This is a genomic window from Bacillus sp. FSL W8-0116, assembly GCF_038003825.1.
GTDB lineage: Bacteria > Bacillota > Bacilli > Bacillales > DSM-4216 > Bacillus_O > Bacillus_O smithii.
The window spans coordinates 1-115,343 of the sequence record NZ_JBBOPY010000001.1 but is presented as its reverse complement, the minus strand read 5'-3'; the positions used below and the strand labels follow the sequence as shown (position 1 = coordinate 115,343).

93 protein-coding genes, 6 pseudogenes and 3 riboswitches (1 of these 102 running past the window's edge) are annotated in these 115,343 nt (G+C 39.2%); of the genes and pseudogenes, 23 read left to right on the top strand and 76 right to left on the bottom strand.

Features of this window, described 5'->3' with window-relative positions; genetic code table 11:
• On the top strand, positions 1-263 hold the end of the coding sequence (gene lexA / locus N1I86_RS00485; RefSeq protein WP_003352960.1) for a transcriptional repressor LexA. It extends 358 nt beyond the left edge of the window; 263 of the gene's 621 nt are visible here — the last part of the coding sequence; the start codon falls outside the window, past its left edge; the stop codon is at positions 261-263.
• Between the two features lie 212 nt (positions 264-475).
• On the opposite strand, the gene N1I86_RS00480 is transcribed toward lexA, so the two are convergent.
• From N1I86_RS00480 to N1I86_RS00470, 3 genes are all read right to left on the bottom strand, one after another.
• Positions 476-1,612, bottom strand: a complete 1,137-nt coding sequence (locus N1I86_RS00480; protein ID WP_341094393.1) for an NADH-dependent flavin oxidoreductase — start codon at positions 1,610-1,612, stop codon at positions 476-478.
• Positions 1,613-1,932: 320 nt separating this feature from the next.
• Positions 1,933-2,322, bottom strand: a complete 390-nt coding sequence (locus N1I86_RS00475) for an IDEAL domain-containing protein (RefSeq protein WP_341094391.1) — start codon at positions 2,320-2,322, stop codon at positions 1,933-1,935.
• A gap of 633 nt (positions 2,323-2,955) precedes the next feature.
• Positions 2,956-4,119: an RNA-guided endonuclease InsQ/TnpB family protein gene (locus N1I86_RS00470; protein ID WP_341094389.1), complete on the bottom strand. Its 1,164-nt coding sequence runs from the start codon at positions 4,117-4,119 to the stop codon at positions 2,956-2,958.
• A gap of 370 nt (positions 4,120-4,489) precedes the next feature.
• Here N1I86_RS00470 and N1I86_RS00465 point away from each other — a divergent pair, with 370 nt between their 5' ends.
• Positions 4,490-4,678: a small acid-soluble spore protein H gene (locus N1I86_RS00465; protein WP_270584668.1), complete on the top strand. Its 189-nt coding sequence runs from the start codon at positions 4,490-4,492 to the stop codon at positions 4,676-4,678.
• Between the two features lie 103 nt (positions 4,679-4,781).
• Here N1I86_RS00465 and thiC read toward each other — a convergent pair whose 3' ends face one another.
• The 3 genes from thiC to N1I86_RS00450 form a co-directional block, all read right to left on the bottom strand.
• The gene (gene thiC, locus N1I86_RS00460; protein WP_341094387.1) at positions 4,782-6,560 is read right to left on the bottom strand and encodes a phosphomethylpyrimidine synthase ThiC; all 1,779 of its coding nucleotides are present in this window, start codon (positions 6,558-6,560) and stop codon (positions 4,782-4,784) included.
• 130 nt (positions 6,561-6,690) lie between these two features.
• Positions 6,691-6,805: riboswitch (TPP riboswitch) on the bottom strand.
• Positions 6,806-7,413: 608 nt separating this feature from the next.
• Positions 7,414-8,448: an LLM class flavin-dependent oxidoreductase gene (locus N1I86_RS00455; protein ID WP_327798288.1), complete on the bottom strand. Its 1,035-nt coding sequence runs from the start codon at positions 8,446-8,448 to the stop codon at positions 7,414-7,416.
• An 83-nt stretch (positions 8,449-8,531) separates the two neighbouring features.
• Positions 8,532-8,843 carry an ArsR/SmtB family transcription factor gene (locus N1I86_RS00450; protein ID WP_270584671.1) on the bottom strand — a complete coding sequence of 104 codons (312 nt, stop codon included), beginning with the start codon at positions 8,841-8,843 and terminating at the stop codon, positions 8,532-8,534.
• 382 nt (positions 8,844-9,225) lie between these two features.
• Between N1I86_RS00450 and N1I86_RS00445 the strand changes: the two are divergent.
• Positions 9,226-10,587: pseudogene (locus tag N1I86_RS00445) on the top strand (IS4 family transposase).
• An 89-nt stretch (positions 10,588-10,676) separates the two neighbouring features.
• On the opposite strand, the gene N1I86_RS00440 reads toward N1I86_RS00445, so the two are convergent.
• Positions 10,677-11,078 (bottom strand): nucleotide pyrophosphohydrolase, encoded by a 402-nt coding sequence (locus tag N1I86_RS00440; protein WP_328188182.1) that lies wholly within the window; start codon positions 11,076-11,078, stop codon positions 10,677-10,679.
• A gap of 253 nt (positions 11,079-11,331) precedes the next feature.
• Here N1I86_RS00440 and N1I86_RS00435 point away from each other — a divergent pair, with 253 nt between their 5' ends.
• Positions 11,332-12,501, top strand: a complete 1,170-nt coding sequence (locus N1I86_RS00435; RefSeq protein WP_341094381.1) for an IS256 family transposase — start codon at positions 11,332-11,334, stop codon at positions 12,499-12,501.
• 272 nt (positions 12,502-12,773) lie between these two features.
• Here the strand turns inward: N1I86_RS00435 and N1I86_RS00430 are convergent, their stop codons facing one another.
• From N1I86_RS00430 to N1I86_RS00410, 5 genes are all read right to left on the bottom strand, one after another.
• Entirely contained in the window at positions 12,774-12,923 is a 150-nt protein-coding gene (locus tag N1I86_RS00430; RefSeq protein ID WP_328112699.1) for a hypothetical protein, read from the bottom strand.
• Positions 12,924-13,233: 310 nt separating this feature from the next.
• Positions 13,234-16,419, bottom strand: a complete 3,186-nt coding sequence (locus tag N1I86_RS00425; RefSeq protein ID WP_341094378.1) for a helicase-related protein — start codon at positions 16,417-16,419, stop codon at positions 13,234-13,236.
• A 47-nt stretch (positions 16,420-16,466) separates the two neighbouring features.
• Positions 16,467-17,180: a hypothetical protein gene (locus N1I86_RS00420; protein ID WP_328188666.1), complete on the bottom strand. Its 714-nt coding sequence runs from the start codon at positions 17,178-17,180 to the stop codon at positions 16,467-16,469.
• 15 nt (positions 17,181-17,195) lie between these two features.
• A complete protein-coding gene (pglZ, locus tag N1I86_RS00415; RefSeq protein ID WP_341094373.1) occupies positions 17,196-19,109 on the bottom strand; it encodes a BREX-3 system phosphatase PglZ in 1,914 nt (637 codons plus the stop codon).
• Between the two features lie 14 nt (positions 19,110-19,123).
• The gene (locus N1I86_RS00410; RefSeq protein ID WP_341094370.1) at positions 19,124-19,576 is read right to left on the bottom strand and encodes a hypothetical protein; all 453 of its coding nucleotides are present in this window, start codon (positions 19,574-19,576) and stop codon (positions 19,124-19,126) included.
• 43 nt (positions 19,577-19,619) lie between these two features.
• On the opposite strand from N1I86_RS00410, the gene N1I86_RS00405 reads away from it, so the two are divergent.
• A protein-coding gene (locus N1I86_RS00405) for an IS630-like element ISBs2 family transposase (RefSeq protein ID WP_076611651.1) occupies positions 19,620-20,665 on the top strand; the annotation gives its coding sequence in 2 pieces (ribosomal slippage) (positions 19,620-20,123 and positions 20,126-20,665; 1,044 coding nt in all).
• 4 nt (positions 20,666-20,669) lie between these two features.
• On the opposite strand, the gene N1I86_RS00400 is transcribed toward N1I86_RS00405, so the two are convergent.
• The 3 genes from N1I86_RS00400 to N1I86_RS00390 all read right to left on the bottom strand — a co-directional run bounded on the left by N1I86_RS00400 (position 20,670) and on the right by N1I86_RS00390 (position 23,704).
• Entirely contained in the window at positions 20,670-23,072 is a 2,403-nt protein-coding gene (locus N1I86_RS00400; protein ID WP_341094368.1) for a DNA methyltransferase, read from the bottom strand.
• A gap of 37 nt (positions 23,073-23,109) precedes the next feature.
• The gene (locus tag N1I86_RS00395) at positions 23,110-23,334 is read right to left on the bottom strand and encodes a hypothetical protein (protein ID WP_341094366.1); all 225 of its coding nucleotides are present in this window, start codon (positions 23,332-23,334) and stop codon (positions 23,110-23,112) included.
• A 121-nt stretch (positions 23,335-23,455) separates the two neighbouring features.
• Entirely contained in the window at positions 23,456-23,704 is a 249-nt protein-coding gene (locus N1I86_RS00390; RefSeq protein ID WP_341097197.1) for a DUF6079 family protein, read from the bottom strand.
• Positions 23,705-23,805: 101 nt separating this feature from the next.
• Here N1I86_RS00390 and N1I86_RS00385 point away from each other — a divergent pair, with 101 nt between their 5' ends.
• Entirely contained in the window at positions 23,806-24,987 is a 1,182-nt protein-coding gene (locus tag N1I86_RS00385; protein ID WP_003353085.1) for an IS701 family transposase, read from the top strand.
• Positions 24,988-25,040: 53 nt separating this feature from the next.
• On the opposite strand, the gene N1I86_RS00380 is transcribed toward N1I86_RS00385, so the two are convergent.
• The 10 genes from N1I86_RS00380 to N1I86_RS00340 all read right to left on the bottom strand — a co-directional run bounded on the left by N1I86_RS00380 (position 25,041) and on the right by N1I86_RS00340 (position 37,590).
• Complete coding sequence (locus N1I86_RS00380) at positions 25,041-27,371, bottom strand: DUF6079 family protein (protein WP_341094362.1); 2,331 nt, start codon at positions 27,369-27,371, stop codon at positions 25,041-25,043.
• 32 nt (positions 27,372-27,403) lie between these two features.
• Positions 27,404-28,449 (bottom strand): IS630-like element ISBs2 family transposase gene (locus tag N1I86_RS00375; protein WP_076611651.1). Its coding sequence is split into 2 segments (ribosomal slippage): positions 27,404-27,943 and positions 27,946-28,449, totalling 1,044 coding nucleotides; the frame shifts between segments, so codons are not numbered across the junction.
• A 72-nt stretch (positions 28,450-28,521) separates the two neighbouring features.
• Entirely contained in the window at positions 28,522-29,673 is a 1,152-nt protein-coding gene (locus N1I86_RS00370) for a DUF6079 family protein (protein WP_341094360.1), read from the bottom strand.
• A gap of 14 nt (positions 29,674-29,687) precedes the next feature.
• Positions 29,688-30,125, bottom strand: coding sequence for a BREX-3 system P-loop-containing protein BrxF (gene brxF, locus N1I86_RS00365; protein ID WP_328168261.1), 438 nt, complete (start codon positions 30,123-30,125; stop codon positions 29,688-29,690).
• 104 nt (positions 30,126-30,229) lie between these two features.
• Positions 30,230-31,939 carry a DUF1998 domain-containing protein gene (locus N1I86_RS00360; RefSeq protein WP_341094353.1) on the bottom strand — a complete coding sequence of 570 codons (1,710 nt, stop codon included), beginning with the start codon at positions 31,937-31,939 and terminating at the stop codon, positions 30,230-30,232.
• On the bottom strand, positions 31,932-35,267 hold the full coding sequence (gene drmA, locus N1I86_RS00355; RefSeq protein WP_341094351.1) for a DISARM system helicase DrmA: 3,336 nt from the start codon (positions 35,265-35,267) through the stop codon (positions 31,932-31,934). Before drmA ends, N1I86_RS00360 begins: the two co-directional genes overlap by 8 nt.
• A complete protein-coding gene (locus N1I86_RS16640; protein WP_445662269.1) occupies positions 35,264-35,608 on the bottom strand; it encodes a DEAD/DEAH box helicase in 345 nt (114 codons plus the stop codon). The genes drmA and N1I86_RS16640 overlap by 4 nt, the downstream gene beginning before the upstream one ends.
• 12 nt (positions 35,609-35,620) lie before the next feature.
• Positions 35,621-35,836, bottom strand: coding sequence for a hypothetical protein (locus N1I86_RS00350; RefSeq protein ID WP_341094348.1), 216 nt, complete (start codon positions 35,834-35,836; stop codon positions 35,621-35,623).
• 442 nt (positions 35,837-36,278) lie between these two features.
• Entirely contained in the window at positions 36,279-37,085 is an 807-nt protein-coding gene (locus tag N1I86_RS00345; RefSeq protein WP_341094345.1) for a transposase, read from the bottom strand.
• Positions 37,009-37,590, bottom strand: a complete 582-nt coding sequence (locus N1I86_RS00340; protein ID WP_341094342.1) for a transposase — start codon at positions 37,588-37,590, stop codon at positions 37,009-37,011. Before N1I86_RS00340 ends, N1I86_RS00345 begins: the two co-directional genes overlap by 77 nt.
• A gap of 74 nt (positions 37,591-37,664) precedes the next feature.
• On the opposite strand from N1I86_RS00340, the gene N1I86_RS00335 reads away from it, so the two are divergent.
• Positions 37,665-38,831, top strand: a complete 1,167-nt coding sequence (locus tag N1I86_RS00335) for an IS256 family transposase (protein ID WP_341094340.1) — start codon at positions 37,665-37,667, stop codon at positions 38,829-38,831.
• 401 nt (positions 38,832-39,232) lie between these two features.
• Here the strand turns inward: N1I86_RS00335 and N1I86_RS00330 are convergent, their stop codons facing one another.
• Positions 39,233-40,210, bottom strand: coding sequence for a DEAD/DEAH box helicase (locus N1I86_RS00330; RefSeq protein WP_341094338.1), 978 nt, complete (start codon positions 40,208-40,210; stop codon positions 39,233-39,235).
• 395 nt (positions 40,211-40,605) lie between these two features.
• On the opposite strand from N1I86_RS00330, the pseudogene N1I86_RS00325 reads away from it, so the two are divergent.
• Both N1I86_RS00325 and N1I86_RS00320 read left to right on the top strand, forming a co-directional pair.
• Positions 40,606-41,961 (top strand): annotated as a pseudogene (locus tag N1I86_RS00325) (IS4 family transposase).
• Between the two features lie 340 nt (positions 41,962-42,301).
• Positions 42,302-42,613 (top strand): CotD family spore coat protein, encoded by a 312-nt coding sequence (locus N1I86_RS00320; RefSeq protein WP_003352974.1) that lies wholly within the window; start codon positions 42,302-42,304, stop codon positions 42,611-42,613.
• A gap of 127 nt (positions 42,614-42,740) precedes the next feature.
• Here N1I86_RS00320 and N1I86_RS00315 read toward each other — a convergent pair.
• The 4 genes and pseudogenes from N1I86_RS00315 to N1I86_RS00300 form a co-directional block, all read right to left on the bottom strand.
• A pseudogene (locus tag N1I86_RS00315) lies at positions 42,741-43,846 on the bottom strand (Ada metal-binding domain-containing protein).
• Positions 43,847-43,894: 48 nt separating this feature from the next.
• A pseudogene (locus N1I86_RS00310) lies at positions 43,895-45,441 on the bottom strand (IS5 family transposase).
• A gap of 177 nt (positions 45,442-45,618) precedes the next feature.
• Positions 45,619-45,807, bottom strand: coding sequence for a hypothetical protein (locus tag N1I86_RS00305; protein WP_040340804.1), 189 nt, complete (start codon positions 45,805-45,807; stop codon positions 45,619-45,621).
• Between the two features lie 152 nt (positions 45,808-45,959).
• A complete protein-coding gene (locus tag N1I86_RS00300) occupies positions 45,960-46,463 on the bottom strand; it encodes a DUF5946 family protein (protein ID WP_341094336.1) in 504 nt (167 codons plus the stop codon).
• A gap of 139 nt (positions 46,464-46,602) precedes the next feature.
• Here N1I86_RS00300 and N1I86_RS00295 point away from each other — a divergent pair, with 139 nt between their 5' ends.
• From N1I86_RS00295 to crcB (N1I86_RS00275), 5 genes are all read left to right on the top strand, one after another.
• Positions 46,603-47,469: a ComEC/Rec2 family competence protein gene (locus tag N1I86_RS00295; protein ID WP_341094334.1), complete on the top strand. Its 867-nt coding sequence runs from the start codon at positions 46,603-46,605 to the stop codon at positions 47,467-47,469.
• 153 nt (positions 47,470-47,622) lie between these two features.
• On the top strand, positions 47,623-47,838 hold the full coding sequence (locus N1I86_RS00290) for a DUF3006 domain-containing protein (RefSeq protein WP_003352370.1): 216 nt from the start codon (positions 47,623-47,625) through the stop codon (positions 47,836-47,838).
• 735 nt (positions 47,839-48,573) lie between these two features.
• Positions 48,574-48,795, top strand: coding sequence for a hypothetical protein (locus N1I86_RS00285; protein ID WP_270584369.1), 222 nt, complete (start codon positions 48,574-48,576; stop codon positions 48,793-48,795).
• 164 nt (positions 48,796-48,959) lie between these two features.
• Positions 48,960-49,022, top strand: a riboswitch (Fluoride riboswitch).
• A gap of 62 nt (positions 49,023-49,084) precedes the next feature.
• Positions 49,085-49,477, top strand: coding sequence for a fluoride efflux transporter CrcB (gene crcB, locus N1I86_RS00280; RefSeq protein WP_341094330.1), 393 nt, complete (start codon positions 49,085-49,087; stop codon positions 49,475-49,477).
• The gene (gene crcB / locus N1I86_RS00275; RefSeq protein WP_327804851.1) at positions 49,477-49,842 is read left to right on the top strand and encodes a fluoride efflux transporter CrcB; all 366 of its coding nucleotides are present in this window, start codon (positions 49,477-49,479) and stop codon (positions 49,840-49,842) included. The genes crcB (N1I86_RS00280) and crcB (N1I86_RS00275) overlap by 1 nt, the downstream gene beginning before the upstream one ends.
• 1,052 nt (positions 49,843-50,894) lie before the next feature.
• Here the strand turns inward: crcB (N1I86_RS00275) and N1I86_RS16635 are convergent.
• From N1I86_RS16635 to N1I86_RS00260, 4 genes and pseudogenes are all read right to left on the bottom strand, one after another.
• A pseudogene (locus N1I86_RS16635) lies at positions 50,895-51,125 on the bottom strand (GNAT family N-acetyltransferase); the annotation flags it as partial.
• Positions 51,126-51,457: 332 nt separating this feature from the next.
• Complete coding sequence (locus tag N1I86_RS00270; RefSeq protein ID WP_003352380.1) at positions 51,458-51,673, bottom strand: hypothetical protein; 216 nt, start codon at positions 51,671-51,673, stop codon at positions 51,458-51,460.
• On the bottom strand, positions 51,670-51,873 hold the full coding sequence (locus N1I86_RS00265; RefSeq protein ID WP_048623394.1) for a helix-turn-helix transcriptional regulator: 204 nt from the start codon (positions 51,871-51,873) through the stop codon (positions 51,670-51,672). The genes N1I86_RS00270 and N1I86_RS00265 overlap by 4 nt, the downstream gene beginning before the upstream one ends.
• 489 nt (positions 51,874-52,362) lie before the next feature.
• Positions 52,363-52,614: a hypothetical protein gene (locus N1I86_RS00260; RefSeq protein ID WP_270584371.1), complete on the bottom strand. Its 252-nt coding sequence runs from the start codon at positions 52,612-52,614 to the stop codon at positions 52,363-52,365.
• Positions 52,615-52,786: 172 nt separating this feature from the next.
• Here N1I86_RS00260 and N1I86_RS00255 point away from each other — a divergent pair, with 172 nt between their 5' ends.
• Entirely contained in the window at positions 52,787-53,665 is an 879-nt protein-coding gene (locus tag N1I86_RS00255; protein ID WP_004439648.1) for an IS982-like element ISGsp1 family transposase, read from the top strand.
• 269 nt (positions 53,666-53,934) lie between these two features.
• Here the strand turns inward: N1I86_RS00255 and N1I86_RS00250 are convergent, their stop codons facing one another.
• Together N1I86_RS00250 and N1I86_RS00245 are read right to left on the bottom strand one after the other, a co-directional pair.
• Positions 53,935-54,696 (bottom strand): MerR family transcriptional regulator, encoded by a 762-nt coding sequence (locus tag N1I86_RS00250; RefSeq protein ID WP_341094327.1) that lies wholly within the window; start codon positions 54,694-54,696, stop codon positions 53,935-53,937.
• 459 nt (positions 54,697-55,155) lie between these two features.
• Positions 55,156-55,446, bottom strand: coding sequence for a hypothetical protein (locus tag N1I86_RS00245; protein WP_341094325.1), 291 nt, complete (start codon positions 55,444-55,446; stop codon positions 55,156-55,158).
• Positions 55,447-55,699: 253 nt separating this feature from the next.
• Between N1I86_RS00245 and N1I86_RS00240 the strand changes: the two genes are divergently transcribed.
• From N1I86_RS00240 to N1I86_RS00230, 3 genes are all read left to right on the top strand, one after another.
• A complete protein-coding gene (locus tag N1I86_RS00240; protein ID WP_270584428.1) occupies positions 55,700-55,879 on the top strand; it encodes a hypothetical protein in 180 nt (59 codons plus the stop codon).
• Positions 55,880-56,278: 399 nt separating this feature from the next.
• A complete protein-coding gene (locus N1I86_RS00235; protein WP_327825093.1) occupies positions 56,279-57,235 on the top strand; it encodes a Mu transposase domain-containing protein in 957 nt (318 codons plus the stop codon).
• Positions 57,232-57,696, top strand: coding sequence for an ATP-binding protein (locus N1I86_RS00230; protein ID WP_341094324.1), 465 nt, complete (start codon positions 57,232-57,234; stop codon positions 57,694-57,696). The genes N1I86_RS00235 and N1I86_RS00230 overlap by 4 nt, the downstream gene beginning before the upstream one ends.
• 375 nt (positions 57,697-58,071) lie before the next feature.
• Here the strand turns inward: N1I86_RS00230 and N1I86_RS00225 are convergent, their stop codons facing one another.
• The 6 genes from N1I86_RS00225 to hflX form a co-directional block, all read right to left on the bottom strand.
• Positions 58,072-58,155 (bottom strand): YjcZ family sporulation protein, encoded by an 84-nt coding sequence (locus tag N1I86_RS00225; protein ID WP_040340806.1) that lies wholly within the window; start codon positions 58,153-58,155, stop codon positions 58,072-58,074.
• 51 nt (positions 58,156-58,206) lie between these two features.
• On the bottom strand, positions 58,207-58,344 hold the full coding sequence (locus tag N1I86_RS00220) for a YjcZ family sporulation protein (RefSeq protein ID WP_003352385.1): 138 nt from the start codon (positions 58,342-58,344) through the stop codon (positions 58,207-58,209).
• Positions 58,345-59,413: 1,069 nt separating this feature from the next.
• Complete coding sequence (glnA, locus tag N1I86_RS00215) at positions 59,414-60,748, bottom strand: type I glutamate--ammonia ligase (RefSeq protein WP_003352388.1); 1,335 nt, start codon at positions 60,746-60,748, stop codon at positions 59,414-59,416.
• 77 nt (positions 60,749-60,825) lie between these two features.
• Positions 60,826-61,230, bottom strand: coding sequence for a MerR family transcriptional regulator (locus tag N1I86_RS00210; RefSeq protein ID WP_003352389.1), 405 nt, complete (start codon positions 61,228-61,230; stop codon positions 60,826-60,828).
• Positions 61,231-61,434: 204 nt separating this feature from the next.
• The gene (locus N1I86_RS00205) at positions 61,435-62,703 is read right to left on the bottom strand and encodes a methionine gamma-lyase family protein (RefSeq protein WP_003352390.1); all 1,269 of its coding nucleotides are present in this window, start codon (positions 62,701-62,703) and stop codon (positions 61,435-61,437) included.
• Between the two features lie 12 nt (positions 62,704-62,715).
• Positions 62,716-63,969 (bottom strand): GTPase HflX, encoded by a 1,254-nt coding sequence (hflX, locus tag N1I86_RS00200; protein ID WP_341094320.1) that lies wholly within the window; start codon positions 63,967-63,969, stop codon positions 62,716-62,718.
• A gap of 602 nt (positions 63,970-64,571) precedes the next feature.
• On the opposite strand from hflX, the gene spoVK reads away from it, so the two are divergent.
• Entirely contained in the window at positions 64,572-65,468 is an 897-nt protein-coding gene (spoVK, locus tag N1I86_RS00195; protein ID WP_390895359.1) for a stage V sporulation protein K, read from the top strand.
• A 314-nt stretch (positions 65,469-65,782) separates the two neighbouring features.
• Here spoVK and hfq read toward each other — a convergent pair whose 3' ends face one another.
• The 3 genes from hfq to N1I86_RS00180 form a co-directional block, all read right to left on the bottom strand.
• Positions 65,783-66,019: an RNA chaperone Hfq gene (gene hfq, locus N1I86_RS00190; RefSeq protein ID WP_003352393.1), complete on the bottom strand. Its 237-nt coding sequence runs from the start codon at positions 66,017-66,019 to the stop codon at positions 65,783-65,785.
• A 37-nt stretch (positions 66,020-66,056) separates the two neighbouring features.
• Entirely contained in the window at positions 66,057-67,001 is a 945-nt protein-coding gene (gene miaA / locus N1I86_RS00185; protein ID WP_003352395.1) for a tRNA (adenosine(37)-N6)-dimethylallyltransferase MiaA, read from the bottom strand.
• Positions 67,002-67,340: 339 nt separating this feature from the next.
• On the bottom strand, positions 67,341-68,462 hold the full coding sequence (locus N1I86_RS00180; RefSeq protein WP_341094318.1) for an RNA-guided endonuclease TnpB family protein: 1,122 nt from the start codon (positions 68,460-68,462) through the stop codon (positions 67,341-67,343).
• An 88-nt stretch (positions 68,463-68,550) separates the two neighbouring features.
• Here N1I86_RS00180 and N1I86_RS00175 point away from each other — a divergent pair, with 88 nt between their 5' ends.
• A complete protein-coding gene (locus tag N1I86_RS00175; RefSeq protein WP_341094316.1) occupies positions 68,551-68,691 on the top strand; it encodes a hypothetical protein in 141 nt (46 codons plus the stop codon).
• Between the two features lie 49 nt (positions 68,692-68,740).
• On the opposite strand, the gene N1I86_RS00170 is transcribed toward N1I86_RS00175, so the two are convergent.
• Positions 68,741-69,121 (bottom strand): diacylglycerol/lipid kinase family protein, encoded by a 381-nt coding sequence (locus tag N1I86_RS00170; protein WP_341097193.1) that lies wholly within the window; start codon positions 69,119-69,121, stop codon positions 68,741-68,743.
• 460 nt (positions 69,122-69,581) lie between these two features.
• Here N1I86_RS00170 and N1I86_RS00165 point away from each other — a divergent pair, with 460 nt between their 5' ends.
• Positions 69,582-69,917 (top strand): L,D-transpeptidase, encoded by a 336-nt coding sequence (locus N1I86_RS00165; protein WP_003352397.1) that lies wholly within the window; start codon positions 69,582-69,584, stop codon positions 69,915-69,917.
• Between the two features lie 379 nt (positions 69,918-70,296).
• Here N1I86_RS00165 and mutL read toward each other — a convergent pair whose 3' ends face one another.
• From mutL to N1I86_RS00030, 27 genes and pseudogenes are all read right to left on the bottom strand, one after another.
• Entirely contained in the window at positions 70,297-72,192 is a 1,896-nt protein-coding gene (gene mutL, locus N1I86_RS00160; RefSeq protein WP_341094314.1) for a DNA mismatch repair endonuclease MutL, read from the bottom strand.
• Positions 72,193-72,255: 63 nt separating this feature from the next.
• On the bottom strand, positions 72,256-74,874 hold the full coding sequence (gene mutS, locus N1I86_RS00155; RefSeq protein ID WP_341094309.1) for a DNA mismatch repair protein MutS: 2,619 nt from the start codon (positions 74,872-74,874) through the stop codon (positions 72,256-72,258).
• Positions 74,875-75,011: 137 nt separating this feature from the next.
• Positions 75,012-75,548 (bottom strand): outer spore coat protein CotE, encoded by a 537-nt coding sequence (locus N1I86_RS00150; protein ID WP_003352400.1) that lies wholly within the window; start codon positions 75,546-75,548, stop codon positions 75,012-75,014.
• A gap of 1,030 nt (positions 75,549-76,578) precedes the next feature.
• Positions 76,579-77,010 (bottom strand): RicAFT regulatory complex protein RicA family protein, encoded by a 432-nt coding sequence (locus N1I86_RS00145; RefSeq protein WP_048623407.1) that lies wholly within the window; start codon positions 77,008-77,010, stop codon positions 76,579-76,581.
• Position 77,011: 1 nt separating this feature from the next.
• Entirely contained in the window at positions 77,012-78,556 is a 1,545-nt protein-coding gene (gene miaB / locus N1I86_RS00140) for a tRNA (N6-isopentenyl adenosine(37)-C2)-methylthiotransferase MiaB (protein ID WP_003352402.1), read from the bottom strand.
• A gap of 198 nt (positions 78,557-78,754) precedes the next feature.
• Positions 78,755-79,621, bottom strand: coding sequence for a 2-oxoacid:ferredoxin oxidoreductase subunit beta (locus N1I86_RS00135; protein WP_003352403.1), 867 nt, complete (start codon positions 79,619-79,621; stop codon positions 78,755-78,757).
• 23 nt (positions 79,622-79,644) lie between these two features.
• Positions 79,645-81,402 carry a 2-oxoacid:acceptor oxidoreductase subunit alpha gene (locus N1I86_RS00130; protein ID WP_341094306.1) on the bottom strand — a complete coding sequence of 586 codons (1,758 nt, stop codon included), beginning with the start codon at positions 81,400-81,402 and terminating at the stop codon, positions 79,645-79,647.
• A 157-nt stretch (positions 81,403-81,559) separates the two neighbouring features.
• Positions 81,560-82,480, bottom strand: a complete 921-nt coding sequence (locus N1I86_RS00125; protein ID WP_003352406.1) for a dipeptidase — start codon at positions 82,478-82,480, stop codon at positions 81,560-81,562.
• A 241-nt stretch (positions 82,481-82,721) separates the two neighbouring features.
• On the bottom strand, positions 82,722-82,982 hold the full coding sequence (gene spoVS / locus N1I86_RS00120; RefSeq protein WP_003352407.1) for a stage V sporulation protein SpoVS: 261 nt from the start codon (positions 82,980-82,982) through the stop codon (positions 82,722-82,724).
• A gap of 182 nt (positions 82,983-83,164) precedes the next feature.
• Positions 83,165-83,965, bottom strand: a complete 801-nt coding sequence (locus tag N1I86_RS00115; protein ID WP_003352408.1) for a TIGR00282 family metallophosphoesterase — start codon at positions 83,963-83,965, stop codon at positions 83,165-83,167.
• Between the two features lie 177 nt (positions 83,966-84,142).
• Complete coding sequence (gene rny, locus N1I86_RS00110; protein WP_003352409.1) at positions 84,143-85,702, bottom strand: ribonuclease Y; 1,560 nt, start codon at positions 85,700-85,702, stop codon at positions 84,143-84,145.
• Positions 85,703-86,630: 928 nt separating this feature from the next.
• Entirely contained in the window at positions 86,631-87,686 is a 1,056-nt protein-coding gene (gene recA, locus N1I86_RS00105) for a recombinase RecA (RefSeq protein WP_003352410.1), read from the bottom strand.
• Between the two features lie 422 nt (positions 87,687-88,108).
• Positions 88,109-89,416 carry an O-acetylhomoserine aminocarboxypropyltransferase/cysteine synthase family protein gene (locus N1I86_RS00100; RefSeq protein WP_048623414.1) on the bottom strand — a complete coding sequence of 436 codons (1,308 nt, stop codon included), beginning with the start codon at positions 89,414-89,416 and terminating at the stop codon, positions 88,109-88,111.
• 130 nt (positions 89,417-89,546) lie between these two features.
• Positions 89,547-89,662, bottom strand: a riboswitch (SAM riboswitch).
• A gap of 84 nt (positions 89,663-89,746) precedes the next feature.
• Positions 89,747-90,982: pseudogene (locus tag N1I86_RS00095) on the bottom strand (competence/damage-inducible protein A).
• 128 nt (positions 90,983-91,110) lie between these two features.
• Positions 91,111-91,689 carry a CDP-diacylglycerol--glycerol-3-phosphate 3-phosphatidyltransferase gene (pgsA, locus tag N1I86_RS00090; protein WP_003352414.1) on the bottom strand — a complete coding sequence of 193 codons (579 nt, stop codon included), beginning with the start codon at positions 91,687-91,689 and terminating at the stop codon, positions 91,111-91,113.
• A 54-nt stretch (positions 91,690-91,743) separates the two neighbouring features.
• Complete coding sequence (locus N1I86_RS00085; protein ID WP_341094301.1) at positions 91,744-92,643, bottom strand: helix-turn-helix domain-containing protein; 900 nt, start codon at positions 92,641-92,643, stop codon at positions 91,744-91,746.
• An 18-nt stretch (positions 92,644-92,661) separates the two neighbouring features.
• Positions 92,662-93,453 carry a DUF3388 domain-containing protein gene (locus N1I86_RS00080; protein ID WP_003352417.1) on the bottom strand — a complete coding sequence of 264 codons (792 nt, stop codon included), beginning with the start codon at positions 93,451-93,453 and terminating at the stop codon, positions 92,662-92,664.
• A gap of 102 nt (positions 93,454-93,555) precedes the next feature.
• Positions 93,556-93,813, bottom strand: a complete 258-nt coding sequence (locus tag N1I86_RS00075) for a DUF3243 domain-containing protein (protein ID WP_003352418.1) — start codon at positions 93,811-93,813, stop codon at positions 93,556-93,558.
• Between the two features lie 113 nt (positions 93,814-93,926).
• Positions 93,927-94,652: an elongation factor P 5-aminopentanone reductase gene (gene ymfI, locus N1I86_RS00070; RefSeq protein ID WP_003352419.1), complete on the bottom strand. Its 726-nt coding sequence runs from the start codon at positions 94,650-94,652 to the stop codon at positions 93,927-93,929.
• A 251-nt stretch (positions 94,653-94,903) separates the two neighbouring features.
• Positions 94,904-96,190: an EF-P 5-aminopentanol modification-associated protein YfmH gene (yfmH, locus tag N1I86_RS00065; protein ID WP_003352420.1), complete on the bottom strand. Its 1,287-nt coding sequence runs from the start codon at positions 96,188-96,190 to the stop codon at positions 94,904-94,906.
• The gene (yfmF, locus tag N1I86_RS00060; RefSeq protein ID WP_003352421.1) at positions 96,190-97,470 is read right to left on the bottom strand and encodes an EF-P 5-aminopentanol modification-associated protein YfmF; all 1,281 of its coding nucleotides are present in this window, start codon (positions 97,468-97,470) and stop codon (positions 96,190-96,192) included. Before yfmF ends, yfmH begins: the two co-directional genes overlap by 1 nt.
• A gap of 565 nt (positions 97,471-98,035) precedes the next feature.
• Entirely contained in the window at positions 98,036-100,345 is a 2,310-nt protein-coding gene (locus N1I86_RS00055; RefSeq protein WP_341094293.1) for an FtsK/SpoIIIE family DNA translocase, read from the bottom strand.
• A 532-nt stretch (positions 100,346-100,877) separates the two neighbouring features.
• Positions 100,878-102,251 carry an IS1380-like element ISGsp2 family transposase gene (locus tag N1I86_RS00050; protein WP_339195758.1) on the bottom strand — a complete coding sequence of 458 codons (1,374 nt, stop codon included), beginning with the start codon at positions 102,249-102,251 and terminating at the stop codon, positions 100,878-100,880.
• A 118-nt stretch (positions 102,252-102,369) separates the two neighbouring features.
• The gene (locus tag N1I86_RS00045; protein WP_003355652.1) at positions 102,370-103,737 is read right to left on the bottom strand and encodes an ISLre2 family transposase; all 1,368 of its coding nucleotides are present in this window, start codon (positions 103,735-103,737) and stop codon (positions 102,370-102,372) included.
• Positions 103,738-103,924: 187 nt separating this feature from the next.
• Complete coding sequence (locus N1I86_RS00040) at positions 103,925-105,631, bottom strand: ABC-ATPase domain-containing protein (RefSeq protein WP_003352447.1); 1,707 nt, start codon at positions 105,629-105,631, stop codon at positions 103,925-103,927.
• A gap of 235 nt (positions 105,632-105,866) precedes the next feature.
• Positions 105,867-107,777 (bottom strand): vWA domain-containing protein, encoded by a 1,911-nt coding sequence (locus N1I86_RS00035; RefSeq protein WP_341094291.1) that lies wholly within the window; start codon positions 107,775-107,777, stop codon positions 105,867-105,869.
• Between the two features lie 8 nt (positions 107,778-107,785).
• Positions 107,786-108,658 carry a MoxR family ATPase gene (locus N1I86_RS00030; RefSeq protein WP_341094289.1) on the bottom strand — a complete coding sequence of 291 codons (873 nt, stop codon included), beginning with the start codon at positions 108,656-108,658 and terminating at the stop codon, positions 107,786-107,788.
• A gap of 585 nt (positions 108,659-109,243) precedes the next feature.
• On the opposite strand from N1I86_RS00030, the gene N1I86_RS00025 reads away from it, so the two are divergent.
• The gene (locus N1I86_RS00025) at positions 109,244-110,383 is read left to right on the top strand and encodes an IS110 family transposase (protein ID WP_341097190.1); all 1,140 of its coding nucleotides are present in this window, start codon (positions 109,244-109,246) and stop codon (positions 110,381-110,383) included.
• A gap of 420 nt (positions 110,384-110,803) precedes the next feature.
• On the opposite strand, the gene N1I86_RS00020 is transcribed toward N1I86_RS00025, so the two are convergent.
• Complete coding sequence (locus N1I86_RS00020) at positions 110,804-111,241, bottom strand: RNA-guided endonuclease InsQ/TnpB family protein (RefSeq protein ID WP_341097188.1); 438 nt, start codon at positions 111,239-111,241, stop codon at positions 110,804-110,806.
• Here N1I86_RS00020 and N1I86_RS00015 point away from each other — a divergent pair.
• A protein-coding gene (locus N1I86_RS00015) for an IS630-like element ISBs2 family transposase (RefSeq protein ID WP_076611651.1) occupies positions 111,240-112,285 on the top strand; the annotation gives its coding sequence in 2 pieces (ribosomal slippage) (positions 111,240-111,743 and positions 111,746-112,285; 1,044 coding nt in all). The two genes, N1I86_RS00020 and N1I86_RS00015, sit on opposite strands and share 2 nt — an antisense overlap.
• Positions 112,286-112,693: 408 nt before the next feature.
• Here N1I86_RS00015 and N1I86_RS00010 read toward each other — a convergent pair.
• Complete coding sequence (locus N1I86_RS00010) at positions 112,694-113,845, bottom strand: IS256 family transposase (protein ID WP_341094282.1); 1,152 nt, start codon at positions 113,843-113,845, stop codon at positions 112,694-112,696.
• A 528-nt stretch (positions 113,846-114,373) separates the two neighbouring features.
• Complete coding sequence (locus tag N1I86_RS00005) at positions 114,374-115,252, bottom strand: IS982-like element ISGsp1 family transposase (protein WP_004439648.1); 879 nt, start codon at positions 115,250-115,252, stop codon at positions 114,374-114,376.
• Positions 115,253-115,343 lie beyond the last annotated feature (91 nt).

The following is a 115,343-nucleotide window of genomic DNA, read 5'->3' as shown; positions in this document are numbered from 1 at the left end:
TTATGCTGGAAGTAATGGGTGACAGCATGATTGAAGCTGGAATCCTTGATGGAGACTACGTCATCGTCCGCCAACAGCAATCCGCACTAAATGGGGAAATTGTTGTCGCTATGACAGACGAAAATGAAGCCACTGTCAAAAGATTTTTTAAAGAAAAAGATTACATAAGGCTTCAGCCTGAAAACTCATCAATGGAACCAATCATTTTGCGTGATGTGAAAATTCTTGGAAAAGTGATTGGAATTTACAGAGAAATTCATTAATGGATGTATACCATAAACGGAAAAAGCTTGTCTTACTTTCTTATATATGTACAGTTGCAATACGTTATGACGCATTACGGAAAAAAGCGCTCATCGCCTGAAGATGAACGCTTTTTTCTTTCTACATTTAATAAATAAAGCTGGTCCCCAATTTTTGGGGCCAGCTTCTTCTTTATTTCCGAACTCCGTTATTCTTGGTTCATCGTAAACGTTTATTCAATGCCTGGAAACCATCCTGGTGTCGAGATGATTGCTTGCCAAAGTGGATCAGGAATCACCAAGCGTTTCTGATCATTTTTGTTTAACTTTGTGGCAATCTCGCTTTCTCTGCCTTGTTTTACTTTCTCTACCCAATCTGGTTCTATAATCAGGCTTCTACCCAAAGCAATCAGCGGTATGCCTGTTTGCAGAGCCTTTAACGCATCATCAGCTGTGTAGATTGAACCTACACCGATGACGGGCACCCGATCTCCTGCTTGTTCTTTGATCAGTTCTATTCTCGGCCGCTTGTCCTCAACCCCGCGTCTCGGTGTCGACCAGAAATCTGTAAGCGAAACGTGAAGATAATCCAAATGTTTATCAGCCAACGCATCCACTAATTTCAAGGTGTCTGCCATCGTGATTCCAGGTGTTTCAGGTTCTTCTGGCGAAAAGCGATATCCAACTATGAAAGGATCTTTTGCATACGTTTGGACGATTCTTTTTACTTCATCCACAACTGCAAGCGGAAACGCAAGGCGTTTTTCTAAGCTTCCTCCCCAGCGGTCCTCGCGACGATTGGAATGCGGTGAGAAAAATTGTTGAATAAGGTAGCCATTGGCTCCGTGTATTTCCACACCATCAAATCCAGACTCAATTGCCCGTCGAGTCGTTTCTCCAAAATCTCGGATAATTGATTCGATTTCAGCATCCGACAACTCTCTAGGTACGGGCTGTCCAGCAGGCGCCGCACCTCGTTCTGCCGGGACAGCGCTCGCACTTACAACGTCCCCATTCGGAACGAGCTCCGGAGGACATAAGCGACCGCCATGGAAAATTTGCAAAACGGCTTTTGCTCCAGTTTCTTTAATTGCCGTCGCCAATCTTCGCAAGCTTGGAATCATGTCGTTGCTATTTCCGGCGAATTGGCCAGGAAATCCTTTCCCATTCGCTGTCACGTATGTACAAGCCGTTATAACCATACCCACACCTTTTGAACGGCGAACATAATATTCCACTTCCTGATCCGAAACAGTTCCATCCGGATTCGAAGAGAAATTGGTCATGGGCGCCATTACAATTCGATTATCCAACTTTATTCCGTTCGAAAAAGTAAAGGGTTCGAATAATGGTGTATATTTAGAATTCATCTATACTGTTCCTCCAATCATCTACTAAACTAAGATTGTAAAATGATTGAAAGGAAACAACTCAACTACCGCTAGCTGTTTCCTTTATCATAAATTCCAATCATTATGATTTTTTTATCATGAGCAATTGAACTAAATTGGTTGAAATTCAGCACCTGCTTGGATAGCTTCACACAAGACGATCTCAATTCAAGGTCGATAAAATCTGATTATTGGCATTTCTACATGATCATTCAATTGTAGTCTTTCATATCACCATATTATTTCTTATATGAGCGTCCTTCATTCAGTCGTTCCATACCCGAATTGTTCTTCTATTGTCAGCCTCTTGAATCAGTTCTCTTCAGTCCGTTTCTATCCTTTGGACAAACGGAATTTATCATATCCGATTTTTGATTGTCGCTTTTTAATGTTGACAGTTTCGCAGACAATTCCATGAACCATTCTTCATCTTTTGTCAAAAGAGCCAAATCGATTAAATAGAGAATTTCCTCTTCGCTCATCGTATCGGAGAGAGCTAATTTTTCAACGTTTTTTTCCAACATTCCGATCGTTTTTCCGACCAATTTTTCATTGTCGGACTTTACAACGGTTACTTTGACCACCCCCCTCAAAGGATCCGTCATATCTATATAACCTTGTAGCAATTCTCCATTACGGGTCTTCCCTTTTACCCAATCTCCTATTTCCAATCTGAAATTGCTGGCCATTCAGATCCCCTCCTCTTTTTTGTTCAAGAAATGCCTTTTATTTTCATCGTTCTAGGCGAAAAATCTGTAACAATAAAATTTACAGTATGATGAAAAAAGAAAAAATTAAATCAATATCACGGATATTGTTTAATTTTTGTCAAGTTTAGAATCATTCGCTATCTTGTCTGAACAAGTCTGTTTTCTTCTTAGGGGCTCATTCATAGTATACCATAACCAATGCTTATTTCTTTAAAACAACTCCATTTTCATAAGCAACTTCTCTGTAAAATCATTTTCACAAAAACCATCACTTGCTTGTAGGTGTTCAACCAACAGTCCTATTACCGTCAAAGTAACGACAGAGATTGTCGCCTGAAACCTACTAAATCGATCCTCATTAAGAAGATTACTGCAATTCTAATGGATACAGTGATGGATGTCAAACAATTGAACTTCGTAAAACTTTTAGAATCTGATGATCTAATGAACCTCCCGCCACTTATAGAAATGGGGGTTTCTTCTCTGCCAAACATAGAAACTTCCACGAAACACCTTTCGGCGTTTCTCTTCTTCGAAAGATGGGAATCTTCCACGTTCTAAAAGAAGCTACACCTTGCGGTGGGTGGGGTCGCACCATCTACTACTCCCCGTTTATGCGGGTCGTAGATACGTTGGAATCTTCTCCTGTCCCCAAGGTTCAAAGGAACCGTGTAACGCTTGGCTCAAGATATTCTTTGCTCCATGAATATCCCGATGAGAAGTGTATCCACAATGGCAATGATACATTCGGGTGCGCACTTTCTTTTTTCGTTGGCAAACAGGACATGTTTGACTGCTGTACGCTTCATTCACAAACGTTACCTTGATACCTTTGCTTTGGCATTTGTATTCCAGATATTGCTTTACTTTGCCAAAGCTCCAGTTGGAGAGTTTCTGATTGACGTTTTTCCGTCTTTTCTTTTTCGTGTGTCTCTGTACCCCTTCGGGATTGCCGACATACACATCCGAAACGCTTTGTTGGATGCACCAATCTACAAACGCTTTGGTGGTTTTGTGAAAGGCATCTCGCAACTGTCGTTCACTTTTCGAAAGGATATACCGCTTCGCCCGTTGGTATTTCTTCCACCTCCGAGAGCCTTTTTTGCATTGGCTCTGAAGTTTTTGCAATTCTCGAAGTTTCTTGTTGCGAAGACGGTGGATACTGCGAAGTTTCCGATCTGACAGAAGAACACTTTCCCCATTGTCGCAAAACGAAGCGATGGTATGAATTTCGCCCATATCGACTCCTGCGGAGTGTTGAGGCGTATAAGGAAGAGTTTCTTGCACATCGTCATACGATACCGAAAGGTATAAACCATGGTCATAACACAATTCGATTTCTTTAATGGTTCCTTTCGGCAAGTTTTTGGCATAGACCACCAGCGGTGGAATGCGTTTACCGCCATGTGTACCTAACGACAAAGTTATTTTCCCATTATCAGAAATGGTGAAGGCTTTGTCTACCCACTTCGTATTGAAGTATTTCTTTTGTTTATAGGGATACTTAGCGGTTTTGATACCTTTCTGGATAGTGCTGTCTCTGGCAAAAAGATATTTGTGAGCCACAGCTTGGATACTTTGACTATGCAGATGGTATTTCCCTTTTAAGCGTTTTTGCAACTGAGATTTGCCAATCCATTTTTGATGAGTAAGGTAGTAATTTCGGGCTTCGGTGAGACAATCATTCCAAATTTGAGCGGAAATGCGATTACATTCCATCAGTTGTTGGATGGTGCCGTTCGAAGCGGAAAAATACACCCTCTGTCCTCGATACATGGTGAGATTCACCTTTTTTTATGTTTTTGTTATTATAGTAGGATAGAAGAGAAAATAAAATAGCGATTCATCCCCCACCTAAAGAGGAAGGGGACTTCTCGCTATTCTTGTTAAAAATGGTATCCTTTGAGCCGAGAACTGACGAATCCATCCATTTGGCGTTTTTCATCCATTTTCTGTGCAAAAAAGAATCAGAACTTCCACATTATATGTTAGCTTTTTGCGGTTTAAAAAGAACAGTTATGGATCTAATCAAAAAAGAAAAATGTTCCTATTGAATCTTATTCTTTATGGAAGGTTCTTGATTGTATATGGACCCATCATTGTTTCAATAATAAGATTATCCATGAATGAAAAGGAGATTTAATATATGAATATTCAGAGGGCTAAAGAAATTGCTGCATCCCCCGTTATGGCAAATGTGACATACGAAGGAACGCCTGTCTATATCCAACAGGTAGATGAACAAAACGAAAAGGCCAGAATCTATCCCCTCGATCAACCGGAACATGAACAAACAGTGCCTTTATCCGAATTAACAGAACATGAAAACCATTAGGTTGATAAAGCTATTTAAAACGCTTAGTTTCTATTTAAATTCCTGTTTTTAAAATTATCCCCCTCCTATAATGGAGGGGGATATAAGATGAACAGTAAAGGAATTACCGGTAAATTTCGCCGCCGGTTTTTCTAAATTCATCTGCTTTTTCTTTCAACCCTTTATCAATCACAGTTTTCAACTCAAGGTTTTGTCCTTGCGCCATTTCACGTATGTCATGAGAAATTCTCATGCTGCAGAATTTCGGACCGCACATAGAACAAAAATGGGCTGTTTTCGCGCCTTCCGCTGGCAAAGTTTCATCATGGTATTCCATGGCTCTTTCCGGATCGAGAGAAAGATGAAATTGATCCCGCCAACGAAATTCAAACCGCGCTTTCGAAAGAGCATCGTCCCGTTCTTGAGCCCCTGGATGTCCTTTTGCTAAATCCGCTGCATGCGCGGCGATCTTGTAAGCGATGACGCCTTCTCTTACATCGTCTTTATTTGGCAAACCTAAATGCTCCTTTGGTGTTACGTAACAGAGCATGGCTGTTCCGTACCAACCAATCATGGCTGCGCCGATCGCTGATGTAATATGATCATAGCCCGGTGCTATATCCGTCGTTAAAGGTCCTAATGTATAGAATGGCGCTTCATGGCAAATTTCCATTTGTTTATCCACATTTTCTTTGATTTTGTGCATAGGGATATGCCCCGGTCCTTCAATCATCACTTGAACATCATGCTTCCAAGCGATTTTTGTAAGTTCTCCTAATGTTTCCAGTTCCGCAAACTGTGCTTCATCATTAGCATCGGCAATGGATCCCGGACGAAGCCCGTCTCCCAACGAAAACGAAACATCATACGATTTCATGATCTCACAAATTTCTTCAAAATGAGTATATAAGAAGTTTTCTTCATGATGAGCAAGGCACCATTGAGCCATGATGGAGCCGCCTCGAGACACAATACCTGTTACACGCTTTGTTGTTAACGGTATGTAGCGCAGCAGAACGCCGGCATGAATTGTAAAATAATCCACTCCTTGTTCCGCCTGTTCAATTAACGTATCGCGGAACACCTCCCAGCTTAAATCTTCCGCGACCCCATTTACTTTTTCCAAAGCTTGATAAATCGGCACCGTCCCGACAGGAACCGGACAGTTTCGAATAATCCATTCACGAGTGGAGTGAATATTTTTCCCGGTGGAAAGATCCATCAATGTATCCGCTCCCCAACGAGTAGCCCAAGTCATTTTTTCCACTTCTTCATCAATGGAAGACGTAACAGCTGAATTCCCAATATTCGCATTAATTTTCACATGAAAATTTCTTCCGATGATCATGGGTTCGCTTTCTGGATGATTAATGTTAGCCGGTATAATGGCACGCCCCTTGGCCACTTCTTCTCGTACAAACTCAGGGCTGACATTTTCTCTTATAGCGATAAACTCCATTTCCGGAGTAATGATCCCATTGCGGGCATAATGCAATTGAGTCACATTTTTTCCTTTTTTGGCACGTAAAGGTTTTCGTTTTAATCCCGGAAAAACAAATTGTTCGGCTCTCGGGTCCTTTTTTTGATAACCGTTATCTTCCGGTTTCACTTGACGGCCTTCATATTCTTCCACATCATTACGTTCCAAAACCCATTTCCGACGTAATGGCGGCAATCCTTTGCGAATATCAATCGACACATTTGGATCTGTATAGGGCCCGCTGGTGTCGTAAACACGCACTGGGCGATTTTCTTCTTTGCCAAACGATCCGCTCGTTGGGCTTAATGCAATTTCGCGCATAGGCACTCGAATATCGGGCCTAGACCCTTCCACATAGACTTTTTTGCTTCCCGGAAAGCCGGACATAATAGAAATCGCATCGTTGCTTGAATGGTTGACCATTAGACAATTCGCTCCTTTTTAATAGTTTAAAAAGGACAAAATCTAGAGTCCACCCACAGCATGAAAAACCCGGGCCTTTATGACAGACCCGGGAAATGTTAGTATGAAGCAACCGCAAAAATAGGTTTTCATCTTAAAATACTAACTTCCCCACGCTGGTATGAACCAGATCAGGTCCTGAGGGTTAAGAAACTTCATTGTGTTTCTTTCTCAGCCCAACTCATTGGACACCCCTAGTTTGAATTCCATATTCACTTTCAAAAAGAATATATACGAAACTACAAAATTTGCAAAGAATAATTTGAAATTTTTTTCGTTTCATTCGAGATTGAAAATACAACAAGATTTAGACTTTTATCCTACTCCATTTCGCGTTAAAAAATAGGCCTTTTAGACTGGATCATTCTTAAATGGATCCCATTTTGGTAAGAAAATGTAAAGATTTGATTATATATAGTAATATTTTCCTTTGATTGTTATAATTTTCATGACAAAAAAATGTCAGTACCATATAAGTAAAATTGCGAAATTCTCTCAAAACCACACTCAAAATATTTTGAGCGTCCAAGAAGATGCCGATCATTTATCAGACATGTCTGTTCAATTAACAAGTTTGGTTTTTAAATTTAAAGTGAACTAAAATTTCCTAACAAAAAAAGGTATGGAAAGAGCCCTTCTTTATGTTTGAAGGGCTCTTAATGTCTTATCCCTCATTTCAACCATCATATTTTCAAAACAGTCTCTTCAAATTAAAAAAGTAATACAACTAAATGGTTCCATCTTTATTGTAAGCAGGTTTCAAAGCTACGAGAGTATAATGGAACTTACTAGAAACTGAAAAGTTGGTTATGGTTTAATCTTCTGTTTTTTCGTTCCATATTTCAGATAAAATCTCATAGGAACGCAGTCGTGCTGAATGATCATATATGTGAGATACCACCATTAATTCATCCACTTGTGTTTTATCTAAAAATTCTTGGAGTTCTTCTTTTACCGTCTTTTTCGATCCAACAAAAGTATAATACACTTGATGGCGGACGGCTTCTTTTTCAAATTCATTCCACATTCCATCCATACTTTCAACAGGCGGTTGCAAAGGCTTGGAAGTCCCGCGTGTCACACCTAAGAAGAATTGATATAAAGAGGTGGCTAGACGTTTCGCTTCTTCATCCGTGTCTGCAGCGATCACGTTCACACATGCTAACGCATACGGTTCTTTTAGATTTTCAGATGGTTGAAATCGATCTCGATATATCTTGAGAGCGTCGAAAATATGCGTTGGAGCGAAATGACTCGCGAAAGCAAAAGGCAAACCGAGCAAAGCCGCAAGCTGAGCGCTGTAAGTACTTGAACCAAGCAACCAAATAGGAACATTTAAGCCTTCGCCAGGAATCGCCCGAACATAAGATTTGCGATTACTTTTAGACGAAAAATAATGGAGTAATTCCTGTACATTTTTTGGAAACTCCGAATCAGATCCTTTTAAATGACGTCTTAACGCCATCGCCGTCATTTGATCTGTTCCGGGTGCGCGTCCTAATCCTAAATCAATTCGTCCGGGATACAAAGACTCTAATGTGCCAAATTGCTCAGCAACGACAAGAGGAGCGTGATTTGGCAACATGACTCCGCCAGATCCTACTCTAATTGTAGATGTACCCCCCGCAATGTACCCGATTAAGACAGAAGTAGCGGAACTTGCAATCCCTTCCATATTATGATGTTCTGCCAGCCAATAACGCTTAAATCCCCATTGTTCCACATGTTGAGCAAGATCTAAACTATTCCGAAAAGAATCAGCTGGTGTTTTCCCCGATAGTACCGGAGCTAAGTCCAAAACAGAAATTTCAATGTCATGCAATCTTTTTTTGTTCGTTTTCATATCCATACCAGTTTTCCTCTCATAAAAATTCTATATATCTATATATTTAGATATACTAATTATAATGATATAGGCAAAATTTTTTTTGCCTATAAGTCCTTATCCAATTGTTCAATAAATTCCCGAATCATTTTTTCATTGCGTCGGTAATACGTCCATTTTCCAATCCGCTTTGACTCCAAAAGCCCTGCTTTCTGCATCATCAACAAATAATTTGAAACGACAGATTGAGCCAAGCCAGCCTTTTCTTGTATATCTCCTACACAAACTCCCCCTTTAAAATCGTCATGATTCGGTACATGCAAATGAGGGCCAAAATGTTGTTCAGGATGTTTTAACCATTTTAAAATATTATATCTTGTTTCATTGGAAAGAGCTTTTAACATCATCATGGTATCCATAGTTTTATTATAACCATATTTTTCGAGATATCAAATCACCTGCTTATCATCTTTTTTAACGGAAAACTTTCGAACACACACCCCTTACAAAAATCAACGGAAATGGAACGCTATGTATATTGGACTAATACAAAAGGAAAGCGAATGAAAATATCATTCGTACTCCATTTTGGATTTCTTTTGACTGAAAAATAAAATGGCATCCTTTTTTAAGTATTTACTCAGCTTTCGCAGTCCAAAATCTTGTTTAAATGCTTGATGTAAATGGTTTTGGGAAGTACAAAATTATCATTTGACATTTTTTAAAACATAAAGAAAGACACCTATTCTTTTGGTAAAATATTGGTGACGAAACCAAATCCAAAAGAAAGGTGTCACCACTATGATAACGAATAAAGACTACTTTGCGCAATTACCAAAAGAAATTAAACAAGGATTTTCCGAATTAAATATTGGATATCATTTAAGAAAAGCGAATATTACGAAACTTTCCGGGTATTCTTGTCTTACTGTTTTCAAACTGATTTTTCTTTTAGTCTTCCAATATAAGAACTGGTTTCGTGCTTTTATGAGTAAACGATCTCAGGATCTGCCCGGAAAGGATACAGTCTATCGCTTTTTAAATACACCAACCTATCATTGGAGAAAGTTTCTGCTTTCATGAAGCAGTGAAATGATCCGTCTGCTTCAACCATTAACTTCAAAAGATCGTGTCACAGCTTTTGTGATTGATGATTCTGTCTTTTCAAGAAACCGTAGTAAGTCGGTTGAACTGTTGGCTAAGGTTTTTGATCACTCTACCCATCAGTACTTGAAAGGGTTTCAAATGCTTACCCTTGGCTGGACCGATCGTTTTACTTTTATTCCCGTTGATTTTGCTCTTCTAAGTTCACCGAAAAAGGAAAATCGCCTGCAAGAAAACAATACCAATATTGATAAACGAACATCTGGCTATAAGCGTCGCCAGGAAGCTCTGAAATCAAAACCGGACGTGGCTTCAGCTTTACTTGATCATGCGCTTGAAAAAGGGATTATAGCTGACTATGTTCTCATGGATTCCTGGTTTACACAAGCGCCTTTAATTGAGAAGATTACGAACAAAGGGTTATTTGTCATTGGCTTGGTGAAGCAATTAAAGCAGCGATACGTTTACAATGGTGAACGTTTCACACTGAATCAACTTTACAAATTGGCAAAACCTCACATGGGTAAAAAAGACATTCGCGGATCCGTTTATGCTACTTTAGACAATGGAATTCCAGTAAAAATTCTATTTGTACGAAACCGTAATAAACGGAGCGAATGGCTTGCCATTCTCAGCACAGATACAACATTAGAAAATGAAGAGATCATTCGTATTTACGGCATGCGTTGGGACATTGAAGTCTTCTTCAAATGCAATAAATCCCTTTTAAATTTAGAGAAAGAATTCCAGGGACGTTCCTACGACATGTTAATTAGCCATACAACCATTGTTTTTACACGATATATTCTCATTGCTTGGCAAATGCGAAAAGAGGAGGATCCTAAGACGATTGGCAACCTTTTTTACATCCTTTGCGAAGATGTAAAAGACATAGATTTTATTACTGCCCTTCAATCACTTATTGACCTTTTCCAAACTTTGGCGGAAGCCGAGGTTTCTTTGAACATGGACATCTTTAAAAATCAAATGAATAAATGGTTGGCCACTATACCTAATTATATCAAGCAATGCTTAAATATTTCTGTGTGCGAAAGTTGAGTAATTAAGAAAAATACCTATAAATAAATTTTATCATATATCAAATATGTATCAATATTAAGTCTCTGATAAACGTGAGCGATATTATTTTAAAACTCAGTATATTTCTTCCTCGATCCAAATGCTTTATCTACTGGATACTTTTGTTTGTTTTTTTGAATTTTTTCTTTAATGGCTTGTTCTAAGTTGATTCCTAATTCATGTGATAGTAACATTGTGTAAATTGCGACATCAGCGATTTCATCTTTTATATTTACGAGATTTTCTTTCACCGCATCATCACTCGTTTTCCACTGAAAGTTTTCTAATAACTCACTCGCTTCCAACGAAAGAGATATTGCTAAATCCTTAGGATTGTGAAATTGCTTCCAATTTCGTTCATCACGGAATTGTATTATTTCATTAATCAACGTATCAAAGGTTGATTCTTCAAAACGATTTCCATTATCTTCTTGTCTTTCAACTAGGTTAAACCTATCTACATGTTTCATGGTATACACTTCCTTTTTCTCTTTATTTTAAATCACTTTAATCCGAAGTCTGGTCAAAATATAATATTTACAATTACTAAATAAAAATTTGTATATGCTCCTTATTCTTTTATAATTTAACAAATTCATCCTTATATCCAATATAAGATGATGTATAAAAGTTTGTGTAAAGCATTTTGCTAGAACAAAAGAAAAAAGGTAGGGTATTCTCTGATTGGACGAAAAACATTCCAGAGAAAGGAGAACCCTACCTATGTCTAAAAGAAGTATACCGAATGTCGACTGGGCAAATCAACTGGAAAGTGTCATTCGTCAGTTTGTAAAGGAAAAATTAGAACTGATCATGCGGGAAGAAATCAAGAATTTCCTCGAAATAGAGCAGGCCGGAACATCGAATATGAGAAACGGCTACTATCAACGAAATCTAGATACGCAATATGGCCGGATTGAAGGTCTTTTGGTCCCTAGAGACCGAAACGGAGAATTTCAAACCCAATTGTTCGCTCCTTACCAACGCCATACGGGCTGGCTCGAGGAAGCCATCATCAAGATGTATCAAAGTGGTATGAGTACGCGTGAAATTGGCAAGTTTATTGAACGAATTTTAGGCAAGGCCTATTCTCCTTCAACGATCAGTCGTATGACCGATATCGTGAAAGAAGACATTGAGAAATGGCACAAACGTCCCCTGCACAAACGTTATTCTGTCTTATATTTAGACGGCTTGTATGTAAAACTTCGTCGCGATACCGTGGAGAAAGAAGTGGTTTATGTGGTGTTAGGGGTGAACGAAGAAGGATATCGCGAAATTCTTGATTTCTTTGTGGGAGGACAAGAAAGCGCCTATGTATGGCAGGAAATTCTTCAACACCTCTACCAAAGAGGCGTACAGGAAGTGCTTCTGGGCGTATTTGATGGCCTTCCGGGGCTAGAGGAAGCCTTTAAGGCTGTTTATCCGAAAGCCGATGTGCAGCGCTGTGTCGTTCACAAAGTCCGCAACACCCTAAATCGTGTTCGGAAAAAAGACCAATTCGAAGTGGCCGAGGATCTCAAGCTGATTTATCGTGCGCCGAATAAGGAGATGGCGTTACAAATGTTTCAACAGTTTGAGTCGAAATGGTCCAGCAAATATCCAAGAGAAGTTCAATCTTGGGCCAATGAGTTGGATGTCCTCCTTACATTTATGGATTATCCAAGCAGTATTCGAAGTGTGATTTACACGACCAATGCCATTGAACGAACGATCAAAGAGATTCGTAAACGTCTAAGACCGATGAACAGTTTGAGTAGTTTAGAAGCCGCTGAAAAAATCGTGTATTTGACGATTCAAGATTTTAACGAGAAATGGGCAGGAAGAAAGTTACGAGGATTTGCCGAAGCGCATGAAGCTCTTCAACGAATGTTTGAAGAACGTTATTGTTAACCAAATATTGTAAATAAACAAAATAAGGGGATTCTCCCTTTCCACACAAGAGACTGAATATTCAGTCTCTTGTGTGGAGAAAATCAGTCCCCTATCAATTCAAATCCATTTCAGAGAAACCCTACCCCATTTACATTACACAAAATTCTTGACGGTACCCAATATAAGATTACCTATTCATACTCATATATAATTTCTCGAAAAAAATATTAGGGACGTTATTAGAATTTTTATATAACTAATAACGTCCCTTCTTTTTCAAAATAATTTCATTAATTTTTACAACCGTTTTTATCACAAGTAATTTTGGAACTTGTATTTACCCAATGGCTTGATTTCTCATTCGTATCAAAACCACAACCAGTTGTACCACCTTTAGTTCCTTTATGAACAATTCCAGTTGGTATATGTTTCACTGCCATTTATATCTCTTATATGAGACTGAATATTCAGTCTCATATAAGACAACTAAACACCTCCTCCAAGATTAAAAAAACGTATCTGAGAATACTCTCTTACACAAAATTCTTGACGGTACCCAATATTTTGTTCTGCTACATATATCTATTAATATTAATTTCTATTAAAGCTTTAATAACTTATCCTCGCTGATTTAGAATATAACGCTCAATATGATGATAATATAAAATTTAACCACATTAACTTTCTTTAAAATTTTAAAAAATCATATCAAAAAAGTCAGTCGATATCACGAGACTGACTTTCTTCTCTTTAATTTACTGAACTTAGCTTTACTTCAGTTTTTATATTCTTCTGTTCTACCAAATAAACATAAACCTTATCTTTTATATCCTCTAAATCCTCCAGCTCTTCATCTGAAAAAGTAGCATTCAAGTCATTGACAAGTATTATAAACCGCTCTTCTCCATTAAACCGTTCGCTTGAAAAGTCGACCAATCCTAAGTTTTGATGTTGTTTCACATTTAATCGGCCGTTTGCTTTTTCATATTCCAGAACTGCTTCATAATAATCTGAAGCCAACACGCGTTTTGTTTTTCCTTGAGGTAAAACATCAAGGGAAATGACTTTTTTAGGTGGAATCATCGCAATATTTTTCTCCCGTTCAATTCCTAGAATCCGGTTTTGGCGTTTCATATCCAAGTCATTAAGTTTTGCATTCATTTGGTTAATTAATGCGCTATTTCGATTATCTATATTTTCTTCTTGATATGTTTTTAGCTTTTCAAATGTTTCCCTGTATTGTTGGCTAAATGATTTTTCAATAAATGACTGTAATTTGTTTAATTGTTTAGTTCTTTTTCTTGAAACATCATCCCGCAATTGAACAGCTTGTACAACAACATGATTAAACAATTGACTCTCTTTTTTCTTTTTCACTTCAAATTGACCGTGGCCAAATTCATTTAAGAAAATCCAATTATGGTCAAGCTCTATTAAATCACCATTTTCTCTTTTGGCCATATGAATATAACGATTTTCTAGAATTTTTCCAGTTCCATCTATAATTGTTATGGCATATATCTCTACGTATAGTTGTTCAGGGATTCGGGCCGAAACAACGTAATGTTCCCAATTTTGACCTTCGAATTCATTTTTCATTAAAGATAAAGCAACTGGAAAAAGTGGATGATTCTCAGTAAAAAGTGGAGTTTCCTCATTCTCCATTTTCACAGAATTCGTATACCGATAACGCCCTAAACTGTTCTTTTCTTCTTGCTCAGGTAATTCTTCTCGAATAAACCTAGGTAAACTCTCAATACGCATAACTCGATTATTTTGTGATTTTGACACTCGCACCCTTCGCTTTTGTAAAATATAATTCGTAAAATCGGCATAGGCTCTAACTGGAATTCTTTCTAATACGATAGAGTTTTTCTTTCTTCGTAATGATGATAAATCAATCTCTTCACCTTGCATACTTTCTTCTTTAACTATTTGAATTAACTTTTGATGTTCATCGGTCAATGTTTGATCCATTTTATCAATTAAATCATCAAGATTTTCTCTTTCCATAATAGCCTGCTGCATCAGATCGGCAAGGCTATCATATTCATCTTCTAGAACATCACCAACAAAGTTATAAACAGCATCCGAACCTAAATCCTCCTGCATTTGTTCCATCTTATTTAGGAGGCGAATTAAAACATGACCTTCCCTAGTATTTTTCGCAACGAGATTAAATACAAATACTTCATTTTTTTGTCCAATCCGGTGAATTCGTCCCATTCTTTGTTCCAATCTATTCGGATTCCAAGGAATATCAAAGTTTATCATTTGATTACAAAACTGAAGGTTGATAGACTCACCACCTGCATCAGTAGCCAGCATGATTTGGCATTCGTTTCGAAACAATTCGACTTGTTTTCTTCGTTCATCCATCGATAAACTACCTATTATTTTGGCGACTTTCGGCACACGATTTAATAACTTTTCTTCTAAATAATTTAATGTATCTACAAATTCAGTGAAGATAATAATCTTTTCATTTTTCTTCAAAATGCCATTCAAACCGAATAACGTTTCCTCAAGTTCTTGGTACTTTTTCTCAACAGTATATAAACGTATATGTTCTGCCTTTTTAATTAAACCTTGTAAGACTAAGATTTCACGCTTCAATTCTTTTAAATCAAGATCCGCAACAGACTGTTCAAGTTGCTTTTCAATTTTTTCTTGTTCCTCCAGTGACTCCTCTTCTATATGATTTACTTCAAGTCTTTTTATTTGTCGAAGAAACTTTTGTCTCTCTTTTTCGGTCTGTTTGTATAATTTTACTAATCGCGCATATCTTCGTTTTAAAGATAGATAGATAGCTTCGATGGATGAACTGAGTCGTTTTTGCAATAACATCATCGCAAACGCTGTACTTTGACTACCTTTATCCATCGCTTTATTAAAATATTCCTTTACATATTGAGTGACGGATTCATATAGTTCTAATTCTCCTTCAGTTAAATCAAAACCTACAGTAATAGACGTCCGTTTAGGAAAAATGGGTGTTCCGTCAAAATTAATCATATTCTCCTTTAATCGTCGAATCATAAAAGGATTTGCTTTTTCTTTTAAACTTTCATTCAGTGAACTACTTGCAAATACATCTTCATCTAATAATTTTAATAATAGACGAAAATTTTCAGAATCTCCTTTGTGGGGTGTTGCAGTAAGCAATAACGCATGTCTTGCCTTATGTAAGATCGCTTCCCCAAGTTGATACAATTTGGTACGATGCACTTTTTTCTTTTTTGTACCATAGGAATATGCAGCCATTTTATGTGCTTCATCCACTATTATTAAATCAAATTGAGCTTCTTTAATTAATGGTTGTACATCTTCACGAGCAACCCAATACATTGATGCTAAAATAAGCTTTTTTTCAACAAACGGATTTTTATTTCCATATTCATTTAACGTTTGGCGATTGATTATTTGAAAATCTAAACTGAATTTTTCTGAAAGCTCCGTTTGCCATTGTTTCAGCACGAGAGGTGGAACAAGAATGAGTACACGGTCAACATCCATTCGGAGCAATAATTCCTTAATTAACATACCAGACATAATGGTTTTTCCAGCACCAGGGTCATCCGCCAGTAGAAAGCGTACATGAGGTGATTGAAGCATCCGACTATACACAGCTTCAATCTGATGTGGTAACGGAAGTATTTGCCTGTTTCCTAGTGCTCTCGATTCTGAATACTTTAACTCGTTTTGTAGAAGGACGTATTGAATATACTTTTGTACATCCTCAACATTTAAAACATGTTCTTTCTTTATCTTTTGAAAATATTCTAATTTATCCTTTTCAACCATAAGTTCATAATAATGATTTGTCTCTTTTCCTACCGCTTCCAGAAAATAATAGTTTTCATAAGGTTCACATTTTTTGATTTCAACGGGCTCTGGAAAATACGAACTTGTAACGACTTCACCACTTATCAACACGAGCACAACCTCCATAAGGAAAAAACCTTATCCAAACGAATAAGGTTTTACTCCGCTTTCTCAACAACTAAATTATTCAATCCCTCATAATAAAAAGAAAACTCTTCCCTTTCTCTTAGCTCAAATAAATTTAAATTGTATTGGAACGGGAAAAATAACGGATGATTTTCAACTAAATCAATATATAACGCCTTATTTCCTAGAGATTTTAATAAGACTTTAATTAAAAATGTTTGCAAAAGGGAATTGGTAATCTGTATTTTGTCATTTTCTTTGTAAAATGTTTTTTCAGTTGGAACAATTACTCCCCATGACTTCATCGTTGTTAAAACGGCACTTGTTCCAACTTCGACTCGCCGTTTATCGCCATATAAATCTTTAATTCTTTTTAATATCGTTTTGCTAGAAACTTCTTCTTGTAATTGAAAGTGACGTCCAAATTCATTAGCAATATCACGGAAAAATGGATATGCAACACAAGTTAATCCCCAATGAACAAATAATCTCTCATCTTCCGTAAATTGATGAAATTCCTTTAAAATTTCATCTTTAATAGGTAATAACTCATCATCTAATAAATACCATATTTTCATAAGCATGGTTATAGCATTTTTCCGTGACTTTGCTCCTTTAATATCGTTCCGCATATAACCATCTAAAACATCATACATTTCACTACGTTGATACTGTTTGGATTGTATCGCTGCATAATCTAGTTGATGTAATAACAGTTTTTGATCAAACCCTACAGGTTTTGTCATGACAATCGACTTCCTTTATCTTTCTACTTTCACAAAAGGAACAATCACTTCTTCGATACTAATCCCACCATGAGTAACAATTTTCTTACCTTTCGTTACAAAAGCTTTCCCATAAGGCGACAATAGTACATGATAATTACTTGGCAAACCAATATTTGACCATTTCAGAGATGGTATTTGCTCTGCTGAATGTTTATAAAGAGTTTCTTCGCTATATATCCGTACACGTTCACCTTTTTGGTCGACCAATACTCCTTCATTAACACGGCCAATACCCTCAGCATTGGTATTTCCATGGTCTGACGTAATATATACATTATATTGATGATTTAGTAAATCTGTTATTAATTGTACCAAATATCCCGAATCCAACCATATCTTCAAGTTCGAATAAACACTTTTCTCACCTAAAACGGCATTATGTGTAAATTGATCAATGATATCAACAACTGCACCATAAATTCGCGTAGAATTTCGGTTTAGTCCCTTAATATTGCTCTTTTCATATATTTCACTGCCCAGTCCTTTTTGGTAAGTGACATATTGCTTAAGAACTCCATTTTCTTCCCAAAACTTTTTCCAAAGTCTTTCTTCAGCATTCGTCGTTTCAATCGTTTGGCTGAAGGCCAGGGGCATTTTTCCTGAAAAAATCGCTTGTCTGGACACAGAGGTTAAAGTTGGTACCCATGCAAAAATCCCTGTTTCATTCAGGATGAAACCATTACTTTTCAAATTTTCGGCAATAAAATGCCATTGGAAATAGCTCATCCCATCCAACACTAATAATGCGATTCTTTCATTTCCCTGTTTCACTTTGCTTAAATATTGCGGGATATGATGTACCAATTTTGGTTTTGGATATGGAGCAAGACTTGTAAGAGCGCTGTATTTTTTTATCATCCAGTCTTCAAATCGGGCATTCACTTCAAATAACAAGCGGTTGAAAATAGTAAAATTTTTATCATTACTTTTTAAAACTGCCTTTCGATATTCAGCAAGTTTACCAATCAAGTCAACCCAATCTTTATATTGTTTTTCCCCAGGCAACGATAGTGAAATTTGTTCATGGAGATTGGAGATTTTCTCGTCTAGATCTTCTTTTGCTGTTTCTTCATGTTCAATTCCCGGCCGCATCCAAGATGGAAACTTGCTTGGGTCACCTTTTACCTTTTTCAACATCCCATCATCAAATAAGTCATCCATCATCCTACGCACAATATGATGTTCAAAGGGATGAGCGTTCAACATTTCACGGATTTCAAACGGCGGTTTATCTGTCAAGTTATGGATTAATTCGTTCCATTTTTCTTGTAAATGGCGAAAGAAAAAGGAAGTAGACGTGACTAGTTTTCGGACTGGAAGATGGTTCAATGAAAATAATGACGCCCATTTTTGAATAAGAAACTCTTCGGCCACTTCCGGCAATTCTTGTTCATGTAAATGAAGAGAAAGCAGGACATGATATAATCCTGCTTCATCATCAACGGTTTCGTAGGAAATTTTATAATACTTCTTGATAATAAACTCAAGGGTTTCTTTTTCATTCAAATCTTGATGAACATTTGAATGTAACCGATAAAGACCGTCAAAATCTGTCCGGTCAATTTGTCTCATAATTTTCGGAGAAAACTTCGGAAACACCGTCTGTATTTTCAGTGATACGATTAACGATTTCCGTTCAAATGCATAAGGAAACGGGATATCATGATTGGTATAAATGAGCAGCTTTATATCTTTATTACGGTATTGTTGCTCGTATAAATAGTAAAATAATACACTATCCTCATAACGAATCACTTCATAACCAAGTTTCGACAATTCATCCAATAAGATTTCATCATTCAATAATGAATCGAAATCTTTTATAAAAATCATCCTGGCTGTTTGGTTATTAAATTTAGATAATATGACATCCCGCCAACTGTTCATCTCGCTCACCTTTTTTATAAACCTAATCGTATTTTCGCATTTTCATAAAACATAAAGAGTTTATCGTCTTCTTGAATGACTTTCTCAGGTATTCGATCGCCGACTTTGACAATTGTTTTAAAATCTTTTTCTTTATAAGCATTTTTGAATCCGGCGCGAATAGCTTCGGTTCGGAAGGTTCTTAACTTTTTCTTACTTCCTTCAAGTTCTTTCAGATAATCGTCAAATTCACGTAATAACGATTTCTCACGCAGTTTTTCTAGGTCGGCCTGCTTATTCGGATCAGGCACATACCAACGATGCATCGCTTTTTCAATCACTTTTGGATCAGTTGGCTCCAATCCACGTAAGTCTTTATAATTTCTTCTTAAATAAGTAAGGATTTGATTTGGAACCGGTCCATCGCCATCATAGCGCAGGAAGTTTTGTCCTATATAAATTGAAATAAAGGTTTTCTCCCGTTCCACGGCGAATAAATACAAAGAGAAAATAAGGGAACGGAGAGAAAATATGATGCCAAATCACAAAGACGAGATCGAAAAGTTGTCCACTGCCATGAAAGAAGCAAAAAGTAAACGAGCATATGAACGCTACCAAGCGATTTATCTTCATTTGCAGGGATATACCAAAGGAGAAATCGCAACGATTATTGGTCGATCCAAGAAAACTATTTATAACTATATTCATGCCTACGCCCAGCGCGGTCTTGATGGACTGGAGATGAAATACTCACCTGGCGCCCCACGTCGATTGACCCCTGAGCAGGAAAAAGAGCTGGCTTTGATCATTGAACATCAGCTCCCCGTAGATGTGGGATTCGAAGCAAAATATAATTGGACGCTTGCGATAATCGCTGAACTCATTCAACAAAAGTGGGGGCCAACATACACGCTTCGCGGAACAAGTGACATTCTGCATCGGTTAGGGCTAAGCTATACGAAACCGACCTATACACTAGCCAATGCCGATGAAGAGAAACAAAAAGAATTCGTCGAAATCACCTTCCCTGAAGTAAAAAAAAACTGGTAGATGGGAACATCGCCCATGTCCTCTTTCAAGATGAGTCGATGATTCGTGATTACCAAGCGATTCAAAAAACATGGTTTGTCAAAGGAAAACAACGAATCATTCCGACGTTTGGAAAACATCAAGGGCTGAAGCTGATTGGCACGTTGAACTACGAAACAGGGGAAGTGTTTTGCATCGAAGAAGAATGCTATGACGCGGAAACATTTCTTCGATTTCTTCAACTTGTGTTAGAACGCTATCCCACAGGCAAAATAGTGATGATTTTAGATAACGCTCGAATTCACCATGCCAAACTCATTCAGCCATTTTTAAAAGAACACGAAGATCGGTTAGAGCTCGTCTTTTTGCCACCATACAGTCCGCAATTGAACTTGATTGAAGGGCTATGGAAATGGCTGAAATCAGACGTGATTTACAACGTGTTCTATTCGAGTGTGCAAGAAATTAGAAAGAATGTCCAAGCCTTTATTCAGCGAATCAACCAGAAACCAGAACAAACGATCGATCGTTTGTGTGTTCAGTTGTAAATCTTTAATTCAACTTATATAATAATTCATCAAGTTCAGGAAACTTTTCATGTTTTTCTATATGTTGTAGTTCTTTAATAAATTCAGGATGGATATCCTGTCGAGTTTGAGGCTTTTTCAACAATTGTTGACGTAACCATTCAATAGCACTATTTTCGTCTGTAATAAAAATTGATTGTTGAATAAAATCCTTTATTAAAGTTCTATTTTTGTCATACTCTGCAACTTGAGACTCTAAAAAGACCATACCATCTCTCATTGGGTATCGACGAACAATTTCTTTTTGAAAATCTAAAGCATTTATTGGAATTGGTAAACCAGCTCTTACATGATATGCAATCATTCGATCATATAAAATTCTTGGTGTTCTCTCCACAATGATTGAGGCACTTCCTCTTTTATTTATAAAAACAGGCAACTTTTTCAAGTGTTGATTAATAAATGTCCAAGCGGAATCCTCTGTATTTCTGCCTTGTTTCATTTGTTTTACTGTTTCATCAGTAGGTTTATATGCTGAAATTACTAAATCTTGTTTTACACCTGTTGTTGTGATAATGCCATGGAAACCGCCACGTTTTTTGTCAAGAGCATCTACACTTGCGATAATAAAACCTGCGCTTTGAATGGCATTCTGAATTGCATTCCAAACACTTGCTGCTGTATTCGAGAATTCAACTGTAATCCAACCATTTGGTTTTAATATTCGATACGCTTCTTTTAACGCTTCGGTCATTAGATTTGTGTAATCATCTAAACTTTTACCCTGAGATTTATTTTCAATTGCTTCCTCTTTATTATTAGTAAAGACTTTCATCCAAGATTCTCTAATAAAATTCAATTCTGAATACATGATATTTGCTCCAAATGGCGGATCTAGGAAAATATAATCTATTGAATTATCTTTAATTGGCAATTTCGTACTACTTTGTGTAGTTATTACATTGCCAGAATATTGGTTTTCTTCCCATGCCCTTAATAATTTATTTAATTGTAATTCAAGTTGCGATATTGGATTTATTTCTGCAGACAAAGGTGGTAAATATAATGTATTTGCCATTGGCCCAACATGTCGATTGTGTTTAGGCATGTAACGATTGAATTTTGATAATCTCGGAATAGTACTACCTAATAAAAATTGAGCCTCTGTTTCTTTTCCACTTCCATCACTTAGTTTTAAAAAGTTATCTAGTAAACTTAAGTTTCTATAAGTATAAACTTGATGGAAATAGATTAAGCCATTTCTAATTGGTTCACTGGTCTTAATTCCATCAATGAATTTTTGCTTAGTAACCTTAGAATACCCTGAATAATTTTCAAACCATTTTATCACTTCTGTATCATACCAATCAGGCTTTTTATTGAATCTTTTTCCTTTAAATGTATAATTTATCCTTACTGGTATAATTTTAGGTATTTTTACTATATCGTTCACAACATAATCATATTGAGATACGAAGATTTTTTCTAGATTTCTTTTTTCTAAATGTGCATTGCAATGAGGACAACTCATTTCTTTATTTATTTCGTTTCCATCTTGTTCCACAACAGTAGCGTCCCAGTAAGTAAACTCTTGGTAACAAGTTGGACACTGATAGAACTCACTCCAAATAACATAGTTTATTTCTCCAAATAACTCTGGATTCTTTGTATAGAAATCTTTTATATTCTCTACATCTTTTTTTTCTAAATTCACTCCTAACGTAGATACCGTCCAAGCAAATTCTTTTCTTAACTCATTAATGATATTTCTTAAAACTTCATAGGTCTCAGGCAATTTATTCTGCTTTGAATGGTTATGTGCAATAAAAGTGGCGGCAGGTGCTAAATCCACCAAAACAGCATTTCTTTTTCCAACTAATTCCTCTGAGTAGTTTTCTCCCAATAAATCTTTCACTACATCTTTATCTTGACATTTTTCTGCTGCAACACCAGTCATGCCTGTTCCTGCAAATCCGTCGTAGACTATATCACCTGGTTTTGTATAATAAAGCATATATCTCATTATAGCTCGATAAGGTACTTTAGTATGGTAACTGTGTGCAACATATATTGGATCATTTTTCCCTTCACTTACATCCGAAGCAAATGGTTCCCGATGATATTCTTCATGTGGATTCCTTCCATACTTCGTAACTTTCTCCTTCTCCCATTCCTCAATAAAATCATTGATCCACGGGTTTGGACAAGCTGTATAGTACGGTGGATCGGAAAGTGCGATGATATCCTCATCATCCCCAATCGGAAAGCCTTCGATTTTCTTTAGTTCCGGGAGTTTCTTGCGTAGTTCATTACGGAAATATTCTCTTCGTTCTTCATCATTTTTAAAAGTCATGCCTAAACAGACAACGGGACCGTTGTCTGTTTCAGGCTGATCGATGTTAAACGACATTTGCTTTGTCTCATCCATTTTTACATCACCTATCTGTACGATTCATTATCGTTGTTTATAGTCCTAACCGAATTTTTGCATTTTCATAAAACATAAAGAGTTTGTCGTCCTCTTGAACAACCTTCTCCGGTATTCTGTCACCGACTTTGACGATTGTCTCAAAATCTTTTTCTTTATAAGCCCTTTTAAAGCCTGCCCGAATGGCTTCGGTACGGAACGTTCTTAATTTTTTCTTGTTACCTTCCAGTTGTTGTACATAGTCATCAAATTCACGTAACAACGCTTTTTCAATTACATATTTGGATCAGTTGGCCTAAACGGACAACAGGTTCGTTATCTGTTTGAGACTGTTCGACATTTAATGACAGTTGTTTTGAATCATCTGTCATATACTTTTCCTCCTACCTAGTCTTCACTGTCAATCGAATGCGATTGGCATCATTCGTACCGACGATCTCTCTTAACAGTTGTTCAATGTTCGCTTTTGCTTCTTGGACCGTAATCGGGTTACCGTCACCTAACGCTTCGACTATTCTTTCGATTTCAATCGTTTCTTTATGAATTCCTTTTAACACTAAATTAATCGCATTGATCAATTCAAAGGAAATTGGTAATTGAAATTCTCTATTAGTAACTGTAGATGAGCAAATTCGCTAACATAAATTTACAACCAAACAAAAAAGAAGACATGAACCCGATTCCTTGGTTAGAATAGATGTGCCACAACTACTCACAAGGGGGTTCATGTCTCATGAATAGATTAGCACATCACCTAGGAATCCACAAGTTTTTGACGATGTTGGGGTTGGCACTTTATTTCTCAAAACCTGTCATGAAGCATCTCGTTCATATCGTGGATGCGATGATTACAAAGGGCTTTTCGGGAACACTGACCGATCTACATCACGGGAGTTTTCATCCGAACCATCGCACGACACTCAGCCATTTTTTCACGAAAAGCCCATGGGAAGAAGAGACGTTGCTTCGCAAACTCCAGCAGTGGGTGCTTCATCGTGTCGAACGCAGCTCGAAACGAGAGAATCAACCCATTTTTGTTTCGATCGATGATACGATTTGCCAAAAAACGAAGCCCTCGTCACGGGCAACACACGCCATTCAAGGGTGTGATTGGCACTATTCTCACGCAGAGAAAAAGTCGATCTGGGGACATTCTCTCGTTTGGCTCATGGTTCATACGATGACCCAAGCGTTTCCTTTTGCCTTTCGCCTCTACGACAAGACGGCGGGGAAAAGCAAAGGGGAACTCGCGATCGAGATGCTTTCTTCGTTGGATGTGAGTCGACCCGTTTATGTGCTCATGGACTCTTGGTATCCATCGAAAACCCTCGTGGGAGCCTGCTTGAAAAAAGGGTTCCACGTCATCGCGATGCTCAAGACGAATCGGATTCTCTATCCAAAAGGGACGGCCATTCAAGCAAAGGAATTTGCCAAATCTATGGAGCCACGGGATACCCGCCTCGTCACGGTGGGAAAAGAGCGTTATCGGGTGTATCGCTACGAAGGTGCTCTGAACGGTCTCAAGGATGCCGTGGTGCTGCTCGCATGGAAAGCCGATCAGCCGATGACACCGAAACATCTTCATTGCGTCTTGAGCACCGATCGCGAGCTAAGCGATGAAGACATCTTGTGCTACTATGCCGAGCGTTGGTCGATCGAATGTTTTTTCCGTCAAGCGAAAGACCAGCTGAAACTCGATGGATACCGCGTTCGCGGGCGTCGGGCGGTGAAACGGTATTGGATCTTGGTGCAACTTGCGTATGTGTACAGCATGTTCGAGTCGAACAGTGATGTTTCGGATGGGCTCGATCTCCTGCGCAAGAGAAAAGGACATAGCCTCGTGGAGTTCATTTATCGTGCAGCAAAACAAAATATTCCCATTGATGCCGTGAAAAAACAGCTCCACGTGGCATAAGGGGTACCCCGTTTGTCTCTTTTTCGTATGGTAATCATTGTTAATAAAAATGCTCATCTACAGTTAGTAATAAAATCATCAATTAATGCTTTATGATGATCATCAAGTAAAATAATACTTTCTTTTACTTCTGGATCATTAAAGTTTGTCAATAAGATGTCCGTTAAAGAAGTTAATAAAGTATCTAGTTGTTCCTCTAATTCACTAATGGCGTATTTCTTCCCACTAAATTCTTCCCGTGGATTAAAATGACAATTCGTACATTCTGGATTATGCTCCAATTTTTCAGTTGTTAGATGGTAACATTCCTTTAAGGATTGAACTTTTTGTTTCCATTCTTCAAATTGATCATTATTTCTAAATAGGTCAATTTTACTTGTTAACACATTAAGAGCTTCATAACGAGAATCTCTTAACAAGTCGCTCTTTTGACGATTTTCCGTTGCGTTCAAACGATTTTTCTGATGTTGAGCAAAGTAATAATCAATATATTCTCTTTTTAAGCGATTTATTTCTGCCAGTTCAGCTGAACAGTTTTCATCGTTTTTTAGTGCGGTCCCTAAATTATCTAAAGCCATATCGACATAGTATGCCCATTCTGGACTTGGTGAACCTACTAATTTAGCTTTAATTAAGTAATCCCCATCTTTCCTAAACTCGATGACTTTTCTTTGTAACTGCTCTAACTTATCAAGCAGCTGTAAATGCTTTTGCTCCTGTTCAATTCGATCATATTTGTATTTCAAATTCTTCATTTTTGCTCGAGTATTATATACTTGCAAACCTTGTAAAAATTCGTTCAAACTATTCAACTGTTGCTCAATTTCATTTTTTTCATCTTGATCAAAAAGAGGTCCGTCCCATTTTTGAAATCCATCACTTATTCGGGCAATCATTTCCACAGTACGCTCTGTTGCCTCTTTGGCTTTTGAAATTATTTGTCGAATTGATAAATCAATCGAATCTGGATTTGAAAAATCTACTTTTGGAGCATCAAACATTTCAACTAAAGCTTGAATTTCCTTAACAGGTAAATTACTTGGCTCTTTAATATGACTAAAATGCGTTAAGGTCTCTATTGGCAATTGGACGAATTCATGCAAATTCATCGCTTCATATTGTTTACCTTCAATAGTTACAACAATCTCACCATTTTGAATTAAGGCAGCAAGTATGACAACTAATAGTTCAGGCTCCATTGAAAATTCTCTTGTTAAGCGTATATCTTCTGAACCCTGGACTGTATTAATTACTTCGATTAATTCATTTTGATTTAATACTTGTCCTCTTTCCTTAGTGCCTAACAAATCTAGTACCCATTTTGCATATCCTGATTTTCTTGTTGAGACTTTCCCTGAATCATCAAGTAATACTAATCCTTCTAAAATTGCTTTCCCTGTTTTATTTTCCTTACCATTGATATAAGTTAGTGCATCTTTCACATAAGTCGGTAGGTTCTCTCTAGTTAAATAAGAGTGCTCAAGCTTTCTAAACGATGGATAATCACTATACTTCTCTTCAAAATGCTGTGAAAGTAAACCTTCCGCAACATTGTCAATTAAATCTAATAATGTGTCAGTTTCTTGTGTTAGGAATAAATGATGGTCGATAACCGGTTCACTTTTGCCTTTATAAGTAACTTCAAAGGCGTCAACAAACCGCTCACGTAACCATTTCACGAGTTTCTTTTGATACTCGTGAATTTTAGGTTGATATAAATTTTTACTTGTAGATGTGTCATTGTATAGTTCAACTGCACCACCGTATAGTCGAAGAAGTGTGACGAATTGTTCATCTTTATCTTTTAAACGGAAAAAGACTTCATCTGGTCTTTCCTCATCTGTAAATTTGGGCTCATCAAATGGCTGAAGTATATAAATATAAAAGTCTCTTTCAGGTTGAGCGGTTGAACGTTCATTTGGTGCACCAAAGAATAAATAACCTTGACGTTTAATCCGGCGATCCGACCATGGGAGCTCGTGTAGCCAAATTTTGTAACCATGCACATACGTGTTGTCTGAAACCATCGTTGCTTTTTTTAATATATCAAAGTAATAGCTATCTAATGTGGAGTCACTTAAAGTTTCTCCTCTTTGATTAATTAATTCTTCAACATTAATGGTTTTATCAATATTAATATAGTATTGTCCGTTTTCTTTATTTAAAGAAACGTATTGGAAACTTGCTTCCTCACGTAGATTTTTCATCGCAGCATCAATTCTTGTTTGTAAAAATTCAGCTGCATCATCATCAAAATCTAACAGACTAGAATTGCTTATAAACAATGTATCACGTAATGTTTCAGAAGCCAGACCAATCGGGGTTTTTAAATCATCAGTTGTTAAACGATAAATAGCTAAAGCATTCACAATTTGATTAGTCATATCTTTATATCTATATAAGTTGAATTAAAGATTTACAACTGAACACACAAACGATCGATCGTTTGTTCTGGTTTCTGGTTGATTCGCTGAATAAAGGCTTGGACATTCTTTCTAATTTCTTGCACACTCGAATAGAACACGTTGTAAATCACGTCTGATTTCAGCCATTTCCATAGCCCTTCAATCAAGTTCAATTGCGGACTGTATGGTGGCAAAAAGACGAGCTCTAACCGATCTTCGTGTTCTTTTAAAAATGGCTGAATGAGTTTGGCATGGTGAATTCGAGCGTTATCTAAAATCATCACTATTTTGCCTGTGGGATAGCGTTCTAACACAAGTTGAAGAAATCGAAGAAATGTTTCCGCGTCATAGCATTCTTCTTCGATGCAAAACACTTCCCCTGTTTCGTAGTTCAACGTGCCAATCAGCTTCAGCCCTTGATGTTTTCCAAACGTCGGAATGATTCGTTGTTTTCCTTTGACAAACCATGTTTTTTGAATCGCTTGGTAATCACGAATCATCGACTCATCTTGAAAGAGGACATGGGCGATGTTCCCATCTACCAGTTTTTTTTTACTTCAGGGAAGGTGATTTCGACGAATTCTTTTTGTTTCTCTTCATCGGCATTGGCTAGTGTATAGGTCGGTTTCGTATAGCTTAGCCCTAACCGATGCAGAATGTCACTTGTTCCGCGAAGCGTGTATGTTGGCCCCCACTTTTGTTGAATGAGTTCAGCGATTATCGCAAGCGTCCAATTATATTTTGCTTCGAATCCCACATCTACGGGGAGCTGATGTTCAATGATCAAAGCCAGCTCTTTTTCCTGCTCAGGGGTCAATCGACGTGGGGCGCCAGGTGAGTATTTCATCTCCAGTCCATCAAGACCGCGCTGGGCGTAGGCATGAATATAGTTATAAATAGTTTTCTTGGATCGACCAATAATCGTTGCGATTTCTCCTTTGGTATATCCCTGCAAATGAAGATAAATCGCTTGGTAGCGTTCATATGCTCGTTTACTTTTTGCTTCTTTCATGGCAGTGGACAACTTTTCGATCTCGTCTTTGTGATTTGGCATCATATTTTCTCTCCGTTCCCCTATTTTCTCTTTGTATTTATTCGCCGTGGAACGGGAGAAAACCTTTATTTCAATTTATATAGGATTAACATTATTACGTATTATTCCTCTTAACGTATTTACAATATCTAAAACTTGCTTTACCCGATCATCGGACCTGAAAGAAGAATTTGCTTCAATATAATTCCAATAGCTATCGTATGAAATCATACCAGTAGCATTTTCAGGAACTTCTTCGTCTAATAGCTTTTTAATTTCATCACTGATTGTTGTTAATGCAACGCGTTTTTCACCTATATTCACTTGTTCAAACATTTCTAAATAAGAAGGATGAATTGGGAACATATTAACATATGTTTCCATATTTTCAGTAAGGCCATTATAAAGCTTCGTAAACTTGCTTAAATGTTCCCGAATCAATGCTTTTTGTTCATCGTCTTTCTTAAGTAAGCGTTCAGATACAACAAAAGCAATATCTTCACGGACAATTCTTGTTTCTCTAAACCGTTCTTTAACTCGACGTAATGAATCCGCTACGAAATTAAATCGAGGGTTTTCAAATAGCATTTCTTGGACACCAGAAATAAAACGAAAACGAGAATGGTTACATACTTCTCCTACTTCTCTTAAAAATCCAAGGTCTAGAGTAAGTTCCTGTTCATTGCGTCCTCTTAAATAATCCAATAACTCATCAATGACAAGGAGCAAACCTTGATCTGGATATTTTTCATGGAAAAGTTCCATCATTTCAAAAAGCATATCTTTATTATTCGTAACTTGATCAGCTGCTGGGAAAGTATAGTCAATGCCTATTTTTGCTAATCCTTCTGATAATTCACGGCAAATAATTTCACGTAAAGGCATTGTTACAGCACCAAATTCAGCACGAATAACTTTAAATTTACCTTCGATTTCTTTTGCTTTTTCAGCTACTTGCGGATGACGTATGTATTGGCTTGAACCAGGTAATTCTGCAATTGTCGAGACAACTCCCATTAAGTGGGATTTACCAGAACCGTAGTTCCCGACGATTAACATTCCTTTGTTATTTACTGGACGTTCAAACTGAAGATTTTCGAAAATATCATTAACTAACTTATCAGCCATATGGTCAGAAATGACATAATTTTTAACTAAGTCAATGGCTTGATCTTCTTTATCTGCACTTTTTAACACAACTACATCGTTAATGGGTGTAAATGAAATTAAATCCTTATAACGAAGCATGTGAACCCCTCCTTTTAAACACAATAAATTTTTCCTTCATAGTCTGAACACGTAAAGTATTCCGGGTGCCCATATTTTGCATAAATAAGCTTGTCATTATGAAAATTCCCAGGCCATTCAACAACTAATTTATAGGTTTTACTTAAGTTTTCGAGCAGTCGAATGGGATGAATTTTCAATTGTGGATCAAACAGAATGTTGATATTTTGTAAATAATAAATACAATTGCGATCATTTAATGTATTTATAAAGATGTCATCTACAACTAAAGGATATTGTTCTTTAGATACTGGTAATAACCCTTCACTCACTAGAAGATTGACATTAATTTTTTTAAATGATTTTTCCGGAAATGAAAAATCAACTGTGTCATCCGATTTACAAATAATAATCAGTTTATAATACCAATTTTCCATTTCCTGTAAATCTTTATTTAACGATTCCCTCCACACGTGAAACATCCTTTTCTACACTATTTGAAGTTTAAACTCAGTTACTTTTCCTCTCCAAATACTATATCTATATAGTAATATACTTTAATAAGCAGAAACAAACTTTAAATCGTAAAGAATCCAACCGTTTCGCCAGGATTAATATTTAGTAGTAAACGACGATCTAACAACTGATTTCCCCATTCGCATGATGTTTCTGAAATGAACGAACATGAATGACATGCAGCGCCATTCGCAGTGGTTTTATATTTAAAGTTTCCCTCTGAGCAATTCGGATCAGAAGAACAATACATCATACCTTCAATGGCTCGAATAAAAATCGGATAAAGTTTATCAGGTTCGGCCAATTCAATTAACCCACCAAGACTTCCTTCTGAATCACCAGAAGCCGTATAAATTAGTACACCGTACATGTTGTCACTACAGTAGATTCGTTCACGAAGAGATGTTGTTGCATAGCCAGAATGGGCGGCTAATTCTTTAATCATTGCATGACTAAAGGTATGTAAGAGTATATGCCTACTTTTAATTTCTAACGGTGAAAACCCTAATTGTTCCCTTTGATGGTTAAATTTTTGAATAACTTCATCTGTAAAATCACCATGATTCGTATTTTGTTCCCAATCTTTTAATTTAAATTCATTAAACTTAAAGAATATGCCTTCACCATTGTTTTGTACACCTGGCAGCCAACCAGTATCTTCGTCTTTCATAATTGAAACAAGATGGTCTGTTTGCTTTGTATCAAATCGATCGATATAATCCAATCGGGTAAACCCGCGTAAAACCTGTATTTCTGGTAAGGACTCGACTTTATGAATTGCCGAGAAATAAGATTGCATTTTTTCATGAATATCAACTGAAGTCGATTTATAACCTGTGTCATGGCTATCATCAACTTTATCAAGGATTAACGTATTCCATTCTTGCTTTCGGATTGATTCATAGCTCACTTCTCCGCCATAATCTCCTAATAAAATTTGTTTCACTCTTTCTTTTTCAGATTCATTTATCCCGAGCATACTTAAAGATTGTGTGAAAAAGTCTTCATTATTTAATTCCAAAGCTTTTTGAAGTAGTGTTTTACTATCATTTACTTTTTTTATTAATGGATCTTGTATTTGTTCACTCAGTGGTATTCTGAGAAAACTTGCAACAGCAGGTGAATATATATTTGAGCCACCACGTAAATATGTGTCCATTGTTTCAGTACATGATGCTTTTTCATTAATCCAAGGCATCTCTCCTGTACATTGGGGGAGAATCGATTTTAATATCCCTTTTTTCATAATATTGGCTAACGATTGACGAGCATTGCATTTTACGCATCTCACGTATAAATCAGATAGCGAACCACTACTTCCTTCACGGATAAATTTTAATATTGGTTTTTCACAAACTTCTTCTTTATGTTGATGGACCCATTCTATATATGGAAAATCGGATATATGTCCATTTTTACAAGCCACAACAAAACGGCTTGGGTATAGTTCAACTTCTTCACCATTTTTTTTGCAAAAATAACAATGTTTACTATTAAAATCGGTCATCATGCCACATTTGGGACAGATTTTCCATTTTGGAAATGGAACTGCTCTAATTTTAATTTTATCAGGCATATCATTTAAAATTTTTATCTCTTTTACATCTAGCAACTTATTAATTCTAGGATCTTTTATAGTTGGTGCATTCCAAGTATTCCATAAATCAGCAGCCATTATCATTACACTTTGGTCCATCATATCAACTATAGCACCAGGTCCATAATAATAAATTAATTGTGATGGACGTAAAGTTCCCATATCTTTACTCATCTTTTAACCACATCTCTTCCACAGTAATTTCACCTTCAACATTACGTAATGTATTCATTGCTGGCTTTGCTTCTGGGGTTTTTGCTTTTTCAGTAAATTGTCTAAGGAGGTGATTTTTTGTATATTGGCTTTTACGATAACTTAATTTATCTGTATATTTATTTGCCGCCTGTTCCCACCATTCTAAATAGTCGATTAGAATCTGATCCGCTTCATTTATATCCCATTTATTTGTTTTAGCAATTCGCTCTAGAAATTCCTCTTTTAATTTTTGTACTTCTGTTGTTATTTGAAATTGATTAGCACTATTTTCATTACTTATTTCTGGCATTGATTGTCTTAGAAAACCGATAAAGGCTCCTGTTAATCCTTTCTTACGACTACCAACGGAAAAAGGTGTAACACTAGTTGCCTCAACATTACGATAATAGGTTTGATGATAAGACTTAAACCGTTCATAATGAGAAAGGTCCCGTGAACGCATTGAATTAAAAATCGTTAATACAAGACCTGGAAATTGCCGACCAACTCTACTTGTCGCTTGAATATATTCGGAAGTTGTCTTTGGCTGTCCATGAACGACCATGACACCTAGACGATCAATATCCACTCCAACTGAAATCATATTGGTTGCAAGAACAGCATCTAATACACCAGCATCATCTTTTGTTTTTTCCATTTGGTCTAGTATCTCTGGAATTTCCTTTGCCTTTTTACGACTTGTTAGTTCTTCTACGTGTAGTTCATGAGAAAACTTTTGATCTGGGTCAAGCACATCCAATCTTATTGGTACTTCATCTTTGAATGTTGTTAGCATACCTGATAATTCTTTTACCGTATTAAAATAACCTATTATTGTCCAATACGGATCGACATTTTCATCTTGTAGGGTTCTTGTCACTGTTAATAAAGCTGCATACGTTTGAATGGATTGAATCTTTCCACTTACACCCGGTGCACATATCCCTAGGTATAAACGACCTGGTTTTTCATCCGTACTCAATTGATAGGAGACAAAATTGTCATTGGCCTTTTGTACTGCTAGTGGGAATTGAGAAACATCACGGCCATAAAGTCCTCTAATTTGTTCGTCAGCGCCACTAATCGTAGCCGTCGATGCGATAATTTTTGGACCAATTCCATCATCTCTTGTACAAAGCAAATCAACCGCTACTTCATATAAACCTGTTAAAGAACCGAGCGGTCCAGAAATTAAATGAAGTTCATCTTGAATGATTAATTCTGGCGGAAGTAGTCGATTAATTTTCTTCCAACCTCGTTTTCTTTCCTTTTTATCATATATAAATCCTTTATCTGGATGATAATAGTTTTTCATACCAAATAGTTCATACATATTATTTTTCCATGCAATTTGTGCGATTTTATCAACCGTTCCAATTATTATTGTCGGAACATGTTCGTATATTGCTTCATCAACGGTATAGACTGGCAAACCTTCATTACCATAAAATTCACATTGCGGATTATGACAGGAGATCTTTTGACTATCCTTAGTGATTTCATAATCATCAGGTGTTAGTTCGGTTCCACACCAAGGACAATGTAATAATTGCATCGGATTCCCTTTTTGAATTTCTTTCCCTTCGCGTATTTCTGCTATTTTTTCACATGCATCTTCATATGTATTCGGTGATGAATCACTCCCGATCCACAGTCCTATACTAAATGGGATTTCTCCATAACTAAACGGTTCTTCTGCACGAATATATTCTGCAGCACAAACTAAAGCTGCTGCACGCTGGAATTGTTGCGTTGTTAAAAGACGTAACGTATAGCGCATAAATACCGTAACACCAGCATATTCATCTACATTTAAAATGTCTTTTGCTGATAAGCGACGGTAAGCCATCGTAAAAGCAGCAACTCCAAGGTAGGCTTCAGTTTTTCCACCACCGGTTGGGAACCAAATCAAATCCACTAAATCTCGGTCAGGATGGCGTGGATTCGTTATTCCTGGAATACTCATAAGTAAGAAAATAATTTGGAATAAACGCCATTTACCATCATAATTTGGCTTTATGCGGTTTCCTGATGAACGATATTCTAAAGCAACCTTTGTCTGGGCTCGTTGTAACATCATACAACGGTTAGCAAATTGAAATGCTTTCTTTTCAATACTATCGTCCGATTGGGAAATGATTTCGATACCTTCTTCAACCCTGGAAATGATTTTCTCTACTTTTGTTATGTTTTTTTCCGCTTCTTTTTTAAGAGGAGACTCTAAATCTTGAATAGCTTCTTTTTGCTCTTTTAGCCATTTTCGGTATTCAATTGGAATTATAGATAATGTCTCATTTAATTGCTCTGCAGTTTGTTTACTTAACTCCAACATTGAAAACGAATGTCCTTCAATAGTTCGATGCTCAACATTTGGGAGTTCATAAAAAGGAAGCCATGTAGATTCAATCGTAACTTGCCCTGAATCAATATTCCAATCCACCCCGACCCCATGACCAATCGCTAGTTCATAAAAGTCTCGATACAATAATTCATTTTGTACATTAAATCGGTCGGCTTTTGATGTGAAATAAGCTAAATGATATTTTGGAAAACGAACCTTAAGCTTTGTTTGAAACATAATTTCATCTTGTTTCGGAAAAGTATCTTCTCTTTCGTATGAATTATATAAAAATATGCTCACGTGATATAAACCATCTCGCTCCAAAACAGTATATTTTACGCGAGCAGGGTCTGAATCTGTTTTATTATTTTCGAGAATTTTCGTTTCATTTGCTTTTAATTCGATTTCCCACACTTCTTCATGTGGAGAGCGCGCATGATTTTTTCCCTCATACATTGCCCAATTAGCTTGTATATAGATGGGGCATAGTTCTTTAAGTTTGAAGCTAAAGCCCATTGTTGAAGCTCTGAATATATCTCGTTTTGATAAGTATTCATCTACCTTTTCATCTTCAGCAAGCTGATTCGTCTGTATATCAAATTCATCTTCAGGTACAACATCCGAAGAAGAACCAAATGGTACAAGTTTACCGGTTAAATATAAATTCATTGGACGTTTCTTTTCACCTAGAATTTCATCTTCTTCTAATGGGCCTACTAAAAATTTTTCTAAGTCATTTACAATTCTAGTTCTTGTTTTCCTATAATCTTCTAAATCAATTGTTTTTTTCATAATTAGCCTCACCTCATCATTGGCTAGTTGAAAAACACCTGGATAATCGGCTATAATTCTTTTCAATGTATTTACGGTCCAACGGGGACTTATCTTTTTACATTCATTGACTGACATCGTATAATTTGATTTGTTTTTTAAATAATTTAAAAGTTTTTCAGCACCTGGTTTCATACAATAACCTCATCTTCCTTAAAACTCTTTACTTGTTGAACTTCCCAATCTTTAATAAACCTTGCATATGCTAACGGTTTACCATGTCGTGTTATATTCTGGGAAAAATCTATGATTTTACATTGTTCTGTGCCACCAAATTTTGGCCCTCTTAATCCTCGCCCAACCATTTGTTCATACAATATTTGACTTGATGTCGGTCTGCAAATGATTAAGTGGTCAGTTTTCGGTGCATCAAACCCAGTAGTTAAAACGCCATAGTTAAATAAAAATTCGATTTCTCCTCGTTTAAATGCAGCTATATGAATCCGACGAATTTGTTTCGGCGTTTCTGCTGAAATAACTGCAGATTTTCAATTCATCATCATCGATAAGAACTCAGCATGCTCAACAGTACATGCATAAACTAGTGTTGATGTTCCAGTAGGGATGGTAAGCATATACTCAATAATATGAAAGTTTCTCTCACGATCTTCAGCTAAAACTTTTAAATACTCGCTATTAATATCATCTGTTTCATTATCAATATACTCATCAGGTACTTCAACAGTTTCTCCATCCTTACTCAATAGAAAGATTGGTTCAGCTAATTAACCTTCTTCACGAAAATAAAGTAGTGGATTTTTTTGATATTTTTCTATATTTGGGAGTGTAGGATGGATTAAGTAAGCATCAAATTCATCGACCAACTTCATCGTTTCATCATTACTTCTTCCTGGCGTTACAGTTAAGCCACAAATTGGAAATAATTCATCGCCTACTAATTGTCTTGCACGATTAAATAAGAGCTTTTTGCGATGTACTGATTTTCTAGATTAGATTAAAAAAATTTACTCTAAAATTTTACCACATTTTCATTTTTAGGTATGATTTTCTATGCTTTTCCTGCCTTTAATGGTTTGTGTGTCTATTTTTTTACAAAAAAGGGCATACGAATCCTGTTGTCTTATCCACATTTTTTGCTTGTGGATATCTTTTTTACTTTTACTTATTCACATGTGGATAATTTTTTTATACAGCACAAACAAGACTCCTCATATTTTGTGCTTGTTTTTCTTTTATTCTGCCTAGCGCCATGGCTAACATCACACAAAGAGCTAATCCGCATCGTACGGTCATTTTCTTTATCCCTCGTATCGTGTGATTTTCAAAACCAAACACCTGATCAATGCGGCTATTTACTCGTTCAACTGCTGTTCTTTTGTTGTATTCTCTTTTCCATTTGTAGCTGGCACGGTCAATTGGCGTAAATATTCTCCGGTCTTCTGAAAGCGGGATTCGAATGCCATTTACCACCGGACACTTTTCCATCCCCTCACAATTCATGCCATATTGTTTGGCGGGACAAAGTTTCCTTATGGTATTTCGATCTTTATCAAATCCACCACATGCCATTTCTCGTTTGATTCCTGTTGATGGACAATGACAAAATACATTCCCTTTATAATTATAGGTTACATTTTGTTTGTTATTTAACAAACGGGTACTTTCTCCATCTTTCCACATGTTCCGAATATCAATAACCGGTTTAATGGCATGCTGATCCCAACAGTTGATGATTAGCTTCGAATCATCATATCCTCGATCTCCCGTTAGTATTTCAGCTTTTTTCAGTATTTCAGGTTGGCGTTCTTCCATTTTTTCGAGTAGATGATGTGCTTCGTTTATATCCGGCACATTTGCTTTTGTTACCGAGAACATAATCGGTAACTCATAGCTGGCATCAACGATGAGATGAAGTTTATACCCAAACCATTTTACAATTTTCTCCCATCGTGTACCATCTTCCCTTGTTCCGCGATATACTTTTTTTTCCATAATCTGCATCTAGGTCCCGACGACCATCCTCTTTTTCGTTTTTATTTTTCTTTGCTGCATAGGATTTAATGGCCTTACTATCTATAGCCAAGCGTTTCCCAAAATCCGGTACTATCTTTTTGAGCTCTCTGACTAAATCGTCAAACATCTCTTCTACCTCTGCTTGGTGCATCAACACTTTATGTAAAAATCGGCTGAATGCCCAAGGCGTAGGCACTTTTCCATTAAATCCGCAAAGGGAACGCAATTGCCCATTTCTGGCTAATTCTCTTAGGAGTTTTGCATCACTATCATGTTGGAATACAATCCCAGCCAATAAGGCATTCCACATGGCTCGAATCGGATAATCATCACGACCCTTCCCACATTCTTTTTCAAGCACCCTCATGAGCTGTTCATCCGGCATGTACTCTATGACAAGACGAAGCCGTTCTAAATCTCCTAATTCTTCAATTTCTTCCCACGCAAAAAGACTAGATGATGTATAAAATTTTGTGTCAAGCATTTAGTTAGACCAAAAGAAAAAGGTAGGGTATTCTCTGATTTGGCAAAAATCTTAGAGAAAGGAGTACCCTACCTATGTCTAAGAGTATATCGAATATAGATTGGATGAATCAACTGGAAAACGTTATTCGTGAGTTTGTAAAGGAAAAATTAGAGCTGATCATGAAGGAAGAAATCCAGACTTTCCTCGAAATGGAACAAGAGGGAACGTCGAATAGAAGAAACGGCTATTACCATCGAAACCTAGACACGCAGTATGGTCGTATCGAAGGACTTTCTGTTCCAAGAGACCGAAACGGGGAATTTCAAACGCAGCTGTTTGCCCCTTACCAACGCCATACGGGCTGGCTCGAGGAAGCCATCATCAAGATGTATCAAAGTGGTATGAGTACGCGTGAAATTGGCAAGTTTATTGAACGAATTTTAGGCAAGGCCTATTCTCCTTCAACGATCAGTCGTATGACCGATATCGTGAAAGAAGACATTGAGAAATGGCACAAACGTCCCCTGAACAAACGTTATTCTGTCTTATATTTAGACGGATTGTATGTAAAACTTCGTCGCGATACCGTGGAGAAAGAAGTGATTTATGTGGTGTTGGGGGTCAACGAAGAAGGATATCGCGAAATTCTTGATTTTTTCGTAGGAGGACAGGAGAGTGCCTATGGATGGCAAGAGATTCTTCAACAGCTCTACAAAAGAGGCGTACAGGAAGTGCTTCTGGGCGTATTTGATGGCCTTCCGGGGCTAGAGGAAGCCTTTAAGGCTGTTTATCCGAAAGCCGATGTGCTGCGCTGTGTCGTTCACAAAGTACGTAATACCTTAAATCGTGTTCGGAAAAAAGATCAATTTGAAGTGGCAGAGGATCTCAAACTGATTTATCGCGCACCGAATAAGGAGATTGCGTTACAGATGTTTCAACAGTTTGAGTCGAAATGGTCGAACAAGTATCCGAGAGAAGTTCAATCTTGGGCCAATGAGTTGGATGTCCTCCTTACATTTATGGATTATCCAAGCAGTATTCGAAGTGTGATTTACACGACCAATGCCATTGAACGAACGATCAAAGAGATTCGGAAACGTCTAAAGCCGATGAACAGTTTGAGTAGTTTAGAAGCCGCTGAAAAAGTCGTGTATTTGACCATCCAAGATTTTAATGAGAAATGGGCAGGACGAAAATTACGAGGATTTGCTGAAGCCTATGAAACCCTTCAACAAATGTTTGAAAAACGTTATAACTAACCAAATATTGTAAACGAACAAAATAAAGGGATTCTCCCTTTCCACACAGGAGACTGAATATTCAGTCTCCTGTGTGGAGGAAATCGAACCCCTATCCATTCCAAATCCATTTCAGAGATACCCTATCTATCTTACATAACACAAAATTCTTGACGGTACCAAAGACTAAGTTGTGGTATAATAGCCATAAATGGATCCTCCTTTGGTTCGTTAAGTTGATTTGTTTGTTAACTTAATTTTACACCAAGGGGTCCATTTTTTGTTGTTTTTTATGGGAGTAAAATTGAATTTTTCGTAACCCAAAGACCTTTAAGCCCGCATTTTTCCGTTATTCCTGTGGGGAAAATATTTTTCAGCGTATTCTCTATCCTTTGGGAATCAAGGAATAACGAACATCGCAATTACCTCAATAAAGATTTATAACTTTTGGTTGTTGCATGGTGAGCTTCATCTATAATCATTGCACCACAGTTTTCTAAAATCTCGTCTAATGCTGGATCTTTAGATTTAATTCTCGTATAAAGTTGTTGAATACTGGCTACAGCTACACCACCGATTAAATTTTCAACACTAATTTGCTTACCACCAAAATATCGGTAGACACGTAGCGCTTCAGGGAACTCTCGATTCTGCCAAAGATCAGTAATACAAGCGATTGCTTGTTCGCAAAGTTCTTCGCTTTGTGCAATCCAAATTAAGTATTTTCCTTCTGAAAATCTTGGTTGCATCCAATCTATAAAACTCTCAACCGCTACCCTTGTTTTGCCACCACCTGTAGGCAAAGTAACCATGCAGCGAGTTTTATTTTGTTCTAGGTTTAAGACTTCTAGCATTTTGTTCTTTAATTCTTCTTGATATGAAACTAATGGAGGTAACACTTTTCTTGGTTCAATATCCTGAAAAGCGTCCGTGGAATGGTCTTTTGGTATAGAAATGCCAGAAAAAACTAATGGGAATCCTAATGTCTTTATAAAATCTTTTGGCCAACGTCCTCCCATTGTCCATTTCTTATTTGCTAAAGAATTATACATATATGATGGAGATTTTATATTTTTACCCGAAATCGGATTTCGGTTATACAAATTAATTACGGTATCGTCATCTAACTGTCTAAGTAAATGTGATCTTAATTCTCGTACAGCTTGATGACTACCGGCAAATAAATAAGGTCCTTTATTAACAATAACTGTTCTTGCGAGTTGATATTCATCCATTTCTCCTTCTTCTAAATCTTCTAACATAAGGGTCAACTGTTTATAATTTTCTTTACCTATAAAATTAATTAACATTGATAAAGTAACTTTATATTTATCTATTAAAAGATGTACTGTTTGTCTAATTTCTTTTTCTGTTGGAAACGCATGCACTTTTGATTTCAACTCCACTATATTTTGTAATATTTATCCTTCAATGCTATTAATCTCTTTATATTTTCCAAGTAATATTACCTATCTTATATTATAGCTCTTTGGAACTAGTAATTAAAGTTAAGTTTCCGTGAATTATCTGATTTTTCAATTTTCTACCTACATATAAATAATGCATTACATCTATGTTACTGTACTTCAAAATAATATATGGAGTAATTTATATAAATTTCTCAACTTTCGCAGTGAAAAATTTATGAATAATCCTTGATTTGATAGGTTTCTTTGGGTATCTCATATTCACTTGACACTGAAAAAATTCGTCTAAAAAACAAAAAGACACCTCTTTCTTTTGGTAAACTATTGGTGACCAAACCAAAAACCAAAGAAAGAAAGGTGTCACCATTATGATAACGAAAAAAGAGTATTTTGCGCAATTACCAAAAGAAATAAAAGACGGATTTTCTGAATTACAAATTGGTAATCATTTAAGAAAAGCAGGAATTATCAAGGCTTGTGGTTATTCTTGTTTATCGATTTTTCAACTATTATTTCTTCTTGTTTTTCAATACAGAAACTGGTACCACGCCTTACAAAGCAAAAAGGCTGCCGATTTACCAGGAAAAGATACCATTTATCGTTTTTTGAACTCGTCTACGTATAACTGGAGAACCTTTTTACTATCTCTGAGCTCCGAAGTGATTCGTCGTGTGAAACAAACGATTTCGAAGCGCCGTGTTACCGTGTTTATTGTAGACGATTCGATTTATTCTCGTAACCGTAGTAAATCGGTTGAGCTTCTAGCTAAAGTATTCGATCATTCCACTCGTCAGTTTGTCAATGGTTTTCAACTATTAACGCTCGGATGGTCCGATGGCTTTACATTTGTACCTATCGATTTCGCTCTTTTGAGTTCAGCGAACCAAAAGAATCGCTTGAACGAAATCCATTCGTCCATTGATAAACGAACCACAGGCTACAAACGACGGCTCGAGGCATTGGAAGCAAAACCAAACATGGTGTTGAAATTAGTAGAACATGCATTGGATAAAGGAATTTTCGCTGATTATGTGCTCATGGATACATGGTTTACTCATGCCCCGTTGGTGGAGAAGATTCACTCCAAAGGCCTTTTTGTCATTGGTATGGTCAAACAGCTGAAACAACGGTATCTTTTCAACGGAGAACGTTTAACCTTGGAACAACTGTATCGAAAAGCGAAACGAGACATTGGCAAAAAAGAAACACTCGGCTCGATTCACGCAACCCTTCATACGGGTTTACCAGTGAAAATCGTGTTTGTGCGGAATCGAAACAACCAAAGTGAATGGCTAGCCATTTTGAGTACAGATACCACGCTGTCTAATGAAGAAATCGTTCGAATCTATGGGATGCGTTGGGACATTGAAACCTTTTTTAAATTCAGTAAATCGTTTTTACATTTAGCCAAAGAGTTTCAAGGTCGTTCCTATGACATGATGATTAGCCATACTACCATTGTCTTCACTCGGTATATCTTGATTGCTTGGCAACTTCGGAAAGAAAAGGATCCGAAGACCATGGGCAACTTATTCTTGTTTCTATGTGACGAAGTAAAGGAGATGGACTTTAAAACGGCTTTACTATAATTGATTTCTCTTTTCCAAACTTTGGCTGAAGCTAAGGTTTATTTGAGTATGGACATTTTTCAGTGTCAACTGTCCAATTGGATTACTTCTTTACCTCGTTATATCAAGGACTGTCTCCGTATTTCTGTGTGCTAAAGTTGAGTTATTTATAATAAAAAAGGCTGACACTGATGATGGCTCATTGTCATATCAAGATAAAGCCTTAAGGTTTCATCTCCTCATTGCACTATCTTTCCTTCAATCCGATGATTGGCATCATTTCACTTCTTCCTATTTTATCCAACGATATACTGATGAATTCCTCTATCGGCATATTGGCACCACTAAGCTCGAAGCTCCCTTTCTCTTATACTGGATCTTCAGCAACAATTGACTTATCGTGATAATTCTCATAAATGGTTAAACAACTAGTACAACCAAACACCCTCTTTCATATACTGCTACTGTCAAATAAATCAAAAACGGAGGTATTAAAATGCACGCACACAAAAAATGGGGCCACCACCCTTCTTTTGGATGTCCCCCGGTATTCTGTCCGCCACAAGTGTATCCAACTATGTACGATCTACCATTAGTCTCGCCGCCACAGCAATACGTAAAAACCAATTTAACCAATACTGTAGTACCACATATTCACCCATCTCATACCACTAATGTTAACAAGCATATGATTACTCATGAGCATTATTTCCCACACACTGAATCTGTAGTAAATGAATGCTGCGAACAACATGTGATGTGTGGAGTACCGCATGATCCTTGTTGTCCGAGACCATTTGGCTTTTAACTTTCAAAGCCCCACATACGGGGCTTTACTTTTTCCTTAACAGGCTCCATATGGATATCAATTAAATCTTATCTAACGGAATCAGTCTGATTAATCCGAACTGTTCAACATGGATATTCATCAAAACTTAATAAAGCAATCTCCATAAATAAAAAGTGGCATAAGCTTCCCAATTTTTCCATCTTGAAAATAACTTTAAGATTTCTGCTTTAGAAGTTTATTCTCGAAACCAAGAAGATGTTTCATAGCATTGTGCAGACCGACATCATCAATGGGTAAAGCAGTAGGCATCCTCAGACAAAACATTAAAGTATAGTTTGCCGTCCACGGTCCTATTCCCCGAATTTTGACTAAGGCCTTTTCCGCTTCCTTATAGTCTCCCGCGCCTATCAATCGCTCTTTTGTTAATTTTCCTTCCGCCATGAGTCGAGCGACTCCAATGAGATATTCACCTTTTCTGGTAGACATTTGTAATTCGGTTAAATCGTTGATCGTCAATTCCGCGACGACTTGCGGAGATGGAAAGATCCAATATGGTTCTCCATTCCAGTTTACGTGCCGATCAAAGGTTTCCACGAAACGCCTTTTTAAAGTACGCGCAAAACTTAGATTGATTTGCTGTCCGATAACCCCCCAACAGATAGCCTCAAATAAATCGGGAATTCCGATGAGACGAAGTCCATAAAATTGGCTGGTGACTTTTTGCAGTAACGGATCATTTTCCGCTAAACTGTAAAATGGGCGCAAATCGATCTCCAAATCAAACCATTCTCTTACGAATCGTGCTACCGCTGCCCGGACCCATTTATGAGAAGGAATGGTGTGACCAACAAAACGTATGATAAGAGAATCATCATGGTCCGTACTAATTTCCATTAATACTGTTTCCTGCTCGATCGGAACCGCTTTGTAAATTCTATTGTCTTTGATACGATACATACTTTCGTTTGGAGCGATAGACAAATATTTCATGTTTTCGGCAAAGCTGAATTCTTTCGGCACCATCAACCTGATTTCATCCTTGTGATCTTCCCAGGAACCATGCGGAAGATGAGAACAACATGTTTTACTAGGACGATAACCGGCTTGCTCTGCTTCTATTCTAGACGCAAATCGAATGATGTTTTCTGTCTTTTTATTCTCTTCGCACCAGGGGAAACAATAAATCTTCGTTGTTTTGTCGCCCACAAAATAAGCGGCATCCCACTCAGGATTAAACAAACTGTTTTTCATATAAATCCCCCACTCCTATATAGGGCTTGCTGAACGAATCAAATTTGGTCAGATACAAGCCAAATTCCGATTATCAAAATATAAAATAGTGTTGTGTAAAAAAAAAGAACCCTGAGCTTGCGCTCCAGATTCAGTATGAAGAATTGAAGGGCTACTACTGTTTCGCTGGTCTCCTGAAGGCGTGCTCGAATAAAGCCCAGCCCATACTTGCGCTTGCCTTCGCCAAATTTGCCTTCAACGGCATTACGTTCAGAGGCATCCTGCCTTGCGACGCGTTCCAAGGTTTTGTCTTCCGTTCTGGATGGGCGTCCTAACCTTGGCCCACTCAGACGAATGCCAAGAGATTTGCAGTATGCCAGATTATTACGGTTTCGGTAAATTTTATCTGCCAAGATCGCTTCCGGATAAAATCCGAACCGGTTGTAGTAGTTTTCAACAGATTCCTTGAGAGTGGTCCCTTCATTGTAATTTTCCCAGTCGAGGTGCTCAATCAAGGCATAACCATCTACGACACTGATGGCGACTTTTGAACCGAACTCCACGTTCGCTTTTGCCTTGCCGCGCACAATTGGACGGACATGTGGCTGGGAAATGCTTACAATCCGGTGGTCAACCCGGTGTGTTTTCTTTTTGTACATTTCTGCCTGTTGGCGGTAAAGTTCATGAATCACGAGAAGTTGCCTGTATTCATCTTTGCTTAAAAGAGACAGAGAGCTTTAGGAAACAAGATTTTTAATGATCTCCAGATCCCGTTTCACATATCCGAGCTGTTTGCCTACAACTTTCCGGATTTTCCGGGCGCCAGCTTTACGTTGCTTAGCGACAGAAAGATAGTCCTTGCGGGCTCTTTTTCTGTAGGTCCGTGGCTTACGTAATTTCCCTTTGTGTGGTTCATGCAGGACATCAATGATATGTTCCAATTTCTCACGGGCTTCGTTCAACAACCCGAGGTCTGTAGGATAAGCAATATCAGCCGGTGCACAGGTTGCGTCCAAAATGAGCTTTCCTCTGTTCTTCGTTTTGGGAGAAGCCGATTCAGTTGAATGCTTTTCTGAATCGGAACCGGGAGGCTGAAGATCGCCACGATCATGATCATAATCATTACGATCTTCATCAACATGATCGTCATCGTCGTGATCCTGATCATCATTGTTGTCGTTTTCCTTAGATGCTTCTTCCAATTGGCGTTTTTGTTCTTCCAGAACGATCCATTCATTCAGTTCGTTGATGATATTTGCCCCCAAACGTTTTCTAAAACGAGTCATCAGAGAATGGTCGAATGGGGCTTTTTCCTGGAATTCAGGCAAGCCGATAAAATACTGAAGATACGGGTTTTCTGTGATCTGTTCGACTGTTTCCCGGTCAGACAGCCCAAGCCGTTCTTTGATATAAAGAGCCCCAAGAGCGATTCTGACAGAATAAGCCTTTTCGCCTTTGAATTTCTTCTTGAAGGACTTGGCATACTTTTCTTCGGCCATCCACCAAGGAATCATTTCAGCAAGACGGACCCAGCGATTTTCTTTATTTAATTTCCCACCGAATGGTAGAAAAAAATCATCTACAAAAGTTAATTGATGTTCGGTCTTTTTGTACATCGTAACAGCCTCCAAGTGCAAGGTTTTTTACGTGTTTCCTTTGAAATCCTTACACTTTATATTCGACAAAAGTAGCCAAAATCCTTGTCAAATCTGGAATTTTTGCTTATTCAGCAAGCGCTAAATATTATAAACATAGCTGCTAATGTGACAGTCATACTGATTGTAGTGATAGGGTCATTTTCTTATATCAGGCATCATCGTATGACCATAAATAAGTAATGCAAGATTTTTGTATTCAAACCACTTATTTGCTTTTTCAAAAAACGTACAAAAAATCCTTTTTGCGTCTCTTAATTTGGAACTGTTTGTTCCATCATCATTCTTCTTTGTTCCAAGTTTTGTTTGAATGATTCCACCACCCATTTATTTCTTTCTTCAAGTCGCTTAATCATATATTGGTTTTTGCTTTGAGATCGGTTCCAGCAACTGTTTATCAAATAGTTTCTACTCCTCCAGTACTTTCTTAATCCCCTTTATAAAAGTTAAAGATTAAGAAAAGATATTTTTATCATCCATTATCTTAACAAAGTTTTTGATATATTCTTTACCCAGTCGTGTTGATGTTCCCAGCAATGCCACACATCATACATCCATTCTCTAAGCGTAGCGTCTCGATTTTTCCCTGGTTTCTCTTTTAAAACGTCTTGAACCGTTATTGAATATGAATGGTCTGGGAGTGGCAATGACGGCCAGTTATATGGACATTGACTAAGCAGCATATGCACACCCTGGACTTGTTTTCCGGTAAATCCGAGTTCAATCGCATAATATAAGCCAATTAATGAAAAGGCAACGGTGATATTTTTCATACCAGCTCCCGCATACTGTGCGCTGTATGTATCAATAGCGTGCTGATGCACAAAATAGAGGTCTTGTTGACTCATCGTATACAAGATCAGTTCGTTGTATTTTTGGTAACATTCTCCGGTGGCATTGTAGCGATGAGGCCTTTCTATTTGCTGATCAGGCAGCCTTAACCCGCAGCCGGTGCATTCCATCATCTTTTCTCTCCTTTTCATCTCTCTTTCACCTTTTCAGACCTGACATCCTCAAAACCTTCATTTTTTATATTCATCATAAAGGCCATTCTTTTTTGCAAATTTCTCTGCCTTTTATCCCATAATAAAGTTAAATCACCATAGAAAAAGGAGGATATGTGTGAAAATCCGTACATTTTTATTGTCTTTAATTTTTTTGTCCTCCATTGTTTTCCCGGCTTCCGGAAAAGCAGTAACATCGCCTCTGTATGTCCACTATATAGACGTCGGCCAGGGTGACAGTATTTATATTAAAACTCCTGCCGGGGCAGATGTTTTAATTGACGGCGGCAATAATGACAAAGGCGATGATGTCGTAGCATATCTCCAACAACAACATGTCGACGATATCGAGATTATGATCGCGACTCATCCGGACGTTGATCACATTGGGGGATTGGACACTGTCTTAAAATCCTTTAAAGTAGAACAAGTATACGCTCCAAGAGTTTCTCATACGACTCAATCGTATTTAGATTTTTTGAACGCCGTAAAAAATGAAGGATTAACCATTCAAACCGCCCAAAAAGGGACTGCTCTTGGTTTAAATGATGTTTCCGCCATATTCGTAGGCCCGGTTAAATCCTACAGCACAGACGATACAAACGACTGGAGCGCTGTTCTTAAACTAACATATGGAAAAAGATCTTTCCTGTTTACGGGGGACGTCGAAACAACTGCGGAATCTGATATGATCGCTTCTAAGCAAAATTTGAGAGCTGACGTGATCAAGATTGGACATCATGGGGCGAAAACATCTACAAGTGAAGCATTCTTGAATGGAGTAAAGCCAACCTATGCCGTTATCAGCGTTGGAAAAGAAAATACGTATGGGCATCCAACCGCTGAAGTAATAAATCGCTTAAAAATCCACAAAATCAATATTTTTCGAACGGATCAGCAAGGTACGATTATAGCCAAAACGGATGGAACCCATTTATCTTTTAACGTTAGACCGATAACAAGTAATAGCAACATTGCTCACTAAGCCCCATCTCCCCCATCGTATCATTTAATAGCTAGTGTGAATATTTATTAACAGAACAAGCATGGTCGTACAACATCACAATTTACCGGTCATTTAGAGAAGAGAAGCACGTCTTGCACTCCCAGACCCAATAAAGAGGATGTGACCATAAAAGTGGAGTATATTATTGATTATTTTGAAGGCGGTTTAGCAGTTTGCGAAACTAAAGACGGAAAAAGGGTAACGATAGAAAAAAGCAAGCTTCCTAAGAATTGTAAAGTTGGTGATGTGATGAAATTAGAAAATGGCCGTTTTCGTCTGGACAAAAAAGAAACGGAAAGACAAAGAAAAGAAATAGAAAATTTAATGAAAGGATTGTTTAAGGATTAAAAGGCCAAAAGCCCCTCTCAGCAGGGGCTTTTAAACGCATAGCTCGCTGAAAAGACGCTGTCGTAAACGTCATGCGTATATTCGACCTCGGGCTTTTAAACGCATAGCTCGCTGAAAAGTTAGGTGTTACTTTATGATATCGTTCAAAATAAAAGTAATGAACATCCTCTAATGGTTAAAGAAAAGAGAATATTTTGCTTCCGGTCGAACGGTTGATGATCTCTTTCATGATGGTTTGAAGATTATCGTTGGCGTTTAAAACTCCCAACAGAATGGTTGAAAACAAAAAATTCCCGCCTAAACAACAAGATTGCTTTCATTTCATCTTCTAACCGAATAAAGCTTCTTTATTTAGATGTTTTTTCTGGTGAAACACTTCTTACTTCATTAAATGCACAAGAAAAAAGGACAACAAAAAATGCTTTACGTCCTACTCTGTATCTAGCAGTTGCTGGTAGAACATGATTGATTTTTATTTTTGGCTATGTTAAATTTTTACTATAGATATGTTTATCAATCAATGGACCGCTTATTTACTGGTTCCATTATTGTGATACGACGAGTCATTCCATCATTGTACTTTTAGGTTCTTTCCTATAAAGTTCACTAGCATTGAACGTAATTGTCCCCCTACGTAGACAATTACGTTCTAGTAGCCGCTCACATCGAGATAGGTCACTCATGCTGATATCATTTTTCGCAAAATTCCATTATTTCCGAAAGGATTTGAATAGTATGTTTTCAAAAAACAAAATGGTCATTGAATTGGATGAAAGATATTTTAATCAGGAGGAATTAAGCAACGCTGTCGTCCAACATCTAATTAGCAAAGGAAACAGCTGTGAAAAAATCGATCATTACACCATTATTTTAAATAACAAAAAGTACACACTGACTGAAAAGACTATCAATATAGGTGTGCCGCTTCAACGGGTGATATTAAAGGAAACGAAATAACAAATTCACTTTATTATGATTATTTTTGGTGCCTATTGTCGCTATTTGCGGGAAAGTCCATTTAAAAAACAGTATGAGCCCTTCTCAATGGTATATCTGGATAAATGATAAGAATTTTATATAAGACATTGAATGAAAAAGTCATTAAGTATATAATAATTTTCAGCTGAATAGGCGATGGAGTTCGCCATATAACCGTCCATGCGACTAATGACTCCTACCAGTTATGCACATTTACTGGTAGGAGTCTATTTTTTATGACAACAATAAAGTTGAGGAGGCTGATAGGATGAACTTATTGGCAATTGGAATAGGAGGATTCGTTGGTGCAATACTCCGTTATTCAGTAGGAAAATGGATTCCTGCAACCAATGGGTTTCCGGTCGGTACTTTGCTGATTAATCTTGCAGGATGCTTATTCCTTGCTTGGTTTTTCACCATAACGGCGAAACGATGGATGATAAACCCGCAATTAAAGCTGGCCATAGGAACTGGTTTCACGGGGGCATTCACCACATTTTCAACTTTCTCTGTTGAAACGCTCAATCTCATAGTACATCAACAATTTTTAATCGCTCTTATTTACCTTCTTTTGAGTGTTGGTGGCGGCATTGGATTCGCGATCATTGGGGCTAAATTGGCTACCTTCAATATTCAGCAATCGAAAGGAGGAGCAGAATAATGTTTTGGGTAGGTATCGGAGGAATATTTGGAGCCATTTCGCGGTATCTTCTAGGGAAATGGATTACCGGCAAAACATCTTCTGTCTTTCCATTTGGCACTTGGTTCATCAACCTAACGGGCTCATTCATGCTTGGCATTCTTGCAGTTCTACACTCAAATAAAATCATACCTGAATGGTCATGGCTTTTAATTGGCACTGGTTTTATTGGTGCCTACACAACCTTTTCAACGTTCGGATATGAAACGATCCAAATGTTGCAGAAAAAAGATGCGAGGAACGCAATCATTTATGTTTCGACGTCAGTGCTATTAGGGGTTCTTTTCGCTTGGATCGGAGAATTAATGGCAGCTGCACTTGCCTAGCGTTGGAGTATCAATAAAATACATCACGAATGTTTCGCTATTGGGTTTGACGAAAAATTTGGTACCGGATAAAGCTTGGTAAAATGCCAAGCTTTATTGTTTTAAACTCGTAATTTCTCAAAGGATTTAGCAAAACCGATGTCATGTTCGATGTTAAACCTCAAAAGCGAATCGAGTGTAAAAGGATGCTCGACACTGGTTTTTCATGTTAAAAGATTTTCATTATCTTCATCGGCCATTGTTTATTCACGCGGTTCCGGATCTTTTCTAAACAACCTAGTTTAGAATGAATGCGAATAAAAGTAATTGGAATAATTTTTAAAAATAAAAACAGACTAAACGTAAAGATTCCAAAATGAGTGAAGGATGTGATGGGTTTTGCGACTAGCAAATAAATCTGGAAGTCTTACCTATTTAGGATATACTGCAATTATTTTAACAACGGTCTACACTGTAATCATTACAATATTAGGGTTAAATACAATGCAAAAGGTTAAATATATTTATAAATCAACTAAGATGAGAAACAGAGGATAACGAAATCCTTCCAACTTTTCTAAGGTTTAGTTTAAGTTGAATGGACTTACCAAAAACAGGACGAAAGAGATAAAGTGATCCAACTAGAAATTAGCCGCTATCGAAAAAAGGATTTTACCATAATTTTATGGTTGTGATGGTCGCTTTGGGCATCGCTATTTTCATGAATACGTTTCTCCTCAACCACTTTTAGAGAATTTTGTCAGCAAGATCTAAATTTGGTTTTACAAAAAAAGACGGAATTTAATGAAAAAAACAGAACCCGTATGTACCTGTTGAATCATTCTCTAAATGTCCTCCCCTCAAGTTACAATATAGACCCTGTACTAATTTTGGATGCACCAATGGTTTCATATATGCTCCATAATTTTTTATTCTGACAAAGTGTTTGATCATAGTCTTTAGTACACCTATGTATTATGTAACCTTTAGCACAATTAGAAGAATGAAACCTCGTTATTTGAAGGCCATAATAACTTATATGTGTAAAACCATCTCATCAGTTCCCTTAAAACCTATGATTCATATAGTTTTCTGGCGTTATCACTTGCTAGTAATCGAATGGTTTTTATCTCCTGTTCCGTTAACCATTTTATCACTGAATCGGTCAATATCCTTGCATACCCTTTCTTTCTAAAATCGGGTTCTACATATACATCGCCAATAAAACCATACTTGCGTTCTTTAAAAAAGCAATATGGTATATCTTCTTTTATAAAGGCACCAGCACAAGCAATTACCTTATATCGTTTTTTATGATAAAATGTTTGGCTTTACCAGATTTATAAAACTCTTTGTAAGTCTTTTCGACTTCTTGAATAAAAACCATCTAAGAGCATATGTTCCATCCCAACTTCTCTAAACATTTTTAATTTCAGTAAAGTAATGGCAGGTATATCGTCTATTGTTGCAGCTTTTATTATCGTCTAATCCTCCAACAATTGCAATTACCCATTGTAAAATTCCATCTTTAACTGCCCGTCCATTATATTGCCTTGCACGTGATCATACAACTGCTCTTTTGATATCCCGAACTGGAAGACGCTATCTAACGTTTTCCATGAAGAAAGTTATTTTTTTATTCTTTATTCATTTTTCGATTAAAAACTACTCTTGACCAAAAATAAACAGCACAACCTATCAATAAAATAGTCATTTGCCATCCAGAGTCGCCATTGGTAAAAAAACTGTATAATGACCAAATCAACAGTGCAACGGTATAAAAAATAAACCCATATTTCGCAGACTGATCGCTCTGATATTTTTCCATTTCATCGGCTTTTCGCCACTTCATTTATTCTCCTCCTCGTAAAAAAATAATTTTTCAAGTTGTGTATTTAGATGTATGGATAACTTAAACGCTAATGATAATGAAGGGTCATATTTATTATTTTCGATGGCATTTATGGTTTGTCTTGTTACACCACATTTATTTGCAAGTTCTTCTTGTGAAAGGTTCATACTTTTTCGTACATTTCTAATGTTATTTTTCAATTCACCCACCTAAACTTCTTAAAATGTAAAAAATGTTTTACATTTATTATACGAAAAGAGAATGAATTGTCAAATTATTTTTACATTTCACCCGACAACATAGTCATGTAAGATCCCATAGTCCTTCATCTGTAGATTACAACGAACAATCATCCTATAGTTTCATTGTTAAATTCGATCTTTTACTCTTATCTATTTTCGCCCAAAAAATCCTTAAAATAAAGAGCTTTAATAAATGACTAAAATTTGCTGAAAAGAGTAAAATATTCTGATTTTCTCGTTGGAATCATAAAATTTATTTTTTCCGCAATCATACAAAGGATTCCATAAAGAAACCCCTCTCGAATGAGAAGGGCTTTTTGTAATCATAAAAAGCTGAGAAATACCGCCATATTCATGATTTTTTAAACTTTCCTGAACAAGCATAATTGTTGTTGAGTTTTCTCACCCTTTAGTTAAAGAAAGCTTTTTACTGTAAACAAGCTCAAGTTATTGTTTATTCTGTTTAAATGCCTCAAGTAACAAAACTATAGTTGATAATACTATAGTTCCTGCAAAGAAGACTAGCTGTAGCTTTTCAGGTATATCTGGTAATTTGATATAAGACAAAACTAGTTTTAAAAGAGTGAATGTTATAAGTGCGAAAATAAAGTCCTTAAAAAAAGTAGTAAGTTTTCTATTCTTAAACCAGTCAATCAATCCAATGAAAATACTTACAATAACTATTTCAAACCAAGTCATAAGTTTTCTCCTCTAATTTTGTAAACCAAAGACAATTATACTAAAAACAACATTAAAACTTTAATCCACCCGTGGTGCTAGATAAAACTCAGACAAGCATAAAAATAGCCCTTGCTGGCGGATCTCCAGTAGAATGAAAGTGTCACCCAACATTCGAAAGGAGAGATCCCCCATGCAAGAGCACTTTCATTTTACTACAGATCCAGCCAAACTTCAAAAACAATATGCCGCTATTTTCTGTTTTGTTTCTGCCCAACTGTCGTTGATTCAAATGTATCTTCATCGCCGCAACCGTCACTTGGTCAAGCAAGAAGACGAAGTGGTCATGGCGGTTCACCTTTTGGGGAAGCTGCTGGGCTTTTCTTCCGAACGAGCCTGGCATCGTTTTGTCACGGGAAATTTGTTCACAAACGGCTCGTTTCTTGAACGCTCCCGATACAACCGCCGCTGCCGGGCGCTTGGTTTCGCCATCAAATGGATCCGTCATGAGCTGGCGAAACGTGGCCAACACCATGCTTATGCGGTCGTCGACAGCTTGCCTCTTCCGTTGTGCCATCCCGCAAGAATGCAGCGCGTCAAGCGGTTTCGAGGGATCGCGGATATGGGGTATTGTGCTTCCAAAAAGCAATGGTACTACGGTTTCAAGCTGCATCTTCAAGTGACCAATCAAGGGCTGGCCATGGGCTATGTCGTGACGGAAGCGTCCTGCCACGACGTCAAAGCCGCTGAAACGGTGATGACTCAAATCCCTCATCCCTACAACTTTGGGGACAAAGGGTACATCAGCCACGCTCTTCGAGAAAAGCTGTACGAAGAACACCAAGCCGCGTTCTGGACACCGTCTCGACACAATCAAAAGCACGGCCCATCCAAGGCATGGGAAGAATGGATCAGGAAAAAACGCAAAGTCATCGAGACGGTGTTTTCGATTCTCGTAGACCAATACCGGATCACCGACATTCGAGCGAATTCCATGGCCGGTTTTGAAGTGGCACTCGATGGCATCTTGTTGGCTTATTCCTTGGTCACACTAGGGCTGGTTGAGCGCTGACACTCAACTAGCACCACGGGTTTAATCCATTTATCGGTTTTTAAAATCATACAAACAGAATTTCATTTTCCACTACTCGCCCGTAGTTTAATTGAAAAACTAGGACACAGAGCATTTCGTATGTAGCCTTATATTATACAGGCATCTAGAGCATGAAAACCAGCTTTATTTGCCCTACGAGCCGCCTTGGTCTAAAATTCGATATTTTTCCCATTTCATCGGCTTTTCGCAATTTCATTTATTCTTATCCAATCTGCGTTAATGAAAGTTTATTTACTAAACGACTTATTAGATGCGTACTCTTCCGCTGCAATGCAAAGATAATAAGAAAGACCAGTCTGTTGGGATTCAAGCATGTTTCTGTGGAAATCATCGTTTAAAAAGAATCGTGCTTGTGCCGCAAAATCCGATGCTTTCGTTACATGTCCATGATGATTTAAGAAATGAATATGTTGGCTTATAAGAAGCTGTACTTTTTTGTCATCAAACTTTAATCCATTCTTCAGTGCATCAGCCATACCATCAATAAAACGCTTTGCTTCCAAAGCGAATTCATTCATCGATTGAACATCAATTGGATTGTTTTCAAGTAAATCATAGTTATATTTCTCTTTTAAGTATTGATTTTGCTCGGTCAATGCTTCAGCCCACTCTTCTTCACTATTAAATCCTTTGAACATCTCTTTTTTATCCATACTTTCTCCTTTCATAGTGCAACGAATCGATTCATCAATTGTCTCAACCAATTGCTCCATTCTTTGTATACGAGAAAGAAGGAGCTTTTTTTGATCCGACAAGATCGATAATCGATCCGGTTCACCATCTAATATTTTTTTAATTTCTTTGAGGGGGAAATCTAATTCACGATAAAATAAGATTTGTTGTAAACGTTCTAGCTCTTTTTTTCCATAAAGGCGATAGCCCGCTTCACTTACCTTACACGGTAATAGCAGCCCTATTTTGTGATAGTGATGCAGAGTTTTTACACTTACTTTCGCGAATTCTGAAATTTCTTTTACCGTGTATAACATTTTCAACATTAAGATTATTAGAAAGGGGAATTTTCAATGAGTCATTTTAGCTTGATATACTACTATGTAATGAAAAAAAGAGCAATGGAAGCCTTCCGTGTCCATTAGAGATAAAGGTGAAAATGCTTTATTAGAGAGTCAAGAACACAGGAATTCAAATCGTAATAGTTGCTAATTGACGTAGTGACAAAACAACAAAGTTTGCATCGCCATTGGAACTTTTGAAAGAATTTTCAAAGTAATAAATAGTTATAGTTGAGCAAATCAAAAGGCAGGACAGTTGCCCAGCCTTTTATGTCATTTTGATGTTAATTCATTAGTCATTTGATGCCATTTTTTATTTAACACATAATGTAGCTTCCACTAAAAGCGGTACTTCTCTATACCCTTGACTATTTAACTCTTTTACAAAATGCTTCGCTTTTTCTACACGAGTATCCTAACTCATACAATATATAATTATTCGTCTTTTGCGGCTTCTAACATCAAAAATACCGCTGTTATAATGTGCATCACCATACCGACTATCGGAATCCAACCTACAGCAGACGTGATGATCCCTAATATGTGACCAACTATCTTTTTGTCAGCTTTGTATGCAATAATTAACGATACAATGTGTAAAGCTAACATGATAACCAATGGTATCCAAAACATACTCACAATAATCATGCCACCGATTATTGGCATCCCCCAAAACGCTTCAAGCCCTCCGGCAACCCATTTTAAAACTCTACTCGTATTTCCCATATTTCTCCCCTTCCAAAGTAATCAATTCGAAATTATTCTTGTTCCGTTCTATTTTAACAAATTTGAGGGTGCTTTAATTGTCGTAATTTGACGTCTTTATTGACGTACAATGAGTTCTCCATCAGATTGCTTCCGCTTTTAGCAACCGCATTTCATTTTTCACGTAACCGTAACACCCGTTTAATTTTTAGATTTAAAGTGTTTAATTCATCAATCTTAAACAATATAATTAAGATACTAATGGAAGGGGTAGATGAACATCAAGCATAACTCTTTGCACCAATGGCATAAAGAACACAATAAAAGTGTCGCTGAATTTCATAAAAACCACGCTGCTCAAGTAGCCAATGGAGAAAATGGCAACGGTTGGGCAGCCAAATTAGAAAGATTATTTTACAACAAAGTTCTTGTTCCTTTAAAAGTTGTGAAATAACTTTTAACAGTTCTGTTCCTTTTTTGGAACAGTTCTTTTTTTAATTTCAAAGAATGATGTCCGTATTGCTATTCCTATATGCGAAGCTCCTGAACAATTTATCGAAGCATAGAAAATCTATATACTGAATCTAATGTAAACTTAATTTTTGTCCGATTTATTTAACCTCTCTCCTAATACAGGAAAGATGCACCCTTTCATAAAGTTAGAACGGGTAATTCATGTGGGAATATTTTCATTTTTTCTCATCAACCATATTTATTCTTCAATACTTGTAATCAACGGTGATAAAAGCCCCAATAATAACGGTTAAAAATTCCCCAATAATAACAGTTAATCGTTTCGAAACAACGTCTTAGATGGAGTGGAGAAACGATGCTGAAGATTGGGGAGTGAGAGTTGTATCAGAAAGGCTGGACACAAACAGCGATTGCTAAAGAAACAGGGTTTAATCAGAAAACCATTCATAAGTATCTCAATGAGGACAAGCTCCCAGAGCGCAAAGTCAATAAGAAAAAGAAAGAAAGTAAACTCGATCCTTATAAAAACTATCTTCTTCAACGAATACAAGAAGGGACCACAAATTGTGTCGTTCTCTTAGAGGAAATACAAGCGATGGGATACACCGGTATTCCTGAACAAATTCTCTATGACAATATGAAAACCGTTGTTCTCAAACATACTCCAGTTGAAATACGATTTAACCGAAAGTTTGAGGATTTTCTAGCCTACTACGGTATTATTCCAAAAGCATGTCGACCGAAACGTCCCCAAACAAAGGGAAAAGTAGAAAGAGTAGTCAAGTATTTAAAAGAGAATTTTTTTCAACGAAAGCATGAATCTACTCTTCAAGCCTTAAACGAAGACATTCGAACTTGGTTAGATCAAGTGGCCAATCGAAAACCGAATCAAACAACGAAGGAACCACCGATTCAACGTTTTGAGAAGGAACAGAAGTTCCTTCAATCATGGGGAGTCAAACCGTTATTTCCTACGAATCGTTGGGAAACACGAGAGGTCAGTCGAGATTGTTTTGTTTCATACAGAGGAAAAAAATATTCTGTTCCCTATCGCTATGCAGGACAAACGGTCAAAATAAAAGAAACGCTTAACCATCATATTGAGATTTATGATGAACAGGAATGTATCGCGAGACATCCGATATGGATTGGGCAGGCATCCACACAGATCCGAATGGAACATTATGAAGGGATTCATTCAAACGAAAAAGGACAGAAAATAAAAGGCGTTCAAGGTTTGGCGACCAACGACCTTTCATCTTCTGCCCCATCTCCAAAAGTAGAACAACGTCCTCTCGCTGCTTACGCAGCATTGGAAGAAGGTGAAACTGTATGATGAAGGATATGTTAATTGAACGATTACAAAAGCTTGGTTGGCACTACACAGCCCACCAACTGGATCATTTATTAGAAGACGCTTCTAGAGATAATGTATCATATTCTGAATTCCTAAACACTATTGTTTTACAAGAGGAGATGGAATATCAAGAGTCTCAGCAACTAGAAAAGCGAATGAAACGAGCAAAACTACCTTATATCAAAACGATTCATGATTTTGATTTTTCCTTTCAACCGAGTATCAGTGAAAAGAGAGTAAAAGAAACGCTTACCTGTCGGTTTATTGCCAACGGGGAAAATCGAATTTTACTAGGCCCACCGGGTGTTGGGAAAACACATTTAGCCATTTCCTTTGCGATCGAAGCCATTACTCAAGGATACACCGCTTTATTTTTAACCGCAGACGATTTAGTGGCAGAATGCCGAAAGGCAAACAAAAAAGGACTCTCCAACGTTTAGTCAATCGTTGGGGTCGCCCAGACGTACTCATTATTCCCATAAATATAGTGGCAAGACTAGTCCTGGCGATTAAAGAACACTAGACATTGAGTTATAAAAGACAATCAATATGATCCAGAAGCTTGTGCAGTTTTGGATTTTATTCGCAGGCGATGCTTATTTTTGCTGTCATGAATCTTAAGAAACGGCAAACTGGATATGGAAAAAACCATGTCCAGAATAATAAGAATACTAAAAAATACAACAGAAGTAATAAAAAAGACACCCTCCTCCAAATCAAAGATTTGAAATGAGGTTTGTCAACAGTCTGAAAGGACAGATGATAATCTGTCCTTTTAATCTGTCCTTTGGCTTTTTATGTTCCCATGCTAGGAATTAATAACCACCGGTTGTAAATGAAGTTCCTACAATGATTAGCAAGATGAATAACACAACGATCAAAGCAAAAGCAGTTCCCATCAGCTTTCACCTCATTCCACTTTTATACTAGTTTTTACCTTTTGACTTATCTTATCCAACAAAGGATGTACCAACAATAATTAGTAGGATAAACAACACGACAATCAATACAAAAGTAGAACTAAGTCCTCCTGAATAACCACCGTCATATCCATAACCGCCGTATCCACAACCGTATGACCAACCCATTGTATTCACCTCCATAAAGATGATTAAGATTGTTATACAATCTTTAATATAAGATATGTTTCTAATAAAAAGTCTAAGTAGACAAACATATTAATTGAAAGAAAAATAACGAACTTGTCTAGTAGATTTTTTATATTTACCAAAAAACCCCTCAAATACCATATAAACAAGTAAAAGCGTATGTTATCAACATACGCTTTTCCGGAGGTGCTGTATATGGAGTTTTGACGGCTTCTTATAAGTTATGCTTCTAATAAAAAGTCTGAGTAGACAAAACATATAAATTGAAAAAAATAACGAACTTGTCTAGTGGATTTTTTCATATTTACCAAGAATCCCTCAAAACAGCCTTCCTATAATCATCATATATACCAAATTTTACCGCATTATCCTTTTAAAAGATAAAATAACACATCTTTCAAATAAATTAATTGTATCTTTTTTCTCATGATAACTGTCGTCTCAAAAGGACTTACTTTTGCATGTAATAAATTACAAACATTAGGAGGTGTTTCGTAGATGTATCATCGTCCTAGTAGACCTATTGAGTGCCCACCAAGATATAATGTCCGAAATCATTATGTTCCTCGTCAAGTGCCCTATATTCATCCAGTCGTAAATGTTAATAGATACAATATTGTCAATGTCCCTAGACACATTTATAGACCTGTTACAAGAAATGTGGTTGTTGACCCTGGTTACCCTACTAGATGCTGCTATTAATCAACAAATTGCCTTACTTTTTATAGTAGGGCATTTTACTTAGATCATCAAAAGTGAAAAAACGATCTATTCTAAATCTTAAACACGTCTGTTCCAAAGACCATGTCAAAGTTTCCCACCCTGCCAATGACTTATCATCACTGCAGATGTTTAGTCACATATCAGCAAAAAAATTGAACAGGATAGAATGAATAAATATGAGGAGTATATGAAGAATGTACTCGAATAATTTTTTAAAAATAAAACCGGGCAATTTTTTGGACAGTTATAAAAAGTTGGATAAAAAATATCAAATGCCCGATAATGAAAAATACCCCTGACGCCAAAGCGCCAAGGGTTAAAGTGATTAATACATTTGCATATATTGTTCGCGTTCCCACGGATGAACTTGTGTTCTAAACATATCCCATTCGATTTCTTTTGCTTCTAAGAAGTGTTCAAGGATATGGTCACCCAATGCTTCTTTGATCACTTCATCGTTTTTCAAGTTTTGAAGTGCTTCCAACAGTGTAGCTGGGAGATCAATAATGCCAGCTTCCAAGCGTTCTTGTTTGTTCATGATATAGATGTTGCGGTCTACAGGAGCAGGCGGAGTCAATTTATTTTTGATTCCGTCCAATCCGGCACTTAATAATGCGGCCATTGCCAAATATGGGTTGGCAGACGGATCCACGCTGCGAACTTCAATACGTGTACTTAATCCACGAGAAGCAGGAATCCGGATCAACGGACTGCGGTTTTTAGCAGACCAAGCGACATAGCATGGTGCTTCGTAACCCGGTACAAGACGTTTATAAGAGTTGACAGTTGGGTTCGTAATCGCCGTGAAATTCGTAGCATGTTTGATAACTCCGGCAATAAATTGATAAGCTGTTTCGCTCAATTCTAAACGGCCGTTTGGATCATAGAAAGCATTTTCGTCGCCTTTAAACAAAGATAAGTTGGAGTGCATTCCGGATCCATTGACACCGAATAATGGTTTCGGCATGAATGTCGCATGAAGGCCATGTTTTCTTGCGATAGTTTTAACCACAAGTTTAAAGGTTTGAATGTTGTCGCAAGCCGTAACGGCATCCGCATATTTGAAATCAATTTCGTGTTGTCCCGGTGCCACTTCATGGTGAGACGCCTCAATTTCGAATCCCATTTCTTCCAGTTCCAACACGATATCACGACGACAGTTTTCACCAAGATCTGTAGGAGCTAAATCGAAGTAACCGCCGTTATCGTTTAATTCTAAAGTTGGTTCACGTTTTTCGTCCAGTTTAAACAGGAAGAATTCCGGTTCCGGTCCAAGGTTGAAGCTTGTAAAGCCGAGTTCACGCATTTCTTGCAATACCCGTTTTAAGTTCGCACGTGGATCACCTGCAAAAGGAGTTCCATCCGGGTTATAAATGTCGCAGATTAAGCGGGCAACTTTTCCTTTTTCTGCTGTCCAAGGAAAAATAACCCATGTATCAAGATCCGGATAGAGGTACATATCAGATTCCTCGATCCGAACAAATCCTTCTATAGAGGAACCATCAAACATCATTTTATTGTCCAACGCTTTTGGCAGCTGGCTGATCGGAATTTCCACATTTTTAATGGTTCCCAAAATATCCGTGAATTGCAGCCGAATAAATTTTACGTTTTCTTCTTTTGCCATTCTCAGAATGTCTTCTTTTGTGTATTTCCCCATTCGTCCAACTTCCTCTCTCTAAAAATTCAATTTATTTAAAGCATTAGCTTTAATAACGAATTCAGTGATCGCCTTTCTTAATGAAAAAACCGGGAAATATCTCCTTGGCGGATCGACGAACGATTAAAGCGGCCGGCATGCAAAATTTCATTACGCAAAAGTTCTCGCAATTCTGAATCGGAAAGTTCTTTCTTCGCGTGAACGTCCGTTTTTGCGAATGATTGATCTGTTTGTTCTTGTTTCACGGCAAATATCTTTTTGATGCCTGCCATATTCACGCCTTGATCAAGTAAATCTTTGATCTCCAGCAGCTTGTCGATGTCATTCAAAGAAAAAAGGCGATGATTTCCTTCAGTTCTTGCGGGAGAAATCAATTGGTGTTCTTCGTAATATCGAATTTGACGAGCTGTTAAATCGGTCAGCTTCATCACAATTCCAATTGGAAACAACGGCATCGAACGGCGAATTTCACTACCCCCCATCGATATTCCCCCTTTCTTTTCGTTTCCTTGATTTTATTATAATTTATGTAATTTTATTTTTCAATAGATGTTATTTATTCTTACATAATTTTTTATCAATTTTTTATCAAGAATTTTCTTTTTAATCAAAACAAATGATTTATCAGCCGATCGTATTTGTCTTAATCCATAAACGACCGGCTGATATACTCCGACTATATCCTTTTAGGATGGCAATAAACCCTTTTCCAGCAAATGATCGATGGCGCTGCAAATGGCAACTTTTACATGAGAATACGTTAAGCCGCCTTGAACGTATGCAACATACGGAGGTCTTAAAGGCCCGTCTGCCGTTAATTCAATGCTGGAACCTTGGACAAATGTTCCCGCTGCCATAATCACATCGTCCTCGTATCCCGGCATATAGCTCGGATGCGGAGTAGCGAAAGAATTAACGGGCGAAGCGAACTGGATGGCTTGGCAAAAAGTGATCATTTTTTCTCGGTCTTCAAATTGCACCGTTTGGATCAAATCGGTTCTATGTGAGTCCCATTTAGGAGTTGTGTTCATTCCAAATCGTTCCAGCAAAGCTGCTGTAAATACCGCTCCTTTTAAAGCTTGTCCGACAATATGCGGCGCCAAAAAGAACCCTTGATACATTTCATGAAGCGCGTTTAAAGTAGCTCCCGCTTCAGCTCCGATTCCAGGCGAAGTCATTCGATAAGAGCAAGCTTCAACATAATGTTTTTTTCCGCAAAGATACCCGCCGGTTTTCGCCAGTCCGCCCCCCGGGTTTTTGATGAGCGAACCGGCCATTAAATCCGCTCCGACATGGCATGGTTCAAGCTCTTCTACAAATTCGCCATAACAATTATCAACAAAAACAACCGCATCCGGCTTGATTTTTTTGACAAATTCGATCATTTCCCGGATCTCTTCTATAGTAAAGGACGGTCTTACATCATATCCTCTCGACCGTTGGATCGCAATCATTTTTGTGCGCTCGTTGATGGCCGCTTCCACTTTTTCGAAATCTACTTTCCCCTCTTTTGTCAAAGGGACGCAATTATAGTCAATGCCAAATTCACGCAGCGAACCGTTCCCTTTCCCTCTGATTCCGACAATTTCTTCTAATGTGTCGTACGGTTTCCCGGTAATATATAATAGTTCATCACCAGGGCGCAATATGCCGAACAGAGCGATCGTAATGGCATGCGTTCCTGATATAATCTGCGGACGAACAAGTGCTGCTTCTCCACCGAAAACATCCGCGTAAATTTTCTCCAGTGTATCTCGGCCTGAATCATCATAGCCATAACCTGTGGAGGACTGTAAATGAAAGTCCCCGACCTGATGCTTTTGAAAACTTTTCAATACTTTAAATTGATTTGTATCCACGATTTGATCGATCTTTTTATGAATTGGCTTAATTTGTTCTTCAATTTCTTCTACTATTGGTTGGATTCTTTTACCGTGTTTTAATAATTCAAACATGCTGTTCTCCCTCTATTGTTGCTGATATTTTTTTAAAATCCCGGATAACGGATGATCCTCCATCATGTATCCTTTGACTAAGTAGGAAAAAGTTTCGTCATGAAACGACAAATGCTGCAGCATCGTTTCGGTCTTGATTCTTGCCAGTAGTTTTCCTTCATCAGCGGGAATTTCAGCCCGAAACGGGATCATGAGGTTTTTCATCACTTGTTCTATTTTGATTTTTAAACGTGTACGATCTTCCTCGCTTAAAGCGCTGATCATGATGTGGTCATCTTTTGAAACCGGCACAAAACCCGAACATTTTTGATCGATTTTATTATAGACCAAAAGCCTTGGCAATTCATCCATGTCTAGTTGCGCCAATAGCTGATTGACTGTTTCTTCATGTTGGAGGTAATCGGGATTGGAGCTGTCCACAACATGAAGCAGAAGATCCGCTTCCCGGACTTCTTCCAACGTTGAACGAAACGCTGCCACCAGTGTGGTGGGAAGATCTTGTATAAAACCTACCGTATCTGATAGCAATGAGGTAAATCCGCTTGGAAGTGTCATCTTTTTGGTTAAGGGGTCCAATGTCGCAAACAATTGATTTTCCTCAAGCGAACCACCCGTCGTTAACCTATTAAATAAAGTGGATTTACCAGCGTTCGTATAGCCGACTAGTGCTATTCGAAAGGTGTGATTCTTTTTGCGCCGCGACCGATACCGTTCGCGATGGTGAACCACTGACTGCAATTGTTCTTTAATATCATGAATACGGCGCCGAATATGCCGACGGTCGCTTTCCAATTTTGTTTCCCCCGGCCCTCTTGTACCGATTCCGCCGCCAAGTCTTGAAAGTTCAGTTCCTCGTCCGCTAAGCCGAGGTAATAAATATTCCAGCTGAGCCAGTTCAACTTGAAGCTTTCCTTCTTTTGAACGGGCTCGCCTTGCAAAAATATCCAAAATTAATTGGGTACGGTCAATAATTCGAATTCGGAGAGTGTCCGTTAAATGCCGAATTTGGCTTGGTGTTAATTCATCATTAAATATAACGACATCAGGCTCCAATTCTTCCACTAAATGTTTGAGCTCTTCCAGCTTACCTTTGCCAATATATGTACTCGGATCAATCCGATCTCGTTTTTGCGTGATGGTACAAACTACTTCCCCTTCAGCGGTATGGGTTAAAGATGCAAGTTCTTCGAACGAATAATAAAAGGACTCTTCATCGCCATCTAAAAGGCAGCCGACCAAAATCGCTTTTTCTTTCTGATTCGTCAATACAAAACCCTCTTTCTCTGATTCCAACAAGTTTCCTCTCTAATAAAAAGACTCTTCTATGGAACACCCTCCGTATTTCCCAGAAAATTCAGTGTACATGTCCATGCACAACGACTTATTATTGGTGGTCTTTCATTAACTACAATGATAACAAATACCATGTAAACTTCCAATCAAGAATAAAAATGGTTGCAAAAAAGTTCTCCATTATGATCGAAGGTTGATCCAATAATAATTTTATTAATGAACAGCAATCATCATGAATAAGATGATAATAAGAGGAGTATTATTTCTCGGGAAAGCGCAAATTTTGACAAGAAGCCTGACAATCCTAGAAATTGGAGCGCAAGCTGTCGAAATGGGAAACAACATGTCTTAAACTTGAAAACTGTGTTTTTGACCATCCAATCGAAATGATGCTGGTTAAAAACTCTTTTTCTTGTCACCAACAAAAGTAAACAAAAAGAACGAAGGCCGGAGATAAGAGCCTGCTAAAGGAGTTTTGCCGAATGATCCATGTTTGATATTGTGAGGTGAAAGCTTTGGATCAACCTATTCGTTTAAAAAATAATGGTCAAATAAACATTGTTTTTAATTCCAAATTGAAGCAAAAAGAATCGGAGCATCTTCATAAAGATTTATTGCCGGAATCCTTTGCCCAAGAGCATACAATCTTAAAGGAAATAGAAGAAGAAATGAATTCGCTAGTCGGTCTTGAGGAAATGAAAAAAATGATCAAAGAAATCTATGCTTGGATCTATATTAATAAAAAAAGAGAAATGTATGGCTTAAAAACAGGCAAACAGGTTCTTCACATGATGTTTAAAGGAAATCCCGGAACAGGAAAAACAACGGCTGCCAGATTGATCGGAAAACTTTTTCATAAAATGAATGTCCTTTCAAAAGGCCATCTGATCGAAGCGGAACGAGCCGATCTGGTCGGTGAATATATTGGCCACACAGCTCAAAAAACACGCGATCTCATCAAAAAAGCAATGGGCGGAATATTATTTATCGATGAAGCTTATTCTTTAGGCAGGGGCGGGGAAAAAGATTTTGGCAAGGAAGCGATTGATACACTGGTTAAACATATGGAAGACAAACAGCATGATTTTATTTTAATATTAGCCGGCTACTCTAGAGAAATGGATTATTTTTTGACACTCAACCCCGGACTTGAATCCCGATTTCCGCTCGTTTTTCATTTTCCTGATTATACAGTCGATCAACTGATGGAAATCAGCGCAAAGATTCTTCGCGAAAAAGAATATCAGTTAAGCCAGGAAGCTGAACGGACATTAAGAGAACATTTAATTCATTTGAAAAGTGTGATCCACCCAGCCAAATTTTCAAACGGCCGCTATGTCCGGAATATCATCGAAAAATCGATACGGTCACAGGCTATGAGGCTTTTGACCGAACATCATTATGATAAAAAAGAACTTATGACCATTCGAAGCAATGATCTCATATTTCCCGCTGAAACATCCTATCGTTGATTATCCATCCGGAAGTTTCAATAACAATTGAATAGGGAAAAATGCACAAGGACGGATAACCTCCGTCCTTTTTTAATCATATCGCCCTCTTTTAAAGAATCAATCGGGTTGGCAGACAAAAAAATTCCAAGAACAGCATATGAAGAGCGTATTTCTAATTGAAATGCAATAAACGGCTTAGGCACGATGGATTCATTGTTCTTAAAACAAAAATAAGAAAAAATTCAAATCATAAATAATGGCTCACGTCAGGAGAAATGGTTTTCATGTGACATGAGCCATTATAAAAAGTTTATAAAACAACAGCGCTCATTTTACGATTCTTGTTCTTCTAATTGAATATGCACGTTTCTTTGGGGGGCAAAAGTGGAAATAGCATGCTTATAAACAAGCTGTTGTTTGCCATCGGATTCAAACAAGACAGTGAAATTATCAAAACCTTTCACATAACCGCGAAGTTGAAAACCATTTAACAAAAAAACAGTGACTAAAGTTCCGTCCTTACGCAATTGGTTTAAAAATTGATCCTGAATATTGATCGCTTGTTTCATGTAAAGTCCTCCTCTTCTATCTCTAAAATTAAATATTCTATTTTAAATGTAGCTTTCCTGCTATAAATTGTGAAATTTCCTGAAATTTTTTCTCACGTTCATGTTCATTGGTGACATCAAACCATTGTACATTCATTTTATTTCGAAACCACGTAAACTGCCGTTTTGCATAACGTCGTGAATTCTTTTTTAATTGTTCGATGGCTTCGTCAAGCGTTACTTTTCCATCCAAATAATCATAAATCTCTTTATATCCAATGGCCTGAACGGATTGACAATTGCGAATGCCTCGCTTTCTCAGCTCCTTAACTTCTTCAATTAACCCTTGGCTGATCATCAGATCCACCCTTTGATTAATACGCTCATACAACTTACTGCGTTCCATCGTCAACCCAACAATGGCAGTATGGTAAAGTTCCTGCGAAAGTTGTTCGGATTGATGCTCAGACATCGGTTTCCCAGTCGTATAGTAAATTTCGAGAGCGCGAATAACGCGTCTCACATTATGAGGATGAATGGATTCTGCACTTTTAGGATCCACTTCCTTCAACTGTTGATGCAAATAAAGTTCGCCTTTTTCTATTGCTGTTTGTTCCAATTCAGCTCTTAAAGACGAATCCCCCGGAACATCGGTAAATTGGTAATCATAAATGACAGACTGAATATAAAGTCCGGTGCCACCCACTAAAATAGGGATTCGTCCTCTTTCCGTTATTTCAGTTATCTTTTTTCTCACAAGCTTTTGGAATTCTGCCACTGAAAAAGATTCATCCGGTTCTTTAATATCAATTAAATGATGGGGAATGCCGGCCATTTCCTCTTTAGTCACCTTTGCCGTTCCGATGTCCATCCCTTTATATATCTGCATTGAATCTCCGCTGATGATTTCTCCTTGAAAACGATGCGCAAGGCGAATGCTTAGTGCAGTTTTCCCTACTGCAGTCGGGCCAACGAGCACAATCAGCTTTTCTTTCTCTCTCACGTTCTTCCCAGCCTTCCCCTTACTTTTCCTTTACTTTTCCCTTATCGTACCATAAAACGAAAGGATTTACACACTTTGATCATTCTAACCAATTGAAACGCCAAACATTCCTCTATCGTTCTTTTTGCTTCTTTTTTCTCCGTTTATTCGATGGACAATGAATACACCATACATTGCATCGTGAAATAGATTCTGAGGGGGCTTTTTCAATATGAATCTCGCAAATCGGTGAACTACCCGCCACCTACGCTTCGCTTAGAGGTGGGGGCTTCTCGGGTCATCGTATCTAACAATACGAAATAGACCGAGCTATCCCTCTCGTTCCAAGAGTTCTTTTTACTATACTAACCCTAATAAGCGCAATCCTTCACGCTTGATATTGATAGAAGCATTCCAATCTCTATCTGCTACAAAACCGCAATCACAGCGAAATGTACGCTCAGAAAGAGATAGAGACTCCTTTACTCGACCGCAACATGAACAAGTTTTGGATGATGGAAACCATTGATCTATTTTGATCAGTTTTTTCCCTTGCTCCTCTAACTTGTACTGGAGAAATGTTGTGAACATCCCCCATGCGTTATCAGTAACACTTTTACCAAAATGTAGGGCTTGTGACATTCCCTTCATGTTGAGGTCTTCGACAACAACACAATCGTACTTGTTTGCAAGATGATGGGACAATTTGTGTAAAAAGTCTTTTCGTTGGTTCGCAATTCTTTCATGTAGCTTCGCCACTTTTAGTCGTTGCTTGTGCCAACGATTAGAACCTTTTTTCCTGCGTGACAAAATACGTTGTTCCTTCGCTAATTTTTTCAATGCTTGTCGATAGAAACGAGGGTAATTGGCTTTCTTACCTTCTTCACTATCGACATATAGACCATTCATAGCAAAGTCTAATCCAATAACATGTTGAATGTTTACTGGAGTAATCTCTATATCGTATTCTGTCAAAATCGAAATATAGTATTTACCTGACTTTGTTTTAGAAATCGTACAAGACTTTATTTTGTAATCAGCAGGTATTTCTCTATGTTGTTTCATTTTTATTGGCTTTTTGAATTTAGGTAGTTTAATATGACCATTACTTAGCTTAATATTTCCGTTAACCATATTGGTTGTGTAAGATTGCTTGTGTTTACGGCTTTTGAACTTTGGAAATTCGGCACGCCCTTCAAAAAAGTTCTTATAAGCATTTTGCAGGTTTATTTGTGCATTTGCCAAAGCCAAAGAATCTACTTCTTTCAAGAATGAAAACTCTTTTTTATACTTTGCAGGAGTCGGAAATTTTTGTTTTTTGAGTATTTCTTTATTATCTTTGAACTTTTCATAAGTTTCCTTGCGTTCTGCTAACATCTTGTTGTAGACGAAACGAACACAACCGAATGTTTTTGCTAATAACACTTCTTGTTCCTTATTTGGATACAAACGGAATTTGAAAGCCTTGTTTTGTACAGTCATATCAAATCACCTTGTTTTGTACGTAAAAATATCGTATATATTGATTATACCGTAAAAATGCCGTACAATCAATGGTGAGGTGATTCGAATGAAAGTCGAGAAAGAACGTGTCGAAATCCGTATGCCTAAAACGATTATCGAGAAATTAGATCAATACCAAAAAGAGCATGGACTTCCGACAAGAACAGCAACGATTCTAGAATTAATACGAAAAGGCTTAGAAAAATAACTTTGACTAAAGCCAATCGAAATTCATCTCCCACCTACTCATTGGGCTATCACCCTACACATTCCTTGAGGTGGGAGACTTCTTTCGGAAATTGGGTTAAAATTCGCTCCAATGCTTTTTGATAGTTCATCGGTATTTGAAGAGCCCTTGCAAGATCATTTCCTGAACCTGCCGGAATAATCCCTAATGGTATATTCGAATCGATTAACCCGTTTGCTACGTCATGAATGGTACCATCTCCGCCTACCGCAACCACTGTCAAACCTGTTTCTGAAGAAATTTCCTTTACGATTTCCACAGCATGTTTCGGTCTTTCTGTAAAACGCACTAGATAATGTATCTGTTTTTCTTGAAGCAGCTTTTCAATCTTTTTCCAAACCTTTCGCCCTTTTCCATTTCCTGATATTTTATTGACGATAAAATAATACATCAAATAGATCTTTCCTTTTTATTTCAAATGGTAGAAATTCTACATGAATATGCGTGCAAGGCCGCACAGATATTGCTAGATAATTTCATTTCCCTCATCAACCACCATTATTAAACTATAATTCCATTTTATAGGAATTCTGGAGATATTTAAACCTCTTTATTTGTTTTCAACCTTACTTTTTAAATGACGCTCCAAGACAAAAGGAAAATATTCCCACAAAGTGATTCATTGTCTGTTTCCCCTACCCGCTTAAATATGCCGTAATCATTTTTGATTGTAGAACATCCTTAACGATATACGTGCATTTCTTAAATTCCATTTCTACTGTCACTTCCCAAAAATTTACCATCATCCCCCTACCATGGTGGGCAAAGCGGGAGAAATCCGAGCATTTTTTAAAGCACCATACAAATGCCTAAGTCACTTCATACTATATTCAAAAACGGAGTGGATCTTTATGGTGAAATGGATCGACGTATCCGTATCTCAGCATAGATTAAAACTATTTGACGGAAACAGACTTATAAAAACTTACCCCATAGCAGTTGGAAAAATATTGACACAAACCCCTTACGGGACGTTTACGATTATCAATAAACAACGCCATCCCGGTGGACCATTCGGAGTGTTTTGGATGGGGTTGTCAAAGCCTCATTACGGCATACACGGAACCAATAACCCATCTTCCATCGGTAAGAATGTCTCACATGGATGTATTCGAATGTTTAATCATGATGTTCTAGAATTATCTTCTAAATTGCCAGTTGGAACGAAGGTTGTGATTCATAAATGACTCTGTTCATTTCTCCCTCTTCGCCAAATATTCTTGTAAATAAGAATCCAGTGGTTGATTGCTGTTCCATTCAAATCGATAACAAAGAGTATGACGTGATCATCTATGATATAGCAGTATACATAGCAAACTGAAAAAGGCAAAAAAATTTTGCTCTAAACCACATTTTCGTTCGGTACAACATCTTGGGTTAAAGGCATAAAAAAAGCATTTGTGAAGTGCTCCTACCATCATTGGTTGGTTCAGATCGCCATTAGACAGGAGTCTTCACAAACGCCTTCTCATATGATCAAAGTTGAATAAAAGAGGTATTCGATAGCCTAGAAAATGAGGGAAAATGGCGGATAAACACCACCAAATCGTGTTAATCATAATCCCGCTACATTACCCGTTTAAACATTTTTTCCAGTTCATATGCCGAAAAATGAATAATAACGGGTCGGCCATGAGGGCAAGTGAACGGGTCGGAAGCTTTCCGTAAATCGTCCAAAAGCGCCTGAATTTCATCTTGGCGCAAATGGTGATTCGCTTTAATGGATCGTTTGCAGCTCATCATAATCGCTGCTTCTTCCCTCAGTTTTTTAATATCAACCGTTTTCATCGTAATCAGTTGTTGAAGGATGTCTTCAATGATCTCTTGTTCTTCTCCTTTTGGAAACCATTGAGGATGAGCGCGTACGATAAAAGAGTGAATACCGAACGGCTCCAGAAAAACTCCCACTTTTTCCAATTCATCTTTATACTCTAAAATTTTCACATATTCGTCAGCCGAAAATTCCAATGTCAACGGCACTAACATTTCTTGCAGTTCGTTTTCCACTTGCCCCACTTTTTCACGGAAAAATTCATATTTGATCCGTTCTTGAGCAGCATGTTGGTCAATAATGTAAAGTCCTAGTTCGTTTTGGGCCAGTATATAAGTTCCATGCATTTGACCGATGGGATATAATGGCGGAATGCGGCTCTGACGTTGACTGCTCTCGGTCGTTTCCAATGAAGAGTCGTCAGCGGCCTCCACAACCGTTTCGGATTCTTGTACATCATATTCTCGCACAAAATCCGGAGAACTCTTTGGCTCCGACTGCTCTTGTTCCAATATGTCTTCAGGCAAATGACGTTCCTCTTCTTGATGTTTCTCATAAGTGTTGGTAAGCTCAGGCGGACGATGAATTGGAACGGCTGTATCGATAATGGGCTCCGTTTGTTTCGGCAGGTGGTCAAGTTCAAAACTTTGCTGGACAGTTTTTTCCTTTTTCCATTTAGGAGCAGCATTTTCCAACGGAATCAATCGCTTTGACCGAAACGCTTCTTGAATGGTTTTCATCATCAGCTCATTCAATTCTTGTTCCTTGCTTAAACGAACCTCCAATTTGGATGGATGCACATTGACATCTACCAGTAGAGGGTCCATTTGGATCATCACTAACGCAATGGGATATCTTCCAATCGGAAGCAACGTGTGATAGCCTTCCTGAATGGCTTTCACTAAAGGATAATTTTTGACATATCGGCCATTGATAATAGTCGAAATATAGTTGCGGGAGGCACGCGTTAACTCCGGAAGGGAGATCCATCCCTCGATTTCAAAATCGATGCTCCTGGCAGAAATCGGGATCATTTTTTTAGCCGTGTTTAGTCCATAGATAGCGGCGAGAACTTGCCGAGCATCTCCATTTCCGTTTGTTTCAAGCAAAACTCGGCCATTATGTCGCAGCTGAATGGAAACGTCTGGATGAGCAAGCGCCAGACGATTGACCGTATCGGTAATGTTTCCGAGTTCTGTATGAATCGTTTTCATATATTTCAGCCTTGCGGGTGTATTATAAAAAAGATTGGAAACGATCACTTCCGTCCCTTTACGAGCGGATGCTTTTTCCTTCCGAACGACCTTGCCTCCTTCTAAGACAGCTCTGGTAGCGGCCCCCTCCCCTGTTCCTGTCGTGATTTCTAAATAAGATACCGAAGCAATGCTTGGGAGCGCCTCGCCCCTAAACCCTAGCGTACGAATGCGAAATAAGTCGTTTTCATCCTTGATCTTGCTTGTGGCATGTCGTTCAAACGCTGTCAACACATCTTCTTCTTCGATTCCGTCCCCATTATCCACTACTCGAATGGATTGGAGACCAGCTTCCTCGACATCGATTTCGATCACCGTGCTATGGGCATCTATGGCATTTTCCACCAATTCTTTGACAACCGATGCAGGGCGTTCCACGACTTCTCCCGCCGCAATTTTATTGGACAACATGTCGTCGAGTTGAATAATTTTTCCCATAAAAGCCCTCTCCTTTCCTCGATCCTCTAAACGGACGGCTTAACGGAGATTCATTTCATCATATTATTGATTTAGTATTTTTTGCAATTCATATAACTTGTTTAATGCTTCTAACGGAGTCGTTTCTAATAAGTTGAGAGCTTTTAACGCTCGGGCTGCTTCTTTTTCCCGCGGGGTGACGGCTGCTTTCGGTTCTGTCTTTTGCTCCTCATCGAAGAAAGACAGCTGCTCCACTTCCTGTTTCACTGACGTCTTGGAATCTTTCTTTTCACTTTCATCGGTTTTTTCCTTATTAGAAGGAGAAGCACCTGTAGATTCGAGATCCGTCAAAATTTCCTTTGCTCTTTTAATCAACGTTTGAGGGAGATTCGCTAATTCCGCTACGTGAATACCGTAACTTTTATCTGCAGCTCCTTCTTTTACCTTATGAAGGAAAACTAATTTTCCGTTCTGCTCGACGGCACTTACATGAACATTTTTCAATTGATCCAGTTCTTTCTCCAAAACCGTTAATTCATGATAGTGGGTCGAGAATAAAGTCTTAGCCCCAATATGATCATGGATATATTCAATGATAGCCTGTGCCAAAGCCATTCCATCATATGTAGAGGTTCCTCTGCCGATTTCATCGAAAAGAATTAAAGAATTTTGCGTCGCATGAACGATGGCATTTCTTGCTTCCAGCATTTCCACCATAAACGTGCTTTGTCCTGAAATCAAATCATCACTTGCGCCAATTCTCGTGAACACTTGATCGAAAATAGGCAGAACCGCTTCTTCAGCCGGTACAAAACAACCAATTTGGGCTAAAATAGCCGTTAAGGCAATTTGTCTCATATACGTGCTTTTTCCTGACATGTTCGGTCCGGTGATGAGCAGCATTTCCCGACCTTTATCCATCAAACAATCATTGGCCACATACATTTGTGAATCCATGACTTTTTCTACAACCGGGTGGCGGCCCCCTTTAATCCGTAATGTTCGCCCATCGTTAAAACGCGGTTTTACGTAGTGTTGTTTTTCGCTGACAGTGGCAAAACATTGCAAACAATCCAGCTCGCTGACGGTTTTGGCCAAAGCCTGCAGTCTCGGAATAAATGTTTTAACATATTCCCGAATAGATAAAAAGATTTCGTATTCCAAATCTACGCTTTTTTCTTCCGCTTGTAAAATTAAAGCTTCCTTTTCTTTCAATTCCGGTGTGATAAAACGTTCTGCATTTGCCAACGTTTGTTTACGTTCATAGCGCCCCTCTTCCAGCAAATGTAGATTGGCTTTTGTCACTTCAATATAATATCCAAACACGCGGTTATAGCCGACTTTCAACGATTTAATTCCGGTTCGCTCTCTTTCTTCTTTTTCCAATTGAGCGATCCATTTTTTCCCGTTTTGACTAGCGTCTCGGTAGCGATCTAATTCCGCGTGGTAACCGTCCTTGATAATTCCGCCTTCTTTCACGGACAATGGCGGATTCTCGACAATCGCCCGTTCGAGCAGATCGGTTAATTCTTCACACGGGTCTAATTTGGACGCTATTGTTTGAATATCGTCATTGTCCATTTGACCTAATAGATCTTTCAAAGAAGGTATTTGCTGTAGTGATTTTTTCAGCTGGATTAAATCCCGGGCATTGACATTTCCAAACGCCACTCTGCCGGCGAGCCTTTCAAGATCGTAAACTTCTTTTAATCGCTCTCTTAGCTCTTGGCGTTCAAAATAACGATTCAGCAGCAACTCGACAAGAGCAAGCCGCTTTTCAATCTTGCTCTTTTGAATGAGCGGACGGTCAATCCACTGTTTTAATAGTCTCGCTCCCATGGCCGTCATGGTTTCATCCAAGAGCCATAGAAGAGAGCCTTTTTTCCCTTTCGATCGAATCGTTTCCGTCAACTCCAGGTTTCTTTTGGAAAAGTAATCTATTTTCATATAATTATGGACGTGATAGGTTTCGACTGTTTGCAAATGGTCCAAGCTTCTTTTTTGCGTGCGATACAAATAATTAAAAAGTCTGGCAGAAGTCGAACGTAGCCGTGAATCCTCAAGCCTTTCCAAAAGATGTTGATATTCCGATTTGACTTCCTGATCTTCTTCATAAGAAATCGTCAACGACAACTGCTCTTTTATTGTTTTTTGCAAGCTGTTATCAAAAGAAGGGTCGATAACAATTTCTTTTGTTCCAAGCGTGGACAGTTCATTTACCACATCTTCAAAAGCTGTCAGCAGTGTTACACGATTTTCTCCGGTGGATAAATCCGTATAGGCTAGTCCGAACGTCTCATCTTCCATTCCGGAAACCGATGCAATATAATTATTTTCTTTTTCCAGCAGTCCTTTCCCTTCCATCATCGTTCCGGGAGTAATCAGCTGGATCACTTCGCGTTTAACTACCCCTTTTGCTTGTTTGGGATCTTCTGTTTGTTCACATATCGCAACTTTATAGCCTTTTTCAATCAGCTGTTGTATGTAGCTATCGGCAGAGTGATAAGGGACGCCGCACATCGGAATCCTTTCATCGCCACCGCCGTCCCTGCTGGTCAAAGTAATTTCCAATTCTTTCGAAGCCTTAATCGCGTCATCAAAAAACATTTCATAAAAATCGCCTAACCGAAAAAATAAAAAGGCATCTTGATATTCAGCCTTGATTTTTAAATATTGTTGAATCATTGGAGTATATTGCGGCATTTGTTTCTCCAATCCTTTCCCGAAGCCTATTTCTAACAAAGTATAATTATATCATAAAAGAATCATATAATAAAAAACAGCCTGATTCCTTCCATGGAATAGGCTGCTGATTCTTCGAAAATTGGCATTCAGATTTCTTATTCTTCTTCATCGTCGACGATGAAATCGGGATCGAGTTCTTCAAAGTCTTCATCGGATAGCTCGGAATCCCAATCATCTTCTTCAACGCCATCTGGATCGATCATGACGGAGACTTTAGTCTCGCCGACGACTTCTGCTAAAAACTCTCGTTCAATATGAACGACCATCTTATTGCCATTCGAAGAAATGACAGCTTCATTACAATTCGGCTGTTGTAGCACACGTGCCACTACTTCTTTATCATCACAATCGGGGTCGCGATACTTTAATTTCACAACATCCACATACTCCACTTTTTCTGTAATAACGGAAGTTTTTGTGTTGTCATGATGAGAGTACCATAGGTTTATATCATAAGTCCCTCTAATTTCGACCGTCTTGCCGCTCTTCCTTGCTTTATATTCGTGATTAATAATCCAGCAGCCTAGAATACTTGAAGGATGATGCGGCGGAGTGATCGTATGATGGGACTGGGTAAATTTGCGCCCCTTAGCTACAACTGCCTTTGTTATAATTTCTCTAAATTCTGGCATTTGAGCGAACCCTCCTCATGTAATTTCACTTTATCCTATGCGGAGGGATAAACGGGTGTGCTAAAGCCTCGTGTTTTTTTCCAACAGTGCGGATTCCATGTGAAATAGAATGTTATTCTCCTTCTAATAGAGTAAGAAAGAATCTATTTTTCATTTTTTCCTTCTCCATTCCGTTCAAATGATATTGAATGTAAATACAAAAAGGGGTTTTCCCAATAGTCGGTATAATGATCCAAGGGCACTTTTTTTCATATAAAGCTTTATATCGGGCATTGATGATGATCGCGAAAATTCACTCACTCCAGAAATCGAGTAGGAGGGAGCGATTAACTCCCGTCCTCTCACACCACCGTACGTACGGTTCCGTATACGGCGGTTCAATTAAGATCATTGACGCAAGTCTTTATAACTTCCGTGAATAGCTGTTCTCTTTATGCCAGTGGTCACTCCACCCTCCAAGAGGTCTCCCACGGGATTCACCGCTTCCTCCCTCAAGTGAGGTACTACGTTTTCTGTGTTCATCATGACTCACTGAATACCAAGGGCTATTCTCTCTTAATTGTTCGGTCCTTCTTAGTTGTTCTAGACCAACTAATACTATGACCTCTGCTGACTTCTGACGGTTCAGCTACTTATCACTAAGTAGGTTATGAAGAGTACTTCACATATCCGCCAGACCTCCCCGGGTAAGTACATGCACTTTCACACCATCTATCCGCCTCATTTACTCGATATGACCTTCGACAGAAAGAGCTTTGTTTTGTTATGCAAACTCACTCCATCATACCTAGCCTTATATGAGGTTCGTGTTCCTCGGACCGGTGTTTTGCCTCCAGCTTCCTTCAGATTCCGCGTCACCACGGACACCCTTGCTCTTGGCTAACCTCTACTTCTGTCTTCGGGGTTCGGGACTTACACCCTATAGTTCATGTACATGCCGGGCGCACATAGAGAAACCCGACGAGAAAAATGATTTGATCGTCGGGTTTTCTTGCTTAAAAGGGGCTCCTTGGTCAATCTCTTTCGGAGATTAATGATGGTTCCCCGATAGCTTGTTTCTAACTTGAGCTCCGGTTTCTCCTGTCAGTAGGTTTCCGCCTGTAGAAGTAATCACTTCATCTGTCACGGTATTGGATATCGTGTTGGCTACGATCTGCAACAAATCGTTTACATCCACTTGGGATTCTTTAAACTGTTGAACAACGGGAATATCGTCCAATTCTCTCTCAAGCTGTTCGATTTTTTCTTCCGTTTTTTTCAGCGCTTCTGTTTTTCCATAATGTTGAAAATTGACAGCCTGTTTTTGCAAACTTTTAATGTTTGCTATTAATTGTCGAACTTTTTCATTTTCATGAATTTTTGCTTCCGCTTTTTTGAAAAAATCGACTTCTTCCGATTCCGCAATCATTTTCGCCAACTCTTTGGCGCGTTCGACAATGTCGTCTTTTGAGTATTTGGCCACCCTATTTCACCTCGACAGCTTCTCGTTCTACCACCATTTCTCCATTTAATGTCCATGTTTTGGCTTCCGTGATTTTTACTTTGACAATTTGGCCAATGGCGGATTTTGGTCCTTTGAAATTGACCAATTTATTTCTCCGAGTATAACCGGCCAAAACGTCAGGGTTGTTTTTGCTTTCCCCTTCCACCAACACTTCTACAATTTTTCCTTCATATTTTTTCATCGCTTTGGCGGAAAGTTCATTCACAAGTTCATTTAATCGCTGCAAGCGTTCTTTCTTTACTTCCATCGGGACATTGTCTTTCATCTTAGCTGCCGGGGTTCCTTCCCGAGGTGAGTAAATAAAAGTGTAAGCAGACTCAAATCCTACTTCTCGGACAAGGGACAACGTTTCTTCAAACTGCTCTTCTGTTTCGTTCGGAAAACCGACAATAATATCTGTTGTCAACGCCACATCCGGGATCGCTTTTTTGATTTTGCGGACAAGTTCCAAATATTGTTCACGGGTATATTTTCTAGCCATTATCTTTAAGATTTCGCTGGATCCGGATTGAACTGGCAAATGGATATGTTCCATTAAGTTTCCTTTTTTCGCGAGCACTTCAATTAAATGGTCGTCAAAGTCGCGCGGATGGCTAGTGGTAAAGCGAATTCGTGGAATATCAATTTTGCGCAAATCATCCATTAAATCGCCAAGTCCATATTCCATATCGGTAAAATCTTTTCCGTAGGCATTTACATTTTGACCGAGCAACGTAATTTCTTTGTATCCTTGTGCCGCCAGTTGGCGTACTTCTTGAATGATATCTTCCGGACGACGGCTGCGTTCTTTTCCGCGCGTATAAGGAACAATACAATAAGTACAGAATTTATCGCATCCGTACATAATGTTTACCCATGCTTTAATTTTTCCTTGACGAACTTTCGGAAGATTTTCAACGACATCTCCTTCTTTCGACCACACTTCAACAACCATTTCTTTTGCCATATAGGCTTCATTCAAAATATGAGGGAGACGGTGAATATTATGAGTTCCAAATACCATATCCACATACTGGTATTGCTTAAGCAATTTATTGACTACCGATTCTTCCTGGGACATGCAGCCGCATACTCCCAATAGCAGGTCAGGCTTTTCCATTTTCAACGGTTTTAAATGGCCAATTTCTCCAAATACTTTGTTTTCCGCATTTTCGCGGATGGCGCAAGTATTTAAAAGAATCACATTGGCATCTTCCGGCTGATCTGTCGGTTCATAGCCCAATTGCATTAAAATACCTGCCATTACTTCCGTATCATGCTCGTTCATTTGGCAGCCGTAAGTACGAATATAGAATTTCCGGCCTTTTCCCATTCCTAAAAATTCTTCCGGTATGCTGAAATCTTCGTGGTATTTGACTGCTTCTTTTCCTCGGCGTTTGGCATCTTTCATGGAAGGCGGCATAAAGACCCGCTGAAAATATTTGCTGTAATCCTTTTCGGATTTTTTGTCCGAAGGATCAACCGTTTTCACTTGTTGACTTTGCAAACGTTGTTCTTCGTTCATGAAAATCCTCCATTCAGTTTTTAAGTTCCCTATTTTTTCATTATATAGGCTCTTTGTCATGCAGTTCAACTAAATCTACACATTCTCTTAGTATAAGGGGTTTTAGCCAATTAAACAATAGTAAATGCCTACAGAGACAGAAGACACAAAAACAGCACTCCTCCCTTTTAGGAAGAAGTGCTGTTTTGTCTCATTCTCTTACATAAATTCTTCTACCAACTCATTGAAAAGTTCATCTGATAAACGCAGATCTTGTTGAATTAAAGGTTGTTCTGCGTATCCATGAATTTGTTCTTGATAAGAAGGCTGTTCAGTATTTTGATAAATCAATCCCGTCACTAACCCGTTATGCTCCATTAACGTATTCATAGCCAAGGTGCGATTGGATGGATCATAATTTTCCACATCGCTTAATTTGAATAAATTTTCCTTAAACCAATCATACGTATTGATTTTATTGTACGTCACGCATGGGCTAAAGACGTTGATAAAGGCGAAACCTTTATGCTTTATGCCCGCTTCGATTAAAGCAGTCAATTCCTTAATATCGGAAGAAAATCCTTGAGCCACAAATGTCGCGCCTGATGTTAACGCGAGTTCCATCGGAGATAAAGCTGGTTCAATCGATCCATCCGGTGTTGATTTTGTGACAAAGCCGGCTGATGAACGCGGAGATGTCTGTCCTTTCGTCAAACCGTAAATTTGGTTGTCCATCACGATATACGTTATGTCAATGTTGCGGCGAATCGCGTGGATCGTATGAGCCAATCCAATCGCAAACCCGTCGCCGTCACCACCCGCAGCAATAACCGTTAGGTCTTTATTCGCCATTTTCACGCCTTGTGCAATTGGCAACGCCCTACCGTGAGTACCGTGTAGTCCGTAAGAATGAATATAACCGGATATCCGTCCAGAACAACCAATACCTGAAATCACTGCCAGCTGATCAGGCTCCAATCCAACATTCGCAGCTGCACGCTGAATAGCGGCTTGAACTGAGAAGTCTCCGCATCCCGGGCACCAGTTAGGTTTCACATCATTTCGAAAATCTTTAAATGTGGCCATTTCACACAACTCCCTTGTACTGTTTAAATTTCCTGTGGTTGAAATAATTGTTTGCACTCTGTATATACTTCGCTTGGTAAGAACGGATTTCCATCGTACTTTAAGACATTGACAATCTTTTCCCCGTAGCCCACATTCATTTTAATGATTTTTGCCAACTGGCCTGTAGCGTTGTGCTCTACGACCGCTACTTTTTTCGCTGACTTGATCAACGGCAATAGTTCTTCGCTTGGGAACGGATGAATAAGTCTTATATGAGCATGATTCACTTTCAATCCTTCTTTTTCTAAGCGTCCTATTGCTTCTTCAATGGCTCCGCGTGTCGAGTTGAAGCCAATTAGCAATAAATCCGATTCTTCATGAGGGCAATTTTTGTAAACAGGCGTATTAAAATGGACATGCTGGATTTTCCGCATGCGTTTATCCATTTGCTGTTTGCGATTCAATGGCTTTTCTGAAGGCTTTCCTGTTTCGTCATGTTCCACTCCCGTTACATGGTGGATGCCGTTTTTCATTCCTGGTATCACTCTTGGTGAAATGCCATCTTCCGTTACTTCATAGCGTTTAAAATACCCTTTTTGAGGAAGTTCCGGCAACTCTTCTTGCAGAGGAATCAATTTTCCGCGGCGAATTTCCACTTTTGAATAATCGAGCGGCTCTACTGTTTGTTTTCCTAACGACAATTGCAGATCAGAAAGCACAATAACAGGACATTGATATTCTTCCGCAAGGTTGAAAGCTTCAGCCGTGTCATAGAACGCTTCTTCCACCGTGCTAGGAGCGATGACGATTTTAGGTATTTCACCGTGGTTTCCATACAGCATCGCCAATAGATCCGATTGTTCTTGTTTCGTCGGCAAGCCTGTGGAAGGACCTCCACGCTGAGTATCAATGATCACGATCGGCGTTTCTGTCATGCCCGCTAACCCGATCGATTCCATCATTAATGAAAGACCGGGCCCCGCCGAAGCAGTCAATGCTCGGATTCCGCCGTAGCCGGCCCCTATGGCCATTGTTGCCGCAGCAATTTCGTCCTCCGTTTGGATCACGGTTCCGCCAACAAGCGGCAATTTTTTAATTAAATACTCCATAATTTCAGAAGCAGGAGTGATTGGATAAGCCGCCATAAATCGTGCTCCCCCTGCAAGCGCTCCGAGCGCAATTGCATCGTTTCCAATCATAAACATCCGTTTTTTTCCATCAGCCGGGACAAGTTCAAGATGGCTGATCTGCCCTTCTGTCTCAGACAGCATAAATTGATACCCTTGCCGTATGGCTTCCATGTTTTTCTGTACGACGGCTTCTCCCTTTTTGCCGAAAATTTCTTTCACTACTTCGCGAAATACTTCAACGTCAATATTTAAAATGGCGCAAGTCGCTCCAACCGCCACCATGTTTTTCATAAGAGAAGTTCCAAGATTTGTTGCCAACTCCGTAAACGGAACAGAATAAAGAACCGCTTTTGTATCTTCCGGTTTCTTCGGTTCAAACTTAGAATCGGCGATGATCACGCCATGATCGTTCAGTTCTTTATAGTTGACATCGATTGTTTCTTGGTCAAAAGCCACTAAAACATCCAAATCATCGGCGACAGAATTGACTTTTGTCGAACTAACCCGTATTTTATTATTCGTGTGTCCACCTTTAATTCGTGAAGAAAAGTGACGATATCCATAGAGATAATAACCTAGCCGATTTAAAGCGATGGAGAAAATTTCCCCAGTACTCTCAATTCCTTCACCTTGCTGCCCTCCAACTTTCCATGAAAGCTGCTCTATCATAAAATTACACCCCTTTATACGTTCACAATAAATTGCATTTACTTCTTACTAGTTTATCATTTTTTCATTTCATTTCCTATTAATCCTGTTTCGAATAGAAAAAAATTAAAAGAAACCCTCCTTTTCCTGAACTACTCTCTTCTTTCATCAACACTCGTCACTGGGGAAAACGGCTGACAAAATTGTCAAACAAAAAATTTTTCACTTGTCGTGCAGAATAGTATTTTAACAGAGACTCTATAAGAATTTCGTAGTCTTTGTACCGAGACAAACGAGGAATCGTTTTTTCTGTTCCGTCAAAATCCGAGCCAAACCCTAAATGATGTTCCCCACCTAATGAACAGATATGATCAATGTGGCGAATGACATCGGAAATTTGAGCTTGACCGTTTTCCTTTACAAATTCCGGGACAAATGTGATGCCAATCACTCCGTTTTTTTGGATTAAAGCTTTGATTTGATCATCTTTTAAATTTCGAGGATGCTTGCAAATCCGGTAACAATTGGAATGAGACGCGATTGGATACTCAGCCAACTCGATCGTATCCCAAAATGCTTTTTCAGAAAGATGGGAAACATCTGTCCATATTTTTAGTTTATTTAATTCTTTGATCATCGACTGACCAAAATATGTTAAACCTCCCCCGCGCTTTTCCAAAGCGCCATCGGCTGCCGCATTCGCATAATTCCATGTTAGACCAACAGACCGTAATCCTAATCGATAAAGCGCGCGCAACTTCACCAAATTTTCTTCAATTGATTCGCATCCTTCCAGCGTTAAAACAGCTCCCATCTCGTTATCTTTCAAATTGTCAATATCATGTTTAGACCGTACCAGCTTTATATGAGGATTAGGCTTCAGAATTTTTTCATAAAATAAATCCACCATTTCGAGTGCTGTATCAAAACGATTATGCGACTTCACCCGGGGAGACAAAAAAATCGCAAAACATTGAATTTTGGCGCCCGTATCTACAAGCTGTTGATAGGTTATATGCAGATCGTCCCCATTTTGAAAATCTTTTGTTCCGTCATTCTGAAGTTGATACAATACATCACAATGAGCATCAAAAATCATTTTGAAAACCACCTTTTCGTAATGTCGCAAACATAAAATACCCCTTCAACGAACGGAACTATGTAGATGAGGATGATTTATTTCATTGTAAAATGATCGGGATAATATGTCAAAAAGATTTTTATTTTTGTAACATTCCGTTTCCAATGAATCTTTTAGAAACTTTCGGAGCCGCTTACTGGGTTTGCCTTTAAAAAAGAAATAGCTGTTTTTCGATTTCTTCGAAAAACAGCTTGTAAGATTACCGTGGTTCGACTATTAACTTTATCGCCGTTCTTTCTTCTCCCTCAATTTGAATATCCGTAAACGCAGGGATGCAAATTAGATCAACACCGCTTGGGGCGACAAACCCGCGCGCAATGGCAACCGCTTTCACCGCTTGATTCAGAGCACCGGCCCCAATTGCTTGTATTTCTGCCGCACCCCTCTCACGAAGAACACCGGCAAGTGCTCCAGCTACAGAATTCGGATTAGATTTTGCTGAAACTTTTAATATTTCCATTTCTTGTTCCCCCTTGTCATTTCCCAATACCGAATGTCCATTCGAGTGAACATGTTTGGTATAAATGATTCCACTGCTACTATATTCTGAAATTTCACTGAATATTCCGGCTTGGTCGCAAAAAAGGGGGAACGAACCTAGCGATTTGCATAGTCTAGCCGCTCATAGAATGAACATAAGCCTTATTCGGATAAAAAAGGAGAGTCCTCATTCACGAGAATACGGTCAATTTTTTTCGCCATCCCTGTTTTATCATGAATGTCAATGATACAAGCGCTTAAAAGTTTGCGACCGTTCTTAGGGACGTCAAAACGAACAGGAAGGCCAGTGAGAAATTTTTTGACAACAGCATCTCGATCCATTCCTAATATCGCATCGTAAGGGCCTGTCATGCCAACATCCGTTAAATAAGCGGTTCCATTTGGCAAAATACGGTTGTCTGCTGTTTGAATATGAGTATGAGTCCCAATGACTGCTGAAACTTTCCCATCGAGATACCAGCCCATCGCTTGCTTTTCACTCGTCGCTTCTGCATGAAAATCAACAAAGACGATCGGAGTCCGTTCTCTAGCTTTCTTAATAAGGGAATTCGCTGCCTGAAACGGGTCATCCAAAGCAGGCATAAACGTTCGGCCTTGAAGACTGATGACAGCCACTTCAAAACCATTGGCTTTTACAAATATCATTCCTTTTCCTGGTGTTCCGTTCGGAAAGTTGGCGGGACGGACCAATTGTTTAGCATCATCGATAAATTGAAAAATCTCTTTGTTATCCCAAGTATGGTTTCCAAGGGTGATCGCATGGGCCCCGAGGTTTAAAAAACCTCTGTATATTTTTTCGGTAATCCCCCTGCCGCCTGCTGCGTTTTCTCCGTTGATAATGATGACATCAGGACGGTATTTATCTTTTAATTTCGGTAGATATTCTGAAACCATATCTCTTCCTGGTGATCCGACGACGTCGCCGATAAAAAGTAGCTTCATATGTATTTCCTTTCTATTTTGTAATTTTGCTCAATGAAGAAAGATATAGCAGTTCTTAGGATAATGGTATAACTTAAAATCGATGGTATTGATTTTATTCAAGTAAATGCATTGAATTAAGCATTTTTTGTAAGGGCTGTCACTCTAAATAAAGCGGTGTGAAATCTCACACCGCTTTTACTTCGCATATTCTACAGCCCTTGTTTCACGAATGACTGTGATTTTAATGTGACCAGGATAATCTAACTCTTCCTCAATCTGTTTGCGAATGTCTCTTGCCAGCCGATGCGCTTCTAAGTCATCGACTTGTTCTGGTTTCACCATGATTCGTATTTCGCGTCCCGCTTGAATGGCATATGATTTTTCCACGCCTTCGTGAGATTCGGAAATCTCTTCTAATTTTTCGAGACGGCGGATATAGTTTTCAAGCGTCTCGCTTCGAGCTCCCGGTCTGGCCGCAGATAACGCATCAGCCGCCGCCACTAATACGGAAATTACAGATGTCGGTTCCGTATCTCCGTGGTGGGAAGCAATGCTGTTGATCACTACTGGATGTTCTTTGTACTTGGTTGCAAGTTCTACTCCAATCTCAACGTGGCTTCCTTCTACCTCATGGTCCACCGCTTTTCCGATATCATGAAGAAGTCCTGCGCGGCGGGCTAAAGATTCATCTTCACCCAATTCCGCTGCCAACAGGCCGGCAAGATAGGCCACCTCTTTGGAATGATTCAGAACGTTTTGACCGTAGCTCGTCCGGAATTTTAAACGTCCCAAAATTTTAATTAAATCAGGGTGAAGTCCGTGAACCCCCACTTCAAAAGTCGTTTGTTCACCAACTTCGCGAATATATTCGTCCACTTCTCGTCTTGATTTTTCCACCATCTCTTCGATTCTTGCCGGATGGATTCTTCCATCCTGCACCAGCTTTTCAAGAGCGATTCGCGCAGTTTCACGGCGAATGGGGTCAAAACCAGACAAGATTACCGCTTCCGGTGTATCATCAATGATGAGGTCTATCCCCGTTAGTGTTTCAAGTGTCCGAATATTACGTCCTTCCCGTCCAATAATGCGTCCTTTCATTTCATCGTTTGGAAGGTTGACAACAGAAACGGTTGTTTCAGCCACATGCTCAGCGGCACACCGTTGAATGGCCAGCGACAGAATTTCTTTCGCCTTTTTGTCAGCCTCTTCTTTCACGCGAATTTCATGCTCTTTTATCATAAGAGCTGTCTCGTGGGACAATTCATTTTCAACGCGTTCCAAAATAATGGAACGGGCTTCTTCGCGAGTGAGACCCGAGATACGTTCCAGTTCGGCTTTCTGCGTTCGCACCATCTCGTCCACTTTGCTTTCCATCTCTTCAATATGTTGTTGTCTTTCAGCTAGAGAATCTTCCTTCTTTTCCAGCATCGACTCCCGATTATCCAAGAGTTCATCTTTGCGGTCAAGGTTCTCTTCTTTTTGCAATAAACGATTTTCTTGTTTCTGCAATTCGTTTCTTCGTTCACGAATTTCTCGTTCCGCTTCTGTACGAAGCTTATGAATTTCATCCTTTGCTTCCAGCAGGGATTCTTTTTTCACCGATTCCGCCTCGCGCTTTGCGTCTTCAATGATTTGATCCGCAATACTCTTTGCCCCTGCGATTTTATGCTCAGCAATGGATTTTCGAACAAAATAGCCAACAACTACACCGACGATTAGGCCAAGCAAAATGGAGATGATTATAATGGATGTCATTGTTTCACCTCCTCTTGCTATGAACTTGTATCATGCTTTTAACATGTCGGCTTGTACATTGTTTCCCTATCAATATACAGCGCGCTAGGCTTGCCAATTTTAGTGTGAAAAAATGTAAAATATACATATTAATTTTAAGGCTGGAAAAAATCATTGTCAAGCATTTGTCAAATACAGCGTTGGTTATAAACGAGAAAGGAACGGCCCTTAGGATGAAAATTCAAGAAACTTTGTATTAAATCGCATCCGACCGAGCAAAACCGTCCAAAGTGACAAGGAACGGATGTAATCCGCAACATACATTAAGCGAGCTCGTTTGCCAAACAATCCTCTAATAAAATACCCAAGAATAAAACCATTTCGTGAATCGCTCGCTGTCTTGCGGTATGGCAACCCAAGCCAACCTAGCGTCACGGCCAAATACCTTCCAATCACCCATAAAAAAATACCCGTCCAAAACTTGTAAATTTCAAACTACCCGTTTTAAAAATGGATCAGCTAAAATAGGTCATGTCGCCAACTCCGCTGCTAAAAATGAGAATCCAATTAGATTAAAGGCCAAGAAATCAAGAGTGGTGTCCTTATAACAGAATCGATTCCGAACAAAACTTATCTTAGAAGTTTGTCCAAATAGCCACATCGACTGTGCCTGTCAGCATGATAATGTGGTCCCACCCACAGGTTAGACTTTCAAAACTCCCGCAATGTTTTTTCCTCATTGAACGGATTCACTAAAGATGGGTGCCAGACAGTTGCGACAACTGAGCAAAACCAGCTCCATCAGAACAGCTCCACCTGAAAGTTTCCACTTTTTTGTCTTTCTGCAATAGTCCCTGCTCTTTTCAAATACAGAGTCAGTACCACCATAACCAGATGGAAGAAGGATTATTCTCTCCTATTGAAAAAAGCAAAGCGAACGCTTTGCTTTTTATGCCTCATCATCGAGCAAGCTGAAATTTTCTTGTTCCTCCTCGTGGTTTTCCGGCTCAGCAGGAGGGGTATCCAAACCGTAATGTTCCCGAATTTTATACATGATTTCATCGCGGATCTCTGGATTTTCTTTTAAAAACTGTTTGGCATTTTCACGTCCTTGCCCTAGTCTTTCTTCATTGTAGGAATACCACGAACCGCTTTTTTGGATAATGTCGAGCTCGGAGCCGAGGTCGATAATTTCCCCTTCTTTCGATATTCCTTCACCGTACATAATATCCACATCTGCGGTGCGGAAAGGCGGCGCCACTTTATTCTTCACTACTTTAATTCTCGTTTTATTGCCGACCATTTCATTTCCTTGTTTCAGCGTCTCTGCACGGCGGACTTCCAAACGAATCGATGAATAGAATTTCAGCGCCCGTCCGCCTGGCGTCGTTTCAGGATTTCCAAACATAACGCCTACTTTTTCGCGGATTTGATTGATAAAAATGGCAATCGTTTTGGACTTGTTAATGGCTCCGGACAGTTTGCGAAGCGCCTGGGACATCAATCTCGCTTGCAAACCGACGTGGGAATCACCCATTTCTCCTTCAATCTCCGCTTTCGGAACAAGAGCTGCCACTGAGTCGATCACGATAATATCAACGGCTCCACTACGAACCAATGCTTCAGCGATTTCCAGCGCTTGTTCACCGGTATCCGGCTGTGAAAGCAAAAGTTCATCAATATCGACACCCAGTTTCTGCGCATAAACGGGATCCAGCGCGTGCTCAGCGTCGATAAAAGCCGCTTGGCCACCTTGTGCTTGCACTTCAGCAATTGCATGCAAAGCTACCGTCGTTTTCCCTGAACTTTCAGGCCCATAAATTTCGATGATCCGACCTCGCGGATATCCACCTACCCCCAGCGCCGCATCCAAAGCAAGAGAACCGCTTGGAACAGTAGATACTTTTCGGTCCGTTTGTTCGCCCAATTTCATAATGGATCCTTTACCAAATTGTTTTTCTATTTGCTTTAACGCCATTTCTAACGCCGCTTGACGATCATTCACTCGCTATTTCCTCCTCAAATATCAATCTATTAAAAGCATATGGTTTTCCTCATTGATTTTGGATTTTATTCAACAGTATCTTCCAGAGCTGTTTTTTTGTTAAAGCCTACTAATAATATAAATGTTTCTGAAACGATTTACAAGCAAAAATCGAACATTTATTCGTCATTATTATTTTTCAAAATACCATGTTCAGCTGATCCTGATTTTTCCAGCTATTGCTAAAATTCACACGTTCTTGTTCATAAATTGGATTGAAAGTAAAAAAAGAGGGGGGAAATGTCCAAGAGAGGGATTAATGGTGGATGGTCATACGAAGAGAAATTGTCTGAATCATTTTCTACTGAATATTTTAAAACAAAGCAGAATGAAAAGCAAACAAAAGAAGAAAAAGAGAGCAATACGCCCCCTTTTCAAATTGTTTATATTTCCAGCTTTTCAGCCGAAATGCCGGTCGCTTTTTCGATAGCTTGATTGAGATCGGCAATTAAATCTTTCGGAGATTCCAGTCCAACAGAAAGACGAATCATTTCTTCACTGACACCTGCTAATTTCAACTCATCAGCTGATAGCTGTTGATGTGTAGTGGAGGCCGGATGGATAATTAACGATTTGGCATCGCCCACATTGGCGAGATGCGACCAAAGTTGAATGTGATCAATGAGCTTTTTCCCGCTTTCTCGACCGCCTTTAATGCCAAATACCACAATAGAGCCGAAGAAATTATTTAAGTATTTTTTGGCCAATTCATGGGAAGGATGATCGCTTAAGCTAGGATGAGACACCCATTCCACTGCTGGATGCTTCAGCAAATAGTCAACAATGACTTTCGTGTTATCGTGATGTCTTGGCAAACGAAGATGCAGCGTTTCTAATCCTTGCAATAGCAAAAACGCACTATGCGGGCTTAAAGATGCCCCAAAATCACGCAATAGCTGTGCGCGGAGTTTTGTTGCAAACGCAGTTCCTCCTAAATCGGCATAACGCAAACCGTGATAAGTTGGGTCCGGTTCGATAAAATCAGGGAATTTTTCATTATTCCAATCAAAGTGGCCGCCGTCTACAGCAACTCCGCCAATAACTGTTCCATGACCGCCAATCCATTTTGTTGCCGAGTGAACGACAACATCGGCTCCCCATTTGATTGGATTGGAACCATATGGTGACGCAAACGTATTGTCTACAATCAACGGAATCCCATTTTCATGGGCAATGGCCGCAACTTTTTCAACATCCAACACATTTAGACTTGGATTTCCGATGATTTCTCCGAAAAGAGCTTTTGTTCGTGGAGTGATCGCTTTTCGAAAATTTTCAGGATCTTGAGCATCGACAAATTTTACATGAATCCCATATTTAGGAAAAGTAGCAGAAAACAAATTATAAGTACCGCCGTACAATTCAGACGCTGCGACAATTTCATCTCCTGCACTCGCAACATTTAAAACGGAGAGCGCGATAGCTGCCATGCCTGAAGAAAATGCTACTGCGGCAGTACCTCCTTCAAGCGCCGCCACTCTTTTTTCAAATACATCAACAGTTGGATTGGTAATCCGGGTATAAATATTCCCTTCTTTTTTTAGTCCAAATACAGCGCTCGCGTGTTCCGTATCCGGAAACACATAAGAAGTAGTTTCATAGATCGGTACTGCACGGGCACCCGTCGCAGGATCAGGTATTTGCCCTGCATGCAATAATTTTGTGTCTTTTTCCCATTGCTCGTTTGCCATAATAAAACCTCCCGAAAAATTCGAAGATTGAAATTTCAGCGACTTATCTGAGAATAGATCCCATCCTGATGGATGAGGAACAGTAAAAGCCCTCTTCCAATAAGAAGAGGGCTTGAGTTCATCATTTCCCTTCTTATCTTCCAGATCATTTCCTGATCTGTAGGAATTAGCACCTTTTCAAGCATTGATTTCTTGAAGGTTGCCGGGCTTCTTCGGGCCTATTCCCTCCGCCGCTCTTGATAAGAGTCAATTCTTATACTATATGGAATTGTGTGGCTCTTGTTTAAAGAATAGCGCAATAAAAAAGAAAAGTCAATCATTTTCAGCAAATTACTGACAAGTTCTCAGCAAAAAATGACAACCGTATTTAGCTGTACGGTTACGAATTTGATTCCGATCCCCTGCAAGCTTCAGCAATACGGCCTTTGATTCTTTCCCTTTTTCAGAAATGCCGATCCAAACAGTTCCAGGAGGATTTTCTTCTAAAGAATCGGGTCCTGCTACTCCCGTAAAGCTGATTCCAATATCAGCGTTAAGCTTTTTCCGTACATTTTCAGCTAACTCTTTCGCACACTGCTCACTGACCGCTCCGAACGTATCAAGCGTCTTTTTTGAAACATCGACCAGATGCTCTTTCGCTTCGTTTGTATAACAAACAATCCCGCCTTTTAAAACGGCGCTTGCTCCCGCAACAGCGGTGATCATGCTTTGAAACAGTCCTCCGGTCAAACTTTCAGCGCAGGCAATCGTCTTATTTTGTTGTTTCAGCTTCTGTACTAATTCAGCTGCAATCGTAGTTTGTCCATAACCATAAAAGTATTCGCCAACACGGTTTAAAATCTCTTTTTCTACTTTGTCAATCATCTCATTAGCTGTCTCTTTTGAACGGTGCTTCGCCGTAAGTCGAATGGTCACTTCTCCGTCGCCGGCTAAAGGCGCAATGGTCGGGTTTGTTTGGTTCATAATCATATCTTCAATCTCTGTCTCCAACTGCGATTCTCCGATGCCAAAGAAACGCAATACGCGTGAAACAATGCTTTCTTGGCGATCCAAAACATTTAATATAGCCGGCCTTCCATATTTTTCGAACATCAGCTGCATTTCTTTTGGCGGTCCAGGCAAAAGCATATAAAATTTATTTTCTGATTTCACAAACATACCGGGAGCCATGCCGTTTTCATTTGGCAAAACAAGACAATCCTCTAGAACAAGAGCTTGTTTTTTGTTATTTTCCGTCATCTCACGGCCTATTTTAAGGAAATATTGACGAATTCCTTTAAACGCTTCGTCGTTCAAAACGAGTTTCTTGCCTAGATGCGCGGCAATGGTTTCTTTTGTTAAATCATCACGTGTCGGGCCAAGACCACCTGTAAAAATGATGAGATCTGCTCTTTCTTCTGCTTTTTGAATCGTTGAAAGAAGCCGATCGCTGTTATCCCCGACAACGGTTTGATAAAATACGTTGACGCCCATTTAAGCCAAATGACGAGAAAGAAATTGTGCATTCGTATTGACGATTTGGCCGAGTAGAAGTTCGGAACCAACCGAAATAATTTCAGCATTCATAAAATAGTCCTCCTCAATCATATAGAGATCCAAACAGAAAAAGGCCGCTCTTCAACAAGAACGAAAGTGCATAACCGTCTTTTTCGAGTTCTTGGATGAGCCAGCCTTTCTAGTTGTTTCATTTCATTTTACTTGGAGTTTTTAAATGCATGTGCATTTTTGGCGAAATAATCCCAGCCTGACCATAACGTGAAAAAGAGCGCTACCCAAAGGGCAAAATCCGCAAACGGAATCGAGAAATTTTCAAACAAAATATTATGAAGAAGCAACGCAGAAATCGCAATGATTTGCGTCCATGTTTTAATTTTTCCAAGCATATTGGCCGCAACTACTTCTCCTTCCCCAGCAAGTACAAGGCGAAGCCCTGTCACCGCAAACTCGCGGCTGATGATCAAAATGACGATCCAAGAAGGAGCATATCCCAATTCTACCAGTATAATAAACGCAGCCGAAACTAACAATTTGTCCGCAAGCGGATCAAGAAATTTTCCCAGATTAGTGACCAAGTTGTACTTTCGTGCAAAATGTCCGTCAATCCAATCGGTGGTCGAGGCAAGGATAAATACAAGGGCCCCCACGAAGTGGGTCACAGGCATAGTTGTCCCTAAAATGGTGATGTTTCCCCAATTGAATGGAACAACAAGCAAAATAACGAAGATTGGAATTAAACATATACGCGATACAGTAATTTTATTTGGTAAATTCACAAGACGTACCTCCACTATTCCATCGAAAACAGTATCCTAAACCATTTCATTCAGTTATTGTGCCAACGTACGATTTTGAATGATGATGTCCTGGCGAACGACCTGATTTGCAGGGATTTTATATTGAACGGTTTGACCATTCACTTTAATCACTGTAGCAGGTGCAAAACCGACCACAATTTTCGCTTGACTGTGGCCTTTCAAGTCAAACGTTTGCGTTTGTCCTTTTCGAAGCAAATTAGAAAAATACGATTTTCCGCTTTCATCGGTCACTTGAATCCAGCTTTCACCCGTTGAAGCAATCGATATTTTGAAATCTTTCGCATTCGTCAATTGGTAAACCGTTTGTCGACCGCTAGACTGAACAGCTTTCAACTCGGATTGATCCTTTTTGTTCGCTTCTTTTTTGTTCGTTTTAGACGTTTTTTCTTCTTTCTTCGCTTCTTTCTTCACTTCTTTTTTCTTGCTGATGGAATTTTCCTTAACAGGCTCTACATTTTTGGATTGCTCCACTTTGACCGTATGATCATTTCCGCTTTTTTCATTTCCGCCGCCTTTTGGAATCAATGCCCATACAAGAAAAATCGCTCCGATAATAAACACAGCTACAATAATCTTCGGCAAATAATCGAAAAACTTTCCCGAAGACCCGCCGGAAACAGTCCTTCGCGAAGACGGTTCGATCCGCGTCACTCGCTGAGGAATTTCATCTTCATGAGAGTCTGGAATTTCATTTTTATATTCATTGAAAATTTTTTCAGCATCAAGCCCTACAGCCTCCGCGTACTGCTTAATAAAGGCTCGAACATAAAATTTTCCCGGCATCAGATCATATTTTCCTTCTTCAATGCCGGCCAAATATCTTTTTTGAATCTTGGTCATTTCCTGAACGTCATCAAGGGTAAGCCCCTTCGCTTCCCTTGCTTCTTTCAAGCGGTTTCCTAGTTCTGTCACCGTAAACACCTTCCAATTTTAAAAGTCAAATCCTTCGAACTCAGAATCCTGAAAAAGTTGATTTTTATACATCGAGTCGTATGTAATTTCTTCATTTGGATTATTGCGCAATTCGATGATATAGTCAAAATCATCAATGGAATATTCGCTGTTTTGGACAAAAATATCAGGATGCTCAATTACTTTTACGGCCGGGATCCGCATAATTTCTCTAATGAGCTGCCAATGTTTTTCATTTGCTTTCCTTACCGAAACGGCTCCATCAATAATAAAAATATTTTGGTCGCTGTATTCTTCCCGAAACAATTGACTGCGAACAGTCTGCTTAATCAGCGTTGAAGAAACAAAAAGCCATCTTTTATTGGCGCAGACGCTTGCCGCTACAATGGATTCTGTTTTACCTACACGCGGCATCCCGCGAATTCCAACCAGTTTATGACCTTCTTGTTTAAATAATTCCGCCATAAAATCAACCAGTATTCCTAATTCATCTCGCACAAATCGAAAAGTCTTTTTGTCATCAGCGTCATGGGTGATATATCTTCCATGACGAACAGCCAAACGATCTCTTACTTTAGGCTTTCGAAGTTTTACAATTTTAATCGTGTCCATTGTTCGCAAAATGGATTCAAGGCGGACAATTTGTTCTTCCGTTTTAGCCAATAGAAGCATGCCCCGTTTTCCTTGATCAACCCCGTTGATTGTCACAATATTAATTGAGAGCATGCCGAGCAATGAAGAAATATCGCCTAAGAGCCCAGGACGGTTCTTTTGTATTTCGTATTCTAAATACCACTCTTGTTTTTCCATAAAACCCTCCAAGTGACAATCCGGGTGTTAATAAACATCTAGCTATTATGATAAATGATTTTCGCCATTTTTTAAAGAAAAAAAAGAGAGGGATTTCCCTCTCTAATGAGTCCCGTTATTTTGCACAAGTTTTACCATGACATTAGCAATGGCATGTTGTTCTTCCGGGGAAGCGACAGACCAAAGATCGGCCAACACCCGTTGCTGCTCATTTTTCGGATCTACTTGGTTTGCAAGATAGTTGCCGATTTGATAAGCAATATCACTGATTGCTTGTTGATTCATTCCTTGATCTTTCGCTTGATTCAAACGGTCTCCTAGAAAATCCTTCCATTGTTCCCAGCTATCAAGTACAGACATTCATTGAACCTCCCTTTAGTGAGATACAAGTATAGTTTGTAACGTCTGCACAAAAATATACATTCTTAAACCGGGTTTATTCATCTATGTTCGTAAAAGACATTCGTTTTGAATTATGTGTACCAGCCACCGTTCACCGCCAATATTTGACCGGTTATGTAAGAAGATTGATCAGATAACAAAAACGCGATGGCTTCAGCCACTTCCTCCGGGGCGGAAAGCCTCCTCATTGGGATTTCCTCTTTTAAAATCGACAATTCCTCTTCCGACAGCTGTTCGGTCACCATTTTGGTTGCGACTGCTCCTGGCGCCACTGCATTAACGCGGATTCCACTCGCAGCCACTTCTTTGCTTAGCGCCTTTACAAAAGCGATTTGTGCACCTTTTACAGCTGAGTAGGCGACTTCGTATGCGGCCCCCGTCTGTCCCCAAATGGAACTGACAAGTACAATTTGGCCTTTCCGTTTCGCAGACATTTTGGGCAATATCGATCGAATGAGCAACAGCGGACTTCGTACATGCACAGCAAGAAGTTCATCGACTTCGACAGTTGACATGTCTTGAAGCAGCCCATAATAGGAATTCCCGCTCGCATAAACGAGGGCATCAACGGAAAAAAGGCTTTCGACCAAAGTGGTGATTCCGTCATCCGTTCTTAAATCTGCTTGAATAGGAATGATTTCTAAACCATATGGTTTGAGATCATTCATCAAGTTTTGGATGGATTCACGGTTTTGATGATAATGAAGGTACAAATTCCATCCGTTTTGGGCCAATACTCGAGCAGCTGCTTGACCAATTCCCCCGCTCGCCCCGGTAATTAAAGCAAACTTTTTCATATTATAAACTTACTCCCTTATTTTTTAACTACAATTCCTTTATAAGTTTACATTTTCTATGTTAGCCGTTCAGCCAATTTGAGAAATTTCATCTCTTAGTAGTAAGAGCAAAACACATGGACTCATGGATGAAAAACAAAATCAACTTTTCATCCGCAATAATTTTCCGTACGGATGAAAAGTTGTGATTCATTCAACACAAATTAGATACGTTAGGCGCTTTTTGTCTACTCCTGATATAAAATCGTACGTTATTTGGGTGTAACTTGAAAAGTGGTTAATCGATTAGGAGCAATCAATTCGGCTGCTACTTTTTTTATGTCATCAAATGTCAGTTGTTCAAGAGTTGGCACTACATCAAAAAGATTCATTTCATGAAAAGCGTACCGCGTAAACTGATTGGCAATAAACTCCGGAGAATTCAGTGATCTTAAAAACGCACCAATTTTTTTCTTTTTCGTCCTTTCAAGCGCATCTTCCGTTAAATAAGCGCCTGTTTTCGCGTCCAGTAAAACGGATTGGATGCGTTTAGCAAATTCATCCGGATTCATTGTATCACTTCCAATCATCGCAAAGCCAAATCCCTCTTCCTGTGTGAAATCGAAAAAGAATGAATCGTCAATCAAACCTTTTTCGTACAAGTCAAAATAATTTTGAGAGCTTTTTCCGAACAGCATCTCCAACAATACATTGATGGATAATTCATACCGCAGCATTTCAATTCCTTTAATATCGGTCTTTGCGCCTTTTATGCCCACATAGCACTTCGGCGTTTTTACATCCATAGGTAGAACCCTGAGCTTTTCTTTTACATCTTCCGGTTCTTTTTCAAAGTGACGCCTGATTTCCGGCTGGTTTTGATAGTTCTTTTTCGATTGATTTTCCCTTACTTGATTCATGATTTCTTCCGGATTGACCGGCCCCACAACGAAGAGCAGCATGTTACTCGGATGATAAAAAGTGTAGTAGCATTCGTACAATAAATCTTTTGTGATTTTATCAATGGATTGAATCGTACCCGCAATATCGATGCGAACCGGATGATGATGATACATATTTTCAATTAAGCCGAAATAAACACGCCAATCGGGGTTGTCCTCATACATGGTAATTTCTTGACCGATGATCCCTTTTTCTTTTTCTACCGTTTTTTCGGTAAAATAAGGATCTTGAACAAAATTAATCAACGTTTCCAAATTTTGCTGCACGTTGGAGGTGCTGGAAAAAAGATAAGTGGTTCTTGTGAAAGTGGTAAAAGCGTTGGCAGACGCTCCTTGTTTGCTAAACTGCTGAAAGACATCGCCATCTTCCTTTTCAAACAATTTATGTTCAAGAAAATGGGCGATTCCATCCGGAACATGGGTGAATTGATCCTTACCGAGCGGAACAAATTCATTATCCACAGAACCGTATTTCGTTGTAAAAGTCGCATAAGTTTTGTGAAATCCTTTTTTCGGGAGAATATAAACGTCAAGTCCATTGCTCATTTTTTCATAGTACAATTCTTCTTGGAGCTGATCAAATTGAATTTTTTCCATCAATTAAGCCCCTCCTGTCCAGATAAAAAGTAAATGGTATCCATTTCAATTTTTTCGGCCACTTTGACAATTTCTGAATCAGATGCTTCCACAATTCCTTGCAGCCAGTCTTCCACTGTGACATTTTTCTTCGCCAGCACATTATGATAAAGCATTTCAATTAAACCTCGCTGAGTATCAATGGTTTCCAACAATTGATTATGAATGACCGCTTTCGTTTGTTCGATTTCCTTGTCGGAAAAGTCTCCGTTTTTCATCGCTTCAAGCTGTTCGCGAATGATGGCAACCGCTTTTTCATAATTTTTACTTTCAATGCCGGACATGACCATCATTAACCCTTTATGGCTTTCAAGACGACTGGAAGCATAATAAGCTAAGCTTTCTTTTTCCCGAACGTTTAAAAACAGTTTTGAATGAGAAAATCCCCCGAATATTCCATTAAATACTTGCAGCGCAAAATAATCGGGATCGCCGAATGACACATGAGTTCGGTATCCAATATTTAATTTTCCTTGCTTTACATATTGCTGCTCTTTCACTACTTTTACTTCCGATCGCGAAGGAATCGAGCGTTTTTCCACTAATTTTGGTTGCCGATCCGACAGTAAGAACAATTGGTCGCAAACATCTTCCACTTCCTCGAAATCTACATCACCAACGACATATAAATCCAGTTCGTCCTCTCGGAGCGCTCTCTCATAATATTGATACAGACTTTCTGAAGAAATGGAATCGACATCGTCCAAGCGCCCATATGGATGCAACGCATATGGTTCATTTTCACACATTTCCTCTATGAGACGTTGGCTCGCATAACGCATTTTGTCGTCAAACAACGATTGCAATCGCTGTTTTAAAATCCGTTTTTCACTCGTCACGGATGATTCATGAAATCGGCCGTTTTCTGCATTGGGTGCAAATAAAATAGAAGCTAAAAAATCAAGTCCTGTACGTAATAATGGCGTCTTCTCTTTTAAAAATTTTTCATTGGCGAGTTCAATGGAAAAACTCATAATGTGGTATTCGCCTTTTTTGCCAACATCCACAAAAAAATTAGCCCCATACAGCTCTTCCAAATAAGATTGGAGGGATGTGGTTGTCGGATATTTCTTGGAGCTGTTTTGCAGCACGTTAGGGAGAAGGGCTCTTAAAGTAACCGTCTCATTTTCAAGAGGTGCTTTCATCTTCCACACAATTGTATTCGTTTTGTATTGATCGGTTTTGACAAAATGAAGGGTATAGCCCTTTTTCTTTTTGACTATTTCATCCACCACTGTCATCTCTATTTCCTCCTTTTTTATACTCCATCTTCATCAAAGGCATTTTGTTTTTCATCGTTCTAAAACATCATTCAGGATGGCAGCGACATTTGCCCTTAAAGATTGTCAGCCTTTTCTGCTAAACCCACCATGCGGTAAAAACCCATTCGTCTCGCTTTATTTTATGAAAAGCCAATTCAACTATACATGTTATTAACGGTGATTAGCAAGTTTTTCCTCTTATTTAGTTTACATAATATTTTTATGATAACTATTATACCGTCCTTTTTCCAAAAGTCCCTTCATTTACATTTTCTTAGAGAATGATTCACTATTACGGAATAAGCTTCAACGATCCATCCAACAGCGGAAAATATTCAGATGCTAGTTCAAAATGCAGCTTTGAGGTGTTTGGTGGAAAAATCGCATTTCAGTTGTAATGGTCACGCTTTTTTAAATATCGTGCTGATCGCCATAAAACACAGGAGCAAAAGCGATCGAGCAGTCTAATTAATTTCATCAATGACTTCATTTGCCCAATACAAAAGTTCCTTAAAAATGAAAAAAGGCTGCGTTTGCAGCCTTTTTAAGAGGTTTGTTGTTCAGATGGTTTTGGTATCAGCACAGCCCGTGGCTTGCTGCCTTCATAAGGACCGACAACTCCTCTTGCTTCCATTTCATCAATTAATCTTGCTGCCCTCGTATATCCAATTCGAAATCTCCGCTGCAGCATAGAAACGGAAGCAGTTTGCATTTCCGCAACTAATTGAACAGCTTCATCGTACAATTCATCCTCTACTTCTTTCGATGTTTCCGGCAAATCATCTGGAATCATATCTTCTTGATACTGCGCTTTTTGTTGCGATATGACAAAATTCACCACTTCTTCGACTTCTTCATCTGAAAGAAAAGCTCCTTGAACCCGTATTGGCTTAGAAGCACCAACAGGAAGAAAAAGCATATCTCCTCGTCCAAGCAATTTTTCAGCGCCACCCATGTCCAAAATGGTTCGCGAATCCGTTTGAGAGGAAACAGCAAAAGCAATTCGTGAAGGAATATTAGCTTTAATCACCCCGGTAATGACATCTACAGATGGTCTTTGAGTAGCGATAATTAAGTGAATTCCAGCCGCGCGTGCCATTTGGGCAAGTCGGGTGATCGAGTCTTCCACATCGCTTGAAGCCACCATCATTAAATCTGCCAGCTCGTCTACAATCACTACAATATAAGGAAGAAGCGGTTGTTTATCCCCCGTTTCGCTATTATGCCGCCTTACGTGTTCATTGTAGCCTTCGATATTTCTCGTACCGCTGTGTGAAAACAGTTCATAGCGGCGTTCCATTTCACCCACCACTTTTTTTAGAGCTTGAGAAGCTTTTTTCGCGTTGGTCACCACAGGAGCCAACAAGTGAGGAATTCCATTATAAACATTTAACTCTACCATTTTCGGATCAATCATCATTAGTTTGACTTCATGCGGCTTAGCACGCATGAGAATACTTGTAATAATCCCATTAATGCACACGCTTTTACCGCTTCCGGTTGCCCCCGCAACCAGCAGATGGGGCATTTTATTAAGTTCCGCAAGCACTGCTTCACCGGTAATATCGCGTCCAAGTCCGATTAATAATTTGGAATCGGGACGATCGTTATTTTTGCTTTCGAGCACTTCCCGCAAGCTAACCATCGCTACTTCTGAATTCGGGACTTCGATTCCGATCGCCGACTTTCCGGGGATTGGAGCTTCCATTCGAATATCCTTCGCCGCCAATGCCAATGCAAGATCGTCGCTTAAGCTGACAATTTTGCTGACCTTGACTCCAATATCTGGATGAACTTCATATTTTGTCACAGCTGGTCCTAAGTGTACTTGAGTGACTTTTGCTTTGACGCCGAAACTTTGAAACGTCCTTTCTAATTTAGCCGCATTTTCGTGAATTAAACGATATTCGTTGCTTTGGTCGGTCTTTTTAGGTCTCTTTAACAGAGATATAGGAGGCAGCTGATAATCTTCGTTTTCTACTTCACTAAAGTTCATTGGAGGACCAGAATAAACATCCGATTCTCCTTCTGTTTCCGGTCCTCCGTTGACGATCGAATGAGTTGGATCATCGTTTTCTTCGTTCGCCACTTTATCCGAAAAATCCGTAATGACTGGATGAGTCGGTTCGTTTTGGTTATGGTCTAAAATCACGACGCTGCCTTCATTTTCATCTTCAGTAGGCTTCGCTTTTTTCTCTTGATTTGATTGGTTCCGTCTTTCTCTACGTCCCGACTGCCAGTCTCTTATGTCTTGCAAAAAGGCCTGCCATTGTTCTTTTAAAAATCTCAAAATAGAGAAAAGCAATTTTCCGCAAATGTCGCCAATCGAAATGTTGGTCAAAAGCATAAAACCGATGATAAGAAGAACCAATGACAAGATTTTCGTTCCTAACGCTTCGAATAAAAAATACGAAACAGCTAAAAGCACCGCTCCAATCATCCCGCTGCCAAGATCTGCTGGAAACTCTTGACCTTTTTCTTTCAAATAAATATCCCAAGTATTAGAAATAATACTAGGATTGACAGACCCTCTGCTTTCAAAGGAAGCGATATGATCAAACAGCAGCAAGCTAGCTATGATAATATAAAATCCGAGGAGCCTCCGGTTGAAATAAGTGGGTCTTGTCCGTTTGATCATTAAAAATCCAGCATACACAATGACCATGAGGAATCCTAGTTTATACCATCTCCCCAGCAAAAATTGAAAAACATACACAAAATAGTTTCCAACGCCCAATGGAATAAGTCCAATAATACTGAATGCAATCAGCAAAAGGCCCGCAATTTCATATTTCAATGTCTCTTGAACTTTTTGAGACGACTTTCGTCTTGCTCTTCTTTTCTTTTTTGGCATGATACCATCACCTAGATTAAACAGAGTATGTCATTTTCCAAAAAATCCCAATAAACCATTCTTTCGGATGATCGAGATCATTATGGATTATTTGTAAAAAACGAACAAAGAAAGCAGCCTTCAGTTCGGCTGCTAATTTTCACCTATCATTATAGCATATTTGTTCGCATTTACCTAATATTGTTTTGGGTGAGAGTCAGTCAAGACTTTGTGGGAATTTTTTTGGTTCGCTGAAAATAGATGTAAGTCATAGGTTAGCGAACCATTTTTTTGAATTTCATCCGTAAGCGCTTTCGGACTCTCATCCCTTGCCATGACAGACGACCTGAATCCGTGATGAATTGAAATCGACTTTGATTTTGTTGTAATTTTGATGGATTGATAATCCATAAAACCCTTTTTATGCTTATGACCTATGTCATCTCCTATTTCCGAAAATGGAACAAATCTCTTTTTTAGGTATACGAACCAAAAAAATAGACAAAAAAGCACAGGGAGTGACGTTGGACATCAGTGCCCGAACATTCGTTCGTTATCTTACCTCTCTCCATTTCTGATAGACGTTCAGTAGGGGCTCGCTATAGCCACTCCTTCGCGTCAGTTTCATCCAGATCTGTCGTGATCGACGGACGAGTCGCCCTGCCATCGTGATCACCGTCTGAATAATCGTCTTGATGCGGCGGCGTTTCACTTTGTGGTGCAACGGATGTCTCGGATCGCTTAATAGATCTTGTCCAATCAGACGAAGAAGATTGTAAACGAAGGCTCCCATGACCAACACGAGCGCATTCGTTTTCATCTTCCCAGATGGAAGCCGCTCTAAATCTAAGTCGCTCTTCAGTTCGCTATGAAACTGTTCGCATGTCGCATGGTCATGATACAACGCGAGCACATCGCTCATTCGAACATGCTCGTATCCTTTGAGCCGCACCCAATAGCTTTCCACTTCATAATCAGGAACGAGCATCAGCTGTCCATTGCGTTCCATCGTCCGTTCCGTCACTTGGGTGACTTGAACGTACGTATACGTGTTTCCATCGATCGCTGCCTTCTGTGGAAGGCATAGCTCATAGGTTTGTACTCCTTCGCTTTGTCCATCATCGACACGTTTGCCCTTTTGCGAAGCGATCTGGAACCAAAGCGCTTTCGATTCTCGGCGTAAGTTTCGCTTGATGACAAAGTCCACGTCTTCCTTTAGGCATACGTGCACATTCGCTTCTGCATCGTTTCCTGCATCCATGCGAACAAGCAGACGAGATGAAGTCAGTTGACGAGCTCGACGGATAGCGGTGACTAAAAACGAGGGCATGTTGTCTTGCACATGTTGTTTCCCTGGACGCAACTCGGCATGAACGAGATACCCTTCCTTCCCTGCATACGCAAACAACGGTGTAAAACCGTCAAATCCTTTATACGTTCGACTGACTCCTTCTTTTTTCGTATCGGAGTTGTCAAATGGGGAACCATCTATATCAAGGGGAAGCCATGTCGTCTTTCCTTTGGTCCAACAAGGGGACAAAGTGGCATGTCGTTGAATCAACAGACGTATGGACTCCTCCCAAAGAATCGTTTCGGTCATCGGAAGACAAGCGAGCTGATCGAGTCGTTGTCGCAAGGTTGGAGAGGAAGGCACGTGCTGAATCCCCATCGATGCCGAAAAGATATCGTCCTGACGATACGCTTCGATATGATCGAAATCCGTTTTTCCTGTGGCAAGCAAGCCAATCATCGAGCGAATGACATCGCTATGGGAAATGTGCACTTCTCGACGAACCGTTGGAAGCCGAAGTGCGTTTACCCGTTTATCCAGTTTCGTTCGATGGAGTAAGTAGCCAACGAGAGCAAGCCCAGCACTTGGGGTAATCGCTTCATCTGTCAATACAAACCGAATCGGGAAATCTTTCATCACATCACCTACTTGATGAAGAATCGTCAACGTCGTTTTTCCTTATCGTATCAACGGTTTGCGACCATTGTAAAGATGTTTTGTCACGGATTCAGGAGACGAATATGTATACCTTTTTTTACCATCCCTTGAATTCAGACAGGGCATGATAGATCGGAGTCCCGGACGATTGCTGTAAATATGGCACGTTATTCCGCGTTACCTCTGGAAGAAGACGGCGGATGCGTTGTTTCGCCTTGTTCACGATCGTCTGTTTGGTAGATGCCGTTTCCTCCGCCGGATGCGACGATTCTTCTCCTAAACGATGTCCGAAAAGACGAATCCCATCCATCCGGGCAATCATTGCCTTGAAAAACGCCCTGAGTCCCTTGTCTGTCCAACTGCGGCGGTATTTCACCCGATACGCCAGCTGGCTCATCACGCTTTCAGCCCTCCCCATCGGATACATGCCCGTTGTGTCCACTCCTTGCTCCTTCAGCCATTCCCGGTAATCACGGATGCATCCCGGCATCGATTCGATCCGGTGGATCAAGGCAGCCAGCTGTTGTTCTTTCGCTTCGTCCCCCAGCGTGCCGAGGGCGCTGTTCAGTTCCACAAGCAGCTTCTCTTCATCCTGCTTCGCCAGCTTTTGCCGAATCGCCTGCCACCGTGGATGGCCCGAGAGGCATTGGCGCAACTCACGCGCCACGTGGAATCGATCCAATTGGAAGCAGACCCGTCCTTTGAAATACTCCCGGCACGCGGTAATCCATGGAGCGCCGTCCCCGTTGATGACAAGAAGATCCCGACACGGATCATAGGCATATTCGTTCATCAAAAATTCCTCGAAGCCTTCCCACACCTCCCCCTTGCCTTCATGGACGTAATGGCGCTGATTCACGAATTCGATCCGTGAGCCGTTGCGCTTCCATCCTTCGTGAACGGTCAGGATTTTGTCTTCCTTGGCCCGTTTTCCCTTCCCTTGGAGAGAGACAAACAGTCCATCGGCCTCCACAAACAGCACCCGTCCATATCGCTGGTCAACCGGGCAGTGCAGCGGAACTTCAGCCTCGAGCACCAACTGGCGGATCGTCTCATGGCTCATCACCGGATACCCGACCATCTGGGCAAGCGTATGAGCCGCTTTGCGATAGGAAGAGCACTCCACAGCCAATCCCATCGCCGTTTCTTCTAGACAAGGGCTGATTGACTGCGATCCATCAAACGCTAAAAAGGAATCAAGCAAAAACGTGTAACGGTTTTGTTCTCGGTCTAAATAGTAGTTTCGCTCAAAGGTAACTTCGCCAAACAAGGTTTGAATCGTGGTGCGTCGTTTGTCTTTCAAGTGGTACCGGCGCTTGTCCCGGGTTTCCGCCAATTGTCGGTCGATGTCCTCCAACAGAGCCGTAAACAGCTCGGTGAAGGCGTTTTGCAAGGCTCGAAACAAATCAAGTTCGATCTCTTTCCATGTCAACGAATTTGTGGTAAGATGTTGTTGAATATTCATGGGACTCTCTCCTCCTGTTTGATGGTGTGAACAATGATCATCTTACCAGGGAGAGAGTCCTTTTTTCATGTTTCCTGCTTGGGATCCTACCGCGCTTTGCTTGGTGGCCCCGATGAGGGGGATTGCGAACCTATGTTCCCAACCCCTCATCGGGGAATTCTAAGAATTTCTCCCACAAACATTTTACTCACACACAATGAATTTTTAATGATCGCATCCGATTGAGAGCAGCAGCAATTTCCAATGCTCTCGGCCGTGCTAGTTCACCGGGGTTTTTCGGGAAGCTTGAAAAAGAAGCAAGCCCTTCCTCATTCATTTTTCTTTCCACGATCAACAGGAGTTCAGAAACAGTCATTCTTTTTTTCAAAAATCCCTTTTTTTCTATCCAATGGAGAATTTCTGCGATCATAGCTGTCTGGCTAGGATGGACAATTTGTTCCACCGCTTGAAGAGAGACGGATTCATGACCGTACAGAATTTCGTATTTTCCTTTTGCCGCTGCCTTCTCTTTTTTTCCTTTCCTGCAGTTTAGCGATTGAGGCAACGGGATGCGGCTTTGAAATTCTCCAAATGTTTCTCCACCTTCTCGAATACGCTGAGTAGAAAAACGTTTGGCGATTTCTTTTGCTTGCTTGGTTACATCAAACGGCAAGTAGTGATCCATTTTTATGACAATATCGGCCACATCCAAGTAGTCTCCTGAACCACCTAATACGAGAATGGTGGACACTCCATGTTGTGTAAATAATGAACGTACCTTATCTACAAATGGCGTGATCGGTTCGTGTTCTTTCGAAATAAGGGCCTGCATTCTGGCATCACGGATCATGAAATTAGTCGCAGAAGTATCCTCGTCCATTAAAAGAACTTTGGCACCGGCTTCTAATGATTCCATAATATTGGCGGCTTGCGACGTACTTCCACTCGCATTTTCGGTGCTAAAATGCAATGTATCTTTTTCAAAAGGAAGATCTTGAATAAAAGGTTCGATATTGACCGACGCCACGCTTCTTCCATCTTCCGACCGAATTTTCACGGCGGTTTCATCCGTTAAGACAAATTCTCTGCCATCCCCTTCAATATGGTTATAAACTCCTTTTTCAATTGCTTGAAGCAGCGTGCTTTTGCCATGGAAACCGCCGCCGACGACCAATGTCACCCCTTTCTTAATTCCCATCCCCACAATGGGTTCCGTACGATGAGGAAGCGAAATGCTCACTTCCAGTTCTTTCGGACTCTTAAAGGGTATGGCCTTTTCTTTCGACACCGGCAAATCGCTTATCCCGCTCTCGCGCGGCAAAATCGATCCGTTGGCAATAAAAGCAATATAATCATGTTCTTTCATCCATTTGCGGATGGCAAATTGCTGGTCACATAATCGAACCACTTGGTCAAAATCAGCTTTTGAAGCGGAATAGACTGCTTCTTTCACGATTTCCGGAAGATCTTGAAAGAAAATGGTTTCCGCTTCTCTTCCTAAAATCGTTCTGCCACGCGCCGGCAGCCCCACTGTTAAGCAAATAGAAAGCGTTTGATGAATCTGAACAGCGGTTCTTTCTAAAATTTCTTGTCCCGGAACGTCAATACGAATTTGTCCGCTTTTTCCAGATCCCATTCCTGTCTGTCGTCTTTTCTTTAATGAATGGGCTATTCTCCGCGCCAATAAATCTTCACAATAGATCTTTCGTCTCTTCTGACCGTAATGATCCTTTTTTAAATTCAACTTTTGAAGTGGAACGATTAACCGGAGTTTCGTCGGAGTCGCAAACGGGTCTTTTTGGACATGGTCGACGATGAGCGTATAATCCGGAAAACGGTACTCTCCGCGTAATCGCTGGTAGGAAGAATAGCCTTTTCCATCTATTTGTCGCAATATTTGTTTCATATGTTCCATCTGATTATCTCCCTCTTCTCTAGCCAAAATCGGACATGAACAAGATATCAGCTGCGCGCCAAATCCGCTTTTTATACCGATTGATTGATGATTCAAGAAGGAATTCTTTTTGCCAATAGCAAGTATTTCGCCTCCATCTTAATAGGCATTTCAATCGATTTAAAGAAGAAACTTTCATGTCAACCGTAATTCTAAAAATAACTAGAAAGATCTGGCGCACATGTGTGCGTTGAAATTAAATGCTTTGAATAAGCAGTTTTCGCAACAACGGAAACAAGACATCCGGCAATTCTTCCACATTAGAGACAAGAACGGTATATTTCCCATAAATGTTTTCAATCGTCTTTTTTTGCCCTTCCTCAATCCCGCCTTTGGAGAGAAACACGTTGATCACCTCGATCCCTTGTTTTCGGGCTTCCACAACGGCTTCATGGGTATCGATGATTCCATTTTGAGCGTAATTCAAGGCAGCCGGCTCTCCATCCGAAAAAACAAGCAGAAATTTTTGTTTTTCAGAACGACGAAGGATTCGTTCTGTCATGATGCGAATGGCAAAACCGTCCCGATTGTCTTCTTCAGCATTCAATTGCAAAATTTCGGGTCCGCTTGCTGGATTTAAAGAGGAGGAATAATCGATCACCGTTTGCAAATAATTGGGCTGACGCTCGGGAATGGCTTCATTCGCATCTTCCCAAAAACCGGCGATCTCATGAGGTACTTTCACGGATTTTAGCGCCTCATGAAACAGTGTAATTCCCACCTTTGTCTCGTTCATTTTATCTTCCATGGAAGCAGAACAATCGACCAGAAGGGCAAAAGCAGCATCAATCTCCCATGAGGGCTGGTGCTTTTTATAAAAGAGTCTTGGCTGTTCCTCCAAAAAATAGCGAAGAAGATTTTTGTCCAATCGTCCAAAATGCAAATGGTTCCGAGGATGACTATTTTTACGCTCCAATATTTCTGTAATCAATTTTTTTAGCTTTTTCTTAAGAGGAGCGATGGAAGATTTCAGTTGTTGATAATGGAGAATCTCTTCCTGACGCGGAATGGCTGCTCTTTTAAACACTGGATAGGCAAAACGATTTTCCTTTCCATATTCGGCTTTACCTGTTTGTTTTTTCGTATCCCGCATTTGTTCGGCCTCAAGCGAGGAAAAATCATGGCGAGAGGATTTTTGCGATGATCCTTGGACGATGCCGAGAGCTTGGTCCTCCACATCTCCTTCGCGAACACCATCTCCCAGCAGATCGCTCTTTGAACCTTGGTCTAAATCAAACTGAAGAAACGATTTTCCTTTGTCTTTTGTTTCCCGATGCCAAGTTTGAAACTGTTCCTCCATCAAGTCTTCATCATCATTCTTTTTCTCAGTCCGGTTATGACATTCCAACGGATCCATTCTTTTTAAGTCCTTCCAGGATAACTCATCTTCTAATTGGAAAACAGTTTCCGGCAGGTGAAAATACTCATTCAGCATGTCTTTTTCCAACAGTTCATCAAGAACTTCTACCACTTGCAAACAACGGCGGCTAACGTCGCTTGTAGAATTCGCATCCAAAATAGGCAATAACGTTTGTTCAATAAACGGAAATACCGAATCCAGCTTTTCACCAAGACTCTCGGCAGCTTCCAAAGGCGACTCTGCATTCAGCATAAGATAAATTTTGCAAAACAAAGCATCTGTCAGGACACTCTTGACTAAATTGGCATTCATCTGTGTTCGAAAATGCTGTTTATATAATTTTCGACGGATGGCAAAAGAACGTTTTGTACCCGGTCGGAGACGCGTGCAAATATCTTCAAGACGCAAATCTTCAGCAAGCACAAACAGTTGTTTGGCAAAAGAAGAAATGGATGTCTTTTTTACCTCTCTTACATACTGTCGGACTTGTTCATAGTCCGTACAATGCAAGCCGCCAATGGCTCTTAAATACACATCGCTCTTCAGTCCATTGACTTTATCAAACGCCGGCCGATGATCCCAAAAATAGCTTACAAAAACTTTTTGTTGGCCTCTATCAAGGTAGGAAAACGGACCGAATTCCACTTCCATTTCTTTATTTTTCGATAACGTCTTCGCCAAGTCGGTCAGCTGCATATATAAAAATGAATCGATTTTTTCATCGTTAAATTGGATAAACCGCTCCATATCCATCCCTACCCGAATATCGTCTCAGCGATGTTTTGAACCGCTGCTTTTTCTCTCTCATCTTCCAATTTATCTATAATCGCTCGCTTAATGGCGCGAATCGGCGGCAGAAAAACGGCTAAATCACAGGCATCAATCAATGCTCGAATGGAAGCCGCCTCTTCTGAAATAATTCCGTTTTTGGCTTGCTCGATTAAATCGGAAGAAAGGGTCACAAATTGATCAATCTTTCGTTCCTCTTTCAGGAGGCTTTGATCAAGCAACACCTTTTTTAACGTTTCTCCGCTAATATAAGGTACTTCAATCATGACAAATCGGTTTTTGAGAGCTTCATTTAATGGCGTCGTTCCGATATATCCTTCATTAATGGCAGCGATGACGCCAAAATCATGATCCGCTTTGACGACTTCGCCGGTAAAAGGGTTTGTAATGGTTCGTCTGTAGTCAAGAACTCCGTTTAATATCGGAAGTGTTTCCGGTTTGGCCATATTAATTTCATCTATATATAATAAATGCCCTTTTGTCATCGCTTGGATAACGGGGCCTGGAATAAATTCAATGACTTGTTTTCCGTTTTTTTCCTGAATCGTCTTAAATCCAAGCATTGCTTCTGCATCGAGATCCACCGAACAATTGATGCTGTGCATCGGCTGCGAAAATAATGACGCCAACGTCTCTGCCAGTCTTGTCTTCCCTGAACCAGTCGGTCCTTTCAATAATATATTTTTCCCCATTGCCAATGCGATGGCTGCGTCAACAAAAATAGCCGGATCTTCGGCATTGTATCGTATTTTTGTCTGCTGTTCCTTATTTTTAAACCGCTGTGACCGTTTGTGAATTTCTTCTTGAACCGGCTGCGGCAAATATTCTATAGAACTCATTTATCTCGATCCTTTCTATGAAGCATTTTGCACAGTTTCATTCATTAAATGACCAATAACAGATTTAAGTGATGGATATCTTGCTTTCATCACCTATCAAAAAAGCGTTGATACATTCTAAATTGAAATATTTTCCATTCAATCTAGACGCTGAAAAGAAAAAGACGTGAATAAACCAATTTACACTTTATTATACCTTGCCAAAAGAAACAAGACTATTTGTAAGGCCCGCTTTAAAACGGTAAGAGATCGGTCGGCAAACGTGCATTCTATTTAAAAGATGATACAGGAGATTCTTTAAAATCATAAGACCATTAAATTTGACCACAACAAAACATTCATGATCGTCTCTCTCCCAACCCGTGCATGAAAATAGTTCCTTCCCGTCCATATTGGTAAAGACACAAACAGTTCATAATACGTGGCTTTTTTTGGTGGTTCGACCCTGAACACAAAACTGTTTGAGTGAATTTGGTGTTCAACCCTTTGTTAGCTCTTTCCAAATGGAAGGATGACTACGTACAGAAAAATGCTTATTTTCAAATTCACTCACTGTTTGTGATCCTATCTTTATGGAGTGATTGGATGGAAGTATTTATTGAAAGATGTGCAGGATTGGATGTTCATTCAGAAACCATAGTGGCTTGTGTTCTGATTGGTTCAAAGGATGATGAACTAATTAAGGAAACAGAAACCTTTCCGACTTTGACCAAAGATTTATTCCGGTTGTTACAATGGCTCGAAGACCATGATGTGACCCACATTGCGATGGAAAGTACGGGAGTCTACTGGAAACCCGTGTTCAATATCTTAGAGGACTTCTTCGATATAACCCTGGCGAACGCCCAGAGGATTAAAAACGTACCTGGAAGGAAGACGGATGTTTCTGACGCTGAATGGATTGCAAAATTATTGCGCCATGGATTAATTGAAAAGAGTTTTGTCCCTCCGGTAGATATTCGGGAGCTGCGTGATTTAACAAGGCTGAGAAAGAAATGGATTGGCCACGTAACTTCTGAGAAGAACAGGATTCAGAAAGTATTGGAAGCCTCAAATGTTAAATTAAGTACGGTCATTTCAGATGTGTTTGGGGTTTCAGGAAGAAAGCTGCTCAATCGCCTCATCGAAAAAGGATATGTAGATGTAAAGGATGTTGAAGAAAGAATTCATGGGAAAATGGCTTCGAAAAAGCAGAGGATTGCGGATTCCTTATTTGGAACAATAAACGAGCATCAGCTTTTTCTGATTCGTCAGTCCTGGCAGCACATTGAATATTTGGAATCCCTCATCACCGAAATTGAACAAAGAATTGATGTTTTATTACAGAAATATCAGGAAGAACTTCAATTACTTCTAACGATACCCGGCATTAAGAAAGACACAGCAGCCGTCATTATCGCCGAAATGGGTGTAGATATGAGTCAGTTTCCAACATCACAACATTTAGCATCATGGGCGGGAGTGTGTCCAGGGAACAAAGAAAGTGCAGGAAAACGGTATAGTACAAGGACGGTAAAAGGGAATCCACCTATCAAATCCGCCATGTGCGAGGCGGCTTGGGCAGTGTCAAGATGCCGAAACAGATGGTTAGCAGCAAAATATTGGTCATTGGCAGCACGAAGAGGAAAGAAAAAAGCACTCGTTGCCACATCGCATCGAATGCTTCGGATCATTTACTCCATGCTTATCAACAAGGAGGCTTTTAAAGAAAAGCAAATTAACTAGTATAACCAAAGTCAAAAAGATCTATACAAAGTTACCTACCACAGGTAGCTCTGCTTTCTTATTGACTTTTTTCGGTCTTTGTTTAGGTTTGCCTGCTTCCGCCCGTAATATACGAGGAAACCTAGGAAATTATTTTCACAGAAAAAAGCCAGCCCACTTCTTTCACGTTGGTACTGGCTTTTATTATTTTTCTTATCCACTCATCGCCTGAATCAAAACAGGAAAGAACCGATCCTATGTAAACTCTTTGGAGCGTCTTCTCTTTGACTTTGATCATCATCCTTTAATGAGGCGCCATGAGCTGGATGAAGATAGTGAACTACCCGCCACCTACGCTTCGCTTAGAGGTGAGGGCTTCTAAGGTAATCGCACCTAACGGTACGAAATTTACTTAGCTATCGAGCCTGTTCCATGCTCTATTTATGATGATGTTAATGCCAACAGTCGCAATCCTTCACGCTTGATATTGATAGAAGCATTCCAATCTCTATCTGCTACAAAACCACAATCACAATGGAATATGCGCTCAGAAAGAGATAGAGACTCCTTTGCTCGATTGCAACATGAACAAGTTTTGGATGATGGAAACCACTTATCTATTTTGATAAGCTTTTTCCCTTGCTCCTCTAACTTGTATTGGAGAAATTTCGTGAACATGCCCCATGCATGATCAGCAACGCTTTTGCCGAAATTGAGTGCTTGGGACATTCTCTTCATGTTGAGGTCTTCGATAACCACGCAATCATATAGTTTCGCTAATTTGTACGATTCCTTATGTATATAAATTAAAATAAAGGTTTTCTCCCGTTCCACGGCGAATAAATACAAAGAGAAAATAGGGGAACGGAGAGAAAATATGATGCCAAATCACAAAGACGAGATCGAAAAGTTGTCCACTGCCATGAAAGAAGCAAAAAGTAAACGAGCATATGAACGCTACCAAGCGATTTATCTTCATTTGCAGGGATATACCAAAGGAGAAATCGCAACGATTATTGGTCGATCCAAGAAAACTATTTATAACTATATTCATGCCTACGCCCAGCGCGGTCTTGATGGACTGGAGATGAAATACTCACCTGGCGCCCCACGTCGATTGACCCCTGAGCAGGAAAAAGAGCTGGCTTTGATCATTGAACATCAGCTCCCCGTAGATGTGGGATTCGAAGCAAAATATAATTGGACGCTTGCGATAATCGCTGAACTCATTCAACAAAAGTGGGGGCCAACATACACGCTTCGCGGAACAAGTGACATTCTGCATCGGTTAGGGCTAAGCTATACGAAACCGACCTATACACTAGCCAATGCCGATGAAGAGAAACAAAAAGAATTCGTCGAAATCACCTTCCCTGAAGTAAAAAAAAACTGGTAGATGGGAACATCGCCCATGTCCTCTTTCAAGATGAGTCGATGATTCGTGATTACCAAGCGATTCAAAAAACATGGTTTGTCAAAGGAAAACAACGAATCATTCCGACGTTTGGAAAACATCAAGGGCTGAAGCTGATTGGCACGTTGAACTACGAAACAGGGGAAGTGTTTTGCATCGAAGAAGAATGCTATGACGCGGAAACATTTCTTCGATTTCTTCAACTTGTGTTAGAACGCTATCCCACAGGCAAAATAGTGATGATTTTAGATAACGCTCGAATTCACCATGCCAAACTCATTCAGCCATTTTTAAAAGAACACGAAGATCGGTTAGAGCTCGTCTTTTTGCCACCATACAGTCCGCAATTGAACTTGATTGAAGGGCTATGGAAATGGCTGAAATCAGACGTGATTTACAACGTGTTCTATTCGAGTGTGCAAGAAATTAGAAAGAATGTCCAAGCCTTTATTCAGCGAATCAACCAGAAACCAGAACAAACGATCGATCGTTTGTGTGTTCAGTTGTAAATCTTTAATTCAACTTATATATCCATGTGAAATAACGTCATCCCTATGAATAGATCTATGAAAATGAAGTGGTGATTGACGCATAAGCTCTTTTCATTTGCTTCTAAAGAGACAATGGATGTTTCCACAAAAAGATGAAAGTTAAAAGTAATGAAAAGAATACTGGTAAACATCCTTGTAGCAATTTTTATGATGATAGGTGTTCTAGTATATTATACCAACAAATTGTCAATATAATAGTAAAAATAGGTACCGTCAAGAATTTTGTGTTATGTAAGATAGATAGGGTATCTCTGAAATGGATTTGGAATGGATAGGGGTTCGATTTCCTCCACACAGGAGACTGAATATTCAGTCTCCTGTGTGGAAAGGGAGAATCCCTTTATTTTGTTCGTTTACAATATTTGGTTAGTTATAACGTTTTTCAAACATTTGTTGAAGGGTTTCATAGGCTTCAGCAAATCCTCGTAATTTTCGTCCTGCCCATTTCTCATTAAAATCTTGGATGGTCAAATACACGACTTTTTCAGCGGCTTCTAAACTACTCAAACTGTTCATCGGCTTTAGACGTTTCCGAATCTCTTTGATCGTTCGTTCAATGGCATTGGTCGTGTAAATCACACTTCGAATACTGCTTGGATAATCCATAAATGTAAGGAGGACATCCAACTCATTGGCCCAAGATTGAACTTCTCTTGGATATTTGCTGGACCATTTCGACTCAAACTGTTGAAACATTTGTAACGCCATCTCCTTATTCGGCGCACGATAAATCAGCTTGAGATCCTCGGCCACTTCGAATTGGTCTTTTTTCCGAACACGATTTAGGGTGTTGCGGACTTTGTGCACGACACAGCGCTGCACATCGGCTTTCGGATACACCGCCTTAAAGGCTTCCTCCAGCCCCGGAAGGCCATCGAAGACGCCAAGAAGCACTTCCTTGACGCCTCTTTGGTAGAGGTGTTGAAGAATTTCCTGCCATACATAGGCGCTTTCTTGTCCTCCCACAAAGAAATCAAGAATTTCGCGATATCCTTCTTCGTTCACCCCTAACACCACATAAACCACTTCTTTCTCCACGGTATCGCGACGAAGTTTTACATACAAGCCGTCTAAATATAAGACAGAATAACGTTTGTGCCATTTCTCAATGTCTTCTTTCACGATATCGGTCATACGACTGATCGTTGAAGGAGAATAGGCCTTGCCTAAAATTCGTTCAATAAACTTGCCAATTTCACGCGTACTCATACCACTTTGATACATCTTGATGATGGCTTCCTCGAGCCAGCCCGTATGGCGTTGGTAAGGGGCAAACAGCTGCGTTTGAAATTCCCCGTTTCGGTCTCTTGGAACAGAAAGTCCTTCGATACGACCATACTGCGTGTCTAGGTTTCGATGGTAATAGCCGTTTCTTCTATTCGACGTTCCCTCTTGTTCCATTTCGAGGAAAGTCTGGATTTCTTCCTTCATGATCAGCTCTAATTTTTCCTTTACAAACTCACGAATAACGTTTTCCAGTTGATTCATCCAATCTATATTCGATATACTTTTAGACATAGGTAGGGTACTCCTTTCTCTAAGATTTTTGCCAAATCAGAGAATACCCTACCTTTTTCTTTTGGTCTAACTAAATGCTTGACACAAAATTTTATACATCATCTAAAAATATCATTCTATTTTATTATTTGAATAGTTTTTATATTCATTTGCTTAAATATATGTCTTTTCGTATAGTATTTTGAACGGAATGTTTTTTCAGCTATTTTTCTTCTCGGCCTAGGATGATCCATTTGAAAAATCTCACAAATCTTCTAAAGAAGATAATCCCATCTTATTCCTGAATCCCAAAGGCTCCTTGTTAAGGGACATTCATTATGAGGGTTTGGAAAAGTCTTTACTCCACAGTAAAGTGATGCGGATCTCTTATAGGTTCTTGCAGCTTAGACCCGCCAAAGGTAGCTTCCTTAGACAGAAGAGTGAATTATGGATCTCACATGTTATATTAGTTAAAATTTTTTGATTTTTATCAATTTTCATTGCGAAAATGCACTTTTTAATACTAATACCCGTGGTGCTAGTTGAGTGTCAGCGCTCAACCAGCCCTAGTGTGACCAAGGAATAAGCCAACAAGATGCCATCGAGTGCCACTTCAAACCCGGCCATGGAATTCGCTCGAATGTCGGTGATCCGGTATTGGTCTACGAGAATCGAAAACACCGTCTCGATGACTTTGCGTTTTTTCCTGATCCATTCTTCCCATGCCTTGGATGGGCCGTGCTTTTGATTGTGTCGAGACGGTGTCCAGAACGCGGCTTGGTGTTCTTCGTACAGCTTTTCTCGAAGAGCGTGGCTGATGTACCCTTTGTCCCCAAAGTTGTAGGGATGAGGGATTTGAGTCATCACCGTTTCAGCGGCTTTGACGTCGTGGCAGGACGCTTCCGTCACGACATAGCCCATGGCCAGCCCTTGATTGGTCACTTGAAGATGCAGCTTGAAACCGTAGTACCATTGCTTTTTGGAAGCACAATACCCCATATCCGCGATCCCTCGAAACCGCTTGACGCGCTGCATTCTTGCGGGATGGCACAACGGAAGAGGCAAGCTGTCGACGACCGCATAAGCATGGTGTTGGCCACGTTTCGCCAGCTCATGACGGATCCATTTGATGGCGAAACCAAGCGCCCGGCAGCGGCGGTTGTATCGGGAGCGTTCAAGAAACGAGCCGTTTGTGAACAAATTTCCCGTGACAAAACGATGCCAGGCTCGTTCGGAAGAAAAGCCCAGCAGCTTCCCCAAAAGGTGAACCGCCATGACCACTTCGTCTTCTTGCTTGACCAAGTGACGGTTGCGGCGATGAAGATACATTTGAATCAACGACAGTTGGGCAGAAACAAAACAGAAAATAGCGGCATATTGTTTTTGAAGTTTGGCTGGATCTGTAGTAAAATGAAAGTGCTCTTGCATGGGGGATCTCTCCTTTCGAATGTTGGGTGACACTTTCATTCTACTGGAGATCCGCCAGCAAGGGCTATTTTTATGCTTGTCTGAGTTTTAT

Coding starts and splice junctions, on each gene's coding strand:
- N1I86_RS00480 (WP_341094393.1), bottom strand. CDS start 1,612: ATGAATTCTAAATATACACCATTATTCGAACCCTTTACTTTTTCGAAC.
- N1I86_RS00475 (WP_341094391.1), bottom strand. CDS start 2,322: ATGGCCAGCAATTTCAGATTGGAAATAGGAGATTGGGTAAAAGGGAAG.
- N1I86_RS00470 (WP_341094389.1), bottom strand. CDS start 4,119: ATGTATCGAGGACAGAGGGTGTATTTTTCCGCTTCGAACGGCACCATC.
- N1I86_RS00465 (WP_270584668.1), top strand. CDS start 4,490: ATGAATATTCAGAGGGCTAAAGAAATTGCTGCATCCCCCGTTATGGCA.
- thiC (WP_341094387.1), bottom strand. CDS start 6,560: ATGGTCAACCATTCAAGCAACGATGCGATTTCTATTATGTCCGGCTTT.
- N1I86_RS00455 (WP_327798288.1), bottom strand. CDS start 8,448: ATGGATATGAAAACGAACAAAAAAAGATTGCATGACATTGAAATTTCT.
- N1I86_RS00450 (WP_270584671.1), bottom strand. CDS start 8,843: ATGGATACCATGATGATGTTAAAAGCTCTTTCCAATGAAACAAGATAT.
- N1I86_RS00440 (WP_328188182.1), bottom strand. CDS start 11,078: ATGAAACATGTAGATAGGTTTAACCTAGTTGAAAGACAAGAAGATAAT.
- N1I86_RS00435 (WP_341094381.1), top strand. CDS start 11,332: ATGTCTAAAAGAAGTATACCGAATGTCGACTGGGCAAATCAACTGGAA.
- N1I86_RS00430 (WP_328112699.1), bottom strand. CDS start 12,923: ATGGCAGTGAAACATATACCAACTGGAATTGTTCATAAAGGAACTAAA.
- N1I86_RS00420 (WP_328188666.1), bottom strand. CDS start 17,180: ATGACAAAACCTGTAGGGTTTGATCAAAAACTGTTATTACATCAACTA.
- pglZ (WP_341094373.1), bottom strand. CDS start 19,109: ATGAACAGTTGGCGGGATGTCATATTATCTAAATTTAATAACCAAACA.
- N1I86_RS00400 (WP_341094368.1), bottom strand. CDS start 23,072: ATGGATGAGACAAAGCAAATGTCGTTTAACATCGATCAGCCTGAAACA.
- N1I86_RS00385 (WP_003353085.1), top strand. CDS start 23,806: ATGAATAGATTAGCACATCACCTAGGAATCCACAAGTTTTTGACGATG.
- N1I86_RS00380 (WP_341094362.1), bottom strand. CDS start 27,371: ATGACTAATCAAATTGTGAATGCTTTAGCTATTTATCGTTTAACAACT.
- N1I86_RS00370 (WP_341094360.1), bottom strand. CDS start 29,673: ATGCTTCGTTATAAGGATTTAATTTCATTTACACCCATTAACGATGTA.
- N1I86_RS00360 (WP_341094353.1), bottom strand. CDS start 31,939: ATGAGTAAAGATATGGGAACTTTACGTCCATCACAATTAATTTATTAT.
- drmA (WP_341094351.1), bottom strand. CDS start 35,267: ATGAAACCAGGTGCTGAAAAACTTTTAAATTATTTAAAAAACAAATCA.
- N1I86_RS00345 (WP_341094345.1), bottom strand. CDS start 37,085: ATGGAAAAAAAAGTATATCGCGGAACAAGGGAAGATGGTACACGATGG.
- N1I86_RS00340 (WP_341094342.1), bottom strand. CDS start 37,590: ATGCTTGACACAAAATTTTATACATCATCTAGTCTTTTTGCGTGGGAA.
- N1I86_RS00335 (WP_341094340.1), top strand. CDS start 37,665: ATGTCTAAGAGTATATCGAATATAGATTGGATGAATCAACTGGAAAAC.
- N1I86_RS00320 (WP_003352974.1), top strand. CDS start 42,302: ATGCACGCACACAAAAAATGGGGCCACCACCCTTCTTTTGGATGTCCC.
- N1I86_RS00305 (WP_040340804.1), bottom strand. CDS start 45,807: ATGGGTGGTGGAATCATTCAAACAAAACTTGGAACAAAGAAGAATGAT.
- N1I86_RS00300 (WP_341094336.1), bottom strand. CDS start 46,463: ATGAAAAGGAGAGAAAAGATGATGGAATGCACCGGCTGCGGGTTAAGG.
- N1I86_RS00285 (WP_270584369.1), top strand. CDS start 48,574: ATGTTTTCAAAAAACAAAATGGTCATTGAATTGGATGAAAGATATTTT.
- crcB (WP_341094330.1), top strand. CDS start 49,085: ATGAACTTATTGGCAATTGGAATAGGAGGATTCGTTGGTGCAATACTC.
- crcB (WP_327804851.1), top strand. CDS start 49,477: ATGTTTTGGGTAGGTATCGGAGGAATATTTGGAGCCATTTCGCGGTAT.
- N1I86_RS00270 (WP_003352380.1), bottom strand. CDS start 51,673: ATGAAGTGGCGAAAAGCCGATGAAATGGAAAAATATCAGAGCGATCAG.
- N1I86_RS00260 (WP_270584371.1), bottom strand. CDS start 52,614: ATGACTTGGTTTGAAATAGTTATTGTAAGTATTTTCATTGGATTGATT.
- N1I86_RS00255 (WP_004439648.1), top strand. CDS start 52,787: ATGCAAGAGCACTTTCATTTTACTACAGATCCAGCCAAACTTCAAAAA.
- N1I86_RS00250 (WP_341094327.1), bottom strand. CDS start 54,696: ATGTTATACACGGTAAAAGAAATTTCAGAATTCGCGAAAGTAAGTGTA.
- N1I86_RS00245 (WP_341094325.1), bottom strand. CDS start 55,446: ATGGGAAATACGAGTAGAGTTTTAAAATGGGTTGCCGGAGGGCTTGAA.
- N1I86_RS00240 (WP_270584428.1), top strand. CDS start 55,700: ATGAACATCAAGCATAACTCTTTGCACCAATGGCATAAAGAACACAAT.
- N1I86_RS00230 (WP_341094324.1), top strand. CDS start 57,232: ATGATGAAGGATATGTTAATTGAACGATTACAAAAGCTTGGTTGGCAC.
- N1I86_RS00225 (WP_040340806.1), bottom strand. CDS start 58,155: ATGGGAACTGCTTTTGCTTTGATCGTTGTGTTATTCATCTTGCTAATC.
- N1I86_RS00220 (WP_003352385.1), bottom strand. CDS start 58,344: ATGGGTTGGTCATACGGTTGTGGATACGGCGGTTATGGATATGACGGT.
- glnA (WP_003352388.1), bottom strand. CDS start 60,748: ATGGGGAAATACACAAAAGAAGACATTCTGAGAATGGCAAAAGAAGAA.
- N1I86_RS00210 (WP_003352389.1), bottom strand. CDS start 61,230: ATGGGGGGTAGTGAAATTCGCCGTTCGATGCCGTTGTTTCCAATTGGA.
- N1I86_RS00205 (WP_003352390.1), bottom strand. CDS start 62,703: ATGTTTGAATTATTAAAACACGGTAAAAGAATCCAACCAATAGTAGAA.
- hfq (WP_003352393.1), bottom strand. CDS start 66,019: ATGAAACAAGCGATCAATATTCAGGATCAATTTTTAAACCAATTGCGT.
- N1I86_RS00180 (WP_341094318.1), bottom strand. CDS start 68,462: ATGACTGTACAAAACAAGGCTTTCAAATTCCGTTTGTATCCAAATAAG.
- N1I86_RS00175 (WP_341094316.1), top strand. CDS start 68,551: ATGAAAGTCGAGAAAGAACGTGTCGAAATCCGTATGCCTAAAACGATT.
- N1I86_RS00170 (WP_341097193.1), bottom strand. CDS start 69,121: ATGTATTATTTTATCGTCAATAAAATATCAGGAAATGGAAAAGGGCGA.
- N1I86_RS00165 (WP_003352397.1), top strand. CDS start 69,582: ATGGTGAAATGGATCGACGTATCCGTATCTCAGCATAGATTAAAACTA.
- mutL (WP_341094314.1), bottom strand. CDS start 72,192: ATGGGAAAAATTATTCAACTCGACGACATGTTGTCCAATAAAATTGCG.
- mutS (WP_341094309.1), bottom strand. CDS start 74,874: ATGCCGCAATATACTCCAATGATTCAACAATATTTAAAAATCAAGGCT.
- N1I86_RS00150 (WP_003352400.1), bottom strand. CDS start 75,548: ATGCCAGAATTTAGAGAAATTATAACAAAGGCAGTTGTAGCTAAGGGG.
- miaB (WP_003352402.1), bottom strand. CDS start 78,556: ATGAACGAAGAACAACGTTTGCAAAGTCAACAAGTGAAAACGGTTGAT.
- N1I86_RS00135 (WP_003352403.1), bottom strand. CDS start 79,621: ATGGCCACATTTAAAGATTTTCGAAATGATGTGAAACCTAACTGGTGC.
- N1I86_RS00130 (WP_341094306.1), bottom strand. CDS start 81,402: ATGATAGAGCAGCTTTCATGGAAAGTTGGAGGGCAGCAAGGTGAAGGA.
- N1I86_RS00125 (WP_003352406.1), bottom strand. CDS start 82,480: ATGATTTTTGATGCTCATTGTGATGTATTGTATCAACTTCAGAATGAC.
- spoVS (WP_003352407.1), bottom strand. CDS start 82,982: ATGGAAATATTAAAAGTTTCAGCAAAATCTAATCCGAATTCTGTAGCT.
- N1I86_RS00115 (WP_003352408.1), bottom strand. CDS start 83,965: ATGAAGCTACTTTTTATCGGCGACGTCGTCGGATCACCAGGAAGAGAT.
- rny (WP_003352409.1), bottom strand. CDS start 85,702: ATGACATCCATTATAATCATCTCCATTTTGCTTGGCCTAATCGTCGGT.
- N1I86_RS00100 (WP_048623414.1), bottom strand. CDS start 89,416: ATGGCAAACGAGCAATGGGAAAAAGACACAAAATTATTGCATGCAGGG.
- N1I86_RS00080 (WP_003352417.1), bottom strand. CDS start 93,453: ATGGAAAAACAAGAGTGGTATTTAGAATACGAAATACAAAAGAACCGT.
- N1I86_RS00075 (WP_003352418.1), bottom strand. CDS start 93,813: ATGTCTGTACTTGATAGCTGGGAACAATGGAAGGATTTTCTAGGAGAC.
- ymfI (WP_003352419.1), bottom strand. CDS start 94,652: ATGAAAAAGTTTGCTTTAATTACCGGGGCGAGCGGGGGAATTGGTCAA.
- yfmH (WP_003352420.1), bottom strand. CDS start 96,190: ATGGAAAAAATTCAATTTGATCAGCTCCAAGAAGAATTGTACTATGAA.
- yfmF (WP_003352421.1), bottom strand. CDS start 97,470: ATGACAGTGGTGGATGAAATAGTCAAAAAGAAAAAGGGCTATACCCTT.
- N1I86_RS00055 (WP_341094293.1), bottom strand. CDS start 100,345: ATGCCAAAAAAGAAAAGAAGAGCAAGACGAAAGTCGTCTCAAAAAGTT.
- N1I86_RS00050 (WP_339195758.1), bottom strand. CDS start 102,251: ATGAAAGATTTCCCGATTCGGTTTGTATTGACAGATGAAGCGATTACC.
- N1I86_RS00045 (WP_003355652.1), bottom strand. CDS start 103,737: ATGAATATTCAACAACATCTTACCACAAATTCGTTGACATGGAAAGAG.
- N1I86_RS00040 (WP_003352447.1), bottom strand. CDS start 105,631: ATGGAACATATGAAACAAATATTGCGACAAATAGATGGAAAAGGCTAT.
- N1I86_RS00035 (WP_341094291.1), bottom strand. CDS start 107,777: ATGGAGCGGTTTATCCAATTTAACGATGAAAAAATCGATTCATTTTTA.
- N1I86_RS00030 (WP_341094289.1), bottom strand. CDS start 108,658: ATGAGTTCTATAGAATATTTGCCGCAGCCGGTTCAAGAAGAAATTCAC.
- N1I86_RS00025 (WP_341097190.1), top strand. CDS start 109,244: ATGGAAGTATTTATTGAAAGATGTGCAGGATTGGATGTTCATTCAGAA.
- N1I86_RS00010 (WP_341094282.1), bottom strand. CDS start 113,845: ATGTCTAAAAGTATATCGAATATAGATTGGATGAATCAACTGGAAAAC.
- N1I86_RS00005 (WP_004439648.1), bottom strand. CDS start 115,252: ATGCAAGAGCACTTTCATTTTACTACAGATCCAGCCAAACTTCAAAAA.